The organism is Rhodobacter sp. NTK016B, from assembly GCF_017303295.1.
In the GTDB taxonomy this organism is placed as follows: Bacteria; Pseudomonadota; Alphaproteobacteria; order Rhodobacterales; family Rhodobacteraceae; genus Pararhodobacter.
Genome location: NZ_JAFKOK010000001.1, coordinates 54,974 through 167,293 on the forward strand (window position 1 = coordinate 54,974; position 112,320 = coordinate 167,293).

General features: G+C 66.2%; 108 protein-coding genes, 5 tRNA genes and 1 riboswitch (2 of these 114 only partly in view). Of the genes, 44 read left to right on the forward strand and 69 right to left on the reverse strand.

Going from position 1 to position 112,320, the window contains the following annotated elements; genetic code table 11:
- The 3 genes from JI664_RS00295 to murB form a co-directional block, all read right to left on the reverse strand.
- Window positions 1–966: the 5' portion of a cell division protein FtsQ/DivIB gene (locus tag JI664_RS00295; RefSeq protein WP_207011711.1), read on the reverse strand. It extends 474 nt beyond the left edge of the window; the window shows 966 of its 1,440 coding nt (coding positions 1–966); the start codon lies at window positions 964–966; the stop codon falls past the left edge of the window.
- A complete protein-coding gene (locus JI664_RS00300) occupies window positions 954–1,847 on the reverse strand; it encodes a D-alanine--D-alanine ligase (protein ID WP_414707702.1) in 894 nt (297 codons plus the stop codon). Before JI664_RS00300 ends, JI664_RS00295 begins: the two co-directional genes overlap by 13 nt.
- A 170-nt stretch (window positions 1,848–2,017) precedes the next feature.
- Window positions 2,018–2,944, reverse strand: a complete 927-nt coding sequence (gene murB / locus JI664_RS00305) for a UDP-N-acetylmuramate dehydrogenase (protein ID WP_207011713.1) — start codon at window positions 2,942–2,944, stop codon at window positions 2,018–2,020.
- A 135-nt stretch (window positions 2,945–3,079) separates the two neighbouring features.
- Between murB and JI664_RS00310 the strand changes: the two genes are divergently transcribed.
- A complete protein-coding gene (locus tag JI664_RS00310; protein ID WP_207011714.1) occupies window positions 3,080–3,397 on the forward strand; it encodes a hypothetical protein in 318 nt (105 codons plus the stop codon).
- 155 nt (window positions 3,398–3,552) lie between these two features.
- Complete coding sequence (locus tag JI664_RS00315) at window positions 3,553–3,873, forward strand: hypothetical protein (RefSeq protein ID WP_207011715.1); 321 nt, start codon at window positions 3,553–3,555, stop codon at window positions 3,871–3,873.
- An 18-nt stretch (window positions 3,874–3,891) separates the two neighbouring features.
- On the opposite strand, the gene JI664_RS00320 is transcribed toward JI664_RS00315, so the two are convergent.
- The 8 genes from JI664_RS00320 to JI664_RS00355 form a co-directional block, all read right to left on the reverse strand.
- Complete coding sequence (locus tag JI664_RS00320) at window positions 3,892–4,200, reverse strand: hypothetical protein (RefSeq protein ID WP_207011716.1); 309 nt, start codon at window positions 4,198–4,200, stop codon at window positions 3,892–3,894.
- Between the two features lie 30 nt (window positions 4,201–4,230).
- A complete protein-coding gene (gene murC, locus JI664_RS00325; protein ID WP_207011717.1) occupies window positions 4,231–5,640 on the reverse strand; it encodes a UDP-N-acetylmuramate--L-alanine ligase in 1,410 nt (469 codons plus the stop codon).
- Between the two features lie 8 nt (window positions 5,641–5,648).
- Entirely contained in the window at window positions 5,649–6,764 is a 1,116-nt protein-coding gene (locus JI664_RS00330; protein ID WP_207011718.1) for a UDP-N-acetylglucosamine--N-acetylmuramyl-(pentapeptide) pyrophosphoryl-undecaprenol N-acetylglucosamine transferase, read from the reverse strand.
- Window positions 6,764–7,930: an FtsW/RodA/SpoVE family cell cycle protein gene (locus tag JI664_RS00335; RefSeq protein WP_207011719.1), complete on the reverse strand. Its 1,167-nt coding sequence runs from the start codon at window positions 7,928–7,930 to the stop codon at window positions 6,764–6,766. Before JI664_RS00335 ends, JI664_RS00330 begins: the two co-directional genes overlap by 1 nt.
- A 125-nt stretch (window positions 7,931–8,055) precedes the next feature.
- Window positions 8,056–8,997, reverse strand: a complete 942-nt coding sequence (gene rarD, locus JI664_RS00340) for an EamA family transporter RarD (protein ID WP_207011720.1) — start codon at window positions 8,995–8,997, stop codon at window positions 8,056–8,058.
- An 82-nt stretch (window positions 8,998–9,079) separates the two neighbouring features.
- The gene (gene murD, locus JI664_RS00345; RefSeq protein ID WP_207011721.1) at window positions 9,080–10,468 is read right to left on the reverse strand and encodes a UDP-N-acetylmuramoyl-L-alanine--D-glutamate ligase; all 1,389 of its coding nucleotides are present in this window, start codon (window positions 10,466–10,468) and stop codon (window positions 9,080–9,082) included.
- A gap of 92 nt (window positions 10,469–10,560) precedes the next feature.
- Window positions 10,561–10,637: transfer RNA gene (locus tag JI664_RS00350), tRNA-Asp, on the reverse strand.
- A gap of 83 nt (window positions 10,638–10,720) precedes the next feature.
- Window positions 10,721–10,957: a hypothetical protein gene (locus JI664_RS00355; protein WP_207011722.1), complete on the reverse strand. Its 237-nt coding sequence runs from the start codon at window positions 10,955–10,957 to the stop codon at window positions 10,721–10,723.
- Between the two features lie 200 nt (window positions 10,958–11,157).
- Here JI664_RS00355 and JI664_RS00360 point away from each other — a divergent pair, with 200 nt between their 5' ends.
- Entirely contained in the window at window positions 11,158–12,810 is a 1,653-nt protein-coding gene (locus tag JI664_RS00360; RefSeq protein ID WP_207011723.1) for a tetratricopeptide repeat protein, read from the forward strand.
- A gap of 66 nt (window positions 12,811–12,876) precedes the next feature.
- Here the strand turns inward: JI664_RS00360 and JI664_RS00365 are convergent.
- The 7 genes from JI664_RS00365 to chrA form a co-directional block, all read right to left on the reverse strand.
- A tRNA-Asp gene (locus tag JI664_RS00365) sits at window positions 12,877–12,953 on the reverse strand.
- 85 nt (window positions 12,954–13,038) lie between these two features.
- Window positions 13,039–13,836, reverse strand: a complete 798-nt coding sequence (gene pssA, locus JI664_RS00370; protein ID WP_207011724.1) for a CDP-diacylglycerol--serine O-phosphatidyltransferase — start codon at window positions 13,834–13,836, stop codon at window positions 13,039–13,041.
- Window positions 13,837–13,838: 2 nt separating this feature from the next.
- The gene (locus JI664_RS00375) at window positions 13,839–14,549 is read right to left on the reverse strand and encodes a phosphatidylserine decarboxylase (RefSeq protein ID WP_207011725.1); all 711 of its coding nucleotides are present in this window, start codon (window positions 14,547–14,549) and stop codon (window positions 13,839–13,841) included.
- 105 nt (window positions 14,550–14,654) lie between these two features.
- Window positions 14,655–15,245 carry a (d)CMP kinase gene (locus JI664_RS00380; RefSeq protein ID WP_109533147.1) on the reverse strand — a complete coding sequence of 197 codons (591 nt, stop codon included), beginning with the start codon at window positions 15,243–15,245 and terminating at the stop codon, window positions 14,655–14,657.
- A gap of 118 nt (window positions 15,246–15,363) precedes the next feature.
- A complete protein-coding gene (locus tag JI664_RS00385; protein ID WP_207011726.1) occupies window positions 15,364–15,870 on the reverse strand; it encodes a hypothetical protein in 507 nt (168 codons plus the stop codon).
- A complete protein-coding gene (gene aroA / locus JI664_RS00390; protein ID WP_207011727.1) occupies window positions 15,867–17,213 on the reverse strand; it encodes a 3-phosphoshikimate 1-carboxyvinyltransferase in 1,347 nt (448 codons plus the stop codon). The genes JI664_RS00385 and aroA overlap by 4 nt, the downstream gene beginning before the upstream one ends.
- Before the next feature lie 50 nt (window positions 17,214–17,263).
- Window positions 17,264–18,481 carry a chromate efflux transporter gene (chrA, locus tag JI664_RS00395; RefSeq protein ID WP_207011728.1) on the reverse strand — a complete coding sequence of 406 codons (1,218 nt, stop codon included), beginning with the start codon at window positions 18,479–18,481 and terminating at the stop codon, window positions 17,264–17,266.
- Window positions 18,482–18,643: 162 nt separating this feature from the next.
- Between chrA and JI664_RS00400 the strand changes: the two genes are divergently transcribed.
- Entirely contained in the window at window positions 18,644–19,240 is a 597-nt protein-coding gene (locus JI664_RS00400; RefSeq protein ID WP_207011729.1) for a LysE family translocator, read from the forward strand.
- 127 nt (window positions 19,241–19,367) lie between these two features.
- Here the strand turns inward: JI664_RS00400 and rpoH are convergent, their stop codons facing one another.
- The 3 genes from rpoH to JI664_RS00415 form a co-directional block, all read right to left on the reverse strand.
- Window positions 19,368–20,258, reverse strand: a complete 891-nt coding sequence (gene rpoH / locus JI664_RS00405) for an RNA polymerase sigma factor RpoH (protein WP_207011730.1) — start codon at window positions 20,256–20,258, stop codon at window positions 19,368–19,370.
- Between the two features lie 144 nt (window positions 20,259–20,402).
- Window positions 20,403–21,836 carry a phospholipase D-like domain-containing protein gene (locus JI664_RS00410; protein WP_211201590.1) on the reverse strand — a complete coding sequence of 478 codons (1,434 nt, stop codon included), beginning with the start codon at window positions 21,834–21,836 and terminating at the stop codon, window positions 20,403–20,405.
- A 71-nt stretch (window positions 21,837–21,907) separates the two neighbouring features.
- Window positions 21,908–23,104, reverse strand: a complete 1,197-nt coding sequence (locus JI664_RS00415) for a cupin domain-containing protein (protein WP_207011731.1) — start codon at window positions 23,102–23,104, stop codon at window positions 21,908–21,910.
- A 128-nt stretch (window positions 23,105–23,232) separates the two neighbouring features.
- Between JI664_RS00415 and JI664_RS00420 the strand changes: the two genes are divergently transcribed.
- Both JI664_RS00420 and JI664_RS00425 read left to right on the forward strand, forming a co-directional pair.
- Window positions 23,233–23,556, forward strand: a complete 324-nt coding sequence (locus tag JI664_RS00420; protein WP_207011732.1) for a hypothetical protein — start codon at window positions 23,233–23,235, stop codon at window positions 23,554–23,556.
- 242 nt (window positions 23,557–23,798) lie between these two features.
- Complete coding sequence (locus JI664_RS00425) at window positions 23,799–24,140, forward strand: hypothetical protein (protein WP_207011733.1); 342 nt, start codon at window positions 23,799–23,801, stop codon at window positions 24,138–24,140.
- Here JI664_RS00425 and JI664_RS00430 read toward each other — a convergent pair whose 3' ends face one another.
- A complete protein-coding gene (locus tag JI664_RS00430) occupies window positions 24,141–25,172 on the reverse strand; it encodes an RluA family pseudouridine synthase (RefSeq protein ID WP_207011734.1) in 1,032 nt (343 codons plus the stop codon).
- A gap of 31 nt (window positions 25,173–25,203) precedes the next feature.
- On the opposite strand from JI664_RS00430, the gene JI664_RS00435 reads away from it, so the two are divergent.
- Complete coding sequence (locus tag JI664_RS00435; protein WP_207011735.1) at window positions 25,204–25,488, forward strand: DUF6476 family protein; 285 nt, start codon at window positions 25,204–25,206, stop codon at window positions 25,486–25,488.
- Between the two features lie 100 nt (window positions 25,489–25,588).
- Here JI664_RS00435 and trmB read toward each other — a convergent pair whose 3' ends face one another.
- From trmB to irr, 3 genes are all read right to left on the reverse strand, one after another.
- A complete protein-coding gene (gene trmB, locus JI664_RS00440; protein ID WP_207011736.1) occupies window positions 25,589–26,323 on the reverse strand; it encodes a tRNA (guanine(46)-N(7))-methyltransferase TrmB in 735 nt (244 codons plus the stop codon).
- An 87-nt stretch (window positions 26,324–26,410) separates the two neighbouring features.
- Window positions 26,411–27,187: a 23S rRNA (adenine(2030)-N(6))-methyltransferase RlmJ gene (locus JI664_RS00445; protein ID WP_207011737.1), complete on the reverse strand. Its 777-nt coding sequence runs from the start codon at window positions 27,185–27,187 to the stop codon at window positions 26,411–26,413.
- An 18-nt stretch (window positions 27,188–27,205) separates the two neighbouring features.
- On the reverse strand, window positions 27,206–27,646 hold the full coding sequence (irr, locus tag JI664_RS00450) for a Fur family transcriptional regulator Irr (protein WP_207011738.1): 441 nt from the start codon (window positions 27,644–27,646) through the stop codon (window positions 27,206–27,208).
- 170 nt (window positions 27,647–27,816) lie between these two features.
- On the opposite strand from irr, the gene fabA reads away from it, so the two are divergent.
- Window positions 27,817–28,326 (forward strand): bifunctional 3-hydroxydecanoyl-ACP dehydratase/trans-2-decenoyl-ACP isomerase, encoded by a 510-nt coding sequence (fabA, locus tag JI664_RS00455; protein WP_207011739.1) that lies wholly within the window; start codon window positions 27,817–27,819, stop codon window positions 28,324–28,326.
- 187 nt (window positions 28,327–28,513) lie between these two features.
- Here the strand turns inward: fabA and metK are convergent, their stop codons facing one another.
- From metK to miaB, 6 genes are all read right to left on the reverse strand, one after another.
- Window positions 28,514–29,680, reverse strand: a complete 1,167-nt coding sequence (gene metK / locus JI664_RS00460) for a methionine adenosyltransferase (RefSeq protein WP_207011740.1) — start codon at window positions 29,678–29,680, stop codon at window positions 28,514–28,516.
- Window positions 29,681–29,689: 9 nt separating this feature from the next.
- Window positions 29,690–29,737, reverse strand: a riboswitch (SAM-SAH riboswitch).
- A 40-nt stretch (window positions 29,738–29,777) separates the two neighbouring features.
- Window positions 29,778–31,337 carry an apolipoprotein N-acyltransferase gene (lnt, locus tag JI664_RS00465; RefSeq protein ID WP_207011741.1) on the reverse strand — a complete coding sequence of 520 codons (1,560 nt, stop codon included), beginning with the start codon at window positions 31,335–31,337 and terminating at the stop codon, window positions 29,778–29,780.
- A gap of 9 nt (window positions 31,338–31,346) precedes the next feature.
- Window positions 31,347–32,381, reverse strand: coding sequence for a transporter associated domain-containing protein (locus tag JI664_RS00470; protein ID WP_207011742.1), 1,035 nt, complete (start codon window positions 32,379–32,381; stop codon window positions 31,347–31,349).
- Window positions 32,382–32,405: 24 nt separating this feature from the next.
- Window positions 32,406–32,948: an rRNA maturation RNase YbeY gene (gene ybeY, locus JI664_RS00475; RefSeq protein WP_207012084.1), complete on the reverse strand. Its 543-nt coding sequence runs from the start codon at window positions 32,946–32,948 to the stop codon at window positions 32,406–32,408.
- 77 nt (window positions 32,949–33,025) lie between these two features.
- Entirely contained in the window at window positions 33,026–33,985 is a 960-nt protein-coding gene (locus JI664_RS00480) for a PhoH family protein (RefSeq protein WP_286173723.1), read from the reverse strand.
- Between the two features lie 319 nt (window positions 33,986–34,304).
- Window positions 34,305–35,636, reverse strand: a complete 1,332-nt coding sequence (gene miaB / locus JI664_RS00485; RefSeq protein WP_207011744.1) for a tRNA (N6-isopentenyl adenosine(37)-C2)-methylthiotransferase MiaB — start codon at window positions 35,634–35,636, stop codon at window positions 34,305–34,307.
- Window positions 35,637–35,849: 213 nt separating this feature from the next.
- On the opposite strand from miaB, the gene fabB reads away from it, so the two are divergent.
- Window positions 35,850–37,079 (forward strand): beta-ketoacyl-ACP synthase I, encoded by a 1,230-nt coding sequence (gene fabB / locus JI664_RS00490; protein WP_207011745.1) that lies wholly within the window; start codon window positions 35,850–35,852, stop codon window positions 37,077–37,079.
- 31 nt (window positions 37,080–37,110) lie between these two features.
- Window positions 37,111–37,899, forward strand: coding sequence for an enoyl-ACP reductase FabI (locus tag JI664_RS00495; protein WP_207011746.1), 789 nt, complete (start codon window positions 37,111–37,113; stop codon window positions 37,897–37,899).
- A 4-nt stretch (window positions 37,900–37,903) separates the two neighbouring features.
- Here JI664_RS00495 and JI664_RS00500 read toward each other — a convergent pair whose 3' ends face one another.
- The 3 genes from JI664_RS00500 to JI664_RS00510 form a co-directional block, all read right to left on the reverse strand.
- Window positions 37,904–38,449 (reverse strand): hypothetical protein, encoded by a 546-nt coding sequence (locus JI664_RS00500; RefSeq protein WP_207011747.1) that lies wholly within the window; start codon window positions 38,447–38,449, stop codon window positions 37,904–37,906.
- Window positions 38,450–38,620: 171 nt separating this feature from the next.
- Window positions 38,621–40,816 (reverse strand): NADP-dependent isocitrate dehydrogenase, encoded by a 2,196-nt coding sequence (locus JI664_RS00505; protein ID WP_207011748.1) that lies wholly within the window; start codon window positions 40,814–40,816, stop codon window positions 38,621–38,623.
- Window positions 40,817–41,065: 249 nt separating this feature from the next.
- Window positions 41,066–41,827, reverse strand: a complete 762-nt coding sequence (locus JI664_RS00510) for a dienelactone hydrolase family protein (RefSeq protein ID WP_207011749.1) — start codon at window positions 41,825–41,827, stop codon at window positions 41,066–41,068.
- 215 nt (window positions 41,828–42,042) lie between these two features.
- Here JI664_RS00510 and JI664_RS00515 point away from each other — a divergent pair, with 215 nt between their 5' ends.
- On the forward strand, window positions 42,043–42,372 hold the full coding sequence (locus JI664_RS00515) for an SMR family transporter (RefSeq protein ID WP_207011750.1): 330 nt from the start codon (window positions 42,043–42,045) through the stop codon (window positions 42,370–42,372).
- 30 nt (window positions 42,373–42,402) lie between these two features.
- Window positions 42,403–43,008 (forward strand): YitT family protein, encoded by a 606-nt coding sequence (locus JI664_RS00520; RefSeq protein WP_207011751.1) that lies wholly within the window; start codon window positions 42,403–42,405, stop codon window positions 43,006–43,008.
- A 32-nt stretch (window positions 43,009–43,040) separates the two neighbouring features.
- Here JI664_RS00520 and JI664_RS00525 read toward each other — a convergent pair whose 3' ends face one another.
- Both JI664_RS00525 and JI664_RS00530 read right to left on the reverse strand, forming a co-directional pair.
- Complete coding sequence (locus JI664_RS00525; RefSeq protein WP_207011752.1) at window positions 43,041–43,583, reverse strand: dihydrofolate reductase family protein; 543 nt, start codon at window positions 43,581–43,583, stop codon at window positions 43,041–43,043.
- Between the two features lie 69 nt (window positions 43,584–43,652).
- Window positions 43,653–44,348 (reverse strand): dihydrofolate reductase family protein, encoded by a 696-nt coding sequence (locus JI664_RS00530; protein ID WP_207011753.1) that lies wholly within the window; start codon window positions 44,346–44,348, stop codon window positions 43,653–43,655.
- Between the two features lie 106 nt (window positions 44,349–44,454).
- On the opposite strand from JI664_RS00530, the gene JI664_RS00535 reads away from it, so the two are divergent.
- From JI664_RS00535 to JI664_RS00555, 5 genes are all read left to right on the forward strand, one after another.
- The gene (locus tag JI664_RS00535) at window positions 44,455–45,069 is read left to right on the forward strand and encodes a YitT family protein (RefSeq protein WP_207011754.1); all 615 of its coding nucleotides are present in this window, start codon (window positions 44,455–44,457) and stop codon (window positions 45,067–45,069) included.
- An 83-nt stretch (window positions 45,070–45,152) separates the two neighbouring features.
- Entirely contained in the window at window positions 45,153–46,973 is a 1,821-nt protein-coding gene (gene typA, locus JI664_RS00540; RefSeq protein WP_207011755.1) for a translational GTPase TypA, read from the forward strand.
- A gap of 297 nt (window positions 46,974–47,270) precedes the next feature.
- Window positions 47,271–48,227 carry a Gfo/Idh/MocA family protein gene (locus JI664_RS00545; RefSeq protein WP_207011756.1) on the forward strand — a complete coding sequence of 319 codons (957 nt, stop codon included), beginning with the start codon at window positions 47,271–47,273 and terminating at the stop codon, window positions 48,225–48,227.
- 73 nt (window positions 48,228–48,300) lie between these two features.
- Complete coding sequence (locus tag JI664_RS00550; protein ID WP_207011757.1) at window positions 48,301–48,702, forward strand: hypothetical protein; 402 nt, start codon at window positions 48,301–48,303, stop codon at window positions 48,700–48,702.
- A 100-nt stretch (window positions 48,703–48,802) separates the two neighbouring features.
- Window positions 48,803–52,246 (forward strand): pyruvate carboxylase, encoded by a 3,444-nt coding sequence (locus tag JI664_RS00555; protein WP_207011758.1) that lies wholly within the window; start codon window positions 48,803–48,805, stop codon window positions 52,244–52,246.
- Between the two features lie 106 nt (window positions 52,247–52,352).
- On the opposite strand, the gene JI664_RS00560 is transcribed toward JI664_RS00555, so the two are convergent.
- Entirely contained in the window at window positions 52,353–52,550 is a 198-nt protein-coding gene (locus JI664_RS00560; protein ID WP_207011759.1) for a CsbD family protein, read from the reverse strand.
- 295 nt (window positions 52,551–52,845) lie between these two features.
- On the opposite strand from JI664_RS00560, the gene JI664_RS00565 reads away from it, so the two are divergent.
- Window positions 52,846–52,920, forward strand: a tRNA-Gly gene (locus JI664_RS00565).
- Between the two features lie 48 nt (window positions 52,921–52,968).
- On the opposite strand, the gene JI664_RS00570 is transcribed toward JI664_RS00565, so the two are convergent.
- Window positions 52,969–53,568: a DUF2306 domain-containing protein gene (locus tag JI664_RS00570; RefSeq protein ID WP_207011760.1), complete on the reverse strand. Its 600-nt coding sequence runs from the start codon at window positions 53,566–53,568 to the stop codon at window positions 52,969–52,971.
- 103 nt (window positions 53,569–53,671) lie between these two features.
- Here JI664_RS00570 and JI664_RS00575 point away from each other — a divergent pair, with 103 nt between their 5' ends.
- Complete coding sequence (locus JI664_RS00575; protein ID WP_207011761.1) at window positions 53,672–54,229, forward strand: TetR/AcrR family transcriptional regulator; 558 nt, start codon at window positions 53,672–53,674, stop codon at window positions 54,227–54,229.
- 62 nt (window positions 54,230–54,291) lie between these two features.
- On the opposite strand, the gene JI664_RS00580 is transcribed toward JI664_RS00575, so the two are convergent.
- The gene (locus JI664_RS00580) at window positions 54,292–55,053 is read right to left on the reverse strand and encodes a VOC family protein (RefSeq protein ID WP_207011762.1); all 762 of its coding nucleotides are present in this window, start codon (window positions 55,051–55,053) and stop codon (window positions 54,292–54,294) included.
- A 121-nt stretch (window positions 55,054–55,174) separates the two neighbouring features.
- Here JI664_RS00580 and JI664_RS00585 point away from each other — a divergent pair, with 121 nt between their 5' ends.
- Window positions 55,175–55,819, forward strand: a complete 645-nt coding sequence (locus tag JI664_RS00585; RefSeq protein ID WP_207011763.1) for a winged helix-turn-helix transcriptional regulator — start codon at window positions 55,175–55,177, stop codon at window positions 55,817–55,819.
- 68 nt (window positions 55,820–55,887) lie between these two features.
- Window positions 55,888–55,962 (forward strand) — tRNA-Gly (locus JI664_RS00590).
- 173 nt (window positions 55,963–56,135) lie between these two features.
- Here JI664_RS00590 and nagA read toward each other — a convergent pair.
- The 6 genes from nagA to urtA all read right to left on the reverse strand — a co-directional run bounded on the left by nagA (window position 56,136) and on the right by urtA (window position 63,091).
- The gene (gene nagA, locus JI664_RS00595) at window positions 56,136–57,242 is read right to left on the reverse strand and encodes an N-acetylglucosamine-6-phosphate deacetylase (protein WP_207011764.1); all 1,107 of its coding nucleotides are present in this window, start codon (window positions 57,240–57,242) and stop codon (window positions 56,136–56,138) included.
- A 206-nt stretch (window positions 57,243–57,448) separates the two neighbouring features.
- A complete protein-coding gene (urtE, locus tag JI664_RS00600) occupies window positions 57,449–58,150 on the reverse strand; it encodes an urea ABC transporter ATP-binding subunit UrtE (RefSeq protein ID WP_207011765.1) in 702 nt (233 codons plus the stop codon).
- Between the two features lie 3 nt (window positions 58,151–58,153).
- Entirely contained in the window at window positions 58,154–58,891 is a 738-nt protein-coding gene (gene urtD, locus JI664_RS00605; RefSeq protein WP_207011766.1) for an urea ABC transporter ATP-binding protein UrtD, read from the reverse strand.
- Window positions 58,888–59,997, reverse strand: a complete 1,110-nt coding sequence (gene urtC / locus JI664_RS00610) for an urea ABC transporter permease subunit UrtC (RefSeq protein ID WP_207011767.1) — start codon at window positions 59,995–59,997, stop codon at window positions 58,888–58,890. Before urtC ends, urtD begins: the two co-directional genes overlap by 4 nt.
- 4 nt (window positions 59,998–60,001) lie before the next feature.
- The gene (gene urtB, locus JI664_RS00615) at window positions 60,002–61,612 is read right to left on the reverse strand and encodes an urea ABC transporter permease subunit UrtB (RefSeq protein WP_207011768.1); all 1,611 of its coding nucleotides are present in this window, start codon (window positions 61,610–61,612) and stop codon (window positions 60,002–60,004) included.
- Between the two features lie 201 nt (window positions 61,613–61,813).
- On the reverse strand, window positions 61,814–63,091 hold the full coding sequence (urtA, locus tag JI664_RS00620) for an urea ABC transporter substrate-binding protein (RefSeq protein WP_207011769.1): 1,278 nt from the start codon (window positions 63,089–63,091) through the stop codon (window positions 61,814–61,816).
- A 367-nt stretch (window positions 63,092–63,458) separates the two neighbouring features.
- On the opposite strand from urtA, the gene JI664_RS00625 reads away from it, so the two are divergent.
- From JI664_RS00625 to ggpS, 13 genes are all read left to right on the forward strand, one after another.
- A complete protein-coding gene (locus JI664_RS00625) occupies window positions 63,459–64,586 on the forward strand; it encodes a metallophosphoesterase family protein (RefSeq protein ID WP_207011770.1) in 1,128 nt (375 codons plus the stop codon).
- Window positions 64,583–67,168, forward strand: coding sequence for an AAA family ATPase (locus tag JI664_RS00630; protein ID WP_207011771.1), 2,586 nt, complete (start codon window positions 64,583–64,585; stop codon window positions 67,166–67,168). The genes JI664_RS00625 and JI664_RS00630 overlap by 4 nt, the downstream gene beginning before the upstream one ends.
- A 107-nt stretch (window positions 67,169–67,275) precedes the next feature.
- Window positions 67,276–67,947, forward strand: a complete 672-nt coding sequence (locus JI664_RS24135) for a TetR/AcrR family transcriptional regulator (RefSeq protein ID WP_207011772.1) — start codon at window positions 67,276–67,278, stop codon at window positions 67,945–67,947.
- Between the two features lie 72 nt (window positions 67,948–68,019).
- Entirely contained in the window at window positions 68,020–69,096 is a 1,077-nt protein-coding gene (locus JI664_RS00640; RefSeq protein ID WP_207011773.1) for a C4-dicarboxylate TRAP transporter substrate-binding protein, read from the forward strand.
- Window positions 69,097–69,166: 70 nt separating this feature from the next.
- Window positions 69,167–69,721, forward strand: a complete 555-nt coding sequence (locus JI664_RS00645; protein ID WP_207011774.1) for a TRAP transporter small permease subunit — start codon at window positions 69,167–69,169, stop codon at window positions 69,719–69,721.
- Window positions 69,718–71,031, forward strand: a complete 1,314-nt coding sequence (locus JI664_RS00650; protein ID WP_207011775.1) for a TRAP transporter large permease — start codon at window positions 69,718–69,720, stop codon at window positions 71,029–71,031. Before JI664_RS00645 ends, JI664_RS00650 begins: the two co-directional genes overlap by 4 nt.
- Window positions 71,032–71,042: 11 nt before the next feature.
- Window positions 71,043–71,825, forward strand: a complete 783-nt coding sequence (locus tag JI664_RS00655) for a cyclase family protein (RefSeq protein ID WP_207011776.1) — start codon at window positions 71,043–71,045, stop codon at window positions 71,823–71,825.
- Window positions 71,804–72,304, forward strand: a complete 501-nt coding sequence (locus JI664_RS00660; protein WP_207011777.1) for an OsmC family protein — start codon at window positions 71,804–71,806, stop codon at window positions 72,302–72,304. Before JI664_RS00655 ends, JI664_RS00660 begins: the two co-directional genes overlap by 22 nt.
- Entirely contained in the window at window positions 72,297–73,172 is an 876-nt protein-coding gene (locus JI664_RS00665; protein ID WP_207011778.1) for an SDR family NAD(P)-dependent oxidoreductase, read from the forward strand. Before JI664_RS00660 ends, JI664_RS00665 begins: the two co-directional genes overlap by 8 nt.
- Before the next feature lie 57 nt (window positions 73,173–73,229).
- Window positions 73,230–74,240 (forward strand): SMP-30/gluconolactonase/LRE family protein, encoded by a 1,011-nt coding sequence (locus tag JI664_RS00670; RefSeq protein ID WP_207011779.1) that lies wholly within the window; start codon window positions 73,230–73,232, stop codon window positions 74,238–74,240.
- A gap of 408 nt (window positions 74,241–74,648) precedes the next feature.
- Window positions 74,649–75,758 carry an NAD(P)H-dependent glycerol-3-phosphate dehydrogenase gene (locus JI664_RS00675; protein ID WP_207011780.1) on the forward strand — a complete coding sequence of 370 codons (1,110 nt, stop codon included), beginning with the start codon at window positions 74,649–74,651 and terminating at the stop codon, window positions 75,756–75,758.
- 3 nt (window positions 75,759–75,761) lie between these two features.
- Window positions 75,762–76,544, forward strand: coding sequence for an HAD-IIB family hydrolase (locus tag JI664_RS00680; RefSeq protein WP_207011781.1), 783 nt, complete (start codon window positions 75,762–75,764; stop codon window positions 76,542–76,544).
- Window position 76,545: 1 nt separating this feature from the next.
- Window positions 76,546–78,045: a glucosylglycerol-phosphate synthase gene (gene ggpS / locus JI664_RS00685; RefSeq protein ID WP_207011782.1), complete on the forward strand. Its 1,500-nt coding sequence runs from the start codon at window positions 76,546–76,548 to the stop codon at window positions 78,043–78,045.
- A 213-nt stretch (window positions 78,046–78,258) separates the two neighbouring features.
- Here the strand turns inward: ggpS and pstB are convergent, their stop codons facing one another.
- The 13 genes from pstB to JI664_RS00750 all read right to left on the reverse strand — a co-directional run bounded on the left by pstB (window position 78,259) and on the right by JI664_RS00750 (window position 92,377).
- Window positions 78,259–79,065, reverse strand: a complete 807-nt coding sequence (gene pstB / locus JI664_RS00690) for a phosphate ABC transporter ATP-binding protein PstB (RefSeq protein ID WP_286173774.1) — start codon at window positions 79,063–79,065, stop codon at window positions 78,259–78,261.
- 28 nt (window positions 79,066–79,093) lie between these two features.
- Entirely contained in the window at window positions 79,094–80,485 is a 1,392-nt protein-coding gene (gene pstA / locus JI664_RS00695) for a phosphate ABC transporter permease PstA (protein ID WP_207011784.1), read from the reverse strand.
- Complete coding sequence (gene pstC / locus JI664_RS00700; RefSeq protein WP_207011785.1) at window positions 80,482–81,849, reverse strand: phosphate ABC transporter permease subunit PstC; 1,368 nt, start codon at window positions 81,847–81,849, stop codon at window positions 80,482–80,484. The genes pstA and pstC overlap by 4 nt, the downstream gene beginning before the upstream one ends.
- A gap of 75 nt (window positions 81,850–81,924) precedes the next feature.
- On the reverse strand, window positions 81,925–82,932 hold the full coding sequence (locus tag JI664_RS00705; protein ID WP_207011786.1) for a PstS family phosphate ABC transporter substrate-binding protein: 1,008 nt from the start codon (window positions 82,930–82,932) through the stop codon (window positions 81,925–81,927).
- Window positions 82,933–83,127: 195 nt separating this feature from the next.
- Window positions 83,128–84,048, reverse strand: a complete 921-nt coding sequence (locus JI664_RS00710) for a carbohydrate kinase family protein (protein WP_207011787.1) — start codon at window positions 84,046–84,048, stop codon at window positions 83,128–83,130.
- A 75-nt stretch (window positions 84,049–84,123) separates the two neighbouring features.
- The gene (locus JI664_RS00715; protein ID WP_207011788.1) at window positions 84,124–84,786 is read right to left on the reverse strand and encodes an AAA family ATPase; all 663 of its coding nucleotides are present in this window, start codon (window positions 84,784–84,786) and stop codon (window positions 84,124–84,126) included.
- Between the two features lie 79 nt (window positions 84,787–84,865).
- Window positions 84,866–85,321, reverse strand: coding sequence for an SRPBCC family protein (locus tag JI664_RS00720; RefSeq protein ID WP_207011789.1), 456 nt, complete (start codon window positions 85,319–85,321; stop codon window positions 84,866–84,868).
- A 144-nt stretch (window positions 85,322–85,465) separates the two neighbouring features.
- Window positions 85,466–86,245 carry a squalene/phytoene synthase family protein gene (locus JI664_RS00725; protein WP_207011790.1) on the reverse strand — a complete coding sequence of 260 codons (780 nt, stop codon included), beginning with the start codon at window positions 86,243–86,245 and terminating at the stop codon, window positions 85,466–85,468.
- A gap of 40 nt (window positions 86,246–86,285) precedes the next feature.
- On the reverse strand, window positions 86,286–87,269 hold the full coding sequence (locus tag JI664_RS00730) for an alpha/beta hydrolase (protein WP_207011791.1): 984 nt from the start codon (window positions 87,267–87,269) through the stop codon (window positions 86,286–86,288).
- On the reverse strand, window positions 87,266–87,949 hold the full coding sequence (locus tag JI664_RS00735) for a class I SAM-dependent methyltransferase (protein WP_207011792.1): 684 nt from the start codon (window positions 87,947–87,949) through the stop codon (window positions 87,266–87,268). The genes JI664_RS00730 and JI664_RS00735 overlap by 4 nt, the downstream gene beginning before the upstream one ends.
- An 89-nt stretch (window positions 87,950–88,038) precedes the next feature.
- The gene (gene cimA / locus JI664_RS00740; RefSeq protein WP_207011793.1) at window positions 88,039–89,661 is read right to left on the reverse strand and encodes a citramalate synthase; all 1,623 of its coding nucleotides are present in this window, start codon (window positions 89,659–89,661) and stop codon (window positions 88,039–88,041) included.
- Between the two features lie 180 nt (window positions 89,662–89,841).
- Complete coding sequence (cysS, locus tag JI664_RS00745) at window positions 89,842–91,257, reverse strand: cysteine--tRNA ligase (protein WP_207011794.1); 1,416 nt, start codon at window positions 91,255–91,257, stop codon at window positions 89,842–89,844.
- A 181-nt stretch (window positions 91,258–91,438) separates the two neighbouring features.
- Entirely contained in the window at window positions 91,439–92,377 is a 939-nt protein-coding gene (locus tag JI664_RS00750; RefSeq protein ID WP_286173726.1) for a DMT family transporter, read from the reverse strand.
- 252 nt (window positions 92,378–92,629) lie between these two features.
- On the opposite strand from JI664_RS00750, the gene JI664_RS00755 reads away from it, so the two are divergent.
- Entirely contained in the window at window positions 92,630–93,118 is a 489-nt protein-coding gene (locus tag JI664_RS00755) for an RrF2 family transcriptional regulator (protein ID WP_207011796.1), read from the forward strand.
- Window positions 93,119–93,136: 18 nt separating this feature from the next.
- On the opposite strand, the gene JI664_RS00760 is transcribed toward JI664_RS00755, so the two are convergent.
- On the reverse strand, window positions 93,137–93,745 hold the full coding sequence (locus JI664_RS00760; protein ID WP_207011797.1) for a retropepsin-like aspartic protease family protein: 609 nt from the start codon (window positions 93,743–93,745) through the stop codon (window positions 93,137–93,139).
- Window positions 93,746–93,859: 114 nt separating this feature from the next.
- Window positions 93,860–94,477 (reverse strand): MarC family protein, encoded by a 618-nt coding sequence (locus JI664_RS00765; protein ID WP_207011798.1) that lies wholly within the window; start codon window positions 94,475–94,477, stop codon window positions 93,860–93,862.
- A 149-nt stretch (window positions 94,478–94,626) separates the two neighbouring features.
- On the opposite strand from JI664_RS00765, the gene JI664_RS00770 reads away from it, so the two are divergent.
- Entirely contained in the window at window positions 94,627–95,490 is an 864-nt protein-coding gene (locus JI664_RS00770) for a peptidoglycan-binding domain-containing protein (RefSeq protein ID WP_207011799.1), read from the forward strand.
- Window positions 95,491–95,555: 65 nt separating this feature from the next.
- Here the strand turns inward: JI664_RS00770 and JI664_RS00775 are convergent, their stop codons facing one another.
- Entirely contained in the window at window positions 95,556–97,406 is a 1,851-nt protein-coding gene (locus JI664_RS00775; protein WP_207011800.1) for an ABC-F family ATP-binding cassette domain-containing protein, read from the reverse strand.
- A 141-nt stretch (window positions 97,407–97,547) separates the two neighbouring features.
- Between JI664_RS00775 and JI664_RS00780 the strand changes: the two genes are divergently transcribed.
- Window positions 97,548–98,732 carry a multidrug effflux MFS transporter gene (locus JI664_RS00780; RefSeq protein ID WP_207011801.1) on the forward strand — a complete coding sequence of 395 codons (1,185 nt, stop codon included), beginning with the start codon at window positions 97,548–97,550 and terminating at the stop codon, window positions 98,730–98,732.
- Between the two features lie 107 nt (window positions 98,733–98,839).
- Window positions 98,840–99,262, forward strand: a complete 423-nt coding sequence (gene ndk / locus JI664_RS00785) for a nucleoside-diphosphate kinase (protein WP_207011802.1) — start codon at window positions 98,840–98,842, stop codon at window positions 99,260–99,262.
- A 94-nt stretch (window positions 99,263–99,356) separates the two neighbouring features.
- On the opposite strand, the gene JI664_RS00790 is transcribed toward ndk, so the two are convergent.
- The gene (locus JI664_RS00790) at window positions 99,357–99,833 is read right to left on the reverse strand and encodes a lytic transglycosylase domain-containing protein (RefSeq protein ID WP_207011803.1); all 477 of its coding nucleotides are present in this window, start codon (window positions 99,831–99,833) and stop codon (window positions 99,357–99,359) included.
- On the reverse strand, window positions 99,830–100,201 hold the full coding sequence (locus tag JI664_RS00795) for a TfoX/Sxy family protein (RefSeq protein ID WP_207011804.1): 372 nt from the start codon (window positions 100,199–100,201) through the stop codon (window positions 99,830–99,832). The genes JI664_RS00790 and JI664_RS00795 overlap by 4 nt, the downstream gene beginning before the upstream one ends.
- A gap of 519 nt (window positions 100,202–100,720) precedes the next feature.
- On the opposite strand from JI664_RS00795, the gene ppk2 reads away from it, so the two are divergent.
- Window positions 100,721–101,599: a polyphosphate kinase 2 gene (gene ppk2, locus JI664_RS00800; protein ID WP_207011805.1), complete on the forward strand. Its 879-nt coding sequence runs from the start codon at window positions 100,721–100,723 to the stop codon at window positions 101,597–101,599.
- Here the strand turns inward: ppk2 and JI664_RS00805 are convergent.
- The 3 genes from JI664_RS00805 to radA form a co-directional block, all read right to left on the reverse strand.
- Window positions 101,559–102,110, reverse strand: coding sequence for a hypothetical protein (locus JI664_RS00805; RefSeq protein ID WP_207011806.1), 552 nt, complete (start codon window positions 102,108–102,110; stop codon window positions 101,559–101,561). The two genes, ppk2 and JI664_RS00805, sit on opposite strands and share 41 nt — an antisense overlap.
- A gap of 109 nt (window positions 102,111–102,219) precedes the next feature.
- On the reverse strand, window positions 102,220–102,780 hold the full coding sequence (locus JI664_RS00810; RefSeq protein ID WP_207011807.1) for a CvpA family protein: 561 nt from the start codon (window positions 102,778–102,780) through the stop codon (window positions 102,220–102,222).
- 19 nt (window positions 102,781–102,799) lie between these two features.
- Window positions 102,800–104,158, reverse strand: coding sequence for a DNA repair protein RadA (gene radA / locus JI664_RS00815; protein WP_207011808.1), 1,359 nt, complete (start codon window positions 104,156–104,158; stop codon window positions 102,800–102,802).
- 153 nt (window positions 104,159–104,311) lie between these two features.
- Here radA and JI664_RS00820 point away from each other — a divergent pair, with 153 nt between their 5' ends.
- Window positions 104,312–105,442: an acyl-CoA dehydrogenase family protein gene (locus JI664_RS00820; protein WP_207011809.1), complete on the forward strand. Its 1,131-nt coding sequence runs from the start codon at window positions 104,312–104,314 to the stop codon at window positions 105,440–105,442.
- Between the two features lie 80 nt (window positions 105,443–105,522).
- Here JI664_RS00820 and tig read toward each other — a convergent pair whose 3' ends face one another.
- Window positions 105,523–106,857 (reverse strand): trigger factor, encoded by a 1,335-nt coding sequence (tig, locus tag JI664_RS00825; RefSeq protein ID WP_207011810.1) that lies wholly within the window; start codon window positions 106,855–106,857, stop codon window positions 105,523–105,525.
- Window positions 106,858–107,114: 257 nt separating this feature from the next.
- Here tig and JI664_RS00830 point away from each other — a divergent pair, with 257 nt between their 5' ends.
- The gene (locus JI664_RS00830; protein WP_207011811.1) at window positions 107,115–107,798 is read left to right on the forward strand and encodes a pentapeptide repeat-containing protein; all 684 of its coding nucleotides are present in this window, start codon (window positions 107,115–107,117) and stop codon (window positions 107,796–107,798) included.
- Window positions 107,799–107,966: 168 nt separating this feature from the next.
- Here the strand turns inward: JI664_RS00830 and JI664_RS00835 are convergent.
- Window positions 107,967–108,050, reverse strand: a tRNA-Leu gene (locus JI664_RS00835).
- A 314-nt stretch (window positions 108,051–108,364) separates the two neighbouring features.
- Here JI664_RS00835 and JI664_RS00840 point away from each other — a divergent pair.
- Complete coding sequence (locus tag JI664_RS00840) at window positions 108,365–108,892, forward strand: Hint domain-containing protein (RefSeq protein WP_207011812.1); 528 nt, start codon at window positions 108,365–108,367, stop codon at window positions 108,890–108,892.
- A gap of 212 nt (window positions 108,893–109,104) precedes the next feature.
- Here the strand turns inward: JI664_RS00840 and JI664_RS00845 are convergent, their stop codons facing one another.
- Window positions 109,105–110,673, reverse strand: a complete 1,569-nt coding sequence (locus tag JI664_RS00845; RefSeq protein ID WP_207011813.1) for an NAD(P)H-hydrate dehydratase — start codon at window positions 110,671–110,673, stop codon at window positions 109,105–109,107.
- A gap of 191 nt (window positions 110,674–110,864) precedes the next feature.
- Here JI664_RS00845 and JI664_RS00850 point away from each other — a divergent pair, with 191 nt between their 5' ends.
- Together JI664_RS00850 and glnA are read left to right on the forward strand one after the other, a co-directional pair.
- Window positions 110,865–111,203: a P-II family nitrogen regulator gene (locus JI664_RS00850; protein WP_207011814.1), complete on the forward strand. Its 339-nt coding sequence runs from the start codon at window positions 110,865–110,867 to the stop codon at window positions 111,201–111,203.
- Between the two features lie 33 nt (window positions 111,204–111,236).
- Window positions 111,237–112,320, forward strand: the 5' portion of a protein-coding gene (gene glnA / locus JI664_RS00855) for a type I glutamate--ammonia ligase (RefSeq protein ID WP_207011815.1). The gene runs 323 nt beyond the window's last position; the window shows 1,084 of its 1,407 coding nt (coding positions 1–1,084); its start codon is at window positions 111,237–111,239; the stop codon falls past the right edge of the window.

Consider the following 112,320-nt stretch of genomic DNA (forward strand, 5'->3'; position numbering starts at 1 on the left):
CACCCCGTCCGAGCGCACCTGCAGCCACGCGCGTTCGACCGCATCGAGCGCCTCGGCCTCGGCGCGCAATTCGGACAGGTCGAGATCCCAGGACGAAACCGGGAAGCGCAGGCCCATCAGCCGCTCGACACCGGTCGCCACTTCGGGCGAGCGCGAAAGCACTTCGAGCGACGACACGCGGAACATCGGCTGGTTGTGGAACCAGTCGGTGGCGGCGGTCACCTGCGCGGCAATCATCTCGCGGTTATCGGGCTTTGAAACCCAGCCCCCCAAAGTCGCGGCGATCAGCAAAAGCGGCAGGCCGATGCAGACGAAGGTCCGCACCAGCGGCGTCAGCCACAGCCGGTTGAGGCGATAAGCCAAGCGGCTGGGCGACGGGTCGAAGCTACGGCGCATGGCGCCGCCATCGACCGCATCGCTCGCGGTCGCGGATTGCGCGCCCATGGTCCAGTTCGCTGTCGCGACGGTTGACTGCGTGCCGGGATAGCTGCGCGGTTCGGCGCGGCGGGTGTCGGCGGATTTCGGGCGCGGCGCCGTGCCCAGAACGGTGCGCATCGCGTCATGGACCGGCAGTGGGCTGGCCGTGTCGCTGCCGGTGGCAAAGCCCCCGCCTTTGCCCGTAGCGTGCCCGCCCGCGCTCCAGGAATCGCGCCCGGTATCCGACCCCGCCCATTCCGCGACTTCATGCGGCAGGTTGCCCAAGGGCGGCTCGGCATCGCGGTCGGGCTGCGCCCCATGGCGCAGGACCGGATCGGGTTCGGGCATCGGCGGCCATGCCCGTTCGGGCAGATCGCTGGGCCATTTCGGCGCGACGGGTCGGTCGCGGCGCAGCGGCCGCCCGGCAGGAAGATCGGGCGCCGTGACCGCGTGCCGGGCGGGCCAGACCCACGGTCCGCGATGCACGGTGTCGTGGGTCGGGGCGTCGGGCTCGTCAACCGGCGGCAGGTCGGACATCAGCGCTGACACGAGGCATCCTCCACCAGCAGGCGGCAAAGCTCGGGGAAGTCGATGCCGCAATGCGCTGCCTGTTCGGGGCTGAGCGAGGTCGCGGTGAACCCGGGCTGGGTATTGGTTTCCAACAGCACCAGCCCGTCGATCCCGCGCGACTCGTCCCAGCGGAAATCGGTGCGGCTGAGGCCCCGGCAACCCAGCGCCTTATGGGCGCGCAGCGAATACGCCATGCAGGCGTCGAAAATCTCGGCCGGGATCTCGGCAGGCACGACGTGGTGCGAGCCGCCTTCCTTGTACTTGGCGTCGTAATCGTACCAGCCCTCGGTGACGATATCGGTCACCGTGAGCGCCCGCGCGCCCTCTTTGGGATCGTCGAGCACCGAACAGGTCAGTTCCCGCCCCGGTGCATAAGCTTCGACCATCACCGTGTCGGGCATCGCGTCGTCAAGCTGCGGCGGGCCGTTATTGTCCGATTGCACGATCCAGACACCGACCGACGAGCCTTCGTTATAGGGCTTCACGACATAGGGCGGCGCGATCACGTGGCGCGCGCGGACCTCGTCCTTGGCGGCAAGCACACTGGCCAGCACCGGCAGCCCGGCGGCGCGGTAAATGTCCTTGGTGCGTTCCTTGTCCATCGCCAGCGCCGAGGCCAGAACGCCCGAATGCGTATAGGGAATGCGCAGCCATTCCAGCAGGCCCTGCACGCAGCCATCCTCGCCCCAGCGGCCATGCAGGGCGTTGAAGCATACATCGGGCTTGAGAGAGTCCAGACGCTCGGGCAGATCGCTGCCCGCGTCAATTTCGACCACGTTGAATCCGGCCACCCGCAGGGCTTCGGCGCAATTGCGCCCCGTTGCCAGCGACACCTCGCGCTCAGCCGAGGGTCCGCCCATCAACACCGCCACTGTGGGGGCTGCCCTGCTCGACATGCCCACCAACTCTGCCTCATCCGGGGTCTTTTGACCCCTGTCTTATTCTTCGCTTCAGGACCTTCTGGGCCCCGTTCGTGCCGCCGGATCTGTTGCCCGATCGGCACCGCGCTTCGGGGTGGCTGCGCCTGTCGTCAGGGAGCCGGATCACCGATGCGCTTGATTTCCCATTCTAGCTCAATCCCGCTGTTTTGGAACACCCTTTTTCGAACTTCCTCGCCCAGCCCCTCCAGATCGGCGGCCGAGGCACCGCCGGTATTGATCAGGAAATTCGCGTGCTTGGGCGACATCTGCGCCCCGCCCCGAGTGGCGCCGCGCATGCCGGCAGCCTCGATCAGGGACCACGCCTTGAGGTCGTGGGTGTCGTCGGCCCTACCAGTAGACGAGAAACCCGCCGGATTGCGAAAGGTCGAGCCCGCCGTGCGGTCCTTGGTCGGCTGGGTCGCGTCGCGTTTGGCAAGCTGCGTCTCCATCCGCCGGGCCAGTTCCTCGGGGTCGCCCTGCGGCGCGCGTAATGTGGCAGAAATGACAACAGCCCCCTCGGGCAAGGCCGATTGACGGTAGGTAAGACCAAGCTCGGCTGCCGGTTTCTCGACGATCTCGCCCGAGCGCAGCACCATCCGCACGCTTTCCAGCCGGTCGGCCACGTATTCGCCGTAACAGCCCGCATTCATCGTCACCGCCCCACCGATCGAGCCGGGGATGGTGCGCAGAAAGGTCAGGTCGCAGCCCGCCTGCGCGGCCTTGCGCGCGACATGGGCGTCCAGCGCGGCGGCACCGGCCACGACGCGGTCCCCGTCGATGCTGATCGCGTTGAAGCCCCGCCCCAGCCGGATCACCACCGCCCGAAGCCCCCCGTCGCGCACGATCAGGTTCGACCCCACGCCCATCGGAAAGACCGGCAGGTCCCCCGGCAAAGCGGCAAGGAAAGCCGCGAGATCGTCCTCGTCCTCGGGCTGGAAGAACCAGTCGGCGGGGCCGCCCACGCGCAGCCAGGTGAGGTCGGAAAGCGGGCGGTCCTGCGTCAGGGTCCCACGCGGGGTAAAGGAGATCTGGGTCATGGCTCTGGAATAGACGGCAGCCCTGCAGGCCGCAAGCGCACCCGCGAGCGATGCGCGAGATTGACGGGAACCAACTGCGCCTCTGCGCGGTTGCCCTTTCAACATCACGACAAAAAAAATTCGGCGGAAACAACAATGAAGAAAGTCATCCCCCTGATGCGCAACATGGGCCCCACACTTGCAGCCGGCACGATTGCCGGTGTCGCGGTTCTGGCGGGTATCCTTGCCGGTGCCTATGACGGCCAGCTTCTGGCCATCGCCAGCGCGGCGGGCATCGCGCTGGCGCTCAGTTTCGAGCTGGCGCTGTGGAGCTGGGCCCTGCCGGGTCAGGACACGCGCGACAATGGCGCCGATACTGTGCTGCGCGCGGCCTCGGCGGCTCAGCCGCGGGAGCGACGCACCGGCGCCCGGCGCTTTGCGCTGCGCCCGGCGATGCAGCGCCGCACGGCCTGATCCGCGCATCACACAGCTCCCTGAAGCGGGCGTTCCGGTGGTTGGTCCGGGGCGCCCGTTTTCCGTTCCAACGGCGCCAGCCCAAGGCCGCATGGGAACTCTTCACCCGCAAGTTGCGTTTCCCTGACAACCCCAAATCACATCGGAGACCCGTTATGATGATCCCCCAAGCGCCCCTCAGATCGACCATGGCGACGGTTGCGGCGGCCTGCGTGGCCGGCGCGGTCGTGATCGCCGGGCTTGCGTATGGCTTTTACGACTGGCGCCTGTTCGTCGCGGCGGCGGTCGCTGGCGTCGTGATCGGCGTGCCCGCCGGTATCTGGATTGCCCACCGCATGCGTGCGACCCCGCCGCTGCCCCGTCCCGAGACTGCCGTGAACGACCCGGACGCCGCGCAGCGCGAAGTCGCGCCGCATCGCGCGCGCCCTTATCCGCCCGCGCCCGATCAGGCGATCACCCCGGCGACGGCGTCGTAAAGAAAACCAGCGGGCGCCCTACGGGGCGTCTGCCTGCTGCGCAGCCCGGCGCTGACGGCGGCGATTGCGGCGTCTGGTTCCCAGCCAGCCGCCCAGCAACGCCCCCAAAGCCGCCGGTGCAGCGAAGAGGAAGGCAAGGACCGCATAGGCGATCCCGTCCCAGCCCGGCGCGCGCTGGCCCATTGCTGCAAGCACGCCGACCGCCACGAGCAGGACGACCACAAGAACCGCAGCCCCCGTGCCACCCCACAGACGTCCGATAACCCAACCGAGCCCGCCGCCCACGAGCAGGGCAAGGCCGAGGATGTACAGGATTTCCGGTTCCATGGGGTGCTCCCCTGCTTTTCCGCTTTCGGATCAGACCTTTGCCAGACGCGCAGGCAAGGCCTGTGCCCAGGCGCTGATGGTCCCCGCGCCCAGACAGACGACCATGTCGCCCGGTCGGGTTTCGGCCCGAACCAGCGCTTCGAGATCGTCTTCACGCGTCAGCGAATGCGCCGAAGGATGGCCATGCGCGCGGATCGCGGCGACAAGGCTGTCGCGGTCGGCGCCCGGGATCGGATCTTCACCCGCGGCATAGACCTCGGCGATGGCAACGACATCGGCCGGATCGAAACAGGTGGTAAACTGGTCGAAAAGCGAGGACAGGCGGGTGTATCGGTGCGGCTGATGCACGGCGATGACGCGCCCCTGCCCGCCCAGCGACTGACGCGCGGCGCGGATCACGGCGGCAATCTCGACCGGATGGTGGCCGTAATCGTCGATCACGGTGACGCCGTTCACCTCGCCCACGCGGGTAAAGCGCCGCCCGACCCCGCCAAAGCCTGCCAGCGCCTGCCGGATCTGGTCGTCCGACATGCCCAGATGCAGCCCGACCGCGACCGAGGCCAGCGCGTTCGAGACATTGTGGTCGCCGGGCATCGGCAATGTCAGACTTTCAATAATCCGACATTCCGATTCGTGGCCGACGGCGATATTGAAATGCGCCTTGCCCTTTTCGAACCTCAGCTCTTCGGCGCGCAAATGTGCTTCGGGCTGGAAACCGAAGGTGACGATCTTGCGGTCATGGATCTTTTCGGCCAGCGCCGCGACCTCGGGATGGTCGGTGCAGAGCACCGCCAGACCGTAGAACGGAATGTCCTGCACGAAGCGGCGAAAGCCCTCGCGCAGCGTGTCGAAACTGCCCCAATGTTCCAGATGTTCGGGGTCGATATTCGTCACGACCGCGATCTCGGTGGGCAGGATGTTGAACGAGCCGTCGCTTTCATCGGCTTCGACCGCCATCCATTCGCCGGCGCCCGCCCGCGCGTTGGTGCCATAGGCATGGATGATGCCGCCATTGACGATGGTCGCGTCGAATTCCCCGCCATCGAGCATCGCCGCCATCATCGTCGTGGTGGTGGTCTTGCCATGTGTCCCGGCCAGCGAAATGCAGCGATGCGGACGCATGATCTCGGCCAGCATCTCGGCCCGGCGGATAACGGGAATGCCGAGGCGCTTGGCCTCGGCATATTCCGGGTTCGAAGGCTTGATCGCGGTCGAGGCGACGACGACGCCCGCGCCGTGAACATGCGCAGCCTCATGGCCCACATGGATTACCGCGCCCAGCGAGGCGAGCCGTTCGGTGATGGCTGAGCCCTTGGCGTCTGAACCCTGCACCTTGTGGCCCTGCCCCAGCAGGATCTCGGCAATGCCCGACATGCCGATGCCACCGATACCGATGAAATGAACCGGGCCAAGGCCCGCCGGAAGACGCGTCGCCGCCATGCTGTCACTCATGCTTTGGGAGGGCCCGCCAGACGCTCGGCCAGATCCGCAAGACGGCTGGCGGCATCGGGAATGCCCAGCTTCATCGCCGCCACCGCCATGCGCGTGGCGCCGTCGGGATGGGTCAGGATCGCCTGCACCTGCTCGGCCAGCGCTTCGGGCGTGAACATGCGCTCGGGCATGAGCACGGCGGCCTCGGCTTCGACCAGCGCGCGCGCATTCGCGGCCTGCTCGCCCCGGATCGCAGCGGCATAGGGTACCAGCACCGAGGGGCGCCCGATCACCGTCAGGTCTGCCACCGTGGACGCGCCCGAGCGCGCGATGACCAGCTGCGCTTCGGCGAAACGGGCGGGAATATCGTCAAAGAACGGCCCCACCTCGGCGGGGATATCCGCAGCCTCGTAGGCCGCTGTGACACGCTCGACATCCTCGGGACGGGCCTGCTGCGAGACGCGCAGATGCTGGCGCAGATCCGCGGGCAGCGAGGCCAGCGCGGCGGGCACGACGTCCGACAGGATCCGCGCGCCCTGACTGCCGCCGATCACAACCAGCGACATCGGATAGGGGCCGGGCGCGATATAGGGCGCGCCCGCGCGCTCGAACACCGCGCCGCGCACCGGGTTGCCGGTATGGTGCCCGGCGATCCCGGCCGGAAGCTCGGTCGGCCATGTTCCGCAGGCTACGGCGCTGACGCGCTTGGCGAAAACCTCGTTCACGCGGCCCAGCACACCGTTCTGTTCGTGGATCAGCCGGGGGATGCGCAGCAGCATGGCCGCCCCCAGCGCCGGGATCGACGGATACCCGCCGAAGCCCGCCACCACCGCCGGTTTGTCGCTAAGCATCGAGAAAACGGCTTTGATGACCCCGCCAACGATGCGAAACGGCACCGCCAGCTTGGCCAGGGCCCCGCCCCGCGCAAAAGTAGCCGAGGAGACGACACGCCGCTCGACCGCCTCGGGGAAACCGTCTGCGTAGCGTGCGCCGCGCGCATCGGTCGACAGGACGACCCGCCAGCCGCGCGCGAGCAATTCCTCGGCGAGCGCCTGTGCGGGGAACATGTGCCCGCCGGTGCCGCCTGCGGCGATTACCGCGAGCGGGCGTTTGCTGTCCGTGGCCTTCGCCATCACCGCCCTCGTGTCTGCAAAATCTCGCCGATCTCACCTTGGGGGCGAGAGCGCGTCAAGGCCAGCAACATTCCTGTCATCAGCCCCATGGCCAGCAAGGACGAGCCGCCCTGGCTGATGAAGGGCAAGGTCATGCCCTTGGCGGGCAGAAGCCGCACGGCCACGCCCATATTGATCATCGCCTGCGCCGAGATCATCGCGGCCAGCCCCGTCCCCGCCATGCGGATGAACGGATCGCGCTCACGCGTCAGCCGCACCAGCGCGCGCAGGCAGATGGTGGCGTAAAGCATGATGATGAATGCCACGAGGATGAAGCCGTATTCCTCGGCCGCAACGGCGATGACGAAATCGGTATGCGCATCGGGCAGCTGCCATTTCACCTGCCCCTCGCCCACGCCCATGCCCCACAGGCCGCCCTCCTGAATGGCCGAGGTGGCGTAGCCGATCTGCGACCGGGCGTCGATCTCGGAGGACAGGAAGGCATCGATGCGCCGCGCGAAGTGTTCCGACGCGCTGTAAGCCACAACGCCGCCGCCCACCACCGCGCCCGCAAGCCCGAGGATGATGACGATCGACGCGCCCGAGACGAAATACATCGCCCCCCAGCCGAACAGCACCAGCGCCGATTGCCCGAAATCGGGCTGGATCACCAACAGGCCAACCGTGGCCAGCGTCACGCCCAGCGACATCAGCCGTCCGGGTGGCGCGTTCAGGTCCTGTCCGGCGGCCAGAAGCCAGCCCGCGGTCACAGCAAGGCATGGCTTGATGAACTCTGAGGGCTGCAGCGTGATGACGCGCAGGTTCAGCCAGCGTGTCGCACCCTTGCCCAGATCGGTCCCCACGAAGGGCAGCGCCAGAAGCAGCACGAAACCGATGGCGAAGCCCAGCACTGCCCAGCGGCGGATCGTCTCGGGGCTGCGCATCGACACGAACAGCATCACGCTGACGCTGACTGCGGCAAAGACCGCGTGGCGCTGGAAATAATAGAACGGCGGCAAATGGTTGCGCGTCGCCAGCGGCGGTGACGAGGCCAGCGCCAGCAACAACCCTATGGCAACAAGAAGAAGAACGCTCGAGATCGTCCAGCGATCGACCGTGCGCCACCAGCGCGACAGCACCGGCTCGCCCGTCTGGGCGGGGATGCTGCCATGAACCATTTCCGTCATGACTGTCCTGCTCGATCTGCCGGTAACCGGCCTGCCTGTTACGCCCGGTATTCCGGGTCGTTACCCGCCATGATAGCGCGCGCAGCCGGACCTGGCCAGTCCCGTTACCGCCCCCGCATTTAGGCTCAGCGGCGACGTGCCCACAGATCGGCGGAATAGAGCACCAGCGCGCCCCATATCATCGGGAACGCCCACAGCTTGGCGCCCTCGAACGGTTCGCCGAACAGGAACACGGCGATCAGGAAGATGCAGGTCGGCGCGATGTATTGCATCAGGCCAATTGTCGTCAGCCGCAGCCGCTTGGCGCCGTTGGCATAAAGCATCAGCGGCACCGCCGTGACCACGCCGCACCCCATCAACAGCGCAATGTCGCGCCCGCCCGTGGCGCCGAATGCCAGCGTGCCCTCCCCGCCCAGCCAGCCCAGATAGCCCAGCGCAAAGGGCGACAGCAGCATCACCTCCAGCGCGAAGCTCTGGTTCGGGCCGATGGGCAGCGCCCGCTTGGCCAGCGCGTAAAAGCCCCAGCTCACCGTCAGTGCCAGAGACAAGATCGGCAGGCGCCCGGCCTCGATGGTCAGGATCACCACCGCCAGCGCAGCCAGCGCCACCGCCGCCCATTGCAGCGGCGAAAGTCGCTCGCGCAGCACCAAAGCCGCCAGCAAGACCGAGAAGATCGGGTTGATGTAATAGCCCAGCGCCGCCGACATCGCCTGCCCCGAGGCGATGGAATACAGATAAACACCCCAGTTGCACGAAACCAGCGCGGCGGTCAGCGCCGCCATGCCCAGCATCCGGACATCACGCATCGCCCGCCCCAGGCTGCGCAGCCGCCCCGTGGCCCACAGCACCGCCAGCGCCAGCGGCACCGACCAGATAACACGATGCGCCAGAACCTCGGGCACCGCGACATGATCGAGCAGCCGCAGGTAAAGCGGCAGCGCGCCCCAGAGCAGATACGCCGACAGCGCCAACAGGAATCCGGCCAGCGAATCGCCGTCCAGCGCGCGGGAATCGTCAGCCGGTTCTGGCCGGAGCGAAGCGGTCAGGGGCGCCTGCGTCGCGCGCATCTTTGTTCTCCAAATATCCCGAGGGGGGCGTGCGACAGCACGCGGGGGGCGAGCAGCCCCCCTCCCCGATCGACATCCGGACTTACGCCCCGAGCAAGCCCTGCACAAGTGCAGTAAAATGCGCGCCGCGTTTCTCGAAATCCGGATATTGATCGAAACTTGCCGCCGCCGGGGCCAGCAGCACCACATCGCCCGGCTCGGCCTCGGCGCTGGCGCGGGCGACGGCATTCTCCATCGTCTCGCAGATCTCGTGCGGGGTGGCGCCCAGTTGCAGCGCGAAGTCCCGCGCCGAATGGCCGATCATGTAGGCCTTGACGACAGAGCCCAGATGCGGCGCCAGCGAAGCGATGCCGCCGTCCTTGCCCAAGCCCCCGGCGATCCAGCGGATGCGCGGGAAGGCCTGCAGCGCCTTGGCCGCCGAATCGACATTGGTGGCCTTGGAATCGTTGACGAACCGCACGCCGTCGCGCTCGCCCACCAGTTGGCTGCGATGCGGCAGGCCCTGAAAGCTGGCCAGCCCCGCCTCGATCTGTCGGGGCGCCAGACCCAGAGCGCGCACGGCGGCATAGGCTGCGCAGGCATTCTGGTGGTTATGCGCGCCCGGCAGACCCGCCAGCGGGCGCAGGTCGATGGCATGGACCTGCCGCCCGCCACGCCATTCGCCCAGAAAGCCCTTGCGCGCCGCGACAGACCAGCCCGGCCCCTGCAGCTTCTGCCCCGACGAGATGCGGATCACCCGGCTATCGGCGGCGCCCTGCCCCAGCTGCATGGCAAGATAACGGCCCTCGGCCTCGTCGACACCGATCACCGCGCGTTCGGGCGCGCCCTCGGAAAAGAGCCGCCGCTTGGCCGCGAAATAGCCGCCCATGCCGCCATGTCGGTCCAGATGGTCGGGCGAGAGATTGGTGAAGACCGCGACATCGGGGGCAAGACGGCGGGCAAGGTCGGTCTGGTAGCTCGACAGCTCAAGCACCACGACCCCGTCTTCGCCCGGCAGGTCGATGGACAGAACGCCGGTGCCGATATTGCCCGCCATGCGCACCTCGCGCCCGGCCTCTTCCAGCAGGTGCGCGATCAGCGCGGTGGTGGTGCTTTTGCCGTTCGAGCCGGTGACGCAGACCACGCGCGGCGCGTCGTCATTGTCGCCTAGCGCCTGAAAGAACAGCGAGATGTCATTGTCGACCGGAACGCCCGCCGCGCTGGCGGCGGCGATGACGGGATGGGGCGCGGGGTAGAGATGCGGGATGCCGGGCGAGGTGATGAGCGCGGCAAGATCCTCGACCGCGCCGGGTTTCGTCAGATCCACCGGCGTGAAGCCCTCGGCCTCGGCCTTGGCGCGGCCTTCGGGGCTGTCATCCCAGGCGCAGACCTCGGCCCCACCCGCCTTGAGCGCGACGCAGGTCGCAAGCCCCGAGCGCCCGAGACCCAGAACGCCCACACGGCGGCCTTCAAACCCTTGAACAGCAATCATTTCCCATACCCCGTCCGGTGATGGCCGAACGCTATCGCAGGGCGCTGCAAAGCACCAGAGGCGCTGCGTGTTTCGAACGAAAGGGGGGAAAGTGGCGCGGTTGACGGGGCTCGAACCCGCGACCCCCGGCGTGACAGGCCGGTACTCTAACCAACTGAGCTACAACCGCGCGTAGGGGGTCATCTAGAGGGCGCGCCGGGGGGCGTCAAGCGGGAAATGTGACTTCGGGCGGACGAAGTTGCACGGTCGGGTTCAGCCCCGACGCGCCCTCTTGATGACCCCTACGCGCGACTTGGTAAAGGCCCGCGCCACATCGGCCCGGGTCAGGCCCATATCGGCCAGCCTTTCATCGGGCATGTCGCGCAGTTTCATCTTCTGGCGGAAGTTGGCGTCGATCTCGAACAGCCAGTCAAGCAGGCGCCCTCCGGTCGAGCGGCGGGGCGCCATTGTGCGGGTGGCGGCGGGGGTGTTGGTGTCGAGGACGGTCATGGCACTCTCCGGTTCGGGTTGCGATGAAGACAGCATGCCCCTGCCCCGCAAAGCCGCCGTCAGAGCGGCGCGCAAAGCCCCGCCTTCAGCGCAAGAATTCCGTAAAATCGGCGCGTTGGACGGGGCTCGTTGAGGCTTCGCCGGATCGCGCGCGGGGAAGATGCGTTGACCCTTCCGCCTTGCCGAGCTCTTATCGGCCCATGAGCACCGCGATCCTGCTTCATCTGCACGGCCTGTTGCGAATCGAGCGCGACGGTGCGCCCGTCGCGGGGCTGCCGCGGCGGGGACAGGGCTTGGTGGCGTATCTCGCCTGTCAGCCCGGTATGCGCGCCGAGCGCGGCTTCATCGCCGATCTGCTCTGGTCGGACCGCGCCGAGGAACAGGCGCGCGCCTCGCTCCGGCAGGAATTGTCGGTGCTGCGGCGGCATCTGCCGGGGATCGTGGGCGCGAACCGGCAGCATGTCTGGCTGGACAGCGATCGCGTGACACTGGCCCCCGGAAAGGGCGAATTGCTGCAGGGCTTCGACCTGCCCTCGGAAGGGTTCGAAGACTGGCTGCGCGCCGCACGACAGAGCGGGTCGGATGCCGCCCCCGCGCCCATCGCCCCCGAAGGCATACCCGCCTTCGCCGCCCGCGACCGTCCGATGCTGGCCGTCCTGCCCTTTGACGAGCTTGGCGCCGCGCAGGACGACATGTTCGCCGACGGCGTGGTTGAAGAGATCACCGGCGCGCTGAGCCGCGTGCACGATTTCCACGTCATCGCCCGGCAATCGGCCTTTGCCCTGCCCGGCGGCCCGGTCTCGGCCACGCAGGCGGCTTCGGTTCTGGGGGCGGATTACGTGGTCGAGGGCAGCGTGCGTCGCGCGGGCGAGCGGGTGCGCATCAGCGTGCAGCTTGTCGCGGGCGAGGACGGGCGCACGCTGTGGACCGAGCGTTTCGATGACCGGCTGGACGACCTGTTCGACCTGCAGGACCGCATCGCGCAGAAGGTCGCGGGCCAGTTGTCACCCAGCCTGCGCGCCGCCGAAATCGCCCGCGCGCGCAGCCACGCACCTGAAGATCGCTCGGTCTATGAACTCTACCTGACCGCGCTGCCGAAATTCTGGATCAGCACCAAGCCCGCGATCGAAGAGGCTATCGCGCTGCTCGACACGGCCTTGGCGCGCGACGCCGATTACGTCCCTGCGCTGGCCTTCAAGGCTTGGGCACATGCCAGTCTGGCAGTCTATATGTGGTCGACCACGCCCGAGGCCGAATTCGACCGCGCACTGACCCTCGCCAACCATGCGGCGGCGCTGGCCGGCGATCACGCGCCATCGCTGGTGGCGGTGTCGGGCGCCTATGCCTTTTGCGCCGAGGATGCGGCCTTGGGGCGCGATTTCGCGCTGCGGGCGCTCGCTATCGATCCCAACAATGCGTGGGGCTGGATGCGGCTGGGCTGGGCGCGGTTCTACGAAGGCGATCTCGACGGCGTACTGACCGCCATCGACCGCGCTGAATCGCTCAGCCCGCTGGACCCGTTCCGCTTCAACATGATGCTCGCCCGCGCGGCAGCGATGCGCGAGCGTGGCGCCGTCACCGAAGCCATCGCGCTGACCCGCGAGGCGATGCGCGCCAAGCCCGACCTGACATGGGCACGGCGCACGCTGATCGGCACGCTGCTGGCCGGGGGGCTGGATGATGAGGCGGCGGAAGAGATGAAGCGCCTGATGGCCGATCACCCCGATGTCACGCCCGAAATGTTCCTGCAGGCAAGCCCGCGTGCACTGCGGCAAGGGTCGCATGGGCAGGTCTATCTCGACCGGTTCCAAAGCCTGGGAATGTCGGCCCTGCGCTTCGGCCCCAAGGGGTGATTTGCAAGGGCTGATTTGCGCTCAGGGCAAAAAGAAAGGCCCCTGAGGGGCCTTGAGGAAGCTTAATGGCGCGGTTGACGGGGCTCGAACCCGCGACCCCCGGCGTGACAGGCCGGTACTCTAACCAACTGAGCTACAACCGCGCGTAGGGGGTCATCTAGAGGGCGCGCCGGGTGAGGTCAATCCCAAAATTGCGCCAATCTGCGTCATGCCAATCTTGCGCCGCGCCTATGCCAGCCGCCGACGCTCGCGCCACGAGTTCCAGCCCAGAAGCGCCAGATAGGCGAGGTCCGACAGCGCCAGCACGATCCACGGCCGCGAGATCAGCGCGCCCGCATAGACCACCATCGCCACCATCACCAGCACCGCCCGCTTGCGCGGAATGCGCACCGATTTGAGCGACGGCGTCGGCAGGCGCGAGATCATCAAGAGCCCCACGCTGCCCACATAGACCCCGGCGGCGACCGGGATCTCGCGCAGGTCGATCCAGCCCGCCAGCGTCAGGTAGATGGGCAAAAGCGCCAGCATCGCCCCCGCGGGTGCCGGGACACCGACGAAATGCGCCCGTCCCGGCGGCGGCGGCGCGTTGCGGTTGACGTTGAAGCGCGCAAGCCGAAGGCAGGCGCACAGCACATAGACCAGCACAAGAAGCCATCCCAGCCCCGGCCAGCCCTGCAGCACGAAGATATAGACAAAGAGACCGGGCGCCACGCCGAAGCAGACGAAATCGCTGAGCGAATCGAGCTCGGCGCCGAAATGGCTGGCGGCATTGAGCTTGCGCGCCAGCAGCCCGTCGATCCCGTCGATGAGCGCGGCCAGAACCAGCAGCCCCGCCGCCGCCTCGAACGACCCCGACAGGGCGTAACGCATCGAGGTCAGGCCCGCGCAAAGCCCCAGCAGAGTGACGATGTTGGGCAACAGCTGCACCAGCGGCAGTGAACGGCGGTCGGCCTGTTCCGCGCCGGTTTCATCCAATCCGGTATCGGGGGCCTCGGGCGTTTCGTTGTTTGGGGACTGCTCTGTCATGGTTAGCGGATCTCTGCCATGCGGCGCGGCTCATCCGTCGTCAGATCGGCCAGCACCGTCTCGCCTGCGACCATCGCCTGCCCCAGCGACACCAGCGGCTCGACCCCTTCGGGCAGATAGACATCCAGCCTCGAGCCGAAGCGGATCATGCCGAAGCGCTCACCCGTTTCCAGCACGTCGCCCGGCTTCACGTCGCAGACGATACGCCGCGCCACCAGACCGGCGATCTGCACCACGGCCAGCTGCCGCCCGTCGGCCATGCGCAACGCCACGGAATTGCGCTCGTTATCGACCGAAGCCTTGTCGAGCGACGCATTCAGGAACTTGCCGGGCCGGTAGCCGACCGCCGTGATCTCGCCGGCGATGGGCAGCCGGTTCACATGGCAGTTGAAGACATTCATGAAGACGCTGACCCGCGTGAGCGGCGTCTCGCCCATGCCCAGCTCGGCGGGCGGCGCGGCGGGTTCGATGAGCGAGACGACGCCATCGGCGGGGCTGACGATCAGCCCGTCGCGCGTGGGCGTCTGACGGTCGGGATCGCGGAAGAAGTAATAGCACCAGATCGTCAGGATGACGCCCAGCCAGCCCAGCGGCTGCCAGATCAGGAACAGGACCAGCGTGACGGCGGCGAAAATCCCGATGAAGGGATAGCCCTCGCGGTGCACCGGCTTGATGACGGCGTTTAGGATCGAATCATGCGACGGCTCGGGCATCGGGTCTCCTTGGGATGCGTACAGAATGTTCTAGCCCGATCGCGCGCCAAGGCAAAACCGCCATCGCAGCGTAACCGGCAAAGATTGAACGTTGATTACCGGGCTTCACGCCCCTTGCAGGCGCGATTCGATCAGCGCCGCAGCCTGCGCGACGGCGGCCTCGACGCTCAGATCCGAGGTGTCCAGAAGCACCGCGTCCGGGGCCGGTTTCAGCGGCGCATCGGCGCGGTTCATGTCGCGCGCGTCGCGCTCTTTCACCTCGGCCAGCACCTGCGCCGCGTCGCCGCCCACTTCCAGCCAGCGGCGATGCGCGCGCACTTCCGGGCTGGCGGTGACGAACAGCTTCACCTCGGCCTCGGGGCAGATCACCGTGCCGATATCGCGCCCGTCCAGAACCGCGCCGCCCTCTCGCCGGGCGAAGTCGCGCTGAAAGGCCACCAGCGCCGCGCGCACCTCGGGGATCGCCGCGACCCGGCTCGCCGCGGCCCCGGCTTCGAGACTGCGCAGATCGCCGCGCGCCAGATCGGCGGGCTCCAGCCCCCGCGCCGCCGCCACCGCGTCGCCGCCCTTGGCGCCGACCGCGCGGTACAACAGCCCGGTATCCAGATGCGCCAGCCCGAAGCGCGCGGCCAGCGCCTTGCTGATCGTGCCCTTGCCCGCCGCCGCCGGGCCGTCCACTGCCACCGTGAAGATCATCGCATTCCCCAATCTTGCGCCCTTCTACCCGGCCCGGGCGCGGCGGGAAACCCGCCCCATCTTTGTTCCACAAATATCCCGGGGGGTGAGGCCGCAGGCCGAGGGGGGCAGCGCCCCCCTACTCGGCCCCTCTCCTACGCATCCGCCGCATGCTGGCGCGGATCGCCAGCACCAGAGCCAGCGCCAGGATCGCGAACTTGCCCTGCGTGAAGGCGCTGGCCGCGAAGATATCCGCGGGGCGCACCCAGTCGGGCCCGGCCTCAAGCATCCGCTGCACCAGCATGTTCTCGCCCCAGTCGAGCGCGACATAGCCCATCGCCGCCATCATGCAGACCGTGCCGAAAGCGCCGTGAAGGGGACGCATCCACCACAGAAGGCAAAGCCCCATCAGCGCCGGAAACAGCGTGTCGGTCCAGAAGATCGGGCCTTCATACAACGCGAAACCCTCGGGCGTGAGCGCGCGCAGAAGCCCGCGCGCCTGCGCAAGGTCATAGCCCGTCACCCGCAGGTCGTAGGGCAAAAGCCCCCCCGATTTTTCCAGCAATCGCTGGCCCAGCACCACGACCAGATACAAATAGACCGCCAGCGTCACCAGCGGCAGCCCCCAGGAAATCGCCCGTTTCACGGCGCGACCCGTTCGATCCGCGCCCCCAGCGCCGCCATCAGCGGCTCGAAAACCGGGAACGAGGTGGCAATCGGCGCGCCGTCATCGACCGTGACGGGCTGATCGGCCACCAGCCCCAGCACAAGGAACGACATCGCGATCCGGTGGTCGAGACGGCTTTCGCAGGTGGCGCCCCCCGGCACGCGCCCGGTGCCGTGGATCGTGAAGGTATCCTCGGTTTCCTCGAGCCGCACACCGCAGGCTTCAAGACCCCGCGCCATCGCGTCGATCCGGTCGCTTTCCTTGACGCGCAGCTCCTTGACGCCGCGCATCACCGTCGTGCCCTCGGCCATCGCCGCGACGACCGACAGGATCGGGAATTCGTCGATCATCGAGGCCGCGCGGTCGGCGGGCGTGGTCGCGCCCTTCAGCGCGGGCGTGTATTTCACCCGCAGATCCGCGACCGGCTCGCCGCCCTCGTCGCGCGGATTCTCGAAGGCGATATTGGCGCCCATCTCGATCAGCGTCGCATAGAGTCCGTCGCGCGTCGGGTTGCGCGAAACCCCGGGCACGGTGATTTCCGATCCCGGCACCAGAAGCGCCGCACAGACCGGGAACGCGGCCGAGGACGGATCGCGCGGCACCGCGACGCTTTGTCCGGTCAGTTCGGGCTGGCCGGTGAGGGTGATTACGCGGCCATCGGGCGTGTCGGTGACATCGACCTCAGCGCCGAAGCCGCGCAGCATCCGCTCGGTATGGTCGCGGGTGGGTTCGGGCTCGATCACCACGGTTTTGCCGGGCGCATTCAGCCCTGCCAGCAGCACCGCGGATTTCACCTGCGCCGAGGGCATCGGCAGCGTGTAGCGCACCGGCACCGGCTCGGCCGCGCCCACCAGCGTCAGCGGCAGCCGACCACCCGCGCGCCCGACGGCCCGCGCGCCGAACAGCGCCAGCGGGTCGGTGATGCGCCCCATGGGCCGCTTGTTGAGGCTGGCATCGCCCGTGAAGGTGGCGGCGATCGGCGTCGTCGCCATCGCCCCCATGATCAGCCGCACGCCGGTGCCCGAATTGCCGCAATCGATCACCTGAGACGGCTCGGCGAAACCACCCACGCCCACGCCGTTCACGCGCCAGTCGCCCTCGGCCACGCGGGTGACGGTGGCCCCGAAGGCCCGCATCGCCTTGGCGGTGTCGATCACGTCCTCGCCTTCCAGCAGGCCCGTAATATGGGTCTCGCCGACCGAGAGCGCGCCGAGGATCAGCGCGCGGTGGCTGATCGATTTGTCGCCCGGCACCTCGGCCACGCCGGCAAGCGGTCCCGATTTATGGGCGATCATCGGGATCGGGGTCGAATGGGCGGACATCGGGACCTCACAGCGCTGCATCTGGCGCGGTCATAGCGCAGCGGGTTTGCTCATGCCAGCCCCGCCAGCCTGAGCCCCGCCCCGGCCAGGGCCGCGCCCAGAATAAGCATCCCCGGCCCGGCCTTGAGCAGGAAGGCCGCGATCAGGGCCAGCGCGGTCAGACCCGCGGCCCAGGGGTCGAACGCCCCGGCGGGCCAGAGCGCGTGCAGCGCGAACCACAGCGCCAGGTTGGCGATCACCCCCACCACCGCGGCCGTTACCGCCTGCAAAGCGCCCGCCAGCGCCGGGCTGTGGCGAAGCCGCTCGGCATGGGGGGCCAGCGCGAAGATCCACAGGAAACAGGGCGCGAACGTGACCCAGGTGGTGATCAGCGCGGCCAGCGTGGCGAGCCCCAGCCCGCCCGCCTGCCAGCCCGCCATGAAGCCCACGAATTGCGTGACCATGATCAGCGGGCCGGGCGTGGTCTCGGCCATCGCCAGCCCGTCCAGCATCTGCCCCGGCGCCAGCCAGCCATGCGTCTCGACCGCCGCCTGCGCGACCCAGGCCAGCACCGCATAGGCGCCGCCGAAGGTCAGCACCGCCATCTGGCTGAAGAACCACGCAACCTGCGTGAGCACATCCTGCGACCCGAGGGTCAGCGCCAGCCCCGCTACCGGCACGAGCCAGAGCGCGGCCCAGATCAGCGCCGTGCGTCCCGTCGATCCCTGCGCCGGCGGCACGCTGCCCTTTGCCTTGGGCGCGCGCGCATAGCCGAAAGCGGCGGCGCCCAGCACCACCAGCGGAAAGGGAAGGTCGAACACGAAGAGCGCCGTGAAGGCGCCAGCGGCGATCACCAGCGCGGCGGGGCCTTTGAGCGCCTTGCGCCCGATCCGCCAGAGCGCCTGCGCGACGATGGCGATCACGGCGGCTTTCAGGCCGAAGAACGCGCCCTCAATCCACGCGACATCGCCCGCAAGCACATAGACCCAGCTCAGCGCCATGATGGCGACGATGCCGGGCAGCACGAACAGCCCGCCCGCGATCACTCCGCCCTTCCAGCCACTGCGCAGCCAGCCGATATAGGTGGCAAGCTGCATCGCCTCGGGTCCGGGCAGGAGCATGCAGAAATTGAGCGCGTGCAGGAAGCGGTCCTCGTCGATCCAACGGCGCGCCTCGACGCATTCGCGGTGCATCAGCGCGATCTGCCCCGCCGGGCCGCCAAAGCTGAGAAGCCCTATCCGGGCCCAGACCCCGAGATCGGCGCGCAGGTCGGGGGGCGGTCTGGTCATGCGGGGCGGCTCCGTGAGAATGTGGTGCAAGGGTCGGGGCGTGTGCCCTGTGATACCGCCACAGGTGGCCCGGTTGGACGACATTTCCGTGACAGTCTTTTACGGGTTCACCATCGCGCCGCGCCGGGATTAGGATCGCGGCGCTTTCATGGACCCGTTGTGATGCCCTTAGACACCTTCCTCGCGCTTCTGACCTTCGCTTTCGTGGCCTCGATGACCCCCGGCCCCAACAACGTGATGCTGCTGAGTTCCGGCGTCAATTTCGGCGTCGCGCGGACGGTGCCGCATATGGCGGGGATCACGCTGGGCTTTTCGCTGATGATCGGGCTGGTGGGGCTGGGCGTGGCGGGGCTGTTCACCGCCTGGCCACCCGCGCGCATGGTGCTGACATGGGTGTCGGTGGCCTATCTTCTGTGGCTGGCGTGGAAAATCGCCCGCTCGGCGCCGCCTTCGGGCACGGTCGAGGCCGGGGCGCGGCCGCTCACCTTCCTGCAGGCGGCGGGGTTCCAATGGGTCAACCCCAAGGGCTGGACTGCAGCACTGACGGCGAACGCGCTTTACGCGCCGGGGTCTGACCTGCCCTCGGTCGTGATTGTAGTGGGCGCCTTCGCGATGGTCTCGGTGCTGTCGGTCTCGGTCTGGACGGTGCTGGGGCGCGGGCTGCGGACATTCCTGCAAGACAGGCGGCGGTTGCGGGTCTTCAACACGGTGATGGCCCTGACGCTGATCGCGTCGCTCTATCCAGTGCTGTTCGGCTGAGGGGACGGTGCGTGCACAGCACGCACCCTACGCCGTTGCGTAGGGGCTGCCGGCCTCTAGTCACTGTTCATTTGCTTTATGAACCTGTGCTCGGCTGTAGGGTGCGTGCTGTGCACGCACCGCTCGTTCACGCCGAGATCATGCCTTTTTCCAGCGCGATCTCTTTCATTCGCGCCTGCAACTTCTCGAAGGCGCGAACCTCGATCTGGCGGATCCGCTCGCGCGAGACGCTGTACTTGCCGCTCAGATCTTCCAGCGTTACCGGCGGCTCGGCCAGTCGGCGCTCGGTCAGGATGTCGCGCTCGCGCTCGTTGAGCACATCCATCGCCTCCATCAGCATCCCTTGCCGCGCTTCGAACTCGTCACGCTCGGCGTAATCGTTGGCCTGATCGGCATCGGTATCCTCGAGCCAGTCCTGCCACGAGGCCGAGCCCTCTTCGCCGCCCACCGTCACATTGAGCGACGCGTCCGACCCCGCGAGGCGGCGGTTCATGTCGACCACCTCCTGCTCGGTGACCGACAGATCCTCGGCCAGCTGCTTGACGTTTTCGGGGCGCAGATCGCCCTCTTCGATGGCGCCGATCCGGGCCTTGGCCTTGCGCAGGTTGAAGAACAGCTTCTTCTGCGCCGAGGTCGTGCCCAGCTTCACCATCGACCACGAGCGCAGGATGTATTCCTGAATCGAGGCACGGATCCACCACATGGCATAGGTGGCCAGCCGAAAGCCTTTCTCGGGATCGAAGCGCTTGACGGCCTGCATCAGGCCCACATTGGCTTCGGAAATCACCTCGGCCTGCGGCAGGCCGTAGCCGCGATAGCCCATGGCGATCTTCGCCGCGAGCCGCAGATGCGAGGTGACGAGCTTGTGCGCCGCGCCCGTGTCCTGATGGTCCACCCAGCGCTTTGCCAACATGTATTCTTCCTCGGGCTCCAGCATCGGAAACCGCCGGATCTCTTGAAGATAGCGGTTCATCCCCTGTTCGGGGCTGGGGGCGGGAAGGCTGGTGTAATCGGCCACCGGGTGTGTTCTCCTTTCAGGATCCTCTACGGGTTACACGGGATATGCCCCGAAATCCGTCGGAATTTTTATCTAGGGACGCGCAAACGTCGATTCAAGCGGATGGTTCCCCGCAGGCTGCAAGCCCGCGGCGTCCGCGTCAGATCACAGAACGGGGCTGATCATCGCCGCGATGTTACACAAAAGCCGGTGCGGCAGCGACCAGTTCGCCACGCTTTCAGCGCTGACCGCCGGGGCTTCGGCGGCATAATCGGATTGGCGGGCGCGGATTGTCGCCGTAACGGCTTCGTCCGCGATCAGCAGCGAATTCTCGAAATTCAGCTCGAAACTGCGGCGGTCGAGATTGGCCGAGCCGACCAGCGACAGCTGCCCGTCGACGGTCAGTGTCTTGGCGTGCAAAAGCCCCGGCGTGAATTCCCGCAGCACGACGCCCGCCTGCAGCAGCCCCGGCCATGACGAGCGGCTGGCCCAGCCCACCATGCGCGAATCGTTGCGTGCGGGCACGATCAGCGTGACCGAGACCCCCCGGATCGCCGTGGCGCGAAGCTGCTCGGCAAGCCCCGCCGTGGGCACGAAATAGGGCGTGGAAATCACCACCTCGCGCCGGGCCGAGGCCAGAAGCAACCCCACCACGTCAGGCACCGCGCCGGGCGACAGGTCGGGGCCGGTGCCGAAGACCAGTGCCGGGAATCCGTCGGGCATGGCGTCGGGCGCCTCGTCCAGCATCGCTGCGATGTCGTCGCCGCCCTGCCCCATCCAATCGGCGACGAACAGCGCCTGCTGCTGCCACGCGACCGGGCCCTCGACGCGCAGCATGATATCGACCCAGGGCGCGAATTTCGCTTTCGGCAGGAAGGCCGCGTCGGCGCAATTCTGGCTGCCGATATGAGCGATGCGACCGTCGATCACGAAAAGCTTGCGGTGATTGCGGATATCGACCCGGCCCAGAGCCAGCCGCGCGAAGGCCCAGCTGGTATCGAAGGCGATGCCGGTCTTGACGCCTGCCGCCTGCATCTCGCGCCAATGGCTTGAGCGCGGCAGCTTGCGCGAGCCCAGCCCGTCGACCATCGCGCGGCAGGCGACCCCACGCCGGGCGGCGCGGGCCATGGCCTGCATCAGCCTTTGGCCATTGCCGTCGTCGAGCCAGATATAGACGAGCACATGAACGCTTTCGCGCGCCGCATCGATATCGGCGATCAGCGCCGATACCGCGTCATCGCTATCGCCCATCAGCCGCGCCGCATTCCCCGGGAGCGTGGCAAATCCGTTGACCGCCTCGGCCCGCGCGAAGGCCGCACGGCCCCGATCCGGCGGATCGACGCGGCCCAGGCCCGGCGGGCTTACCGGCAGCGACGCGCGGGTGTCGCGCAGCTTCAGCGCGCGGCGACGGCCCGGGCTGACCTCGCCCAGGAGAAGGTAAAGCGCGACCCCCAGCGCCGGGATCGCCAGAATCACCAGCACCCAGGCCAGCCGCGATGCCGGGTCGCGCCCGGGCCGCGACAGGGCCCGCACCATCGTACCGGCCTGCAACACGTAATGCACACTGGCGGTAATCGCCACGAGCGTGCCGGTTTCCATCGTCGTCTCCGTCCGGTCTGAAAGGGGCGGGTCCTTGTTGGTCAGGTTGCGGGCGGATGTCCAGACCGGCCTCAGCCGATGAAGAGCACGCCCTCGCCCACCAGCCGCCGCGCCATGACCGCCTGCCCTGCCTCGTCCAGATCGCCGGGCAGGTCACCGACCACGAAGCCCTCCGAGCTCAGTGCCGCGCGCAGGGTTTCGGCGACATGCAGCGGGAAGGTGATCTCGGAGCCATAGACCGAAAGCGCGACCTCGTCTTCGGTCTCGACGATGGCGTGGATCAGGTCAGGGCGACGGCGCAGACGGGTGCCCGGCGCAATCGCCTCGGCGCTGAATTGCTGGAACAGCTGCCCCGGCACGACGGGCACGCGGCGCCCCCGATAATTTTCCGCCGCGGCGGCAAGGGTCGCGTCGGGATCGATCCGGTCGGCGGCGCGGCGCAAGAGGCCCGCCAGCGTCTCGCGCGCGTCGGCGCGGTCGAAATCGCCATTGGCGAAACCCGGCGGCACCGCGCGGCGGAAATCCAGATCGCTCAGCGCCAGCCGCGAGACGGCATCGACCACCAGCTCGATCCAGCGTTGCGACAGCAGCCCCGTGGTGATGTGCAAAGACAGCTCTTCGGTCGCGCGCGCGTCATGCACCACCCCCCTCGGCACGTAGCACATATCGCCCGCATGCAGCGTAAAGGTGTCGATCAGCTTTCCGGCCTCGAACCCGTCGGGGCTGAACGCCTGACTGCGCAGCGGCAGCTCAAGATCGCTTTCATAGATGTTCCACGTCTTCGACCCGGCAGTCTGCAGCACGATCACGTCATGGCTGTCGTAATGGGTCTTGAAGCCCTGCGCGTCGGGCGGGGTGAAATAGATATTGGTCTGCAGATCGCAGCTGAAGACCGTCTCCAGCGAACGGCAATAGGCGGCAAGCTTGGGCAAACGCTTCTGCAAGCCCGGCAGCACGATCGTCGCCCCCTCGGCGAAGTTCTTCACCACCCGCACCGGGTCGGCAAAGCCATTGGGGGTGATATAGTCGTCATTGGTGATCGTGCGGTCCTTCTGAACGAGGTTCAGCTCGTCCCCCGGAATCTGCATCTGCGTGAGCACCTGATCGATATCGCCCAGCGACAGGACCCGGGAGTAATAATCGGGATCGTCGCGGCGGATGACGAGATGCTTCTTCTCAAAATACTCGGCGAAAAACGTGTCTGGCGTGACCGGCGCGATCGCCGTCGCAAAATCCATGGCGGCAGGGGCGGCTGTGTTATCTTTCATCAAAAACTCACTTTAATAGCCGGTTTCCCCAACTGAGGCGTTGACCGGAGAACGAAGTTGACCCAACGTAGCTCTATTAGAAGCATTCCAGACTACAGTGATACAACAAGAGCCAGAGGACCAGTGCAATGGCAGACACGCCGAAAAAAGATCGCAAGACCCTGAAGGACGACGAGATCATCACCCGTCGCGGCATCGGACGTCGTTCGCTTCTTCTGGGCGCCTTCGGCGGCGGGGCGCTGGTCGCGACGGCGGCGCTGGCGGCCTCGGACAGTGACCCCTCGGATCCGGCCGGCCGTGGCTATTCGGGCATGACCGACAATGACGATGGCTCGTATGCCGACGCGTCCGGCCGCGGTCGCGGTTCGGGCGGCTATTCGACCGGGATCACCGATTCGGACAACGGCTCGGTCTATGACCAGCCGGGACAGGGTCGCGGCGGCACCGACTGATCGCGCCACGCCGGACTATGACTGACAACACCGGAACGGACCCTTCGCGGGTCCGTTTTTCGTTGCGCGGCACGGCGGGTCGAAGGCCGAACGCGCGCGCGACGCCTCGGTCCGCGCCACCATAGCCCCGCCCCCGGCGAAACACGGGTGTCACAAGCCCGATCACGCGCGCGAAACACTTGACCGAAAACGATTTCCCGGCCAAAGTTACCACGTTGAAACATATTATTGAGAGCAAACACATGTCAGACGCAGCCAAATCCAAAAAAGCCACGCTGACGGATTCCGAAATCACGACCAGCCGCGGTTTCGGCCGTCGCGCCTTCCTGCTGGGCACCTTCGGGGGCACCGCGGCGCTGGCCGGTTGCGTCGAGACGACGACGATCCGCAGCTCGGGCGTTACCGACAGCGATCTGGGCGCCTATGCCGACCCGGTCGGCGGCGGGCGCGGACGCAGCGGCATCACCGACAGCGATGTCGGCGCCTATGCCGATCCCGTGGGCCGCGGGCGGGGCCGCCGGGCCTGCACCGACAGCGACCTCGGCTCGTATGCCGACCCGGTGGGCGGCGGTCGCCGCTGCTGATCAGCGCTTCAGGGCCGCGATCAGATCGCTGAAATCAACAGGGAGCGGCGACCGGAAGGTCAGCCGCTCTTTGCTTGCCGGATGTTCGAATCCCAGCGTTGCCGCGTGCAGCGCCTGACGTGGAAAGGCGGCGATCGCCTCGGCGCCGCCTGCGGGCAACGCGGCAGGCGATGGCTTGCGCCGCCCGCCATAAACCGGATCGCCCACCAGCCCATGCCCCACATGCGCCATATGGACGCGGATCTGGTGCGTGCGCCCGGTTTCCAGACGGCATTCCATCAGCGCCACCTGCGGCGGGCTGCCGAAGCTCTCCAGCACCCGCGCCCGCGTTACCGCGTGACGGCCCCGGTCGAAGAATACCGCCTGTTTCTGCCGTTCATGCCGATGCCGGTCCAGCCGCGTCTGGATCTTCAGCACCCCGCCCGGATCGAAGCTGGTGCCCTTGACGCCCTTCAGCCGCGGGTCGCCCGCATCGGGAACCCCGTAGACCAGCGCCTGATAGGCCCGCTCGACACTATGCGCCTCGAATTGCGCGGCAAGGCCGTGATGCGCACGGTCGGTCTTGGCCACGACCAACAACCCCGACGTGTCCTTGTCGATCCGGTGCACGATGCCCGGCCGCTTGGCCCCGCCGATCCCCGACAGCGTGTCGCCGCAATGATGCAACAGCGCGTTCACCAGCGTGCCCCGCGGCGTGCCGGGCGCCGGATGCACGACCATCCCGGCGGGCTTGTCGATGACGATCAGATCGTCATCCTCATAAACCACGTTCAGCGCGATATCTTCCGGTTGCGCCTCAAGCTCGACGGCAGCTTCGACGGTCAGGACAATCTCCTCGCCCTCGGCCACCTTGGTCTTGGCATTGCTCAGCACCTCGCCCGCGCGCGACACCGCGCCCTCGGCGATCATCTTGGCGATGCGCGAACGCGACAGCGCCGCCGCCTCTGGCACGTCGCGGGCCAAAGCCTTATCAAGGCGGTCGGGCGGGTTCGCGCCGATCACCACCACGATCTCGAGGGAGTCCTCCTCCATGCCTTCCGGTAACACGTCTTCCGACGATGACATGCCTGCGCTCCCTGCGGATCTGCGGTTTCTGAAAATTCTGGTCACCACGCTGATGGTGGTGATGATTGTCGGCCTTCTAACCATCGTCGGGCTGCTTGTCACGCGGCTGGGTGGTTCCGAGCGTCTTCCCACCCTGCCCGACAGCGTGATCCTGCCCGAGGGCGCCGCCCCCGCCGCCGTCACCTTCGCGCGCGACTGGCTGGTTGTGGTGACCGATGCGGGCGAGATCCTGCTCTACGGTCCCGAGGGCGGCGCCCCCGTCAGCACGACCGCCCTGCCCTGAGCGCATCTTTAATCCGGAAATATCCCGGGGGGTGAGGCCACAGGCCGAGGGGGGCAGCGCCCCCCTTACTTGACGCCGGGCTCGACACGCCGCCGCCCGGTCAGGGCTTGCGGAAGGTCATGTATTGCGGCACCCGCCCCTCGCGCAGCGCTTTCTGCTCGTAGCGGGTGGAATACCAGTCCGCCCAGGGCTCACCCGTGTCACGCTCCAGGACGAAACCCGCTTGCGGCACTTCTTCCAGCGTCTGGCGCGCGTAATCGGGGATGTCGGTCGCGACGCGGAATTCGGCGCCCGGTTTGCAGGCGCCGAACAGCGGCTGCAGATGCTCGGGCGTGACGAAGCGGCGGCGGTGATGGCGCGCCTTGGGCCACGGATCGGGGTAGTTCAGGAACACCTTTTCCAGTACCGCCTCGGGCAGCACGTCAAACAGGTCGCGCACATCGCCGGGATGCAGTGTCAGGCGCGGGCACGGCGTTTCGCGCAGCTGATATAGCGCCATCGCCACGCCGTTGACGAACGGCTCGCAGCCGATATAGCGCACGCCGGGATTGGCATGGGCCATATGCACCATATGCTCGCCGCCACCGAACCCGACTTCCAGCCAGAGCGGCCCGTCCCCCGGCAGCGCCGCCTGCAGATCAAGCAGGTGCCGCTCGGGATTTTCGTCGATGGACACGCCGCGCAGCCGCAACGCGGGCAGATCCTCGGACAGGTAGCGCCGTTGCGCGGGGCGCAGGGTCTTGCCATGCACGCGGCCATAGAAATTGCGGTTGGTCCGCAGGGCGGCCAGCGCGGGATGCGGCGGCAGGTCGGGTTTCGGGGTTTCGTCGCTCATGGCGCGGCCAATAGCCTCGCACGCGCCGCATCGCAAGGCTTTGGCGCGCGGCGGAGGCAAAAGGCTCCGGCCCGCTGCCGTGTTCGCCTACAGGGCGTCGAACAAACGGCCCAGCCGCGCGGCCTCTTCGGCCATGCCCCAGGGCGGATTAACCACGAACATCCCCGAGCCGACCATCCGGTGGCCGTCGCGCGCGGGCGGAAAGCGGACTTCGTGGCACAACGCGCCCGGATGCGCCGTCACCAGTTGCGCGACCATTGCCCGGTGACGGCCATCGGTCAGGATCGGATACCACAGCATCAGGATGCCCACATTCCACTTCCGCGCCACCTGCGCGAAGAGCTTGGGCATGCGGTCGTAATCCTCGGTGGTCTCGTAGGAGGGATCGACCAGCATCAGCCCGCGCCGAGGCATCGGCGGCGTCAGTTCCTGGATCTTGGCGAAACCGTCAGCCTTGTGCACCCGCACCGGCAATTCCGCCATCGCCTGCGCCAGGGCCGCGTGTTCCTGCGGATGCGCCTCGGCCAGATGCAGCGAATCGCTGTCGCGCAGGCTGAGCGCGGCGATCATCGGCGAGCCGGGATAGGCATCGGCGCCGCGCGCCAGCCGCACGCGCTCGAGGATCTTGCGATAGGGATGCTCGGGGTCGATCCGCGCTTCCAGCCGCCCGATCCCCTGCGCCGCCTCGCCGGTCTTCACCGCCTCAGGCGCCGACAGGTCGTAAAGCCCGCGCCCGGCATGGCTTTCAATATAGGTGAGCGGCTTGTCCTTGGCGGTCAGATAATCCAGCACCCACGCAAGCAGCGCGTGCTTATGGACATCCGCCAGATTCCCGGCGTGGTAAAGATGCTGATAGGACAGCATGTGTCCCGGCCCCGCCCCTCAGGCCTTGCGGCGCAGGCGAATGACCACGTCCACGCGCGCCACTTCGCAGCCCTCGGGCGGCTCGGGCAGGCGCATGATTTCCAGCTGGTCGGCCGGGGCGTCGGTCAGGCTCTGGCTGTCTTCCCAGAAATAATGCGGGTGATCGTCGATCCGCGTGTCGAAATAGGACCGCGAGGCATCGACGGTGATCTCGTTGAGAAGCCCCGCCGAGCAGAACGCGCGCAGCGTGTTGTAGACTGTGGCAAGCGAGACCTTCTCACCGCTGTCGCTGGCCGCGGCGAACAGGCTCTCTGCGGTGACATGGCGGTTGCGCCCGTCGCCCATCAGCAACGCCGCAAGCGTCAGCCGCTGGCGGGTCGGCCGAAGCCCGGCCTCTGTCAGCCAAATCGAGGCGCGCTCCTGCGCCAGCCGGTTCTGGGAAGCGAAATCGGTACTCATGCCCCCTTATAAGGCGCGAAGGCGGCGAGATTCAATGGGGGCGCAACAAACCGCCCGTCACAGAGCATCGCTTCGCCGCGCCGCCTCGCTGCTGCTGCTGCCCCTGCGCTTGTCAGTGCGGATGGGGGAATGCTACACGGAATGAACCCTCAGCAAAGGACCGAAAATCGATGTCGCAATACCCCACCCGTTTCGACAAGGACGCCCTTTTGGCCTGCGCCCGGGGCGAATTGTTCGGCCCGGGCAATGCGCAGCTCCCGGCGCCGCCGATGCTGATGATGGACCGCATCACCGATATCTCGGGCGATGGCGGGCTGCACGGCAAGGGCCATGTCGTAGCCGAATTCGACATCACGCCGGATCTGTGGTTCTTCGACTGCCATTTCCCCGGCAACCCGATCATGCCCGGCTGCCTTGGCCTTGACGGCCTGTGGCAGCTTACCGGCTTCAACTTGGGCTGGCGCGGCTGGCAGGGGCGCGGCTACGCGCTCGGCGTGGGCGAGGTGAAACTCACCGGCATGGTGCGCCCCGACCGCAAGATGCTGACCTACAAGGTCGATTTCACCAAGGCCGTGCAGACCCGCCGGCTGACCATGGGCGTGGCCGACGGCATCGTCGAGGCCGATGGCGAGGTGATCTATCAGGTCAAGGACATGAAGGTCGCCCTGAGCGAAAGCTGAGGGATCAGGACAAAAGAAGGGGGCTGTCTGCCCCCTCTTGGCCTGCGGCCAATTCACCCCCGAGGATATTTTCAGAACAAAGACGGGACGATTAACGCGCTTTTGACGCGGCATCTTTGTTCCAAAAATATCCCGGGGGTGAGACGCGCCAGCGTCGAGGGGGCAGCGCCCCCTGCGACGGCGGACTTCAGACAGACGCTTTGAGCGTGTCGATGAGGTCGGTCTTTTCCCACGAGAAACCGCCATCCGCATCCGGCGCGCGGCCGAAATGGCCATAGGCCGCCGTGCGCTGGAAGATCGGTTTGTTGAGGCCCAGATGGGTACGGATGCCGCGCGGGGTCAGGTCCATGCTTTTGGCGACCGCGTGTTCGATCGCCTCGTCGGGGACCGTACCGGTGCCGTGGGTGTCGATATAGATCGACAGCGGGCGCGCGACGCCGATGGCGTAGCTGAGCTGCAGCGTGCAGCGTTTGGCTAGCCCTGAAGCGACGACGTTCTTGGCAAGGTAGCGCGCGGCATAGGCAGCCGAGCGGTCGACCTTGGTCGGATCCTTGCCCGAGAAGGCGCCGCCGCCATGCGGGGCCGCGCCGCCATAGGTGTCGACGATGATCTTGCGGCCGGTCAGGCCCGCATCGCCATCGGGGCCGCCGATCACGAATTTGCCCGTCGGGTTCACGTGCCAGACGCTGTCGGGCAGGATCCAGCCTTCGGGCAGGACTTCGTGGAAATAGGGCGTGACGATCTGCTTCACGTCGTCCGAGGTCAGCGCCGGGTCGAGATGCTGGGTCGACAGCACGATCGACGACACGCCGACCGGCTTGTTATCGACGTATTTCACGGTGAGCTGCGACTTGGCGTCGGGGCCGAGCTGAGGCTCGGTGCCGTTCTTGCGCACTTCGGCCAGTCGCTTGAGGATCGCATGCGCATAGAGGATCGGCGCCGGCATGAGTTCGGGCGTCTCGTCGGTGGCGTAACCGAACATGATGCCCTGATCGCCCGCGCCTTCGTCCTTGTTGCCCGACGCGTCCACGCCCTGGGCGATATCGGCCGATTGCGCGTGCAGGTAGCTGTCGACGCTCAGATTGGCCCAGTGAAAGCCGTCCTGTTCGTAGCCGATATCGCGCACGCAGTCGCGGGCGATGTCTTCGACCCGCTGGATGACGCTGGCCGGGCCGCGCACCTCGCCACCGATAATGACGCGGTCGGTGGTGGCGAAGGTTTCGCAGGCGACGCGGCTTTGCGGGTCTTCGGCGAGGAAGGCATCGAGGATGGCGTCGGAAATCCGGTCACAGACCTTGTCCGGATGCCCCTCGGACACGGATTCCGAGGTGAAGACGTAGTTCGAACGGCTCATGGGATTGGGTGCTCCATTGGTGTCGCCCGTCACGCCAGGAAGCCGTTGTGACGGGGGTAAGAACGGCTAACGCGCCCCCGGAGGGACGTCAATTGCTTTATGTGTCGCTTTTGTCGCGCTTGGTAAAGGCACGGGCCCGGCGCCGAACCCCTCCTGCGGCGATCAGAAGCGCCATGCCGAGGCTCAGGCCCGCATACCATGGCAGGTCGCCGATGCGGGTATAGGGCGTGGGCGGCAGCGCGCCGGGCAGCGCCGCGTCGAGCGCGCCCATCTGTCCCATCGGCAGCGCGGCGGTGATCCGGCCATGCGCATCGACCATTGCCGAGATGCCGGTATTGGCCACGCGCGCCAGCGGCAGGCCGGTTTCGATGGCGCGCAGCCGGGCCTGAGCAAAATGCTGGAACGGGCCGATCCGCTCGCCGAACCATGCGTCATTGGTCGATTGCAGCAGCCAGTCGGGCCGCTCGGTGCCACGCAGGTTGCGGGGGAAGACGGCCTCGTAGCAGATCAGCGGCAAGGCGCGACCGGCGGGGCCCAGATCCATCAGCTCGGGCCCCGGGCCGGGCGTATAGCCCGAGAGCATCCGCGCGGCGAGCCCGCCCCAGCCCTGCCGCGCCGCCCAGTCGCCGATGATCGGGATATATTCGCCGAAGGGCACGAGGTGATGTTTGTCGTAGGTGGCCTGCACCCTGCCCTCGGTATCGATAAGGGCGAGAGAATTGAAATACTGGCCGCGCGGGTTCTGGCGCTGGATGCCGATCACGCTGGGCACCCCGCTGGCGGCGGCGATCATCTCAAGCCCGTCGCCGGGACGGTCGAGCAGGAAGGGCGCCGAGGTTTCCGGCCACAGGATCAGATCGGGGGACGCGCCGAGCGCCGGATCGGCGGGCGCGGCAGAGAGGTCGAGATGGCGCTCGAAGAAGGGCCGCACGAGGTCGCGCTGCCATTTGAGGTCTTGCGGCACATTCGCCTGAACAAGGCGCAAGATCTGGCCCGGCCCGTCGGGCAGCGGCTGGGCGAGACGTTGCGCACCCCAGGCCCAGGCGCCGCCCAGAGCGAGGGGGGCGACGATCAGGGCGGCGACGGCGCGCAGCCACGCGCCCTGCCCTGCCCGGGTGGCGGCAACCGCCAGCGCGGCGGCAAGGCTGAGCGTCAGCCCGCTGAGCAGAAGCGGCCCGCCCAGTGCGGCGATCTGATCGACCGGCGTACCGACCCAGATATGGCCGCTCAGCGCCCAGGGGAAGCCGGTGAACAGGATGCCGCGCAGGGCCTCGAAGGCCAGCAGGGCGAAGGCCCCGCGCCAGATCCGGGCACTGAGGCGCGGGCTGGAGCGGCCGGCAAGCCAGAGCGGCACGGCCCAGAACAGCGCCATGCCGCCGGCCATGAGCAACAGCGCGAACGGCGCCATCCACGCGGTGCTGGCCGCATCGACGAGGAAAGGATCGACGATCCAGATCATGACCGGCCCGAACTGCCCCAGCCCGGCCAACAGCGCGCGTCGGAAGACAGCGCCGGGGGTGGGCGCCCGCGCCGTGACCCAGAGGATCAGCGCGATCCCTGCCAGCGCCAGCGGCCACAGCCCCCATGGCGCCTGCCCGGTGGCGGCGAGCGCCCCGGCGGCGAGGGCGATCAGGAACGGGAGCAGGCGTTGCGCCATGGGGTGCTTTCAGGCCCGGTCGGCGGCTCTGGCGTCGTCGGGGGCCGGGGGGACCGGCATGTCGGAGGACGGCGTATCGGAGGACGGCGTATCGGCTTCGGACGGCGCGAGGGCGCGCTGGCCGTTGCGCTCAGCCAGTCTGTCACCCGATTGCTCGCCGTGATCACTGGCCCCTGCGCGACGCAAGCGTACGCGTTTGACGCGACGGGGATCGGCGTCGAGCACTTCGATCTCGTGCCCGGCCGGATGGTCGATAACCTCGCCACGCGCGGGCACGCGGCCCAGAAGGACGTAGACCACGCCCCCCATCGTGTCGATTTCCTCATCCTCGATCCCGTCGCGCAGGTCGATGCCCAGCGCTTCGTGCAGATCGTCAAGCATGGCACGAGCCTGAATGAGCCAGGTGTCCTCGGATTCCTCGGACCACAGATGCTCGTCTTCGGTGTCGTGCTCGTCGTCGATCTGACCCACGACCTGTTCGAGCAGATCCTCGATCGTCACCAGCCCGTCGACGCCGCCATATTCGTCGATGACCAGCGCCATATGCGTGCGTTCGGTCTGCATCTTCTGCAACAGCACGATCAGCGGCATCGAGGGCGGTACATAGAGCATCGGGCGCAGCAGCGCCGCGATATCGACCTCGCCGCCCAGATCGAAGCCGCGTTTGAGCACCAGATCCTTGAGCAGCAACAGCCCGATCGGCCTGTCGAGCGTTTCGGAATAGACGGGCAGACGCGAGAAACCGGACTCCCGGAACACGTCGATCAGGTCTTCGCGCCCGATATCTTCGGGAATTGCGACGATCTCGGCCTTTGGAATGGAGACGTCCGCGACGCGCAAGCGTCGCAGGTTGGCTAGCCCCGGAAGGACTTGGCGCATCGAGGTGCTCAGGGCGTTCTCGGCTTCGCTTTGTGCCTCATGCGGCGTGAGGGCCTCGAACAAACGGGCCAGCAATCCCCTGTGTCCTGAATTGCCGTCGGTACTCTGGTCGTCGCCATCGGCGCTATCGACCGATGCGGGCGCCCCCGAAGTGATGTCGCTCATGGGTCCTTTCCAACTGGTTTCCCGTCAATCGACCCCGGCCACGCCATGTGGCAGGCCCGAATCATCGGTTGCATATGGGTCGGCAATGCCTAGCTTCGCAAGGATCTCGACCTCGGTTTTTTCCATCAAGGCCGCATCTTCGTCGGTTTCATGATCATATCCGAGTAAATGAAGCGTTGAATGGACGATCAGATGAGTGGCGTGGTCGGCAGCGCTTTTACCCTGCTCGCGGGCTTCGCGCGTGCAGGTCTCGAGGGCCAGCGCGATATCGCCCAGCATTTCGGGATCCTCGGGCGTGCCGGTTTCGGGCGCCTCGGGCGCGCCGCCGGGCGTGTCGGGCGACAGGTCCCATGTCGGCCATGACAGCACGTTTGTCGGTTTGTCCTTGGCGCGGAACTGGGCGTTCAGACCGCGGATGCGGGCGTCATCACAGGCCAGCAGGCTGATCTCGACAAGCGCCGGGTCATGGCCCAGATGCGTCAGTGTGGCCCCGCAGGCGCGGGGCGCAAGCGCGTCGAGATCCAGAGGACCCCATCGTTCATCTTCGGTGACAAGCTCGACCGGCATGGGTCCAAGGTAATCCGCGTTGGCCCCCGATACCAGAGGGGCAACGGCGCGCATGGCAAGAGCGCGCCGTTCTGAGGTCAGACCTGCGCCGGCGACTGGCGGTCATAGGCTTCGATGATCCGCGCAACCAGCGGGTGGCGCACGACATCGACAGCGGTGAAATAGGTGAAGCCGATACCCTTCACGCCCTGCAGGATACGCTCGGCGGCGACGAGGCCCGAGGTCTGCCCGCGCGGCAGGTCGACCTGCGTGCGGTCGCCGGTGATCGCCATATGCGAGCCCTCGCCCAGACGGGTCAGGAACATCTTCATCTGCAGTTCGGTCGCGTTTTGCGCCTCATCAAGCACGACGAATGCGTTCGACAGGGTCCGCCCGCGCATGAAGGCCAGCGGCGCGATCTCGATGCGCTTTTCTTCCAGCAGCTTCTGCAGCGTCTTGGCCGGAAGGAAGTCGTTCAGCGCGTCATAGAGCGGCTGCATGTAGGGATCGACTTTTTCCTTCATGTCGCCGGGCAGATAGCCCAGCTTCTCGCCCGCCTCGACCGCCGGACGCGACAGGATGATCCGGTCGACATGGCCCTCGACGAAATGATGCACGGCGGCGGCGACGGCGATATAGGTCTTGCCGGTGCCCGCAGGACCGATGCCGAAATTCAGCTCGTGCTCGAACAGCGATTTCGCATAATCCTGCTGCGCCTTGGTGCGCGGCGCCACATGCTTCTTGCGGGTGCGGATCTCGACCTGCCCGGTGCGGAACATCTCGAGCTGTTTCTCACCCTTCTCCCCGGCCGACAGACGCACGGCACCATCGACATCGCCGGGTTCGACGGCCTTGCCGCCCTTGAGACGGGCATAGAGCGATTTGAGCGTTTCGGCAGCGCGCGCGCGGGCATGTTCTTCGCCCATGATGTGCAGCTGGTTTCCCCGGTGGATGATCTGGACGCCAAGATCTTCCTCGAGCTTGACCAGATTGCGGTCGTATTCCCCGCACAGATCGACAAGCAATCGGTTATCGGCGAATTCAAGCAGGGTCTGCATGGCGTCGCCGGTACTGGGCGGGGGGGTCAGCGCGCTGATGCCCAAATGGCTCTCCTCTCTGGCCGTGTCCCGTGATGGGTCCTGCGATGGATCCGGTGGGAATAGGTTCATGCTGCCCTGCCAATGCTTGTCTCGCAAGCAACGTTTGGATGACATCCTGCGGTGGAACGCGGAAAGGTGAGAAACTGTTCCGTGGCGATGCAGAAATGCGACATCTGGTGCAGATGTCGCGAGGACCCACAACAAATCCACGCAACAGAGGCACGGCGCTTGACGAAGACGCCAGACCCCGCTGGAATCGCGCCGGCCGCCCCTTCGCTCACGCGGGCACGGGGGCCAGTTCGCCCGACAGCGAATTGGGCGCACTGCCGGTGATCCGCACGCGGCGCAGCTCGCCCGGCTTGGCGTCGCAATCGCCGACATGGACGGCGTGCAGATAGTCGGACTTGCCGACCATCTGGCCCGGCAGGCGGCCCTTTTTCTCGAACAACACACTGACCTCGCGCCCGACCTGCGCCAGTTGCGCGGCCTTTTGCTGCTCGGTGATGAGCGCCTGCAAGCGGTGAAGACGCTCGTCCAGCACCGGCTCTGGCAGGACGGGGCGTTCCGCGGCCGGGGTGCCGGGGCGTGCGGAGTACTTGAAGGTAAAGGCCGAATGATAACCCACCGCCCGCACGAGGCTGAGCGTATCCTCGAAATCCTGATCCGTCTCGCCGGGGAAACCCACGATGAAATCGCCCGACAGCGCCAGATCGGGACGCGCGGCGCGCAGCCGCTCGATCAGCCGCAGGTAATCCTGCGCGGTGTGCTTGCGGTTCATCGCCTTCAGCACGCGGTCCGAGCCCGATTGCACGGGCAGATGCAGATACGGCATCAGCTTGGCCTCGTCGCCATGCGCGGCGATCAGGTCCTCGGTCATGTCGTTGGGATGGCTGGTCGTGTAGCGGATGCGCCAAAGCCCGTCGATCTCGGCCAGAGCGCGGACCAGCCGGGCCAGCGTCCATGTCCCGTCCGCACCTTCGCCATGGTAGCCATTCACGTTCTGGCCCAGCAGCGTGATCTCGCGCACGCCGCGCTCGACCAGATCGCGCGCCTCGCGCAGAAGACGGTCGGCCGGGCGGCTGACCTCGGCGCCGCGGGTATAGGGGACCACGCAGAAGGCGCAGAACTTGTCGCAGCCTTCCTGCACCGTCAGGAAGGCGGTCGGGCCCCGGCTGGCACGCGGGCCTTTTGGCAGGCGCTCGAACTTGTCTTCCTCGGGGAAGTCGGTATCGACCGGACGGGCGCCGGCGCGGGCCGCCTGCTCCATCGCGGGCAGGCGATGATAGGTCTGCGGCCCGACGACCAGATCGACCACGGGCGCGCGTTTGAGGATCTCTTCCCCCTCGGCCTGCGCGACGCAGCCAGCGATGCCGATTTTCAGCTCGGGATTGGCGTCTTTCAGCGGGCGCAGACGCCCCAGCTCGGAATAGACCTTTTCGGCGGCCTTCTCGCGGATATGGCAGGTATTGAGCAGGATCATGTCCGCATCGTCGGCGCGGTCGGTCGTGACATAGCCGTTCGCGCCCATGGCCTCGGCCATGCGCTCGCTGTCATAGACGTTCATCTGGCAGCCGTAGGTCTTGATGAAAAGCTTCTTCGGCGCGGTCATGGGTCAATCCTGTCGCTGGATGGCGCGCATGTAACTCTTATCGCTGCCCGCATCAACCGAGGGGAACGGCGCGATGAGCGCCCGCAAGGGGGCGAAAAGCGTCCTCGCGCGCCCATTTGCAATAAACCGGTAGCAATTTGGCGCAAGGATAAGTACATCCCCCCCGCAAGAGAATGGGCCCGAAGACCGGGTCGCGAAGCACAGGGAGTCTTCATGCGCCGTGTTGTCATCACCGGTATCGGCATCATCTCGCCCATCGGGAACTCCGCCGCCGAGGTCGACGCCAGCCTGCGCGCGGGGAAATCCGGCATCGTCGCCGCGCCGGAATACACCGAGCGCGGCTTCCGCAGCCAGGTGCAGGGGATGCCGCAGATCGACCTTGCCGCGCATATCGACAAGCGCGACCTGCGTTTCATGGGCGCGGGTGCGGCGTATAACTTCCTCGCCATGCAGCAGGCGATCGCCGATAGCGGGCTTGAGGACAAAGACGTCTCGAACGAACGCACCGGCCTGATCACCGGCTCGGGCGGGCCGTCGACGGCCAATCTGTTCGTCGCCCACAACACCGTGGTCGAAAAGGGCTCGCCCAAGCGGATGGGGCCGTTCATGGTCACGCGCTGCATGTCGTCGACCAATTCGGCCTGTCTGGCGACGCCGTTCAAGATCAAGGGCGTGAATTATTCGATCACCTCGGCCTGTTCGACCAGTGCGCATTGCATCGGCAACGGGGTCGAACAGATCCAGATGAACAAGCAGGACATCGTGTTCGCGGGCGGCGGGGAAGAGCTGGACTGGACGCTGTCGTGCCTGTTCGACGCGATGGGCGCGATGTCGTCGAAATACAACGATACGCCGCAGCAGGCCTCGCGCCCCTTCGACGCGACGCGGGACGGTTTCGTCATCGCCGGCGGTGGCGGGGTCGTGGTGCTGGAAGAACTGGAACACGCCAAGGCGCGCGGCGCGAAGATCTATGCCGAGGTGACGGGCTATGGCGCGACCTCGGACGGCCACGACATGGTAGCGCCGTCGGGCGAAGGCGGCGAGCGGTCGATGAAGCTGGCGATCGGCACCCTGCCCGAGGGTCGCAAGGTCACCTACATCAACGCGCATGGCACCTCGACGCCCGCAGGCGACGTGACCGAGATCAAGGCCGTGCGCCGCGTCTTCGGCGAAGAGAACCCGCCGCCCGTGGCCTCGACCAAGTCGATGACCGGGCACAGCCTCGGCGCGACCGGCGTGCATGAGGCGATCTATTCGCTTCTGATGATGCAGGGCAATTACATCGCACCGTCGATCAACGTCACGCAGCTGGATCCCGAGATCCGCCCGCACGAGGTCGTCACCGAGCTGCGCGAGAATGTCGAGCACGATTCGGTGCTGTCCAACAGCTTCGGCTTCGGCGGCACCAACGCGACGCTGGTCATGTCGAAATACCGTTCGTAACTCTGCGTTCGTAACTCTGGGAGAACCGGTCATGGCCGATCTGATGAAGGGCAAGCGCGGCTTGGTCATGGGCGTGGCCAATGAACGCTCGATCGCATGGGGCATTGCCTCGGCGCTGGCCGCCGAGGGGGCCGAGCTGGCCTTCAGCTATCAGGGCGATGCGTTCGGCAAGCGGGTCGAGCCGCTGGCGGCGTCGCTCGGCGCGGATTTTCTGGTCGATGTCGATGTGACCAGCGACGAAAGCCTTGATGCCGCCTTCGGCGCGATCAAGGACCGCTGGGGCAGCATCGACTTCCTGATCCACGCCATCGCCTATTCCGACAAGTCGGAACTGGCGGGCCGGTTCACCAATACAACGCGCGCCAACTTCAAGAATTCGCTGGATATTTCCTGCTATTCCTTCATCGACGTGTCGCGTCGCGCGGCTGAGCTGATGCCCGAGGGCGGCTCGCTGATCACGCTGACCTATGGCGGCTCGAACCGGGTGACGCCGTATTACAACGTGATGGGCGTGGCCAAGGCAGCGCTGGAAGCATCCGTCCGCTATCTGGCCAACGATCTGGGTCCGCAGGCGATCCGCGTCAACGCGATCTCGCCCGGCCCGATGAAGACGCTGGCGGGCGCAGCCATTGGCGGCGCGCGCAAGACCTTCCGTCACACCGAAGCCAATTCGCCGCTGCGCCACAACGCGACGCTGGAATCGGTGGGCGGCGCGGCGGTCTATCTGTGCTCGGATTACGGCGCCTGCACCACGGGCGACATCCTGATGGTCGATTCGGGCTACCATGTTCTGGGCATGCCCCAGCCCGAGGCGCTGTAAGCGCTCAACGGATCGTCAGGCTTTCGTAAAGCGCGCCGGCATCCTCATGGATGTCGGCATATTGCTCGGCCCCGCTGCGGGTGAAGCCCTCAACCGTCAGCTCGACCACCTCCCCTGATCCCAGCGGACACAGCACGCCTGTTACATCCTTGGGCAGCGGCTCTTGCCCGCGCGGCGCGCCGCTGCTGAGAGCCTGAAAGCCGTGGCACCAGCGGCCCGCGACGTCGGTGTCGTAGTCTTCGAACAGCGCTTCGGCATAGCCTGCCTCGCCCATCATCGCGGCGTGCTCGGCCAGACGCCGGGCGATCGTGTCGGTGGCCACCCCGCCCGTCCACGGATGCAGCCGGATCGAGGCGCGCAGCCAGTTATCCGGCCCGATCCGGCGCTCGGCGCTCTGGCCATCCGGATCGACCTGCCACGCCCCACCCGGCAGCGTCACGCGGGCCGCACCGGCACTCAGGCTTTGCCCCGAGGCGGCGGAAGCAGCCGTGAGAAAGATGGCAAACAGCGCGGTCCCAGACAGCGCGCGGGCGGTGGCAATGTGGCGCATGGTGACGTCCCCCGAAGAAATCTGTCAATCAATGAGGATAGATTGGCCCGCCCGCCCGTCTCGCGCAAATCAAACGCCCGTGCCGGGAGGGACACGGCGCCCGGCCCCAAGGCGCGCTATAAAAAAGGGCGGCCCCGAAGGACCGCCCTTTCATGTCTGCAACCGGATTTATCAGCCGATGATGTTGTTGAGCGTGCTCGATGGGCGCATCACCGCCGCGACCTTGGCTTCGTCGGGCAGGTAATAGCCGCCCAGATCAGCGGGCGAGCCTTCGGCCGCGTGGATCTCGGCCACGATCTTGTCTTCGTTCTCGACCAGCGCCTTGGCAATCGGCGCGAAGGCATCGGCAAGCGCCTTGTCCTCGGTCTGCGCGGCCATCGCTTCGGCCCAGTAACGCGCGAAGTAGTAATGCGAGGTGCGGTTGTCGTTCTGACCGACGCGACCCTTGGGGCCGTCATCGTTATCGAGCACCTTCTGCGTCGCCACGTCGATGGCTTTGCCCATGATCGCGCCCGCGGCATTGCCCTTCGACTCGCTCAGGAAGCTGAAGCTTTCGCCCAGCGCGCAGAACTCGCCAAGGCTGTCCCAGCGCAGGTGGCTTTCTTCCAGAACCTGCTGAACGTGCTTGGGCGCGGTGCCGCCGGCGCCGGTTTCGAACATGCCGCCGCCCTGCATCAGCTTGACGATCGACAGCATCTTGGCCGAGGTGCCCAGTTCGAGGATCGGGAACAGGTCGGTCAGGTAGTCGCGCAGCACGTTGCCGGTGATGGTGACGCAATCCTGCCCCTTCACCATGGTTTCCAGCGTGAAGCGGGTGGCTTCGCGCGGCGCCATGATCGGGATCTCGACCCCGGCCTCTTTCAGCGCGGGCTCGACATACTTGATCAGTTCGGCGTCATGCGCCCGGTTCTTGTCGAGCCAGAACGCCGCCGAGCCGGTCGCCTTGAAGCGCGCCACGCCCAGCGCGATCCAGTCGAGGATCGGCGCTTTCTTGGCCGTCGACGAGCGCCAGATATCGCCCGCCTCGACCGCGTGGCTGTGCAGCACCTCGCCCGAATCCAGCACGATCTCGACTTTGCCCTTGGCGGCGATCTCGAACGTCGTCGGATGCGAGCCGTATTCTTCGGCCTTCTGCGCCATCAGGCCCACATTCGACACCGAGCCACAGGTCGTGACGTCGAGTTTGCCGTGTTCCTTGAAATATTCGATCGTCTCGTCATAGACGCCCGCATAGCAATTGTCGGGGATGCAGCAGACGGTGTCGGCTTCCTTGCCGTCAGGCCCCCAGCCCTTGCCGCCCGCGCGGATCAGCGCAGGCATCGAGGCGTCGATGATCACGTCCGAGGGGACATGAAGGTTGGTGACGCCCTTGTCCGAGTTGACCATGTACATCGGCGGCTGCGCGTCCATCGCGGCCTTGTAATCGGCCTCGAGCGCGGCATTGCCCTTGATCTTGTTTTCCAGATCCGCCAGCCCCGAATTGGGGTTCCAGCCCAGCGCGTCCAGCTCGGCGCCGTGCTTGGCGATGAAGTCTTCCAGATAGACCTTGACGAAATGGCCGAACAGGATCGGGTCCGAGACCTTCATCATCGTAGCCTTCAGGTGCACCGAGAACAGCACGCCCGGTTCGATCGCGGCGATTTCCTGACGGATGAAGGCTTCAAGCGCGCGCGCCGACAGGAAGGTCGCGTCGACGACTTCGCCCTCAAGGTATTTCAGGCCCGATTTCAGCACCGTCTCAGCGCCGTCCTCGGCGGTAAAGACGATCTTCGCGCCCCCCGCCTGAGCCGCGGTGATGGTGGCCGATTTTTCGTTGGCGAAGAAGTCGTTGCCATCCATCGAGGCCACGCGGGTCTTCGAGTCTTTCGACCAGTCGCCCATCCGGTGCGGGTTGGCCATGGCGTATTGCTTGACCGGCTTGGCGGCGCGGCGATCCGAGTTGCCTTCGCGCAGGACCGGGTTCACCGCCGAGCCCTTCACGGCGTCATAGCGTGCGCGGGCCTCTTTCTCGGCATCGGTCTTGGGCTCGTAGGGGTAATTGGGGATCGCGAAGCCCTTGGCTTGCAATTCCTTGATCGCGGCGGTCAGCTGCGGCATCGAGGCCGAGATATTCGGCAGCTTGATGACATTGGCCGACGGCGTCTTCACCAGCTCGCCCAACCAGGCCAGATCGTCGGAAACGCGCTGCTCTTCGGTCAGATAATCGGAAAACAGCGCGAGGATCCGCCCGGCGACCGAGATATCGCGGGTCTCGACCGAGATCCCGGCCTTGTCGGCGAAAGCGCGGATGATCGGCTCGAGCGAGGCACGGGCCAGTTCGGGGGCCTCGTCCACCTTGGTGTAGATGATGTCGGGGGTATCGGTCATGTGCTGGTCCTCTGCAGGTCTCTGGCGGCGCTGTATCGGCGGCGCCCGGCCTCGGCGCGCAGGCACGCTGGGTTCCGGGCGACGGGAATCTCGCGGCAGCTTGATACGCCGCACGCTATGCGCTTCCTGACCGAAAAACCCGCCTCCGTCAAGCGTTGTGTACAATGGTATACTAAAATAGCGCCCCTCAGCCGTCCCTCACGGCACGAAACCGCCCGTGGGCCTTACCGGCGGCACCTGTGCCGCTTTTCACAGCGTCGCGTCGAGAAAGCCCAACAGGCCCTGCCAGCTATCGGCATCCGCCGCCGCGTCGTAATCGCGGCTGCCGGGCACGGTGAAAGCATGGCGCACATTGCCATAGATCCGCGCATCATGCGCGACACCTGCCTCGCGCAGCCCGATCAGCAGCGCGGCCAGCTCTTCGGGCCCCGAGACCGGGTCGGCCGAGCCGTGCCACAGCATCACCGGCCCCGAAACCTGCGCGTAATCCTGCCCCTCGGGCAGACCCAGACCACCATGGAAGATGCCGAACCCGTCCAGACCGGCCCCGGCCCGCGCCGCTTCCAGCGCAGCACTGCCGCCGAAACAATAGCCGATCAGCACCTGCCCCGCCCCGGCGCCCGGCAATCCGTCTGCCGCAGCCATCGCCGCGTCCAGTCGCGCGCGCAGCACCGCCCGGTCCGCCAGAAGCGCACCCGACAAGCGGCGATAATCCTCCATCCCCTGCGGATCGGCCTCGACGCCATAGAGATCCAGCGCCACGGCGGTATACCCTTCCGCCGCCAGCATCGCCGCGCGCTCGCGCTCGTACTCGGTCAGCCCGTCCCAGTCGTGGACGATCATCACCAAGCCGCGCGACGCCACGGCGTCATCGCGCGTGACCACCCCCTCGAACCGCGTCCCGTCCACGCTGTAAGCCAACGCCTCGCGCACGATCTCGGCCCGGGCCGGCAACGCCGCCCCGCCCGCCGCTATCGCCGCCAGCGTGATACCTGCGATTCTTCCCGTCATGTCGTGCATTCCATCCTCCCCGTTTTCGATCCCGAACCCTGCTTTGCAGATAGCGCCCCTTCATCTTTGATCCAGAAGTATCCCGGGGGCGGCGGCACGCCGGCGGGGGCAGAGCCCCCGAGGCGCCGGGCGGGGCTCGATGCCCCGCCCGGCGCCCCTTCCCCTTGCCGCGCGAAGCTGCGACAGAGGGACAAACGCCAAGGAACGAGGCTGCGATGCACTGGGTCTATCTTCTCACCGCGATCTTCTTCGAAACCGTGGGCACCACCGCGCTCAAGGCCTCGGCGGGCTTTACCCGGCTCGGCCCCTCGCTGCTGGTGGTGGTGGCCTACGGGGCCTCGTTCTGGCTGTTGGCGATGGTGCTCAAGGTGATGCCGGTGGGAATCGCCTATGCGGTCTGGTCGGGGGCGGGCATCGTCCTGATCTCGGCCATCGGTTTCGTGATTTTCGGCCAGCGACTCGACCTGCCCGCGATCCTCGGGATCGTGCTGATCATGGCGGGTATTCTGATCATCAACCTGTTCTCCAACGCGACCCCGCACTGACCCCAACCTTCCGATCTGAGAGCCTGCCCGATGACCGACCCCGCCCGCCATTCGCTGTTCGAAGACATTCAGGGTATCGCCTTCGGCTCGGCCATGGCGGCGTTTTCGGTGACGATCCTGACCCATCTGGGGCTGATCACCGGCCAGACGGCGGGGCTGGCGGTGCTGATCTCGTATCTCACGGGCTGGAGCTTCGGGATCGTGTTCTTCGTGATCAACCTGCCGTTCTACTGGTTCGGCTACCGGCGCTTCGGGCTTGCCTTCACCGTCAAGACCTTCTGCGCCGTGGCGCTCTTGTCCGTGCTGAACCTGCTTGCCCCCGACTGGATCGCCTTCGAGCGGCTGAATGTCGCGGCGGGCGCGGTTCTGTTCGGCATGGTCTGCGGCACCGGGCTGATCGCCCTCTTTCGCCACGGCGCAAGCCTTGGCGGCGTGGGCATCGTCGCCCTCGCCGTGCAAGATCGCTGGGGCTGGCGCGCGGGCTGGGTGCAGCTTGGTTTCGACGCCGCGCTGTTCGGGCTGGCGCTGGCGCTGTTGCCCGACTGGCGGCTGATCGCGTGGTCGGCAATGGGGGCGCTGGTGGTCAATTCCGTGATCGCCATCAATCACCGCCGCGACCGCTACATCGCGACCTGAGCCCCGTCAGACTTTGTCTTCAGCCTTAGTCGTCAGCCCGTCTGGGCGCGGGCATAGGTCGTCTGCACGAACCCGTTCTCCCACGAACGCGTTTCGACCAGCCTGAGCGGCACGCGCCCGGTCTCGCCGAAAAGCGGGCGCCCGCCGCCCAGAAGCAGCGGCACGCGGGTCACGGTCAGCCGGTCGACGAGGCCCGCGCGCAGGAAACTGGTGATGATCTGGCCGCCATCGACATAGACCCGACCGATCCCGGCCGCACCCAACTCGTCCATCACCGCCTCGGGGCTGGCGCGGCTGACCCGCGCCCGCCCGGGTAGCGGCGCGGGCAATTCGGTCCCGAGGCTTTGCGACAGCACAATCACCGGCACCTCATAGGGCCAGTCGGGAAAGCCGCGCAGCGTTTCGAAGGTACCGGCCCCCATGACGATGGCGTCGATCCCCGTCATGAAGGCGCCGTAGCCGAAATCCTCGCCCTCGGGCACCGGCATCGTGGTGAGCCAGTCGATCCCGCCTTTCGGATCGGCGATATAGCCATCAAGCGTGGCTGCGATGAAGACGTGACATTCGGGGCGCATGCCGTCTGTTTAGGTCCCCGCGCGGCGATGGGCAACCGCCCGGGGGCCCGCCCCTGCCCGACCCAGCCGTCAGGGGATGACCTGATAGATCGATTGCACAAAGCCATGCGGCCAGCTTCGCGTGTCGAGATGGATCATGTATTGCGGCCCGGGATCGGTGAAAAGCGGCACGCCTGCGCCCAGCAGCACGGGCAGCCGGGTCAGCGTCATTCGCTGCACCAGACCGTCGCGCAGACAGCTCGAGATCAGCTGCCCGCCATCCAGATAGACACGTTTCGCGCCCCCCTGCGCCAGCTGCGACAGCGCCGCTTCAGGCGTGTCGTCAAGAATGGTCACCCGGTTGCGCAGCGCGGGCGGCACGTCGCGCTGGGACAGGCTGGCCGACAAAACGGTGACCGGCTTGTCATAGGGCCAGTCGCGATAGTCCAGAAGCGAGCGAAAGGTATTGGCGCCGATCAGCAGGCAATCGACGCGATCATAGAAAGCGGCGTAGCCGTGATCCTCGTCATCCGGAGCGGGCAACATCACCAGCCAGTCAAGCCCGCCCGCCACGTCGGCGATATAGCCGTCAAGGGACATGGCGATGAAAACATGGACTTCGGGCAGCATGACGGGCCTGATTGACGGGGCTTGGTGAAGCCAAAGCGGGGCGGCAAAGCCCTTCGAGGGCCAGAGTCGGCGGAACGACGCCAGCATCGCCGCCAGACCTTGCATCGAGGTAAACGGAAACGCGGTTACCCACGGCGCACGCCCTCTTGCCCGCATAGCTCGCTCCCGACTGGGCATGTCCGGGCTGGGCATGTCCCGGATGCATGGCAAGCATTCGCGCCCTGCACTGGCCTTTCGCGCTGCGCCGCGGCATATTCAGGTCATGATTGCTGACCCATCGACCGACCCGCATTATACCTTGTTCGAGGATATCCAGGGCCTCGTCGTCGCCTCGGCGCAGGCGGCTCTGGGCATCCACCTGCTACGTGCCGCCGGGCTGATGACCGGCGGCACGGCGGGATTCGCACTGCTCGTGGCCTACGGCATGGGCTGGAATTTCTCGCTGGTCTTTTTCGCGCTCAACATCCCCTTTTTCGCGCTGGCCTGGTGGCTGCGCGGCCCGGTCTTTTGCGCGAAAAGCCTCGGCACCGTGACGCTGGTCTCGCTGATGGCCGAGGCGCTCAAACCGCTCATGGGGATCAGCGCGATCCACCCGGGCGCGGCGGCGGTGCTGTTCGGGGTCAGCGCGGGCGTCGGATTGCTGGGCCTCTTTCGCCATTCCGGCAGCCTTGGTGGCGTGTCGATCGTCGCGATGATCCTGCAAGACCGCTTCGGCATTCGTGCCGGGGTGACGCAGCTTGCTCACGATCTGGCCCTTTTCGCGCTGGCGGCGGCGATCCTGCCGCTCGACCGCGTACTGTGGTCGCTGCTGGGCGCGGTGATCCTGAACGCGGTGATCGCACTCAATCACCGCCGCGACTGGTACGTCATGCGCTGATCGGTCGCCTTGGACCGCGAACGCGACTCGCCAAAGCCACAAAGCTGTTGTATGCGCGGCAGCGCAGCAAACAGGACAGTTCCATGGACCTTCGCAATATTGCGATCATCGCGCACGTCGACCACGGCAAGACCACCCTTGTCGATGAGCTTCTGAAACAATCCGGCGTTTATCGCGAAGGCCAGGCCGTCACCGAGCGCGCCATGGATTCCAACGACCTCGAACGCGAGCGCGGGATCACCATCCTTGCCAAGGCGACCTCGGTCGAATGGAAGGGCACGCGGATCAACATCGTCGACACCCCCGGCCACGCCGATTTCGGCGGCGAGGTCGAGCGCATCCTGTCGATGGTGGACGGCGTGTGCCTTCTGGTCGATGCGGCCGAAGGACCGATGCCGCAGACGAAATTCGTGACCTCGAAAGCGCTGGCGCTGGGTCTGAAGCCGATCGTCGTGCTCAACAAGGTCGACAAACCCGCCGCCGAGCCCGACCGCGCGCTCGACGAGGTGTTCGACCTCTTCGCCAATCTCGGCGCCTCGGACGAACAGCTCGATTTCCCGGTCCTCTATGCCTCGGGGATCAATGGCTGGGCCGATGACGAACTCGACGGGCCGCGCAAGGACATGACGGCGCTGTTCGAAATGGTGGTCCGCCATGTTGAGCCGCCCAAGCAGATCGCCGCCGCGAACGAGCCCTTCCGCATGCTCGCCACCACGCTGGGCGCGGACCCGTTCATCGGCCGCATCCTGACCGGCCGGGTCGAAGCGGGCACGCTGAAGGTTGGCACCACGCTCAAGGCGCTCTCGCGCACCGGCGAGCGGATCGAACAGTTCCGCGTGACCAAGATCCTCGCCTTCCGCGGTCTCGGACAGCAACCCATCGACGAGGCCATCGCGGGCGATATCGTCTCGCTCGCGGGCATGACCAAGGCCACTGTGGCGGACACGCTGTGCGACCCGGTGGTCGACACCCCGATCGACGCGCAGCCGATCGACCCGCCGACCATCTCGGTCACCTTCGGTATCAACGACAGCCCGCTGGCCGGACGCGACGGCTCGAAGGTGCAGTCGCGCGTGATCCGCGAGCGGCTGATGAAAGAAGCCGAATCCAACGTCGCCATCAGGATCGACGACACGCCGGGCGGCGAGGCGTTCATCGTCTCGGGGCGCGGCGAATTGCAGATGGGCGTGCTGATCGAGAACATGCGCCGCGAAGGCTTCGAGCTGTCGATCTCGCGCCCGCGCGTGATCTTCCGCGACGAAGACGGCCAGCGCATGGAGCCGGTCGAAGAAGCGATCATCGATGTCGATGACGAATATTCGGGCGCGGTGATCGAGAAGCTGACGGGCCCGCGCAAGGGCGATCTGGTCGAGATGAAACCGGCAGGCGCCGGCAAGACCCGGATCGTTGCGCATGTCCCCTCGCGCGGGCTGATCGGCTATCAGGGCGAGTTCATGACCGATACCCGTGGCACCGGCGTGCTTAACCGCCTGTTCCATTCCTGGGCGCCGTACAAGGGCCCGATCCAGGGCCGCCGCCAGGGCGTGCTGATCTCGATGGAGAACGGCGTTTCGGTGGCTTACGCGCTGTGGAACCTCGAAGATCGTGGCAAGATGTTCATCGGCGCGCAGGAACAGATCTACGAGGGCATGATCATCGGCGAGCATTCGCGCGACAACGATCTCGAAGTGAACCCGCTCAAGGGCAAGAAACTGACCAACGTGCGCGCCTCGGGCACCGATGACGCAGTGCGCCTGACGCCGCCAGTTATCATGTCGCTGGAACAGTCGATCGCCTATATCGACGACGACGAACTGGTCGAGGTGACGCCGAAATCGATCCGCTTGCGCAAACGCTATCTCGATCCGCACGAGCGCAAGCGCAAGGCGAAGACCGAAGGCTGAGGGTAAACCGCGCGGCGCACATCCGGCGCTGCCGTGGGAACCAAAACGAGGGGGCTGCGCGCCCCCTCGCGCTCCCAGCGCCAAAGGGGGACACGCCCCCCTTTGGAAACCCCGTGGATATTTCTGGATCAAAGATGCCGTTAAGGCTTTGTTCACCGCGCATATTGGATCTGAAAATATCCTGGGGGTGAGGCCGCAAGGCCGAGGGGGCAAGGCCCCCCTTTTTCCATTTCCGCTCGCCTTTACGCACAGAATTTGGCATCAAGATCCCGTTAGCGCAAACGGCGGGAGGGAACGATGCGGTGGGGAATTCTGGGAGCGGCGAAAATCGCCCGCACGGCGCTGATGCCGGCGCTCAACGCGGCGCGGGGCGCGGAATTCGCGGCACTCGCCACCGGATCTGAACGCAAGGCGCGAGCCTTTACCGAGGTCACACCGCATTTGAGGGTCCATGAAAGCTACGAGAGCCTGCTCGCCGATCCCGAGATCGATGCGATCTATATTCCCCTGCCCAACCATCTGCATGTCGACTGGACGCTCAGGGCGCTGGCTGCGGGCAAGCATGTGCTGTGCGAAAAGCCGCTGGCGCTCAGCGCGCCCGAGATCGACGCGGTAATCGCCGCGCGCGATGCCTCAGGGCTGATCTGCGCCGAGGGCTTCATGGTGTGCCATCATCCGCAATGGCACCGCGTGCGGCAGATGCTGGCCGACGGCGCCATCGGCGATCTGCGGCATGTCGAGGCCGCGTTCAGCTTCCATAACGACGATCCGGCCAATATCCGCAACCGCCCCGAAACCGGCGGCGGCGCGCTCTACGATATCGGCGTCTATCCCTGCGTCACCACGCGCTTCGCCACCGGAAAAGAGCCGGGCGCGATCCACGCGGCGTTGGAGGTCGAAAACGGCGTCGACACCATGGCGCGGGTCTGGGCCGAGTTCGACGGCTTCACCCTGTCTTTCTATTGCTCGACGCGGATGGCGCCCCATCAGCGCATCGCCTTTCACGGCACCAAAGGCGTCATCGAGTTGCGCGCACCGTTCAATGCGGGCGTTGCCGCCGCGGCCGAAGTGGTCTTGCGGCGCGGCTATGACGAGACGCGGATCGAGCGGTTCGAGCCGGTCGATCAATACCGGCTGATGGTCGAAGCGTTCGAGCGCAGCGCACTTGAGGGGGCGCCGTTCGATTGCCCGCTCGAATTCTCGCGCGGGAATGCGGCGATGATCGATGCCATTCGCGCGGCGGGCGGGCTGTGAGCGGATCTCGGCCATAGGCAGGGCGGGTCGGAACCGCTAGGCTCGATCGCATCGTAAGCGACGGAGTTTATTCATGCGTGTTCTTCTGATGATTGCCTGCCTTGCCCCCCTGCCCGCTTTCGCCGAAGCGGGGATCGCCTTCGTTCAGGCGCCCGAGATGTCCTCGGGCATGGCGGCGGGGGCTTCGCGCGGCGAAGCAATTGATGCGGCGATTGCAGAATGCGTCGCGGGCGGCGCGATGGAAGAGGATTGCATCGTCACCAATTGGTGTGCGCCGGCGGGCTGGTCGATCGACATTTTCGCGCAGCATCGCGAGGGGTTGCACTGGCACGAAGTGGTTTGTGGCCTGCCGACGCGGGCGGTGGGCGAGATGGTAGCGCAAACGATGTGCGATCGCGGCGAACGGCCCGAACTGATCGAATGCCAGCTGGTTCAGGTTTATGACCACGAGGGCACGCCGCAGATGGAATACTGAATGAAATAAACCCTTTGCATTGTAACAAAATCTTGCAATTCTGCCGCCGCACTGCAGAAATCGGCCCAGCCTACAGGCCGATCCAGAGGGAGATGTCCGGATGCCCGGTTTCAACAAGATCCTGATTGCCAACCGTGGCGAGATCGCGATCCGCATCATGCGGGCCGCGAACGAGCTGGGCAAGAAAACGGTTGCCGTCTACGCCGAGGAAGACAAGCTGGGTCTGCACCGCTTCAAGGCGGACGAGGCTTACCGGATCGGCGAAGGGCTGGGCCCGGTCGCGGCCTATCTCTCGATCCCCGAGATCATTCGCGTCGCCAAGAAGGCGGGCGCGGATGCGATCCATCCGGGCTATGGCCTGCTCAGCGAGAACCCCGCGCTGGTCGATGCCTGCGTCGAGGCGGGCATCACCTTCATCGGCCCCAAGGCCGAGACGATGCGCGCGCTGGGTGACAAGGCAAGCGCGCGCAAGGTGGCGATCGAAGCGGGCGTGCCGGTGATCCCCGCGACCGAGGTTCTGGGCGACGACATGGCCGAGATCCGGCGCATGGCCGATGAAGTGGGCTATCCGCTGATGCTGAAAGCCAGCCATGGTGGCGGCGGCCGCGGGATGCGTCCGATCCTGAGCGCGGACGAGCTTGAGACCAAGGTGCGTGAAGGGCGGCGCGAGGCCGAAGCCGCGTTCGGCAACGGCGAGGGCTATCTGGAAAAGATGATCCAGCGCGCGCGCCATGTCGAGGTGCAGCTGCTGGGCGACACCCATGGCAATCTCTATCATCTGTATGAGCGCGACTGCACCGTCCAGCGCCGCAACCAGAAGGTCGTCGAGCGCGCGCCCGCCCCCTATCTGAGCGACGCCCAGCGCGAGGAAGTCTGCGCGCTGGCGCTGAAGATTGGCCAGTCGGTCGGTTATCAATGCGCGGGCACCGTCGAATTCCTGATGGATATGGATTCGGAGAAGTTCTACTTCATCGAGGTGAACCCCCGCGTTCAGGTCGAGCATACCGTCACCGAGGAAGTGACCGGCATCGACATCGTCAAGGCGCAGATCCGTGTCTGCGAAGGCGCGACGCTGGCCGAGGCCACGGGCACGCCCAGCCAGTCGGACGTGACGCTCTCGGGCAATGCGCTGCAATGCAGGATCACCACCGAGGACCCGCTCAACAACTTCATCCCCGATTACGGTCGCCTGACTGCCTATCGTTCGGCCACCGGCATGGGGATCCGTCTGGATGGCGGCACCGCCTATGCGGGCGGGGTCATCACCCGGTTCTACGATTCGCTGCTGGTCAAGGTCACGGCCTGGGCCCCGACCCCGCAGGAAGCCATCGCGCGGATGGACCGGGCGCTGCGCGAGTTCCGTATCCGGGGCGTGTCCACCAACATCGCTTTCGTCGAGAACCTGCTCAAGCACCCGACCTTTCTCGCCGATCAGGCGACGACCAAGTTCATCGACACCACGCCCGAGCTGTTCACCTTCGAGACCCGGCGCGACCGGGGTACGAAGGTTCTGACCTATCTCGCGGACATCACCGTCAACGGACACCCCGAGACAGCAGGACGGACCCGTCCCGCGGCCCAGCCGCGCCCGCCCGTGGCCCCGGCGGCCCGCGTCGATACACCGCCACCCGGAACCCGCACGTTGCTGCAGGAAAAGGGCGCCAAGGCCGTGGCCGACTGGATGAAGGATCAGTCAAAGCTGCTGTTGACCGACACGACGATGCGCGACGCGCACCAGTCGCTGCTGGCGACCCGGATGCGGTCGATCGACATGATCCGCGTGGCGCCCGCCTATGCTGCGAACCTGCCCGAGCTGTTCTCGGTCGAATGCTGGGGCGGCGCGACCTTCGATGTGGCGTACCGGTTCTTGCAGGAATGTCCGTGGCAGCGCCTGCGCGACCTGCGCAAAGCAATGCCCAACCTGCTGACGCAGATGCTGCTGCGCGCCTCGAACGGCGTCGGCTATACCAACTATCCCGACAACGTAGTGCAGAGCTTTGTGGCGCAGGCCGCCGAGACCGGCGTCGATGTGTTCCGGGTCTTCGACAGCCTGAACTGGGTCGAGAACATGCGCGTCGCGATGGATGCGGTGATCGAGTCGGGCAAGATCTGCGAAGGCACGATCTGCTATACCTCGGATCTTCTGGACCCCGGCCAGCAGAAGTACACCGTTGATTATTATGTTAAAATGGCAAAGGAGCTGGAGGCGGCCGGCGCGCAGGTGCTGGGCGTGAAGGACATGGCAGGCGTGCTGAAAGCCCCCGCCGCCAAGGTTCTGTTCTCGGCTCTGAAGGATGCGGTCGACCTGCCCATCCATTTCCACACCCATGACACCTCGGGCGCCGCCATCGCCACGATCATCGCCGCCGCCGATGCGGGCGTCGATTGCGTCGATGCCGCGATGGATGCGCTGTCGGGCAATACCAGCCAGCCGACGCTGGGCTCAGTCGTCGAAGCCTTCCGTCATACCGACCGCGATACCGGGATCAGCATGGGCGCGGTGCGCGAAATCTCGGATTACTGGGAACAGGTGCGCGCGCATTACGGTGCCTTCGAAACCGGCCAGCAGGCCCCCTCGTCCGAGGTCTATCTGCACGAAATGCCGGGCGGTCAGTTCACCAACCTCAAGGCGCAGGCCCGCTCGCTGGGTCTGGAAGAGCGCTGGCCCGACGTGGCGCGCGCCTATGCCGACGCCAACCAGATCTTCGGCGATATCGTCAAGGTGACGCCGTCCTCGAAGGTGGTGGGCGACATGGCGCTGATGATGGTCAGCCAGGGCCTGAGCCGCAAGGATGTCGAGGATCCCAAGCGCGAGATGTCCTTCCCCGATTCGGTGATCGACATGCTCAAGGGCAATCTGGGTCAGCCCGAGGGCGGCTGGCCCGAGGGCATCACCCTGAAGGCGCTGAAGGGCGAGAAACCCTCGACCGAGCGTCCGGGCAAGCATCTGAAGCCGGTCGATCTCGACGAGATCCGCGCCGAGTTGTCGGCCAAGATCGACGATGTCGACTTCGACAACGAGGATCTCAACGGCTACCTGATGTATCCCAAGGTCTTCACCGACTATATGGAACGCCACCTCGCCTATGGCCCGGTGCGCACGCTGCCCACATGGAACTTCTTCTACGGCATGGAGCCGGGCGAAGAGATCACGGCTGAAATCGACCCCGGCAAGACGCTGGAAATCCGGCTGATCGCCGTGGGCGAGACGCAGGATGATGGTGAAGTGCGGGTGTTCTTCGAACTGAACGGCCAGCCTCGTACGATCCGGGTGCCCAACCGCAAGGTAAAGGCCACGCAGGCCGCGCGACCCAAGGCCGAGGATACGAACGAGAACCATGTCGGCGCGCCGATGCCGGGCTCGATCGCCTCGGTCGGTGTCAGCGTCGGTCAGAAAGTCAATGCGGGCGATCTGCTGCTGACCATCGAGGCGATGAAGATGGAAACTGGCCTGCATGCCGAACGCGCGGCGACGGTGAAAGCCGTGCATGTGCAGCCGGGCGCGCAGATCGAAGCGCATGACCTGCTGATCGAGTTCGAGTAAGCGCCGTCAGAGCGTTTGCTGAGACACGAAAAGGGGGCGCCCGGCGCCCCCTTTTTTGCATGGTTTTCAGATCAGGTTGGCCGGGACGACCCGGCATGCCGGATAATCAGTGCTTGGCGTAGAACGCGTCGACTTCACGATCGGCTTCGTCCTTGGACTTGCCGTAGCGCTCCTGGATCTTGCCCGAGAGCTTGTCCTTGTGACCTTCGACGACGTCCAGGTCGTCATCCGTGAGCTTGCCCCACTGGACCTTGGCCTCGCCTTTGATCTGCTTCCATTTGCCTTCGACAGTGTCGCCGTTCATGGAACCACTCCTTTGGTTTCTGCCGCAGAACATCTGCGGTTCGGGAACAAAACGCGTGGACTGACTTTCGGTTCCCGGCCCGCACAACTCTCATGGGAACGTTATGCAGACCCTGAACACGGCATGTCCGCAGCGCGTGGCGCAGTGCTTTGGGCGAAATAAATGCGTTATATCAAGGGGAAGGGCGGCTAATCTGCCATTGCCGGACCACGGGGCACAAAATCCGCAGGTGGCGTGTTTTTTTCCTCTTGCAGGCCGCGCCGCCTTCGCCTAAATCAGCGCCTACCAAACGGGTGCGGGCGTAGCTCAGGGGTAGAGCATAACCTTGCCAAGGTTAGGGTCGTGAGTTCGAATCTCATCGCCCGCTCCAATTGGACCAAAAGCGGCGGCCTTCGGGCCGCCGTTTTGTTTTGCCGCGTCAGGCAGGCAACACAACCCGGCGGCGCTGCCAGTATTCCAGTATCGCCAGATTGATCAGCCAGCTTCCCCAGGCGGTCACGTCGTAGGTTTCCGTCACCGTCCAGCCCATCGCCACCAGCGGCCCCATGATCAGCCGCAGCGTGACGGCGGCGAAGGTCAGCGCGACCGAGCGCAGCATCCAGCGACGATGCGCGACAAGATCCCCGGCGCGCGCCCTGACGATACCCAGAGCCGTTGTCCCGATCCACGCCAGCGCCAGCACACCGAACCCCGCCTGTGCAAAGCCCGAGCCCTGAAACCCCGGCAACATTGCCAGCGATGCAACACCGCTCGCGACGATGGCCAGTGCATAGACGCGTCCGGTCCAGCGGTGCAAAGCCGGGCGCTTGCGACGCAGCCCCTGCCAGAGCTGAAACGGCGCGAGGCCGAGCGCGAGCGGCCCTGCGGTCATGTGGACCCATGTCCCGACCGGCGCGCTGTCGAGGTAATGCAGCATATGCGGCATCGCCTCGGCCATCGGCAGTACGAGGAAACGCCACGATGCAAGCGCGATGATCAGCGAGAGGCTCCAGAAGAACCAGGCGAAGGGGCGGGTCATGGCGGTCTCCTTGACAGTGTAAAGCTGAGCCAAGTATGCGTCCAGGCTTGACACTGTCAAGGCCGAAACTTGACACTGTCAAACAAACCCACCACAACGGGGCATGACCCACGAGATCCCGACCCGAGACGCGCTGATCGAGGCTGGCATCGCCCTTTTGGCCGAGGGTGGCCCCGAGGCCCTGACCCTGCGCCGTGCCGCCGCCCGTGCGGGCGTGTCCCATGCCGCGCCCGCCCATCATTTCAAGGGATTACGCGGCCTGCAGACCGCCATCGCCATCCGCGCCTTCGCCCGGTTCAACCGCGCGATGGAGACGCATCGCGACGCCGCCGCCGATACGCCCTTCGACCGCCTGGCGGGGATCTGCGATGGCTATCTGGCCTTTGTCGACGGCCAGTTGGGGCTGTTCCACCTGATGTTCACCGCCGCCGACGTGGACCGCGACGATCCGGAATTCTGCGTCGAATCAGACCGCGCCTACAGCATCCTGCGCGCAGGCTGCGCCCCCTTCACCGGCGGCGCCGACTTGGTCTTCGAAGGCGCGGTCTGGAGCGCGGTGCACGGCTACGCGACCCTCGGCTTCACCCAGAAACGCGGACAGGCCGGGGGCGAAAACCCGCCCCCGTTCCGTGATCTTCTGCGGCTGATCGTGCCGTCCTGACCAAACGAGGCTGATCGGACGAGGCTGATCGGACCGGCCAAGGCACACCGGAGCCGCGCGCCTCACTTCTTCCCGGTCAGCGCGAAATAGGCCCCTTGCGGGTCGATGCCCTGCAGAACCCACGCCCCGCCCGGCACCTCCATCGGTCCATTGACAATGCGCCCGCCCAGACCGGGGATCGCCGCCTGCGCCGCGTCGATGCTGTCCACGCGAAAATAGACACCCCAGAACGGCGGCATGTCGGGTTGCGGTTGCCCCATGATACCACCGGCATCGCCCGCCCCTGCCGCGAAAAGCTGATAGGTGCCCATCGCGCCGATATCCATCGCGTCGCCCAGCCCCCAGCCGAAATGCTTGCGGTAAAAGGCGACCGCCCCCTGCGGATCCGAGGTCATCAATTCATGCCACGCGCCATGCCCGGTCACCTCAGGCGCATAGGCGTCGCCGGTATCGCCCGGCAGCGGCTGCAGGATGCCGAAGACCGCGCCCTGCGGATCGGACAGGATGGCGAACCGTCCGGTCCCCGGCACATCCATTGGCGCGACGACCTGCCCGCCACCATCGGCCACCACGGCGGCAGCGGTGTCGTCGGCATTCTCGGTCGCGATGTAGAAACACCAATTGGGGGGAATCTCTGCGTCGTCCGGGGTCATCATCCCCGAGACATTCTTGTCACCGCATTTATTCAGGAAATAGCTCTGCGCGCCCATCGGCACCTCGGTCACTTCCCAGCCCAGAAGCGCGCCGTAAAACGCGCCCGAAGCCATGGGATCGGGGGTGGTCAATTCGTACCAGCAGGGCTGGCCTTGAACGGATCGGGTCATCGTCGCACTCCTCGGTTGGAAGATCTGCCGGGGCTGCGCCCGACTTAACGCCATCGACGCTGCGACAATCGCTTGCAAAAAGCAACCAAACAATTGTAGAGTGAAAGCTTCAGGAGACCCCATGTCGCGCAACGGCTATAACGAAGGCTGCCTTGCCGCCCACGCGCTCGACCTGATCGGCGACCGCTGGGCGCTTCTGGTGCTGCGCGAGCTGATGCTGGGACCCAAACGCTTCGGCCTGATCAAGGCGGGCCTGCCCGGGATCGCCACCAATATCCTGACCCGACGTCTCGAGGCGCTCGAAGCCTCGGGCCTGCTGCGCCACCACCGCCTGCCGCCCCCCGCCTCGGTCGCGGTCTATGAACTGACCGAAGCCGGACTTGCCACGCGCGACGTGATCGACGCGCTCTGCCGCTGGGGCGTGCAACAGCCGGGGCATGATCCGACGAAATTCATCTCGCCCACCGCCCTTATGCTGTCGATGCGGGTGATGGTGCGCCCAGATCGGGTCACCAGCCCCATAGAGGCCGGGTTCATCATGGGCGACGAGCGTTTCACCGCCCGGCTGGACATGACGGGCTTTACGCCCCGCCCCGCGCCGGGCGCCCTGCCCGCGCTCACCTTCTCCGGCAGCGGCAATACGCTCGCCATCGCGGTCTACGGACCTTCACCGGTGGCGCCGCTTGCAGCGGGCGGCGTGATCGGCCTTGCGGGCGATCCGGACACGGCGCAGCGTTTCGTCGATGCGTTTCGACTGGGCGCGTGATTTTCGCACCAGAATGGCGCCCATGCTCTTGCAGGCCCCGAAACCCGGTGCTAAACGGCGGCCATCGAGCGGGCGTAGCTCAGGGGTAGAGCATAACCTTGCCAAGGTTAGGGTCGTGAGTTCGAATCTCATCGCCCGCTCCAGAACAAAAGGCCGGATCCTTCGGGGTCCGGCCTTTTGCGTTGACCGCTGCGGTAACGCCGGACCGCCGCGCGCCGCAAGCGCGCTTGAGTCGCCCGAGACCTGCAGGGCAGCGCCCTGCCGGACGAGGGCGAAACCGCTCACCCGTTGCCCGCGACATGGCTTGGCGCGCCCCCTAACCCGAGAGAATGTCGAGCAGCGCGAACCCATCCGACAGATGCACCATCTCGGCCCGCGCGCCCTCGGCAATCACGCCGCGATCGCTCAGCCCCAAAAGCTCGGCCGGGCGCCGCGTCATCATCGCCAACGCCTCGGCGGCGTCGAGCCCGGCCTCGGCAATCATCCAGCGAAGCGCCTGCGGCATCGACACATCCGCCCCCGCCAGCGTGCCGTCCTCAAGCGTCAGCCGTCCCGCGCGGCGATGGATCGTGCGACCGCCCAGATCGAACGCCGTCAGATCCGTTCCCGCCACCGCCATCGCGTCGGTGACGGCGAAAACCCTCTCTCCCGCCTGCCGCGCCGCCAGCCGAAAGGGCGTGCGCGCGACATGGATGCCGTCGGGGATGATCCCCATGGCCACGCCACTGTCGAGCGCCGCCCCGACCAGACCGGGCGCGCGATGCGTGAGCGGCGACATGGCATTGAACAGATGCGTCACGCAGCACGCGCCCGCCGCAAACGCCGCGCGTGCCGTGTCCTCGCAACAATCGCTGTGCCCCAACGACACGACAATGCCCGACTCGGCCAGCGCCGCGATCTGTCCCGGCGTCGCGGCTTCGGGCGCCAGCGTGACCATCAGCGCGGGCAATGCGCGGGACGCGTCGAGCAACAGCGCCAGATCCCCATCGTCCATTCGCCGGATAAGCGCAGGATCATGCGCACCGTGGCGCTTCGGGTCGAGATGAGGACCTTCCAGATGCAGCCCGAGGAAACCGGGCAGACCCGCCTTCGCCGCACGGATCCCCGCCGCGATCACCGCTTGCGTAGTCGCGGGCGCGGCGGTGATCAGCGTCGGCAGAAGCCCGAGGGTTCCCAAGCCCCGATGCGCCGCGCAGATCCGGCGCAGCGCCTCGTCGGGATCGCCCTGCCCCAACAGCGACCCGCCCCCGCCATTGACCTGCAGATCGACGAAACCCGGCGCGACAATCCCGCCCCCCAGATCTGCGCCCTGCCCGTCATCCGCGCGCAGACCGGCGATGCGGCCGTGCTCGGCCACCACGGCCAGCCCGTCCCGCAGGCACCAGCCATCGAAGACACGCGCGCCGCGCCAGATCTGTTGCATGAAAGCTCCTGTCCTTGCGTCGCGCGGAGCTAACCATGAAATCGGCGCCTTGTCACAGAGGGCGCGCCCCGGCGAGGCACGCGCGCCGTGAGTATTTGAAGCAGAATGAAGGCGCCGATCTTTATCCGACTATTCGTAACCATGCGCGCCGCGCTGCTTCACTTTGCTTCAAATACTCAGCCGACCGCGAAGCCGGGCGCATGCCTTCAGACGGTGAGCCAGCGGCGCAGATCGGCGTCTTTCTCAACGATGTCGGTCTTGTCCCCTGCCATCACCGCCTCGCCGCGGTCGAGAACCACGAAGCGATCGGCAAGGGCGCTGGCGAAATCGAAATATTGTTCCACCAGCACCACCGCCATCCCGTATTGATCGCGCAGGTATTCGATGGCGCGGCCGATATCCTTGATGATCGACGGCTGGATGCCCTCGGTCGGCTCATCGAGGACCAGAAGACGCGGCTGCATGACCATCGCGCGGCCGATGGCGAGTTGCTGTTGCTGGCCGCCCGACAGGTCGCCGCCGCGGCGGTTCATCATCTGCAAAAGCACGGGGAAGAGTTCGAACACAGCGTCGGGCGTCTTTCGCTGGCCGCGCGGCAAGGTGGCGTAGGCGGCTTCGAGATTCTCACGCACGCTGAGCAGCGGGAAAATCTCGCGCCCCTGCGGGACATAGGCGATGCCGCGTTTGGCGCGTTCGGGCGGCGAGAGCCGGCCTATCGCCTCGCCCTTCCAGGTGATCGTGCCGCCCGAGGCCGGGTGCCGACCGACGATGGCGCGCATGAGCGAGGTCTTCCCCACTCCGTTGCGCCCGAGCACCGTGGTGATCTGGCCTTCCTCGGCGGTGAGCGAGATCCCCTTGAGCGCCTGCGCGGCGCCGTAATGCAGGGTCAGATCCTTGATTTCCAGCATGTCTCAGCGCCCCAGATAGACTTCGATGACATCGTCGCGCGCCGACACATGGTCGAGCGAGCCTTCGGCCAGCACCGAGCCCTGATGCAGCACCGTCACCCGGCAATCCAGCGCACGGACGAAATCCATGTCGTGTTCGACCACGATCACCGTGCGCTGCCCGGCGATGGATTTCAGCAGCTCGGCGGTTTCCATCGTTTCGGCATCGGTCATCCCCGCCGCCGGTTCGTCGACCAGCAGAAGGTCGGGTTCCTGTGCCAGCAGCATGCCGATTTCCAGCCATTGCTTCTGGCCGTGGCTGAGATTGGCGGCATCCTCGGCCCGCAGATGGGTCAGGCGGATCTGGTCGAGCAGCGCCGTCACCCGCGCCTCTTCGGCCTTGCCTGTGCGGTGGAACAGCGTGGCGAAGACCCCGCGCGGGGCTTTCAGGGCCAGACGGATGTTGTCTTCGACCGTATGGGTTTCGAACACCGTGGGCTTCTGGAATTTCCGCCCGATGCCGAGATTGGCGACCGAGGCCTCGTCCATCCGGGTCAGGTCGGTAGACATGTTCCACAAAACCTCGCCGCCATCGGGACGGGTTTTGCCGGTGATGATGTCCATCATCGTCGTCTTGCCCGCACCGTTGGGGCCGATCACCGCCCTGAGTTCGCCCTTGTCCACCGACAGGGTCAGGTTGTTGATCGCCTTGAAGCCGTCGAAGCTGCGATGCACGCCGTCGAGAAAGAGTTGCGCGCTCATGCCGGGGTCTCCGTATTGGGATCTGGCGCCGGTTTGCGGCGCAGCCGTAGCTTCTCGACAAGGCCCAGCAGGCCGTTGGGCATCCACAGCACCACGATGATGAAGAGCGCGCCCAGCGCAAAGAGCCACAGATCGGGGAAATTGGCGGTGAGCCAGCTTTCGACCGCCACCACGACCAGCGCCCCGATGGCTGCGCCGACCAGCGTGCCGCGTCCGCCCAGCGCCACCCAGACGACGATCTCGATGGAATTGGCGGGGGCGAATTCGCCGGGATTGATAATGCCGACCTGCGGCACATAGAGCGCCCCGGCGAGGCCCGCCATCATCGCCGAGACGGTGAAGACGAAGACCGAGTAGTTCTCGACCCGGTAGCCCATGAAGCGGGTGCGGCTTTCGGCGTCGCGCACGGCCACCAGCACCTTGCCCGCCTTGGACACGGTGATCGCCTTGGCGATCAGCAGACAGGCCGCCAGCGCGATGGCCGTCAGCACGAAAAGCGCGATGCGGGTCGAGGGGGCGGACAGCGAAAAGCCCAGCACGTCGCGGAAATCGGTCAGGCCGTTATTACCGCCAAAGCCCATCTCGTTGCGGAAAAAAGCCAGAAGCAGCGCGAAGGTCAGTGCCTGCGTGATGATCGACAGATAGACACCGGACACGCGCGAGCGGAAGGCGAACCAGCCAAAGACGAAGGCCAGCGCCCCGGGGACCAGCAGCGCCATCACGGCGGCGAAGGGGAACCAGTCGAAGCCGTACCAGAACCATGGCAGTTCGTTCCAACCTAGGAAGACCATGAAATCGGGCAGGTCCGGGTTGGCATAGACGCCGCGCGCGCCGATTTCGCGCATCAGGTGCATGCCGATGGCATAGCCCCCCAGCGCGAAGAAGGCGCCGTGGCCCAGCGACAGGATGCCCGCATAGCCCCAGCACAGATCGAGCGCGACGGCGAGGATCGCGTAGCACAGATACTTGCCCATCAGCGGGATCAGGTAGCTGGGGATCGACAGGGCCGAGCCCTGATCGAGTGTCGAGGCGATGGGCACCAGTACGGTGACGATGAAGAGCGCGGCCAGAAACAGGCCCATGCGCAGGTCGATGAGTTTGCTCATGGTGTCAGCCCTCGGCGGCGCGGCCGCGTTGCGGGAACAGACCGCGCGGACGTTTCTGGATGAAGAGAATGATGAAGATCAGGATCAGGATCTTGCCCAGAACGGCGCCAGCCCAGGGTTCGAGGAACTTGTTGGCCACGCCGAGGCTCATCGCCGCAGCCAGCGTGCCCCAGAGGTTTCCCACCCCGCCGAACACCACGACAAGGAAGCTGTCGATGATGTAGCTCTGCCCGAGATTGGGCGACACGTTGTCGATCTGGCTCAGCGCCACGCCTGCAAGCCCGGCGATGCCCGCGCCCAGACCGAAGGTCAGCGCGTCGACACGGCCGGTGCGGATGCCCAGATTGGCGGCCATGGCGCGGTTTTGCGTGACCGCGCGCATCTGCAAGCCCATGGCCGAATAGCGCATCGTCAGAAGCAGGCCGAAGAACACGGTAAGCGAGAAGATGACGATCGCCACGCGCGGCCATGTCACCGTCATCTCGCCCAGCTGAAAGGCGCCTGACATCCAGTCGGGGGTGCCGACCTCGCGGTTGGTGGGGCCGAAGACCGAGCGCACCGCCTGCTGCAGGATCAGGCTGACGCCCCAAGTCGCCAGCAGGGTTTCCAGCGGGCGGCCATAGAGATGGCGCACGATGCCGCGTTCGATGGCGACACCGACGGCGCCGACGAAGAGAAAGGCGAGCGGTACGGCGATAGCCAGAGACCAGCCGAAATACTCGGGCGCGTGGGTGCGGATCGTCTCTTGCACCAGAAAGGTCGTATAGGCGCCCAGCATCACCAGCTCGCCATGGGCAAGGTTGATCACGCCCATCACGCCGAAGGTGATCGCAAGCCCGATCGCGGCCAGCAGCAGCACCGATCCCAGCGACAGGCCGAACCACAGGTTCTGCGCCTGCCCCCACAAGGCCTGACGGCGTTCGGCGGCTTCGATGGCATCGGCGACGGCGGCGGCCAGCGCGGGATCCTCGGCGGCGCGGTAGGCGTTGAGGGTCGATTGCACGGTCAGTGCCGAGGCGCCCGAGATCACCGCAACCGCGTCGAGCTTGGTGTCGGTATCGGCATCCGAGGCAAGGATTGTCGCGGCATGAGCCAGCGTCTGCGCTTCACGGATATAGTCCAGTTCCTCGGCCTGCATCGCGGCGTCGAGTGCGTCGAGCTGCTCAACGGCGGGGCTGCGCAGGGCAGCTTCGGCGGCGGCGAGACGGCGCGCGGGATCGGGGTCGCGCAGGGTCATCACGCCCATCGCCGTACGGATCGTCCGGCGCAGGCTGTTGTTGACGCGGATACGCTCAGTCGCGCGGCGGCCCAGCTCGCCCAGATCTTCGCCGGTCAGCGCATCGGTGCCGGTGGGCGCGCGGCGGGTGCCGCCGACGATGACGATCCGGCCATCGGAATTGCGTTGCTCAAGCTCGCCTTCGAGCAAAGCCTCGAGCACCGCAAGCGCGCGGGGATCGCCGGTAGCGGCGATCTCGGCCACCACGGCGGCGCGGTCGTCATAGCTGCCAGCGGGCAGCTGGGTGACCAGTTCTTCAAGGGTTTGGGCAGAGGCTGCGAGGGGCGTGAGCATCGCCAGGCACAGCGCCACGAGACGCAGGAATGGGCGCAAAAGCATGAAGTCCCCGGAATTCGGTGCGGCGGCGTGCGATCGGGCGACGGCGCGGGCACCTGGTCTGTCTGGGCCGGGCACCCGGTCCGGGCGCGCCGACACGAAGTCTGGGCGGAGGCGCCGGGCGGATCATCCGCGCGGCGCGGTTTCGGGCTCTGGGCTGAAAAAGCCGGGGAAGGCGCACGAACCTCCCCCGGTCACAGGGAGTTATTCAGCCGCTTCCGAGCCGCCGCAGGTGCCGGTCTCGGTGTTGAAGTTGCCGCAAGACAGCGGCGCGCGCCAATCCGAGATGAGCGGCGCGGAATCTTCCACGAAGTCCGACCATTCATCGCCCAGCACGAGGCCCGAGGTTTCCCACACGACGTCGAACTGGCCGTCATCCTGAATCTCGCCGATCAGCACGGGCTTGGTGATGTGGTGGTTCGCCCCCATCGAGCTGATGCCGCCCGTCAGGTTCGGAACCGCAACGCCGACCATCGCGTCGATGACGGCGTCCGCATCGGTGGTGCCGGCGGCCTCGACGGCGTCGACCCACATGTTGAAGCCGATGTAATGGGCTTCCATCGGGTCGTTGGTCACGCGGCTGTCGTCGCCGATATAGGCGTGCCACGCATCGATGAAGTCGAGGTTTTCATCGGTATCGACCGACATGAAGTAGTTCCACGCGGCGAGGTGGCCGACCAGCGGGCCGGTATCGATGCCCGCGAGTTCCTCTTCACCCACCGAGAAGGCGATGACAGGGATATCCTCGGCCGAGATGCCCTGCGCGGCCAGCTCGTTGTAGAACGGTACGTTGGCGTCGCCGTTGATGGTCGAGACCACGGCGGCGGGACGTCCGGTCGAGCCGAAGTCGCGGATTTCCGAAACGATGGTCTGCCAGTCGGAATGGCCGAACGGGGTGTAGTTGATGATGATGTCTTCCGCCGCCACGCCCTGCGCCATCAGATAGGCTTCGAGGATCTGGTTCGTGGTGCGCGGATAGACGTAGTCGGTGCCCGCGAGGTAGAAACGCTCGACCCCGTTCTCAAGCAGGTAATCGACGGCGGGGATCGCCTGCTGGTTCGGCGCAGCGCCGGTATAGAAGACGTTGCGCTGCGATTCCTGCCCTTCGTACTGGACCGGGTAGAACAGGATCGAGTTCAGCTCTTCGAAGACCGGCAGCACGGATTTGCGCGACACCGAGGTCCAGCAGCCGAACACCGCCGCGACGCCGTCACCCTCGATCAGCTCGCGCGCCAGTTCGGCAAAGCGCGGCCAGTCCGAGGCCGGATCGACGACCACGGCTTCCAGCGGACGGCCCAGCACGCCGCCTTCCTCGTTCTGTTGCTCGATGAGCATCAACATGACATCGCGCAGCGTGGTTTCCGAAATGGCCATCGTCCCCGACAGCGAATGCAGGATCCCGACGCGGATCGGATCTTCCTGAGCGGCAGCTCCGGTGGCGACACCCGCGCACAATGCGGTGGTAAGCAGCAACTTTTTCATAAGTCCCCAGTCCTGTTGTGTTTTTTACCATTGTTGCCCGTTTGCGGCCGACGGCCTGCCCGGGACGAATACGTTGGCCGGACGGCGCACCGCCCTGCGCAACGCTAGGGTCCGGTGCGGTCGGATGAGGCGAAATTACGGTCGCTTTCGGCACCCGAAGCCGGGTTTGCCCAATCCTTGGGCGGCGCAGGCCTTACGTCGCGGCAATTCTGGGCGCGCAAACCATGCTGTGACGCGGAATTGTTCGACCTGACGCATTGATGTCTTGCAGAATCATGTTCACCCGCGCCGCGCCGACCTTGCCGCCGGGCGCGATTTCCCCCACCGTGCGGCCAGATCCAGACAACGCCCGGATGTGCCGCGATTCATGGCCGACGCCTTTACCTTCCTTCACTCAGCCGACCTGCATCTGGGCCGACGCTTCGGCAATCTGCCCGAGGATCTGCGCGGGCGCCTGATCGAGGCCCGCCACCAGATCATCGCCCGTCTTGCGCAGGCGGCGCGCGATCACGGCGCGGGCCACATCCTGCTGGCGGGCGACACGTTCGACACCGAAACACCGGCGGAAACGACGCTCAGGCAGGCGCTGCATCAGGTGGCCGACGATCCGGCGCTGACATGGTGGCTGTTGCCCGGGAACCACGATTCCCTCGGGGCCGAGGCGCTTTGGGACTCGCTGGCACGGCAGGCGCCGGACAATCTGCGGCTGCTGACGCGCGAGGCGCCCGAGGCGATCGCGCCCGGAGTCACGCTGCTGCCCGCGCCGCTGCCCCGCCGCCATGCCGGGCGCGACCTGACCGCATGGATGGCCGATGCCGCGACGCCCGAGGGCGATCTGCGGCTGGGTCTGGCGCATGGCGGCATCCAGAGCTTTTCCGAAGATACCCGCGACGAGGGCATCATCCCGCCCGATCGCGCGCAAAGTGCGGGCCTTGCCTATCTGGCCCTTGGTGACTGGCACGGGCAGAAACAGGTCGGCCCCCGCACCGCCTATAGCGGCACCCCGGAATTCGAGGAATTCCGCCATACCGGCCGCGGCGCCTGTCTGGTCGTCACGCTGACGGGCGACGCGCCGGTACTGAAGCCGGTCGAGACGGGTGCGTTCCACTGGGCCGAGGCCCCGCTCGATCTGGTGCCGGGACAGGATGCGCCCGCGGCTCTGGACGCGCTGCTGCCACCACCGGGCGCCGCGCGGCGCGATCACCTGTTGCGCATCGCCGCGCGTGGCCGGGCGACCTTGGAGACCCAGCAGGCCCTGCGCTCCGCCGCGCGTCAGGCCGAACCCGATTTTGCGCATTTCCGGCTGGATACCGCGATGCTGGATACCGAGATTACCGAGGCCGATCTCGACCAGCTCGACCATGGCGGCGCGCTCAGGGCCGCAGCCGACCGGTTGGCCGGGCAAGCCAGCGACACCGCGCTGGCCGAAGCCGAGCGGCGGATCGCGTCGGGGGCGCTCAACCGGCTCTATTCCTATCTGGCGGACGAGACATGAAGATCCGCGCGGTCACACTCAACGATGTGCGCCAGTTCAGCCGCCCGGTGCGAGTGAGCGGCATCGGCGACGGCGTCAACGTGCTGTCGGCGCCCAATGAAACCGGCAAATCCACGCTGTTCGACGCGATCCAATACGCGCTGTTCGTCAAGCATACCTCCAAACCCAGTGCGAACAAATTCACCCTGACCCCAAATATCGGCGGCAATCCCGAAGTGACGCTGGAAATCGAGCAGGACGGCGCGCGGCTGGAGATCCGCAAGCGCTGGGGTCGGCAGGCCCATGCCGAGGTCTGGCGCAACGGCGCGCTGGTGGCCAAGGCCGACGAGGCCGAAGCGATGATCGCCGCCCTGACCACGCCACCGGAAAAGGGCGGGCCGACGGGTTTGCTGTGGGTGCGGCAGGGGCTGACCGAATTCGCCGAAAAAGACGCGCTGGAGAAATCCTCGCGCGCCAATCTGTTGTCTTCGGTAACCGACGAGATCGAGACGATGACCGGCGGCAAGCGGATGGACCGGGCGCTGGCGCGCGCGCGCGAAGACCGCGACCGGCTGGTGACAACGCGCGGAGCCAAGGCAGGCGGACCGCTGGACGCGGCCGAGAAGGACGTCACGGCGCTGTCGTCGGAAGCCGAAGAGCTGTCCGCGCGCGCCGCAAGGCTGCGCGAGGCGCTGGAGACGCGGCGGGTCAAGCGCCGCTCGCTTGGCGCGCTGACCGAGCCGGACGAGGTCGCGCTGCGCAGCACCCGGTTGCAACAGGCGCAGGCCGCGTTCGACGCCGCCGACCGCCACGCCGCACAATTGCAGATGACCGAGCAGCGCTTGCAGAACGCGGCGCTGACCCATCGGACGCTCGACGACCAGCGCACCAGCCGCGACCGGACCCAAGCGCAGGTCGCGCAACTGGCCCGCGCGCTGGACGACGCCACCCAGCGGGCCGAATCCGCGCAGGCCAAGGCCGACGAAACCGAGGCCGCGCTGACCAAGGCGGGCGACGCGGAACAGGCCGCCCGTGCGGCCCTGCAACAGGCCGAGGCGCAAGTTCAGGTCGCGCAGGACACACTGATCTGGCAGGAAAACGACAAGCGCCGCGCCGCGTTGCAGGCGGATCTGGCGCAGGCCGAGGCGCTTGCAAAGACCCTGCCCGACCTGCGCAAGGCGGCGGAAACCGGCCCCGATGCGGCGCAGCTCGATGCGATCGACAAGGCTGCGCGCGAGCTGGCCGTGGCGCAGGATCTGGCCGAGGCCGCGGCGCCGCGCATCGCTTTCGACGCCGAACCCGGCGCGCCCGATTTGCATCTCGACGGCACGCCGCTGGGGCGCGAGCCGCGCAGCGTGGCGCGCGACAGCACGCTCGATCTGCCGGGGCTGGGACGGCTCAGGATCCTGCCCGCCTCGGGCGATCTGGACACGCGGGCGGCGCGGGCGCGCGACGCGCTGGCCTCGGCTCTGACGCGCGCGGGCGCAACCGCGGCCGACGGCGCGCGGGCAGCGGCGCGCGCACGGATCGAGGCCGGGCAATCGCTGCGCGCCGCGACCGAAGACCTGCGCCGCCTCGCCCCGGAGGGGATCGACGCGCTCAGAGCCGAGATCGCGCGCCTTGCCCCCACCGGCAACACGCCGACCGATGCCCCGTCTCTGCCCGACGCGCAAACCGCGCGCGAGACGGCGCGCAAGGCCGAGGCCGACGCGCAGATCGTCACCTCGGGCGCACGGACCGTACGCGACCATGCGCGCGAGGCCGCGATTGGCGCGCGGCATGATCGCGACGCGCTGGCCCGGCGGCTTGAGGAAGCGCGCGCGCATCTGGCCGGGCTGCCTGACAGCGCCGGTATGGCCGAAGCGCTGGCGGCCGCGCAGACCGAGTTGACCGAGGCGGAGAGCGCCCGCGACGCGCTGCGCGCGGCGGCGCCCGACCTGGACGCAAGCCGCGCCGCGCTGACCCGCGCGCAATCGGTCATGCGCGGCGCCGAGGACGAAGCGAACGCGTTGCAGCGCGACCTTGCCGCGCTCGATGCCACCGTGGCCACGCTGTCGGGCGAAGGGATCGAAGAAACGCTGGCCGACACGCAGTTGCGGCTGGCCCGGGCCGAGCGACGGCGCGACGCGCTGCGCCACGAGGTTGACGTGCTGAACGCGCTGATCGAGGCGCTGGAAGCGGCGCAATCTTCGGCCCGCGACCGGTATTTCGAGCCGGTTCTGGCCGAACTCAGGCCGATGCTGCGCCTTCTGTGGCCCGGCGCCGAGCTGCGCTTCGACGGCGACAGTTTGCTGCCGGTCGAGCTGATCCGGGACGGCCACACCGAGGCCATCGGCACGCTGTCGGGCGGCACGCGCGAGCAGATTTCGCTGCTGGTACGGCTGGCCTTTGCGCGGCTTCTGGCGCGGCAGGGTCAGCACGCGCCGGTGATTCTGGACGATGCTCTGGTCTTCACCGATGACGAGCGGATGGAGGCGATGTTCGACGCCCTGCACGCGCAGTCGGGCGACCTGCAGATCCTTGTGCTGAGCTGCCGCAACCGCGCGCTGCGGCAACTGGGCGGCACCAAGCTGGCTTTCGAAGACCTGCCAAACCCCGGCTAAACCCTTTTCTGCACTGCAGAAAATCACGTCACGCTTGACAGGTAGCGCTTTCTTGTCAGAGTTAATCAGGCGATTAATTAACGATTGCTTCGAGGGAGGAGAGCCCCGTGTCGAAATCCGCGACCCAGCGGTCCGAGCGCGCATTCGAGCGTGGCGAGGCGCAGGAGGCGATCCTCGACGCGGCCGAGATCGCCTTTGCCGCGAGCGGCTTTCACGGCGCCACGACCCGCGCCATAGCCGAGGGCGCGGGCGCGAATGCCGCGCTGATCCATTACTATTTCGGCTCGAAGGAAGCGCTGTTCGAAGCGGTGATCGCCCGGCGCTCGGGCGCGATCAACCAAGAGCGCCGCGACCGGCTGGCGGCGCTGCACAAGGCGGGGGCGGTCACGCTGGAAGCCGTGATCGACGCGCTGTTGCGTCCGACGGTCACGCTGGGCCACGATTCGGCGCGCGGCGGGGCGCATTTCACGCGGCTCCTGAGCCATGTGGCCTCGGGGACGGATGAGCGCTCGGTCCGTATCACCAGCACCTATTACGATGCCATTGCGCGCGTCTTCATCGACGAATTGATGGCCACGGCGCCGGGACTCGACCGGGCGGCGGCGGTGCGCGGCTACCTGAACGCGGTCGCCATCGGCATCTCGCTGATGGCGCCGACCGGGCGGCGGCAGATGCTGTCGGACGGCGTGCTGCGCGAAGAGGATGTCGATGCCATGCTCGACGCGGCGGTACGTTTCATCGCGGTCGGGATCCGGGCGCTGGCGCGCCCGTCCGGCTGAGACCCGCAAGAGGAATACCAAACGCCATCCCCCGAAGAGACGGGCATGGCGCATCAGAGGAGGAGAGAGACGATGACACGGACAATCAGACGCCTGATGGCAGGCACGGCCCTGGCAGGGGCCATCGGCGGCGCGCTTGCGGCGCCCGCGATGGCCGAGACGATCCCGATCACGGTGGTCAACGGCCACCCGCCGATCTTCCTGTGGGTCAAGCACCTGTCCGAGACCTTCATCCCCGCCGTCGACGCGGCGCTCGAAGGGACCGATTACAGCATCGACTGGACCGAGGCCTATGGCGGCTCGCTCGCGGCGGTGGGCGGCGAGCTGGACGCGATCGAGGACGGGCTGGCCGAGATCGCGGTGATCCCCACGGTCTTCATGCCCAACAAGCTGATGCTGCAGAACGTCACCTACAACACACCCTTCGGCCCGGCCGAGGCGCAGCAGGTTATGGACGCGATGGAGACACTCTACGCGCAGATCCCCGGCATGTCGGAAAGCTGGAACGCCTATGACGCCGAGTATCTGGGCGGCGGTTTCGCGCTGGACAATTACCTGCTGATGACCAACTTCCCCGTCACCTCGATCGACGATCTGGAAGGCCATCGCATCGCCGCGCCGGGACCGGCGGTGAACTGGCTGGAAGGCACGGGCGCGGTGGGCGTCGCGGGCAACCTGACGACCTATTACAACGATCTGCAGACCGGGGTCTTTGACGGCGTCATCGTCTTCCCGACCGCCGCCGCTCCGGCCCGCCTGCACGAAGTCGCGCCCTATGTCACCGTGACCAATTTCGGCGCACAATCGGCGGGCGGTGTCGTCGCCTCGCAAAGCTGGCTGGAAAGCCAGCCACAAGAGGTGCAGGACGCGCTGCGCGCGGGCGCCACGGCGTTCCAGGAGGCCTATATCGCCGAGCAGGCCGAGCGGGTCGCGGCGGCGATGGCGACCATTGCCCCCGATGAAGAGCACCTGCACACGCTCGCGCCCGAAGAGCGCGCCCGCTGGGCCGCCGCGCTGCCGGATATCGCCGGCACCTGGGCCGCGGCGGCGGACGAGATGGGCCTTCCGGGGACCGAAGTGCTGACCACCTATGTCGAGACGCTGCAGGCGGCGGGCGCCGATCTGGGCCGCGACTGGTCGCAGCGCTGAGTTGACCGATAGCGGGGGCCGTGTTCCGGCCCCCGTCCCTTTCTTCCGACCCGAGACCACCGGAGCATTCATGGCCTCGCTCGCTACCCTGACCACGGGCATCGCCCCGCTCGACGCTTTCGCGCGGCTCGTCGACCGCGTGACCGCGCTGCTGTCCGCGCTTGGCACGGCGCTGATCCTCGGCGTCATGCTGCTGATCTCGGTCGATGTGATCGGACGTTTCTTCTTCGGCGCGCCGATCGCCGGCGTGCCCGAGATGGTGGCGATGTCGATCCTTGCCATCGTCTTCTTGCAGGTCGCCAACACCACCGCGCGCGGCAAGCTGACCCGGTCGGACGCGGCGCTGAGCTTCCTGAGCCGCCGCAGCGCGCGGCTGGGGGATGCGGCGGATGCGATCCTGCATCTGGCGGGCGCGGTGCTGATGGGGGCATTGCTGTCGGCCTTCTGGCCGCAATTTCAACGCTCCTATGGGCGCGGCGACATGGTTGGCACGGTCGGCCAGTTCCGCGCGCCGATCTGGCCGGTCCATGGCATCGTCGTGGTCGGCGCGGCGCTGATGGTGCTGGTCTTCGCGCTGATGGCGCTGATGCTGGCGATCCGCGCGATCCGGGGGGCGCGGACATGAGCGGCGTCGAGATCGGGCTGTGGTCGCTCGTGGGCATTCTGGGCCTGATCTGGCTGGGAATGCATGTGTCGATCGCGCTGGCGCTGACCTCGTTCGTGGGGATCTGGGCGCTCAGGGACAATCCGCAATACGCCTCGCGGATGCTGGCGCTGGCGACGCGGGAATCGATCAGTTCCTACCTATTCGGCGTGGTGCCGCTGTTCGTGCTGATGGGACTGGTCGTCAGCCGCGCCGATATCGGGCGCGATACGTTCGACGTCGCCAACCGCGCGCTGGGGCGGCTGAAGGGCGGGCTGGGCATGGCGACCGTCGGCGCCAACGCGATCTTCGCGGCGATCACCGGGATTTCCATCGCTTCGGCTGCAGTCTTCACCAAGGTAGCGGTGCCCGAAATGATGCGCATCGGCCATACGGCGAAGTTTGCCACGGGCGTTGTGGCGGGGTCGTCGGTGCTGGGCATGCTGATCCCTCCCTCGCTGCTGCTGATCCTTTACGGCATCATCGCCGAGCAATCGGTGGGCTTTCTGTTCGTCGCGGGGATCGGGCCGGGGCTGGTGCTGACCCTTGCCTATATCGTCGGCATCGCGCTGTTGGTGCGCTTCGCGCCCGGCTTCACCGGCGTGCCCCAACCCGCGCCAGCCGCAAGCCATGAAGGCTCGCTCGCCGTCGACACCCTGACCAAGCTCGCGCCGATTGCGGCGCTTATCGCGCTGGTGCTGGGCGGGATCTATGGCGGCGTCTTCACCCCGACCGAGGCCGGGGCCATCGGCGCGCTCGGTGCGATCGTCATCGCCGGGATCAAGCGGCGGATCGGACCGCGCGTGCTTTGGCAGGTGACGCTGGAAACCGGGCATATCACCGCCTCGATCTGCTTTCTGATCGTCGCCGCAACGATGTATTCGCGCTTCCTGTCGCTGTCGGGCCTGCCCGCCTTCGTCACCGAATGGGCCATTGCACAGGATCTGGGGCCGACGGGCTTCGTGCTGCTCTTCTGCGCGATCCTGATCGTGCTGGGCACGATTCTGGACAGCTCGTCCATCCTGCTGATCACCCTGCCGCTGGTCCTGCCCATCGCCACGGCGATGCAGATCGACCTGATCTGGTTCGGCATCGTCACCGTTCTGGCGGTCGAGATCGGGCTGTTGACGCCCCCGCTCGGCCTGTCGGTCTATGTCATCAAGGGCGCGCTGGACGATCCCGCGATTTCGCTGGGCGATGTGTTTCGCGGTGCCCTTCCCTTCGCGGCCATCATGCTGTTCGTGCTGCTGCTGCTCGTCTTCTTTCCCGTCATCTCGACGGGCCTGCTCTGAAAGGACCTTCCATGCGGATCATTGACCTGTCCGTCGCGCTTGAAACCGGCATAGCCTCGGACCCGCCCATGATGGCGCCGAAGATCGAGTATCAGGGCCATGCCGATACGCCCGACCAGATCACCGGCTTCTTTCCGGGCATGAACCGTGACGAGTTGCCCGATGGTGAAGGCTGGGCGGTCGAATGGGTGCAGCTGAGCACCCATAACGGCACCCATCTGGACGCGCCCTATCACCACCATTCGACCATGGACCGTGCGCTGGTGCCGGGCGGACGGCCCGCGATCACCATCGACGAGGTGCCGCTCGAATGGTGCTTTCAGCCCGGCGTGAAGCTGGATTTCCGCCATTTCGCCGATGGCTATGTCGTCACGCCCGAGGATGTCGAGGCCGAGCTGGCACGGATCGGCCACACGCTGAGCCCGCTGGAAATCGTCGTCGTCAACACCTCGGCCGGGGCCGCCTATGGCAATCCCGAATATCTGGCCAAGGGTTGCGGCATGGGACGCGACGCGACGCTCTACCTGTTGGAACGCGGCGTGCGGGTGACGGGCACGGATGCATGGTCGTGGGACGCGCCCTTCATCCATACCGCCCAGCGCTATTCTGAGACCAAGGATGCGTCGATCATCTGGGAAGGGCATCGCGCCTCGATGGAGATCGGCTATTGCCATATGGAAAAGCTCGCCAATCTCGACCAGCTGCCCGCGACCGGCTTCAAGGTTTCGTGCTTCCCGTTCAAGATCAAGGCAGCCTCGGCGGGGTTCACCCGATGCGTGGCGATCCTCGACTGATGGACAGCGCCGTCATTCAATACAACGCCGAGGGCCATGCCAGCGGCAAGATGCGCAGCGATCTGGTGGTGAGCATGTCTCACCCCTTTGCCGACGGCCCGTGGGAAATGGCCACCGATGAAGGGGCGTTCCATGGCGGCGAAGCCAGCGCGCCGCCGCCGCTGGCGCTGTTCGTGGGCGGGCTGACGGGCTGCATCATGACGCAGATACGGTCCCTTGCGAAACGGCTGGGACTGGTCCTGTCGGATCTGCGGGTCGAAACGCGGGTGCAATGGACGTGGGTGGCTGTCGGCCGGGGCTACGAATCCGCGCCCAAAGGCTTCGAGATCGACGTGAAGATCGAAAGCTCCGCCGCCAAGCCCGAGATCGAGGCGCTAATCGCGCAGGCCAGGCGCGGCTGCTTCATCAGCCAGACGCTGGGGCATCAGAACGAGATCCGTTACCGTCTGAAAACGCAGGAAGGATGGACCAATGTCTGAGATCCGCTTCGACGGTCAGGTCGCCATCGTCACCGGCGCGGGCGGCGGGTTGGGCCGCGCCCATGCGCTGGCACTCGGCGAACGCGGCGCGCGGGTAGTGGTCATGGATGTCGGCGCGGCGCAGCCCGTCGTCGACGAGATCGCCGCTGCCGGTGGCGAGGCGATGGGCTGGAGCGGCTCGGTCAGCGATGCCGGGACCGTCGAGGCCATGGTCGCGACAGTCATGGACCGTTGGGGCCGGATCGATATCCTGATCAACAATGCGGGCATCCTGCGCGACAAGAGTTTCGCCAAAACGCCGCTCGATTTCTTCGACGCGGTGATGGATGTGCATGTGCGCGGCTCGTGGGTCTGCACGCAGGCGGTGTGGGAGATCATGCGCGCGCAGGGCTATGGTCGGGTGCTGATGACGACCTCGTCCTCGGGGCTGTACGGGAATTTCGGGCAGGCCAATTACGCCGCGGCGAAGGGCGCGGTGGTCGGGTTGATGAACACGCTCGCCATCGAAGGCGCCAAGCACAACATTCATGTCAACGCGCTGAGCCCCGCCGCAGCGACGCAGATGACCCGCGACCTGCTGCCGCCCGAGGCGCTGGCGCTGCTCGCACCCGAAACGGTGTCGCCCGCCGCGCTGTTTCTGGTGAGCGAGGGCGCGCCCACCAAGACGATCCTTGCCGCCGGGGCCGGTATCGTCGCCCTGCCCGCGATCACCGAAACGCCGGGCATCGATCTGGGTCCTGCCCCCCGCCCCGAGGACGTGGCCGATGCCTTTGCCCGGATCGTCGCGCAGCCCGGTGCCGAAAAGCTGGAGGCGGCATGGGCGCAAACGCAGAAATTCGTCGCGATGGCGGGCAACAGGCGCGGCTGATCCGGCTGGATCGCGCCTGTCGCCGCGCTAGATCGCGCGCATCAGGAAGGAAAGCCCATGAGCAACCCGATTGACGGCTTCACCGTGACCGAGCGTGACATCTGGTATGTTGGCGAGGACCTGCAGCGCCCCGAATGCATCCTTGCCGAACCCGACGGCTCGCTATGGTCGGCGGATGCGCGGGGCGGCGTGGTGCATATCCGACCCGACGGCTCGCAGGCGCTGATCGCGCAGGCGCTCGACGACCGTTTCGGCGCGACCGGGGACGAGGCGCAGCGCTTCACGCAGGGCACGTTGCCGAACGGGCTGGCCTTCGATACCGACGGCTCGGTGCTGATCTCGAATTTCGGCACCGACCGGCTTGAGCGGATGACCCGCGACGGACGGACGAACGTGGTGCTCGATACGATCGACGGCACGCCCATCGGCAAGGTTAATTTCGTGCTGCGCGACAGTCAGGGCCGGATCTGGCTGACCGTCTCGACCCGGATCACCAACTGGATGGAGGCGATCAGCCCGAATATTCGCGACGGCTATGTCGCGGTGCTGGATAAGGACGGCACGCGGATCGTTGCGGACGGGTTCATGTTCACCAACGAAATCCGCTTCGATGCCGCCGAGGAATGGCTCTATGTCGTCGAGACCTCGGCGCGGCGCATCACCCGGCTGAAGATCGGCGCCGGCGCAACCGTCGAGGCGCGAGAAACCTTCGGCCCTGAAGATACCGGCGGTTTTGTCGACGGCATCGCGTTCGACGCCTATGGCAATCTGTGGGGCACGCATGTTATGTCCGACCGGGTCTTCGCGCTGACGCCCGAGGGCGAGTTCCGGGTCATTCTGGACGACGACAATCCCGCCCCCTCGGCCGCGCTTTACGAAGCCTTCGAGCGCGACGCACTGACGCCCAATCACATGCTGGCCTGCGGGGGCACGATCGCACCGTGGTTCGCCTCGGTCACCTTTGGCGGGGCGGACCTGAAGACGGTGTATATCGGCTCGCTCCGGGGGACGCGGATCCCCGCGTTCCGCAGCCCGGTGGCGGGCCTGCCGATGGCGCATTGGCGCTGAGCGCGGGTCACAGCGAACCGGTAGCGAAAAAAATTCTGCCGCCGAAACGGATGCCGCGAATGCATAAGCCTTGTGCAAAGGCTGCGTGGGCACCGGGCATTGCCCTGAAAAACTTTCCCTTTTGCCTCAATAGCTTTCGCCGCAGTGCGGCAAAGGTTGCTTGAATTGTCGCCCTCCTGCGCTAACATGGTAACCATACGTAAGTTTGTTCGGATCCGGTCGCGTGCTGCGGCGTTGTCTCGATAGCGTTCTGGCGCAGGTTTCGGACCGTCTCTCTCCCGCTCATGGCGGGGGTGGGCGCGTGCCCGGAAATTCCGGCTGGCCTATGCCCGGCGTGACTGCGCCAAGATTGCGAGTGAACCAGTGCCTGAAGAAACGCGCCCCGAGGAGCCAAACATCAAGGATACCGTGTCATATTCCGCCCCGTCTTCCCCCTATGAGCGCCTGACAGTTCTGGGCGCCGGCAGCTGGGGTACCGCCCTGGCCATCGTTCTGGCCCGCAACGGACGCAAGGTGCGGCTGTGGTCGCGCCGCCCCGATCAGGCCGAGGCCATCAACGCCACCCGTGAAAATGCCGATTACCTTCCCGGTGTCCCCCTGCCCGACGGCCTGACGGCAACGTCCGATCTGGCCGACGCGCTGAGCGACACCGAAGCGGTGCTGATCGTGACGCCCTCGTCCACGCTGCGGCAGATGTGTCAGGCGATCGCGCCCTACCTGCCCGAAGGCGCGCCCATCGCGCTGGCCTGCAAGGGGGTCGAGCGGGATTCGGGCTATCTGTTGTCCGAAGTCGCCTCCGAAGAACTGCCCGGCCATGTCGTGGGCGCGGTCAGCGGCCCGACCTTTGCCCGCGAGACTGCGCTCGATCATCCGACCGCCGCGACCGTGGCCTTCCCCTTTCGCTACAAGGATAGGCTGCACCCGGAATCCAGCCCTGCCGCTCGGCTGGCTTTGTCCCTGTCGGGCGGGGGCTTCCGGCCCTATGTCTCGGACGATCTGGTCGGCGTCGAAGTGGGCGGTGCGGTCAAGAACGTGATCGCCATCGCCTGCGGGATGATGTCGGGCGCGGGCTTTGCCGAGAATACCCGCGCCGCGCTGATCACCCGCGGCATCGACGAGATGAAGCTGCTGGCCCAGACGCTGGGCGGGCGGCGCGAGACCGTCACCGGCCTGTCGGGCGCGGGCGATCTGACGCTGACCTGTTCCTCGACCACCTCGCGCAACATGAGCCTTGGCACGCAACTGGGCCAAGGCATCGCGCGGCCCAATTGTTTCGAAGGCCGCCCCGTCGTCGTCGAAGGCGAGGTCAACGCCGTCTCGGTCACCGATCTGGCGCACCGGATCAAGGTGCCGATGCCGATCTGCGAGACGGTGAATGCCGTGCTGCACAAGGGCGCTGATCTGCAGGAAGCCTTCAGCGCGCTCTGGGCCCGCCCAATCGAGGCCGAGCCTTTCGCGCTGGACCTGTCGCTGGCCCATCCGACCCCCAATCTTCCGCTGCAATTCGGAGGGAGCTGACCCATGAACGTTCACACCGCCCCGCGCCCGTCCATCGCCGCGCGCCGCTTCACGCTGGCCACCGATCTCGACGGCACCTTTCTGGGGGGCTCGGATACCGACCGCGCCACGCTTTACGGATGGATCGAACAGAACCGCGACACGGTCGGGCTGATCTTCGTCACCGGGCGCGACCCGGAATTCATCATGGAAATGTGCCGCGAACGCGGTCTGCCATGGCCCGAATATGTGGTGGGTGACGTGGGCACCACGATCGCCGAGGTCGGGCCCGACGGGTCGATCGCGCCGATCGAGCCGCTGGAAGAAGACATCGCCCAGCGCTGGGGAGACCGGGGCGACGCCGTGCGCGAGGCGCTCGACGGCCATCCGGGCCTTGCGCTGCAGCCCACCGATTTTCGCTACCGCGTCAGCTATGACCTGACGCCGTCCTCCTATGACGCGACCGCTGAAGCACGGGTCGAGGCGATGGGTCTCGACTGGCTGATCTCGGACAACAAGTATTTCGACGTGCTGCCCAAAGGCGTGTCCAAGGGCCCGTCGATCCGTCGGCTGGTCGAGCATCTGGGCATCCCCGAGGGCCGCGTGCTTTGCGCCGGTGACACGCTCAATGACCTGTCCATGCTGGCCTCAGGGCTGAACGCGGTCGCGGTCGGCAATTCCGAGCCGCTTCTGGTGCATCAGCTCGACGGCGTGGACAGCGTTTATCACGCCAAGGCCCATGGTGCGGCCGGCATTCTGGAAGCCATCGACGCGCTTTCGCTTCACGACATCCCCAAGGGAGCCTGACATGTCCTCCAATCTTGTGATCGTCTACCACCGCCAGCCTTATGAAGAGGTCGAGGTCGACGGGAAGATCGAGTACCGCGAGAACAAAAGCCCCAACGGCATCGTACCGACGCTGAAAAGCTTCTTCGGACGCTTCGACAAGGGGGCCTGGGTCGCGTGGAAACACGCCGAAGACCCCTCGAACCCCGATTTCGAGCGGGTGATCGAGATCGACGACCAATACGGCAAGTACACCGTGACGCGCCTGCCGCTGACGCCCGAACAGGTGACGAGCTTTTACCATATCTCGTCGAAAGAGGCCTTCTGGCCGATCCTGCACGGCTTCAAGGAACGCTACAATTACGACCCCGTCGACTGGCCCACCTTCCGCGAAGTGAACTGGGCCTTCGCCGAAGCCGCAGCGGCCGAAGCGGCCGAGGGCGCGGTGGTCTGGGTTCACGATTACAACCTGTGGCTGGTGCCGGGCTATCTGCGCACCCTGCGCCCGGATGTGAAGATCAGCTTCTTCCACCACACGCCCTTCCCCTCGGCGGATATGTTCAACGTCCTGCCGTGGCGCAAGGAGATCCTTGAAAGCCTTCTCGCCTGCGACGTGGTGGGCTTCCATATCCCGCGCTATGCCAACAATTTCGTCTCCGCCGCGCGCTCGCTTCTCGAGGTCGAGACGCTCAAGCGCGAGAAGGTGCATGACGAGCTGTCCTCGCAGACCACCGCCCTGTCCGAGCAATCGGTCGTCACCGCTGTCGGCTATGAGGGCCGCGTGATCCGCCTGCAGGCCAGCGCCGTGGGCGTCGATGTCGACTATATCGAAAAGGTCGCGACCAGCCCCGATACCGCCGAACGGCTGGCGCATATCAAGGAAGAGCTGGGCGATCACAAGCTGATCCTGTCGGTCGGACGGACCGACTATACCAAGGGCGGGATCGAGCAGTTGCAAAGCTTCGAGCGCCTGATGGAGGCCCGGCCCGATCTGCGCGGCAAGATCCGTCTGATGCATGTCTCGGCGGCGGCGAATGCCAACATGACCGCCTATGAAGAGATCCAGCACGATCTCGAACACATGGCGGGCATGATCAACGGCCGCTATGGGACGTTCGACTGGCAGCCCGTATCGCTGATCTCGCGCCCGGTGCCGTTCCGCGATCTGGTGGCGTATTATCAGGCCGCCGATGTCGCGTGGATCACGCCGCTGGCGGACGGGATGAACCTCGTGTGCAAGGAATATTGCGCGGCGCGGCTCGATGATGACGGTGTGCTGGTGCTGTCCGAATTCGCCGGCGCGGCGGTCGAGCTGGGCTTTGCCGTCCATACCAACCCGTTCTCGCACAAGTCGATGGATCAGGGTATCCAGTATGCGCTGTCGCTGCCCGATACCGAACGGCACGGCCGCATGAAGGCCAACCGCGAAATCGTGCGCCGCCACGACGTGCGCTTCTGGGCCGAGGACCAGATGAAAGTCTTCGGCCACGTCATGTCCTCGGATAGCTGGGCCGCGGGCTGACCCCGCGCCCGCGGCTGCGGGCTGGCGTGCTTTGCAAAACACCCCCGGCCTTGCGGTCCGGGGGTGTTTTGCTTGGACGAAGGGCTGGCGTCCGGGGGGAACGGCCCGAAGGGCCCGTGGGGGGCAGCGCCCCCCGCCCGGTCGCCCGAGACCTCGGCGCCCGAGGCGTCGCGGGCAAGGGCGAAACCGCTCACCCGTCCCGCGCGGACCCGGTCAGCCGATACGGCCGGTGATATAGGCCTCGGTCTGCTTTTCACGCGGATTGACGAAGATCTGCTCGGTCTCGCCGTATTCGATCAGCTTGCCCAGATGGAAGAACGCGGTCTTCTGCGACACGCGGGCGGCCTGCTGCATCGAATGGGTGACGATGATGATCGTGTATTGCTCGCGCAGCTCGTGGATCAGGTCCTCGACAATCGACGTGGCAATCGGGTCGAGCGCCGAGCACGGCTCGTCCATCAGGATCACTTCGGGCCCCGTGGCGATGGTGCGGGCGATGCACAGACGCTGCTGCTGGCCGCCCGACAGCCCGGTGCCGGGCTGGTCCAGACGGTCCGAGACCTCTTTCCACAGCCCCGCCTTCTTCAGCGAGCTTTCGACCAGCGCGTCGGTCTCGGCCTTGGATTTGACCAGACCGTGGATGCGCGGGCCATAGGCGATGTTGTCGTAGATCGACTTGGGGAACGGGTTGGGTTTCTGGAACACCATCCCCACCCGCGCGCGCAGTTCGACCACGTCCAGCGAGGGGCGGTGAATGTCCTCGCCGTCGATGGTGATCTCGCCACCGACGCGGCAGCCTTCGATCGTGTCGTTCATCCGGTTGAAGCAGCGCAGGAAGGTCGATTTCCCGCAGCCCGACGGACCGATGAAGGCGGTGACGGATTTCTCGGGCACTTCCATCGAGACGCCGAAGATCGCCTGTTTCTCGCCGTAATGGACGGTGACGTCCCGGGCCGAGATCCGGCTCTCTGCGCCCGCGCTCGATGCCGGGGCCGACGGGATGATGCGGTTGGCGCCCATGGGCGAGGTATCGGGGGTCGCGTTCATGTCAGGCTTTCCTTTCCAGGCGGCCGCGCAGCCAGATGGCCAGCGCATTGAGCAGGATCATCAGCGCCAGCAGCACGATGATAGCCGCGAAGGTGCGTTCTTCGAAGAAATTGCGGTTCTCGTTGCCCTGCCACAGGTAGATCTGCACGGGCAAGGCGGCGGATTGGTCCATCGGCGTAGCCGGTACGTTGGCCACGAAAGCGTTCATGCCGATCAGGAGCAGCGGCGCGGTCTCGCCCAGCGCCTGTGCGACACCGAGGATCGAGGCGGTCAGGATGCCGGGATAGGTGACCGGCAGGACGTGGTGGAACACCATCTGCGTCTTCGACGCGCCGATCCCCAAAGCCGCCTGCCGCAGCGATGGCGGCACCGCGCGCAAAGCCGAGCGGGTGGCGATGATGATCGTGGGCAGCGTCATCAGTGTCAGCACCAGACCACCCACCAGCGGCGCCGACAGCGGCAGGTGGAAAATATTGATGAACACCGCAGCCCCCAGCAGGCCGAAGACGATCGACGGCACCGCTGCAAGGTTGTTGATATTCACCTCGATCAGGTCGGTGAACGGGTTCTTGGGTGCGAATTCCTCAAGATAGATGGCCGAGGACACGCCGATCGGCACCGCCAGCAGGATCACCACCAGCATCATGTAGAACGACCCCACGAAGGCACCGGCCAGACCGGCCGAGGCGGGCGACGAGCGGCTGTCGACATTGGTGAAGATGTGCCAGGCAAAGGCGCGGTGGACGATGCCCTCTTCGGTCAGCAGATCGATTGCGTCCCGGGCGGCGCGGCTGAGCTGCTGGCGGTCGTCGGGCAGATCGCGCGACAGCTTGCCCTTGGCCCAGTTGTCGCCATCGGCCGACAGCAGAAGCTGCATCTCGCGCCGCTCGCCGATGATCGTCGGATCGGCGAGCACCATGTCGCGCAGCACAAAACGCGCGCCGGAATCGATGATGGATTGCGCCGAGCGGGTATCGATCTCGGTCACGGTTCCGGCGCCGTCAGCGGTCTCGGCTTCGGCCAGCGCCCCCTCGACCGATGAGACGAGGATCCGGTTCCAGTTCACCATCGCCAGACGGCGCTGCCAGCCCAGCATCTCGGCCCGGAAATCGGCGTCCGACTGACCGGCCTGTTGCACTGGCACCTCGGGGACGTTGATGATCTCGGGGTCGAAATAGACCTCGGCATCGATGTTGAACTGCCAGAAGGCCGGCAGACCGTTGGTCAGGATATTGCCGAACAGCACCGCCACGAAGGCCATTGCCGCCAGCACCGAGCCAAGGCCCAGCATCTTGAAGCGTTTCTCGGCGCGGTTGCGGCGCGACAGCGACTTGCGCACCTGCGCGCGACGGCGGGTATTGGCCTCGGCCTCGGTTTCCAGAGCCTCAGTCATTCGTATTGCTCCCGGTATTTCCGCACGATGACCAGTGCACCGATATTCAGCATGAGGGTGATGACGAACAGCGTCAGGCCCAGCGCGAAGGCGACCAGCGATTGCGGCGAGGCGAAATCGGCGTCGCCGGTCAGGGCGGTGACGATGGTCACGGTGAAGGTCGAGACGGGTTCGGTCGGATCGAAGCGAAGGATCGGCGCGTTACCGGCAGCCAGCACGACGATCATCGTTTCACCTATGGCGCGGCTGACGGCCAGCAGGATGGCGCCGACGATCCCCGGAAGGGCCGCGGGGACGATGACCATGCGGATGGTTTCCGACTTGGTCGCGCCCAGCCCCAGCGAGCCGTCGCGCATCGCGCGCGGGACCTGACGGATGATGTCGTCGGACAGCGAGCTGATGAAGGGAATGATCATAATCCCCATCACGATCCCCGCCGTAAGCGCCGAGGTGGCGTTGATGCCAAAGCCGATGAAATCACCGAAAGCCGACAAAGCGGGGCCCACGGTGACCAGCGCGAAGAAGCCGTAGACAATGGTCGGGATCCCCGCGAGCACCTCGATCACCGGCTTGATGACATTGCGCAGCCGGGGCGTGGCGTATTGTGTGAGCCAGATGGCCGACATCAGACCCACGGGCAGCGCGACCAGCATGGCGATCGCCGAGATCATCACCGTGCCTGCCAGCAGCGGAAGCATCCCGTAGCTGCCCGATGCCTCGTTCGAGGTGGTCGAATAGCCGGGGTTCCAGACCGTGCCGAAGAAGAAATCGACCGGCGAGACATAGGTGAAGAAGCGCACGGTCTCGGTGACCAGCGACACGACGATGCCGATCGTGGTCAGGATGGCGACGATCGAACAGAAGATCAGCACCGTCTTGATGACGGTTTCGACATGATTGCGGGCGCGCAGGCGCGGGCTCAGCCGGGCGCGCATCACCAGAAGACCGGCAACGCCCAGAAGCGCCCCCAAAGCCACGATGCTAAGCCGCAGGATGGTCATGAACCGCGCGAGCCCTTCGCCCGCTTCGGCTTCCCAAGGCGCGATCTCGCCCGCGACGCCGAAGCCCGAGGCGATGTTGCGCAGGCGCGCGGCGGCGCTGGCATATTCGGTGGTGCCGGGCAGGATCTCGGCGGGGATCTGACTGGCGATGTACCAGTCCTGGATCATGCCCGAGGTCACAACCCAGATCAGCAAAACAAAGAGCAGCGGCACCGTGGCCCAGAGCGCCAGAAACGCCCCGTGGTATTGCGGTCGGCTGTGCAGTCGAGAGGCGCCTGCAAGGGCGCGGCTACGGGAAACGCCCTGTTGATAGGCGACGCCCATCAGGATCAGGGCAAGGGCGGCGATCAGGACGCTGGTCATGCGCGCGGCTTCACATCTGGGGCAAGGGAATGGCGCCCCGGAGAATTCCGGGGCGCCATCGTTACAGGCTGGCCATTACTGGCTGACGGTCACACCGTTCGTGAAGTTCTCGAGAACTTCGGCGGTTTCTTCCGCAGGCGCCGGGATCATGCCGGCTTCTTCCAGACGGCCACCGGCACCGGCCATGGCATCCGACAGGAAGAACTGAACGTATTCCTCGATGCCGGGGATGACGCCGATATGCTCGCCCTTCACGTAGAAGAACAGCGGGCGCGAGACCGGGTATTCGCCCGAAGCGACGGTTTCCAGCGAGGGCGTGACGCCCGACATGGTGGCGACGCGCAGGGTGTCGGTGTTCTGCTCGTAGAACGACAGGCCGAACACGCCGACGGTGTTGGCATCCGACGACAGGCGGGCCAGCGTCTCGGTGTAGTCGCCGGCGATCTCGATCACGTTGTCCTGACGCAGTTCGCCGCAGACTTCGTGGTCGACATCTTCACCCATGACCGCTTCGCAGCCCGGGAAGACGACTTTTTCTTCGAACACTTCGCGGGTGCCGTGGTTCGAGGCAGGGATCGCCATCATGATCGGCTGCTCGGGCAGCGAGGGGTCGATATCCGACCACAGGGTCGGCTGCTCGGTGCCTTCGGGCAGGTTGGCCGCGATCGCCTGATAGACGAATTGCGGCTCGAGCACGAATTCCGGGCCTTCGGCGGCCGAGGCGAAGACGATGCCGTCATAGCCGATGCGGATTTCGCGGATGTCGCTCACGCCGGCGGCGGCGCAGGCTTCGATTTCCGAGCCACGGATCGGGCGCGAAGCGTTGGCGATGTCGATGGTTTCCGGGCCGACACCGGCGCAGAACTGGCGCAGACCGCCCGACGAACCGCCCGAAGCGACGACGGGGGTTTCGAATTCGGGGAACATCTGGCCGAATTCTTCGGCCACGATCGAGGCGAAGGGAAGCACGGTCGACGAGCCGGCGATCTGGATGTTGGTGCGGCTCTGCGCGAAAGCGGGCGCGGCGACCATGACACCGGCGGCAGCGATGATCGCGAGGCGGCTCGTGGTTTTGACGAACATAAGGTTCACTCCTGGGTCGGTTCGGGGTCCAGCCCCTCTCTTGAGGCTGTGCACCGGGTACGCCCGTTGCATGACGCTTCTGTCACGCCTGCATGACACTTCTGTAACAGCGCCCGACACAAAGACCGCAAAGACCGTCCCTCCGACGAACCGCCGAGCGTCGGGAATGCAGGATAGCTTCGGGTTTTCAGAAGGTTAGAGCGTCAGCTCTGAGGCCCACGGTGGATTGGCCCCTGCCCGGCTGACCGTTACCGCCGCCGCCGCTGCGCCAGTCTTCAGCGCACGAGCCAGGGCCGATTCGCCGATCTGCGCCAGTGAGTCGCGACTCAGCTCGCCCTGTTCGCGCAGGCTCGCCAGCACGCCTGCGTTGAACGTATCGCCCGCACCGACCGTATCGACGACACTGACGCGCTGCGCGGGCTCAAAAACCCGGCCCCGGCGCGTGACCGCCGTGGCGCCCACCCCGCCATCCGTCAGGAACACGACCGACGTCGCGCCGTTGAGCAGACGCGCGACATAGGCCTCTCCTTCCCCGCGCGCGAGCCAGTCGAGATCCTCGAGCGAGATCTTCACGATATCGGCCAGCGCCAGCATCCGGTCGAGCCGCGCGCGATAGGCGGTTTCGTCGGTGATGAAGCCGGGGCGGATATTGGGGTCGATCATCGTCACATGCCCGTCGCGCGCGGCGCGGGTCATCAGCCCCTCATAGGTGGTGCCGCAGGGCTCGACCACCAGCGAGATCCCCCCGAAGAACAGCGCCTGCGGCTGCAGCGTGCTCATCTCGGCGGGCAGATCCTCGGGTGACAGCATCCGTCCGGCGGTATTCTCGTCGTAAAAAGCATAGGTTGCGTGCCCGTCCACCAGACGCACGAAGGCCAGCGTGCAGGGCCGGTCGGAAGTCACGCAAAGGCCGGTATCGACCTGTGACGCCGTCAGCCTGTCGCGCAGCATGTCGCCGAAGAAATCCGCGCTCAGCCCCGACAGGAAGCGCGCGGGCGCACCCAGCCGGCCAAGCGCAATGGCGGTGTTGAACACCGCGCCGCCCGGATGCGGCGCGAAAGCGCCCGAGGAGTCGGGCAGCATGTCGATCAGGGCTTCCCCACAACACAGGATCATCGCGCTCCCCCTTTCGCCGCTAAGCCGCACAGAACCGCGAAACGACCCTTCTGTCAATAAATAACACTTCTTGATTTATTGCGTGCCGGGCGCCGGAGGCGGATCTTGCCGGATCACCACATCGGCAGCGCGCGAGCATTGCTGCGTCAGCCGGGCATTGGGCAGATCGTTGACCATCGCGCGGGCCCGCGCGGCGGGCTGGTCGAAACCGTGACCCTGCCAGCGACGGATCAGCCGCGTGGAAAGCACCTTTTCATCGACCTCAAGCCAGACGCTGGCATCCCAGAACCGCGCAAGCGCGTCCCATGGACGGTGATCGAGCAGCAGGTAATTGCCCTCGACCACGATGATCCGCGCCTCGGGGTGGATTTCGCGCGCCGAAGCCCGCGACAGGTCCAGATCGCGGTCGAAAAGCGGCACGCAGACGGGGCCGTTATCGGCCCTGAGCCTTTCGAGATCGCGTAGGATCGTGTCGACATCGAAGGTCCAGGGCGCGCCCTTGCGCCGCCGCCATTGCCCGGAATCGCCGCGCTGGTCGAGCACCGCGTTGTCGAGATGGTAGCCGTCCATCATCACCACCGCCGCCTCGCATTCCAGCGCCGCGCCCAGTCCGGCGGCCAGCTTGTCGGCAAGGGTGGATTTCCCGCTGGCGGGCGGTCCGGCGAGCGCCACGAAGCGACGCGCGCTGCCCGTGCCGAGACGGGACAGGACCTGAGCGACGACGCCCTCCAATTCCATGAAGCCCCCTCCTTGCAGCCTGTGGTCGCGGGGCAAGTCTATAGCACCCGGCCTGCTGACCATAGAGCGGGGGACGCGGTCAGACCCAGATACCGCTCAGATAGTCGCGCAGTGACGAATCAAGGATACGCCGCCACAGCGTCCTTCGCCGCGAATGCACATCTTCCGAGATCGGACCGATTGCCTGATGAGACAGTTTCAGCCGCGAACCCGTTTCGTGATCGGCAAGATCGAAATGCACGCGGCCCGCGACGATGCCATTGACCCCGAACCATCCGCTCAGATAGAGGCGCTTGTCGGGTTCGACCAGATCGACCACCGCCCAGATGGCCGCCCGCCCGCCCGAGGCTTCCTCGACCAGCGGCGCGCCGAGCTGCGCGCTCAGCGACAGGTGCCCGTCGGGACCGGTGACGCGCGCGTCGGTCGGCCACCATGCATCCAGCCCAAGCGTCAAGGCCGCGAAAACGCTGGCGGCGGCCACCGGGTAATCATGCTCTTGCCGGATATCTAGCCCCGGGACACCATGACCGATCATCGCGACCTCGCGTCGTGTAGGCTGGCCGAAATGACCCGCTCGCTTCAGTGAAAAATCGCCTGAACCAATAAAAAGCTACAAGGATCGTAGACCGGTTTCCCCCGGGGTCAACCGCGGGGCCGCTACTTTCCTTTTGGTTTGGAATCAGCGCCCTAAAGCTTGCCGAAGTAAGATGCCGCCACGCCGAATGAATTCTGATTGTGCCAATTGCCCTGTCCGGACGCGTTCGGGGTATGTGACAGATTGTCGCAACAAGGCATCAGCCCGCCACGCGGCGCGCAAGGCCGGGCGCGTGGCGCGCGGCAAGGCTCTCAGCGCGGCACGCCCGGCCCGCAGCCTGTCGCGCATCTCGCGGGCCAGCCGGGCGATGCTTGCGGGGTCGTCCTGCGGCAGAGCCTGCTGCCCCGCCGCTTCAAGCGCCGGCACGGCCAGAAGGTAATTCGCAAGGCCCTGCGCCTGCCCCGCCACGCGCGCGGCGGCGCTGTCAGGCCCGCCCAGCGCCCGGACACTCGCCACCATCAGCGCGCCCGATGTCGCGTCGAGAAAGCGCAGCAGCGCCGCCTCGTCCGGAAACGGCGCTTGCGTGCCGATCTCGGCTTCGCGCGCGTCGATCATCTCGGCCAGTGGCGCCGGATCGAGGCCCGCGCGCAACAGCGCCTGTAGCGGGGCCGCGACCTCGTGCGCCTTATGCTCGCCCATCTCCAGCACATCGCGCCAGAATTGCAGGCGCATCTGCGCGATGATCGGCTCTTTCGTCACCCACGGCGCGCGGGCGATTTCCAGATTGAAGGCGTAGAGCGTGAAAAGCGGGCCACGCGCGGCGACCGGCGCCGCCATCGCTGCAAGGAAGCGGTCGGGGTCGCCCTTTTGAACAAGGGCCGCACAGGCGTTGATTTGCGTGGCTGTCAGAGCGGGCGCATCCATAGGAGCGCCATAGCGCGGCGCAGGCGCGATGGCCAGAGGTTCAGTCCGCCCCGATAAAGGCAATGACCCGCTGCAGCGTCTCGGGATCGTCGACCACCGACAAATGCGTAGCCCCGGTCAGTGCGTATTCGCCCCGATCCGTGATCGCCGAAAAGGTGGGTTCGTATTGCTCGGCCACGAAGGCTTCGTCCTGCGCGCCCGCGATCAGCACGAAGGGCGGCAAAGCCGCGATCTCGGCCTGCCAGTCGCGGCGTGGCGAAAACCCGGTATTCAGCCGGTAGGAATACGCCCGTGTCGCGGTCTGTCCCAGCGGGCCGTCGAGCACCGAAGACGGGAAGCGGAACTGGATCACCGGCAGATGGTTCAGCGCGGTGACATGCGCCATGTTAAGCATGCTGAGACCGATGACCCGCCGCGTCAGCACATTCGCCCAGCCGCCCGAATTGGGGCGCGTGGTGGGCGCGTCGTACTGCACGAAGGGCGCCAGCAGCACCGCGCGGTCGATCATCGCGCCATGCTTTCCGCCGGCAAAGCGGATGACCAGCCCCCCGCCCGAGGAATGGCCCAGCATCACGACGCTTTGCCCCTCGCGCGCGGTCTGGGTGATGAGATCGGCGAGATCATCCTCGAACTGGCCGATGTAATCGACATCGCCGCGCCGCTGCGGGTCGGGCCCGTGGCCGCGCAAATCCGGGGCGATCACATCGATCCCGGCTTCGGCCAGCGCAGACCCGAGACCCGCGAACTGCGCCGAATGCCAGCCCGAGCCATGCACCGCCACCAGAAGCGGCGCGTCGTCGCGTCCCGAAAGCCATTGCCGATAGCCCAGCGCGGCCCCGTCGCGCGCTGTGTAAGCCTGAAGCTCGGGCATTTCCGCCCGCTGCAGGACCGAGAAATCCAGCCCCTCCCCCTCGGCCCGCAGATCGCTCTTCGGGCGATCACTGACAATAAGGCCCAGCGCTATGGTTGCAGGAATTGCCACGAAAAGCGCGGCCGAGACGGCAATCTTGGTCAATAAACTCATTGAGGCTCCACGACGACGAGTCGGTAATCGAAACTGTCGCCGTGCAGTTTCCAGCAATTGATCTCGGACTTAAAGGCCTCAACCAGCGCATTGTCGCGCTCATTGGCCAATTGCGCTTCGAGCGGCTCGTAATAAGCGGCCCATCCGGCCCGCCCTACCCAGCGCGCGCCGATGACGCGCCAGCCCGCCTGCGCGATCTCGCCGTCCAGCGCGGCGGTATCCGACAGCGTCACCCCTTCGGACGCGAAGTAATCCACGACCGCCTGCGGGCGCTCCGTCCCGGTCCAGCGCAGATCGGAAAACGCGACCCGCCCGCCCGGCGCCAGATGCGCTCGCCATGCCGCAAGCGCCGCGCCGACGCCAAGGTTATAGACCGCGCCAGCCGACCAGATCAGGTCATAGGGCCCGGCGGGCGGCGCGCGCATATCGCCGACAACCGCCTCGGCCCGGGGGTATTTTCCCGCGACCACATCGACGAAGGGCTCGGCCGCATCCAGCGCGACAACACGCCCGCGCGGCACCGCCGCGATGAGCGTGCCGGTATCCGCCCCGATCCCGCAGCCCGCGTCCAGCACCCGCGCATCGGCGGGCGTCTGCGCCACGTCGAGCGCCCAGCGCAGGCTTTCGGCGTCGCCCGGCCCGGCCCGTTCGAGGGTGAGGAAAAGGTCGATGATGGACATGGCGGCTCCTGTTCGTTCCCGTCGCCAAACAGGTAGGGCAATCCCCGCGCAGGGCACGGACCAAGACGCCCCCTGCCCCGTGAAATCGCTCACATCTGCGGTTCGATCCCGTCGCGCAGAAGCTTCCAGCGGATCGCATCGAGCAGCGCGGTGAACGAGGCATCGACGATGTTGGGGCTCACCCCCACCGTCGACCAGCGCTGCCCCTTGCCATCCTCGCTGTCGATAATGACGCGGGTCACGGCCTCGGTCCCGCCCTGCGTGATCCGCACGCGGAAATCGACCAGCTTCATATCGTCGATCGAGGCCTGATAGGGCCCCAGATCCTTGGCCAGCGCCTTGGACAGCGCGTTGACCGGGCCACGATCGGTGCCGCTTTCATCGACGCTCTCGCTGACCGACAGCGTCTTGGTATCGCCGATCTTAACCACCACGACCGCCTCGGACACGCTGACCATCTGGTCATAGCGGTTCTTGCGGCGCTCGACGGTGACACGGTAGCGCTTGATCTCGAAGAAGCGCGGCATAAGGCCCAGCTGTTCGCGTGCCAAAAGATCGAACGAGGCCTGCGCACCGTCATAGGCATAGCCCTGATCCTCGCGCGCCTTCACCTCGTCGAGGATGCGCGCCAGCCGGGGATCGCCCGCCTCGACCTCGATCCCCGCCGCCTTCAGCCGCGCGCGCAGGTTCGACTGCCCGGCCTGGTTGGACATCGGGATCAGCCGCGTATTGCCCACCCATTCGGGCACGATATGCTCGTAGGTGGTCGGATCCTTCAGGATCGCGCTCGCATGCAGCCCCGCCTTATGCGCAAAGGCCGAGGCCCCGACATAGGGCGCCGAGCGCAGCGGCACACGGTTCAGGATATCGTCAAGCTTGCGCGACAGCCGCACAAGGCCCGTCAGCCCTTCGCGGGTGATGCCGGTCTCATAGGCGCTGGCATAGGGTTCCTTCAGCAACAGCGTCGGGATCAGGCTGGTCAGGTTGGCATTCCCGCAGCGCTCGCCCAGACCGTTCAGCGTGCCCTGAATCTGGCGCGCGCCCGCATCGACAGCGGCCAGCGAGCAACCGACTGCATTGCCGGTATCGTCATGGCAATGGATGCCCAGACGATCGCCCGGAATGCCCGAGGCGATCACCGCGCCCACGATGCGCCCGACCTCGGCAGGCAAGGTGCCGCCATTGGTGTCGCACAAAACCACCCAGCGCGCGCCCGCCTCGTGAGCAGCCTTGCAGCAGGCCAGCGCGTAGTCGGGATTGGCCTTGTAGCCGTCGAAGAAATGCTCGGCATCCAGAAGCGCCTCGCGCCCCTGCGCAACCATATGCGCGACCGAGGCGCGAATATTCTCGAGATTTTCCTCAAGCGTGATGCCCAATGCGGTGGTCACGTGGAAATCATGCGACTTGCCGACAAGACAGACCGCCTTGGTGCCCGCATTCATGACCGCCGCCAGAACCTCGTCGTTCTCCGCCGAGCGGCCCGCGCGCTTGGTCATCCCGAAGGCGGTGAAGGTGGCGCGTGTTTCGGGCTTTGCGTCGAAGAATTCGCTGTCGGTCGGGTTCGCGCCCGGCCAGCCACCCTCGATATAATCGATCCCCAGATCGTCGAGCGCCGCGGCGATGACCCGCTTCTCGGGGGTCGAGAACTGCACCCCCTGCGTCTGCTGCCCGTCGCGCAGGGTGGTGTCGTAGAGATAGAGCCGCTCGGTCACGCCGCGCCCCCTTTCAGATCGAAAACACGGCCAGCCGACAGACCCGCAAGACGAGACAGGACCACCGCTGCCGCCCTGCCTGCCGCGCCCCTTTCACTTTGTTCCAAATACTCCACGGGGGTCCGGGGGTGTGAAATCCCCGGTTCCGCACGGGCCATAAGCGCCGCCATCAGGCTCATCTCACAACCCCCCCAGCTTCGCCGCGTCGAACCCCGCGCCGGGGACCAGTTCGACCCCCGCTTTCGACATCCGCACCTCGACGCCCGCCTCGATCAGCGCGGTTTTCAGCACGTCCACGGGGGCGAAATCCTTGGTCTCCATCGCGGTCGCCCGGAGAGCGGCCAGCTTGGCCGCAAGGGCCGACAGGTCGACGCCCTCGGCCCAGTCGCCCATCCCAACCTCCAAAAGGCCCAGCAGGCGGGCCGAGGCCAGAAAGACGCCCTTTTCGTAGAAGCAATCCTTCTGCGGGTTGCCGGCAATCGCCTTGGCCAGCGCGTGCAGCCGGGCCATCGCGCCCGCGACATTGAGGTCGTCGGCCAGCGCCTCGACGATCTCGGCGTCGGGGCCGGTGGGCTCGGCATCCGCGACCATGGCGCGCCAGCCGCGCAGGATGCCCTCGGCTTCGCGCGCGCGCTCGGCCGTCCAGTCCATCGGCTTGCGGTAATGCGTGGACAGCATGACGAAGCGGATCACCTCGCCCGGATAGCCCTGATCGAGAAGCTCGCGCACGGTGAAGAAGTTGCCCAGCGACTTGGACATCTTCTTGCCCTCGACCAGCAGCATCTCGTTATGCATCCACACCCGCGCGAAGCCTCCGTCCGGATGGGCGCAGCAGCTTTGCGCGATCTCGTTTTCGTGGTGAGGGAATTGCAGGTCGATGCCACCGCCATGGATATCGAAGGACTCGCCCAGCAGCTCATAGGACATGGCCGAGCATTCGATATGCCAGCCCGGACGCCCCCGGCCCCACGGGCTGTCCCAGCCCGGCAGCCCGGCATCCGAGGGCTTCCACAGCACGAAATCCATCGGGTCTTCCTTGTAGGGCGCGACCTCGACGCGAGCGCCCGCGATCATGTCGTCGACCGACCGGCCCGAAAGCTTGCCGTAATCAGGATACGAGCGGACCTTGAACAGGACATGCCCTTCGACCGCATAGGCGTGGCCCCTGGCGATCAGATCCTCAATCATAGCGATCATCGCGCCGATATACTCTGTCGCGCGCGGCTCATGCGTGGGCGTCAGCGCGCCCAGCGCGCCCATATCGGCGTGATACCAGCCGATGGTTTCCTGCGTGCGCTGATGGATCAGTTCTTCCAGCGTGCCCTCGGCCCCCGCCTCCTTGCGCGCCAGCGCGGTCGCGTTGATCTTGTCGTCCACGTCGGTGAAGTTGCGCACATAGGTGACGTGATCCTCGCCGTAGACATGCCGCAAGAGCCGGAACAGCGTGTCGAAAACCAGCACGGGCCGGGCATTGCCCAGATGCGCGCGGTCATAGACGGTCGGGCCGCAGACATACATCCGCACATTGTCGGGATCCGAAGGCGCGAAGTCTTCCTTCGCGCGGGTGCGGGTGTTGTAGAGGCGGATAGCCGTCATGTGATCGTCTCCCCTGATCGCGACAAATCGGGCACCCCCGCGCGGGGTGGGCTATGCGCTTCTCATGAGGAAAAGACAACGCCCCGCGCGAGCCAAAGCTCAGCGGGTAATGCAGCAAATGAAGATGCGCAGCGTGGTCATGGCAGGGCGAATAGCACCAGGGCGGGCCTCGCGCAAGCGTTCAGCGCAGCGCGTTGCCGGTGGCGCCCGGCAGCGTGCGGCGGCCCGCCCGGACCTCGCGCCATGTCATCAGCAGCCCGCCCGCCACGACGATGCAGGCGCCGGTGATGCTGACCGCATCAGGCCACAGGTCGAAAACGGCAATGTCGTAAAGCGCGGCCCAGACCAGCGTGATGTAGAAGAACGGCGCGACGAAGCTGACATCGGCCAGCCGGTTCGCGGTCAGAAGCAGGATCTGCGCGCTGACCATGACGACGCCGATGGCGATAAGGGCGGCCCAGACCTGCGGGCTTTGCGGCCATGTCAGGACCGGGGCGGCGATCAGCGCCGAAATCCCCATCCCCATCGCGTTGTTGATCAGCATCGTGCGCCCGAAGGGTTCCGAGGTGGCGAGCCGCTTGATGAAGATATTCTCGATCCCCATGCAGACGGCGGCCCCCAGCGCCAGCAGCGCCGCGGGCTGGATCACGCCCGCGCCGGGCCGCAACAGGATGGCCGCGCCCGCCATCGCGATGCAGGCCGCCGCCCAGCGCCACGGCCCGACCCGCTCGCCCAGAACGAGGATCGCGAAAGCCATCGTCGCCACGGGGCTGGTGAAGCTGAGCGCGTTGGCATCGGCCAGCGGCAGATGCGCCGAGGCCGCGAACATCAGCCCGCCGCCGGTATAGCCCAGCATCGTGCGGATCAGGTGACGGCGGTAATGCGGGCGCGGCGTATCTGCGCTCTGACGCCATGGCTGGCGTCCGGTGGCCCGGCGCAGCCCGAGGAACAGCGCGACCGCGACGAAGCCCCACAGGAACCGCGACTGGCTTATCATCAACGGATGGATCTGCTGCCCCAGCGCTCCGCTGCCCAGCGCCTTGGCGATCAGCGTGGTGCCCGCAACCAGCATCGTGCAGCCGAGCATGGCAAGAACGGCGGCAAGAAGGGTCGAGCGCATGGGCATGTCCGTCTGAAGGGTGCCCGACGGATCTAGGTCGTTAACAGGCGAAAGGAAAGACCGCAGGCGATGCGGCGCGGGCGAAGGGCTCTTCCGCGCGCCCAGCGGCCCCTTCCCCGGCGAAAAGCGCCCCTTTGCGCGCTAAGGTTGCGCAAACTTGATCTCAATCAAAGCGGCGGTCGCAATTAACCTGTTCCTTGGACGCATCAAAGCGGCACAGGCCGCGCCCCGTACGGTGCTTTGGAGATCGCGATGCGTCTGACCACACGAACCAACCTTGCCCTGCGCACCCTGATGGTCTGCGCCGTCAATCCCGAGCGGATCGTACGCAAGAGCGACGTGGCGAAGGCAATCAACGCCTCGGAGAACCATCTGGCGCAGGTCGTCAACCAGCTTGGCCAGTCGGGTTTCATCACCACGCTGCGGGGACGCCATGGCGGCTTCACGCTGGCGCGTCCGGCGGCCGAAATCTCGGTCGGCTCCGTGTTCCGCGCCTTCGAGGCCGAGCTGCCGTTCATCGAGTGTTTTTCGGACGACAATACCTGCCCGCTCAAGGGCGTCTGCCGCATGTCGCAGCATCTGACCCGCGCGGTCGAAAGCTTCTATGCCTCGCTCGACCCGGTAACGCTGGGCGAACTGACCGATTGCAACGAGGGGCTCGAAGCGATCCTGTCGCTGGAAGACTGCACGCGCCGGGTCAACACCGCGCGCTGCGCTCAGGCGCAGGCGGTTCCGGCCTGACAAGTCTGACGAAACAGATCAGAAGGTGATGCGCAGACGGTCGCGCATGATCTCGATGCGCGAGAAGCGTTCGAGATAGCGCATCCCCAGCAGCGAGCCATGCAGCTCGCCCTCATTCACCAGCGCGCGCACGCGTCGCGCCTCATGCCCTTCCAGCGCCACCCGGTCGAGCGTCACCTGCGCGGTGCGGGTCATGCCGTTGGCGGTGCTCGCAAGCCCGAGATAGCGCAGATCGTCTTCCGTGAACCCCAGCTTCGCCGCATCCTCTTGCGTCAGGACCATGTCGGTGGCCCCGGTATCGAGGATGAAGCGCACCGGCGTCGCCACGCCGTTCGGCCCGGTGATATCCAGCGTCACATGGTATTGCCCGTCAAAGGCCCGCCGCAGGATCAGGCCGTCGCCCTCTGCCGTCTGGACCGCCGCGCGCGAGAATTGCGTGCTGTCCCAAAGCCCGTACGCCGCCGCCGCACCGACGAAGATCAGCGCCCAGAGGATCGCGTGCCGCAGAAACGTCAACAGCCGCCCCTGCGTGGCGACCAGCGCGTAACCGACCAGCGCAACACCCAGCACGCCCAGATAGACAAGGCGCGCGATGTCGTCGTCGGTGAGCTGTTGCAGAGCGTCCATCCGGGCCTTTCCAACTGCGGGATGGATCAAATGTAGGCCGCCGCCGCCGATCTTCACAGAGGACGCAGTGTCACGTCAGCGTCAGAACAGCCCCTGACAGCCCTTACCCGACGCTCAGCCCCCGATCACCCCGGCGGCGCGCGCGCCGTTCAGCACGAATTGCGTCGCCAGCGCGGCCAGCAAAAGGCCCATGAGCCGCGTGACCACCATCTCGCCCACCCGGCCCAGCAGCCGCTCGAGCAACGGCGCGAGCAGGAAAAAGGCGAAAGCCGATCCGACAACCAGCAACATCACTGCGTGCACCGCCAACGCCCCGGTCATGGTTTCGGTCTGGTTGACCAGCAGGATCATCGACGCCATCGCGCCCGGCCCGGCCAGAAGCGGCATCGCCAGCGGAAAAACCGAGGGGTCGGGCGATTGCTGCGCGTGCCCCTCGCGCCGGGGCTGGCGCCGGTCGAACAGCATGTCGAGCGCGGTCAGGAATAGCAGCACCCCGCCCGAGATCTGGAAGGCGGGCATCGAGATGCCGATGGTCGACAGGATCGTCTCGCCTGCCAGCCCGAACACGGTCAGCAGCGCCGCCGCAATGATACAGGCGCGCACCGCTACGATGCGGCGCTGGCGCACATCCATCCCGGCGGTGAGCGGGATGAAAAGCGGCGCAAGCCCGATCGGATCGATGATCACGAAAAGCGTGACGAAGGCCGTGGTGAGAAAGGCGATATCGGGCATGGCTCAAGGCTTCCCGCGTCGGGGAGCCTGTGTCAATCGCCGATCACGCCGGGACGGGCGTCAATCGGCTGTGATTTGACCCGCCACGGCGGCGGCGTAGGGTGGCGGGACTTCACCAGACAAGGTTCACCAGACAAGGATCGTCGCCCATGACACTGCGTTTGCCTTTGGCCGCGCTGGCCACGCTGATCGCCCTGCCGGTCGCGGCCCAGGATCTGGGCCCGGCCGATGTGACGGATATCGAAACGGTGATGGCTTGCCCGCGTGATCAGGGACCGGACGCGGCCTATTGGGCCTGCCTCGAGGGATCGGGCATGAGCCCCGGCGCGCTGGCCTTCGCGCGGACCCTGGCCGGTGCCGACGATCTGCCGGGGCCCGGTTTCATGCTGGCCTTTACCGAGCTGGGTCCGGTGGATCTGGCCGATGTGGTTCTGCCCTTCCTTGCCAATACCAACGATCAGTCGCTTCTGGTGAACGGCGCCGACGGCCCGATGCAGCCGCAACTCGGGGCGCGCCCCGACGACGCGCAGAGCCGCGCCCTGATGCGGGAATACCCGGACGCAATGCCCGCCTTCCGCATGGCGGTGGTGGGGCATCGGCGGGTGGGCGTCGAGCAGCGCTTTGTGATCTCGGACGAGATCACCGATGGCTGCCGCGCCTGCGCGCATCTCGGTCTGGCCTTGTCGGCAATGGTGTTTCGCGACGGGGTGCTGGATCGGGTCGAACCGCTGGGCTGGCTACCCGCCGGAATCGCCGCGCCCGAAGCCCTGTCCGAAGAGCTGAAAGCGGGCAGCGAGCGCGCGCTGCAGATCGCGCTGACAATGCGGGGCTACGCGCCGGGGCGGATGGATGGCAGGCCGGGGGACACAACCGATGCGGCGTTCCAGACCTTCCTGACCGACCACTGCCTGCCCCCGCAGGACAGGCCCGGAGACGCGGCTATCGCCCTGCTGATCGGCAGCCCGATGATCGATCCGCGCGACCAGATGACACCGCCCGACTGCGCCGAATAACGCGGTCGGGCGGGGATTCATCATACATTGGCGAGGACAATGTCAGGCCTTATTATGCCTGACATTCACTCTTGAGCGTTTTCAAGCGCTTCCGTCGCCTTCATCCACAAAGCCTCGGCCCGGTCGAGGCCTTCCATGACCTCGGCATACTTGCGATTCCAGACGTCGAGATCGCCTTTGCGACCGTCTTCGTAAAGCGCGGGGTCGGCCAGTTTCTTGGCCAGCTTTTCGCGCATCTCTTCCAGCTTCTCGACCCTCTGCTCGCATTTACGCAGCTCGGATTTCAGCGACTGAACCTGCTCGCGCGTGGCCTTGGGCTTGGCGGGTTTCTCGGCCTTGGGCTTTTTCTCGCTCTCGTCGCCCCCCAGCAGCAGCGCGCGGTAGCTGTCGAGATCGTCCTCATAGGGCGCGACACCGCCATCCTTGACCAGCCACAGACGGTCGGCCACCAGCGACAACAAATGCATGTCGTGGCTGACAAGGATCACCGCGCCGGAATAGGCGGTCAGCGCCTCGACCAGCGCCTCGCGGCTCTCGATATCGAGGTGGTTTGTCGGCTCGTCGAGGATCAGAAGATGCGGCGCGTCGATCGTCGCCAGCAGCAGCGACAGACGCGCTTTCTGGCCCCCCGACAGACGCCCCACCACGGTCTCGGCTTGATCGGCCATCAGGCCGAAACCGGCCAAGCGAGCACGGAGGCGCGGCTCGCCCTCGGTCGGGCGCAGGCGGCGGACATGCTGAACGGGCGTCTCGTCGAGATGCAGCTCGTCAACCTGATGCTGGGCGAAATAGCCGACGCGCAGCTTGCCCGCGACGGTCATCGCCCCGGCCATCTTGTCGAGCTTGCCCGCGAGCAGTTTCGACAGCGTCGATTTCCCCTCGCCATTACGACCCAGCAGCGCGATGCGGTCGTCCTGATCAATCCTGAGCGACAGTTTGCGCAGCACGACATGATCGCCATAGCCAACCGACACGCCCTCCATGGCGATGATCGGCGGCGAGAGTTCTTCGGGCGCGGGGAAGGTAAAGACGTGTTTCGCCGCCTCATGCGGGGCGGTGATCGGCGTCATCTTTTCAAGCTGCTTCACCCGGCTCTGCGCCTGCCGGGCTTTCGACGCCTTGGCCTTGAAGCGGTCAACGAAGCTTTGCAGATGCGCGCGGCGGGCATCCTGTTTCTTTGCCTCGGCTGCCTGCACCGCGCGCTGTTCAGCGCGGGTCTTGGCGAAAGTGTCGTAGCCGCCGGAATAGAGCGTGAGCTTCTTGTCCTCCAGATGCAGGATCGCGCCCACGGCCCGGTTCAGAAGCCCCCGGTCGTGCGAGATCACGATCACCGTATGGGGATATTTCGCCAGATAGCTTTCAAGCCACAGCGCGCCTTCGAGGTCGAGATAGTTCGTCGGTTCGTCGAGCAGCAACAGGTCGGGCTGTGCAAAGAGCACCCCCGCCAGCGCCACGCGCATCCGCCAGCCGCCCGAGAAATCGGAACACGGCATCAGCTGTTCCTCGGCGGTGAAGCCAAGGCCCTTGAGGATCGCCGAGGCCCGCCCCTCGGCCGACCACGCGTCGATATCGGCCAGACGCGCCTGCACCTCGGCGATGCGGTGGGCGTCGGTGGCGGTTTCGGCCTCGGCCATGAGGGTCGCGCGTTCGGTATCGGCCTGCAGCACGGTATCGAGCAGCGAAGTCGAGGATGACGGGACCTCTTGCGCGACCCCGCCGATCCGCGCGCGGTTGGGCAGGCTGATCGTGCCGCCTTCAGAGACCAGCTCGCCACGGATCAGGCGGAAGAGCGTGGTCTTGCCCGAGCCGTTACGCCCGACAAGGCCGACCTTGTGGCCGGTCGGGATGCGCGCCGAGGCCTCGACGATCAGAGGCTTGCCATCGACTGAATAGGTGAGATCGGAAATGGTCAACATGAGGCGCCGCTTAGCAGAAGCCCGCGCGGTGCACCAGCGGGCGCGGACACGAAGCGCCGCCCCTGCAACAGTGTCGTGCAGCGCCGTCGCTTGCAAAATCGCGCCCGCCCGCGTTGATTGATGCGTCCCATTGGAATTCGCATGACACGCACGCCCCCTCATCTTGCGACGCTGGTGCTGCTGACCGCCCTGCCCGTCGTTTCGCTTAACATGTTCCTGCCGTCGCTGCCGGCGATGACCGACGCCCTGCAGGCCAGCGAAGCGCGCATGGCCTGGGTCGTGTCGGGCTACATGGTTCTGACGGCGCTGATGCAACTGGTGATCGGCCCGGTCAGCGACAGGATCGGGCGGCGGCCGGTGATCCTGTGCGCACTGGCGGTCTATTCGCTGGCCTCGCTCGGCTGCGTTCTGGCGCAGGACTCGGGCACCTTCATCGCCTTCCGCCTGATGCAGGGCGTGATCGCGTCCGGGACGGTGCTGTCGACGGCGATCATCCGCGACCAATACGACGCGCGGCGGGCAGCGGGGCGGATGGGAACCGTCAGTGCCTCGATGGCGCTGGCGCCGATGCTGGGTCCGACAATCGGCGGGCTTCTGGACAGCGTGATCAGCTGGCGGGCGATTTTCGGGCTGTATTCGGGGCTGGGCGCGGCGGGACTGGTGCTGTGCTGGCTCGATCTGGGCGAGACGCTGAAGCCCGGCCAGCGGCGATTGCGGCTGGGCGATTACGGCGCGCTGTTGCGCTCAGGGCGGTTCTGGGCCTTCACCGGCACGGGCGGGCTGTCGATGGGGTCGTTCTACGTCTTCGTCTCGGGCGTGCCCTTCGTCGCCTCGGAAACATGGCATTTGTCGACTTTATGGATCGGGTTGGGAACCGGATCGATCACCGGCGGCTTCATCTTCGGCGCGCTCATCACCTCGCGCATGGCGCCGCGGGTGGGGTTCGCCCCCCTGATCATCGCCGGGCGCTGCGCGGCGGTGCTGGGTGTCGGGCTGGGTTTGCTGTTATTCTGGGGCGGCGTGACCTCGCCCTTCGCGTTGTTTGCCTGCACGATGAGCGCGGGGTTCGGCAACGGGCTGACGGTGGCGAATGCGGCCACGGGGGCGGTGTCTGTCCGCCCCGATCTGGCCGGCACCGCCTCAAGCCTGTTTGGCGCCTGCGGCATGGCGTCGGGCGCGGCGCTGTCATGGATCACGCTGCACATCGTGGCCGCCGAGCCGACGCCCGAACGGCTGCTGAGCGTGCTGCTGGCGGTTCTTCTGGTGGCGCTGGCGACGGGGGTGACGGCGGTCAGGCTTGACCGTACGGCACCGGCCGCTGCGTAAGCGCGCCATTGGCGGCTTTTCAACCTTTCGCCTGCATGTTAAGTGCGCCTCAGTTTTGACCACAGGCGGCCGGGCATGGGGCCCGCCGCGCACCGAAAGAGACGATCATGGCCACCGAACGCACCTTGTCGATCATCAAGCCCGACGCCACCAACCGCAACCTGACCGGCAAGATCAACGCCAAGTTCGAGGATGCGGGCCTGCGCATCGTCGCGCAAAAGCGCATTCACCTGACCCCGGCGCAAGCGGGCCAGTTCTACGAAGTCCACAAAGAGCGCCCCTTCTACGGCGAACTGTGCGAATTCATGGCCTCGGCTCCGGTCGTCGTGCAGGTGCTGGAAGGCGAAAACGCCATCGCGAAAAACCGCGAAGTGATGGGCGCGACCAACCCCGCCAATGCCGAAGAAGGCACGATCCGCAAGGAATTCGCGCTGTCGATGGGCGAAAACTCGGTCCACGGTTCGGACGCGCCGGAAACCGCCGCGCAGGAAATCGCGTTCTTCTTCTCGGGGCTGGAACTGGTCGGCTGACCTGTCTGGTTCATCGAATGCGAAAGGGCGGGGATTTCCCCGCCCTTTTCTTTTGCCCGCCAGTTGCTGCGGGGCCCGGGATCACCGCCCCGGATCACCGGCAGCGACGATTGACCTCGCGCTGCGCCAGCCCGGTTTCCACCAGCATGCAGCGGTCGCGGGCGGTGTAATAATAGCCGCGCGCGTAATGCATCACCGCATCGTCCATATCGCCATCGGCGACCAGCCAAGCGCCGCGCAGATAGCGGCCCGCATAGCGCAGGTTCACGCGCGGATCGAGTAGCTCGCGCGGCTCGCCGCGAAAGCCCATCGTCCGCGCCGTCTGCGGCAGGATCTGCATCAGGCCATAATAGGGACCGTTGCGGGCATTCGCGCGGTAATCGGATTCGCGCTGGATCACCCGGTGCAGCAGCGCTTCAGGGATATCGAGCTCATCCGCCGCGTCCTCGATCAGCAGCCGCATCTCGACCGTTTCGCCGGGATAGAGCCGCTCGACCTGAACATGGTCGTCGCCCCCGCCGCCGCAGGCCGTGAGAACCGCAAGCGCGGCGAGTGCCAACCAGGTCTTCATACGGGGCTCCGTTTCTTGGCCGGGCGGGTTTGCCGCCGTGCGGGATCAATCACGCCGATCTCATCAAGGATCGCTTCGATTCCGACAATCCCGCCCTTGGCGACATGCGCGGATTTCAGCGCATCGAACCGCACCCGCAGCGCGTCCTTCTCGGCCCCCTTGCAGTCGTTCCATGGCCGTCCCTGCAGCGCCATGTGCAGGACATAGTAGCTGATGAAATGCGCCCGGGTCCCGGTATCGAGAAGCTTCGCATACGCCGCATCCGCCCCCAGAGCGCGCAGTTCCTCGGCACTGTGAATGCCCGCGCGCGCGAACGAGGCGTCGCTGGCCGGGCCGAGATTGGGGAGCGAAGAAACGGGGCTGGGCATGAGGTCTTTCATGCGCGGCAAGAGCGGTCTTGGCAAGAGGAACGCGAGGCGGCTGATAATGTCTGTCTTTCAGGAAAAATCGCCCTAGTTGAGGCGGAATTGGGCAAGATCAGACCGAATTCGACTCATATCGCAGAGCGCCCCTGAGCCGGATTCCCGTCTTACGTCTGATGCATTGGTTTTGCCGAAGCTCAAAGGGTTTTGGTCCATACACCATCTCCATGCGCGCGACCAAGGCGCGCTCGTCGTAACAATGTGGGACATCAAATTTTTGTCTGACTTTTACTACTTTCATAGAGTTATAGGTCTATTCAAACACAGAACGCAAAATCACTCGGGGACGCCAGGTGGAAGCCCTGATGCCAAGTCGCTCGTACGGCCCGTTGGGGGCGCGCCAAAATCGAGCCCCCAGACAGGGCCCTGAATGTAAGACCAATAGATGACTGACATTAAAAACCGTGTTTCCGCTTGTCGCGCCCGGGCACCCACCCTAGCCTGTGGAAAAACGCGGAGAAAGACATGGACCTGCCCTTCGACGGTGCGATCTCGCAATACTACGAACACGACGCCCCCGAGCCGGTCCGCGAGGCCATCGCAGAGGGCAAGAAGAAGGATATCCTCGCCCCCGACTACCCCTATGATCAATGGATGAAGAAGTCCGATTACGAGGATCGGATGAAAGAGCTTCAGGTCGAGCTGGTGAAACTGCAGCGCTGGATCGAGGCCAGTGGCCAGCGTATCGTCGTCGTCTTCGAGGGCCGCGACACAGCAGGCAAGTCGGGCGCGATCAAGCGGGTGCGCGAGAACCTGAATCCGCGCGGCGCGCATATCGTGGCGCTGCCCAAACCGACCGACCGCGAGCGCACGCAATGGTACTTCCAGCGCTACATCGCGCACATGCCGGCAGCAGGTGAAATCGCGCTGATGGACCGTAGCTGGTACAATCGCGGCGTGGTCGAAAAGGTGTTCGGCTTTTGCACCGATGACGAACGGCGGCATTTCTTCGATCAGCTTCCGGGCTTCGAACAGGCGCTGGTCGATGACGGCATCAACCTGATCAAGCTATGGTTCAATGTTGGCCGGGCCGAACAGCTTCGGCGGATGCTGGCGCGTGAAAGCCACCCGCTGAAACAGTGGAAGCTGTCATCGATCGATGTGAAGGGGCTGGCCAAATGGGACGATTACACGCTGGCAATCGGCGAGACCTTCGCCCGCTCGGATTTCGGCTTCGCGCCATGGACGATCATTCGCGGCGATGACAAGTACCGCGCGCGGATCGGCGCGGTGCAGCGGATCCTCGGCGCGTTCGACTATGACCGCAAGGACGCCGAGACGGTGGGCACGCCCGATCCGTCGATCATCGGCGGTGTTGATCTGTGGCCGGGCCACGCGCGCTGAAAAGCGCGCTGGCGGCCACCCCGTCGGGCAAGGGCGCGTCGGATGCCCAGATCAGCGCCCCCTGCCCCGCCGCCGTTGCCCGGGCCAGCAGAGCCCCGGTGGCGTGATCGCCCTGTAAGAGCGCAAGCTGCCCGCCCGCCTGCGGCACCAGCACACGCATCAGCAGATGCGCGCTGGCCGCAGCACCGGGCGCGGGCTTCCAGACGACACCCCGGGGCGCCAGCGCGATGAGCAAGCCCATGATCCGCGACAGGGGCACCGAGGCGGCGCTGAGCAGCATGGCGGGGCCATGCGACGGGAGATCGTGGAAGGCTTCGGGCGCGCCGCAGGGATCGTCCATACCTTCCCGCGCGCGGATCTGCCTGAGCAGCGGCGCCTCGGCGGCATAGGCTTGACCCAACAGCGCGGGATCGGTGCTATCTCCCGCAGACAACCCCGTCAGCGCACGCGCCATATCGCCCGCGCCGGCGCAAACCAGCCCGGCGCCCGGCACGGCAGGCACAGGCACCATCCGCTGCCCCAAAGGCGCGGTCCAGCGCCCGGCGAGGCATTGCACGAAGAGCCGCTCGCTCAGCCCCGCAAGGATATCGTCAAGATCGGAAGTCAGCGCGCCCGACAGATCAGTTGGCCGCCGTGCAGCTCGAGGTTAGATCCTCGTAACGGTCGACCACCCAGTTGGGCGCATCGGCCGGCAGGGTGTCGGTGATCGCGGTCTGCACACGGGCAAACAACGCGACCGAGCGCGAATTGTCGACCATTGGCACCGTGCCTTCGGGCACAGCGGTCTGGAACACCATCAGCGCCACGGCGATCAGCAGGATGCCGCGCAGCACGCCAAAGAAGAAACCAAGCCCCTGGTCGATGCCACCCAGCGCGGAATTACGGATCAGGCTGGAGAAAAGCGGCGTGAACAGCGCCACGATCACCAGCATGATGGCGAAAACGGCGGCAAACGAAGCGATGATCGTCAGCTCGCAGCTATCGCCGAGGATATCGCCGACATAGGGGATCTCGCGCACCAGCGGCTCGACCGTGGGGGCCAGCACGAAGGCGGCGATGGCGGCGACGATCCAGCCGGCAATGGCCAGCGCCTCGCGCACGAGGCCGCGCGAATAGGCAAGGATCGCCGAAATGATGATCACCAGCGCGACGGCCGCGTCGATCAGGGTAAAGCTGTCCATGCCCAAGCTCCTTCGCGCGTCAGCCCGCGCCGAATACATCGCCCACGAAGCCGGTCAGATCGCCCATTTCGCGCAACCTGACGCCGATGCCGGGGCCAGTCTTGCCGCCCCTCGGCAGCATGGCCGTGGTGAAACCAAGTTTTGCCGCTTCTTTCAACCTGTTTTCGCTCTGGTTGACAGGACGAAGCGCCCCCGAGAGCGAGATTTCCCCGAACACGACGGTATCGGCAGGCAGCGCCACGTCCTCGCGCGCGCTCAGAAGGGCGGCGGCGACGGCGAGATCGGCGGCAGGCTCGCTCACCCGCATCCCGCCCGCCACGTTGAGAAACACGTCGAGCCCGGTGAAAGGAATACCGCAGCGCGCTTCGAGCACGGCAAGGATCGTGCCCAGCCGCCCGCTATCGAGCCCGACGACGGTGCGGCGCGGGTTGGACAGCGGCGAAGGCGCGACGAGCGCCTGAATCTCGGTCAGCATGGGCCGTGTGCCCTCGATCCCCGCGAAAACCACCGATCCGGCCGAGGGCTGACCGCGTTCGGACAGGAACAGGGCCGAGGGGTTGGGGACCTCGGACAGACCGCCGCCGGTCATCTCGAACACGCCGATCTCGTCGGCGGGGCCGAAGCGGTTTTTCACCGCGCGCAGGATGCGGAATTGGTGGCCGCGCTCGCCCTCGAAATACAGCACGCAATCGACCATGTGCTCGATCACACGGGGGCCGGCGATCTGGCCTTCCTTGGTGACGTGCCCGACAAGGATGACGCTGATCCCGCGGCGCTTGGCCAGCGTCACAAGCTCGTGCGCGGCGGCGCGCAGCTGCGCGACCGAGCCGGGCGCCGAGGCGACGCTGTCGAGCCACATGGTCTGGATCGAATCGATGATCACCAGATCGGGGCGCTCTGTGTCGAGCGTGGTCAGAATGTCGCGCAGATTGGTCTCGGCGCCCAGCTGCACGGGCGCGTCGCCAAGACCCAGCCTTTGTGCGCGCATCCGCACCTGTGCGGCGGCTTCTTCGCCGGAAATATAAAGGGTTGCCAAACCCTTGCGCGCGAAGGCGGCGGTTGCTTGCAGCAGCAGGGTCGACTTGCCGATGCCGGGATCGCCCCCCACCAGAATCGCCGAGGCAGGCACCAGCCCGCCGCCCAGCACGCGGTCGAGTTCATCCATGCCCGACAGCGTGCGCGGTGGCGGCGCCTCGTCCGTTTGCAGCGTGCTCAGCGCGATCGAGCGGCCCTTGGACAGCGGCCCTTTGGGCCCCGCACCCAGCGGCGCCTCTTCGACGATCGAGTTCCACGCGCCGCAGGCATCGCAGCGCCCGGCCCATTTCTTGTGAACCGCACCGCATTCGCTGCAGGTGAATTGGGGGGATGCCTTGGCCATGGCGGTATTATCTCCCGGCGCCGCGCGCGTTGCAAGCGGGGTCCAGCGCGTCCGGTTCAGGAGGTCTGCGCGCAAGATACACGCCCGGACGTGGGGTCCCGATTGACCCGCGCTTGCACGCCGCCGAAGATCCCGCCCAAAGGGAGGCCGACCATGTTCACCGAAGATCAGACCCTCATCCGGGACACTGCGCGGGCCTTTGCGCGCGAGCGGCTTGCACCGGGCGCCGCCGCGCGCGACCGCAGCGGCGATATCGAACCCGCGCTGCTGCGCGAGATGGGCGAGTTGGGGCTGCTGGGGATGGTGGTCAATCCCGCCTATGACGGCGCCGGGGCGGATTACGTCAGCTATGCGCTGGCGCTGATGGAGATCGCCGCGGGCGACGGCGCGATCTCGACCGTGATGAGCGTCCATAACGCGCCGTTCAACGCGATTCTCGAACGGTTCGGCAGCGACGAGCAGAAAGAGACGGTGCTCAGGCCCGCCGCGCAGGGGGCCTTCATCGGCGCCTTCGCCCTGACCGAGGCGCAGGCCGGGTCGGATGCCAGCGCGCTGCGCAGCACGGCGCGCAAGGTCCAGGGCGGCTACGTGCTGGACGGGGCCAAGGAATACATCACCTCGGGCCGGATCGGGCGCTATTGCATCGCTTTCGCGCGGATGGAGGGGGCGAAAGGCAAGGCCGGGATCACCGCGTTCCTCGTTCCCACCGACACGGCGGGCTATACTGTCGCCCGGGTCGAAGACAAGATGGGCCAGCGGGCTTCGGATACCTGCGCGCTGCGGTTCGAGGGGTTGGAGCTGCCCGAAAGCGCGCGGATCGGTGCCGAGGGCGACGGCTACCGGATCGCGCTGGCCAGCCTTGAAACCGGACGCATCGGCATCGCCGCGCAATCGGTGGGAATGGCGCAGGCGGCTCTGGAGATGGCGCTGGACTATGCCAAGGAACGCAAGACCTTCGGCGCGCGCATCTTCGACCACCAGGCGGTCGGCTTCCGGCTGGCCGATCTGGCAACCCAGCTTGAAGCGGCGCGGCAATTGGTGCTGAACGCGGCGCGGATGAAGGATGCGGGCCTGCCCTGCCTGACCGAAGCGGCAATGGCCAAGCTGTTCGCCTCGGAAGCGGCCGAACGGATCGTGTCGGGGGCGCTGCAGTGTTTCGGCGGCATGGGCTATATGCGCGATACCGGGATCGAACGGATCGCCCGCGACGTCCGGGTCTGCCAGATTTACGAAGGGACCTCGGACATCCAGAAGCTGATCATCGCGCGTGCTCTGGGGGCATAGACCGGCCCGGGCACACAGAAAGAAAAACCCCCGCTCCGGCACCGGAACGGGGGTCTTTTATTGCGGTAAAGACGGGGCGATTACGCCGGTTCGTCTTCCAGCGCGTCGAGGGCCGATTTCAGGTCGTCTTTGTTGACTTCCTTCTCGGTCACTTCGGCTTTGCCGAGGATCATGTCGACGACCTTGTCTTCGAAGATCGGCGCGCGCAGCTGCTGCTGCATCTGCGGGTTCTTCTGCACGAATTCGAAGAATTCACGCTCCTGACCCGGATACTGACGGGCCTGCTGCAGGATCGCCTGCGTCATCTCGGCATCCGACACCTGAACCTCGGCCTTGCGACCGACTTCGGCCAGCAGCAGACCCAGCTTCACGCGGCGCACGGCCAGCTTGCGATGCTCTTCCGACGGCTCGATTGAGTCGTGGTTGTGATCGTGCACCTCGGGATGCTCGTCATGCCACAGCTGGTGAGCGATCTGGCTCGCCTCGGCGTCGACCAGGCTTTCGGGCAGCTCGAAGGTCACGTTGCTGTCGAGCTTGTCGAGCAGGCCACGCTTGACGATCGCGCGCGAAGCCTGAGCGTATTCGCCCTCAAGCCCTTCGCGGATCTGACCCTTCAGGGCTTCCAGCGATTCCGCACCGAATTTCGAGGCCAGCTCGTCGTTCAGTTCCGCCGCTTCCGGGGCTTTCACTTCTTTGACGTCACATTCGAACACGGCTTCTTTGCCGGCCAGATGCTCGGCGCCGTAGCTCTCAGGGAAGGTGACGGTGACGTCTTTCTTGTCGCCGGCCTTCACGCCAACGAGGCCTTCCTCGAAGCCCGGGATGAACTGACCCGAACCCAGAACCAGCGCGTGGCCCTCGGCCGCGCCGCCCTCGAAGGCTTCGCCATCGATACGGCCGGTGAAGTCGAACACGACCTGATCGCCCATTTCAGCCGCGCCGTCCTTGTCGGCGAAGTTCTGCGCTTGCTTGGCAAGGTTTTCCAGCGCCTCGTCCACGGCAGCCTCGTCGGCTTTCACGACCATGCGCTCAAGCGTGATGCCCGAGAAATCGGGCTCGTCGATTTCGGGCAGCGCTTCGTAGGACAGATCGACGACGACATCGTCGCCCTCTTTCCACTCTTCGCCGTTCTGCATCTCAACCTTGGGCTGCATCGCGGGGCGGTCGCCGGTCTCTTCGAAATGCTGCTGCATCGCGGCGTCGACGGCTTCCTGCATGGCTTCGCCCATGAGGCGCGGGCCGAACTGCTTTTTCAGCATCGCCAGCGGCACTTTGCCCTTGCGAAAGCCCTTGAGTTCGACCTCGGGTTGGGCTTCGCGCAGTTTCGCGTCCACCTTCTCGGCCAGTTCGGCGGCCGTGACGGTGATCGTGTAGCCACGCTTCAGGCCGTCCTTCTGGGTTTCGGTGACTTGCATCCTTGTCCTCGCATAAGCTGACAGGCCGCCCGGTGGCAGCCTGGGAAAATCTGCGTCTTACTAGAGTGCGCGCCAAGGCGGATCAACCCTGAATCCGCAGGGCGCAAGGCCACGGGCCGCCAGGGCGTAAGGCCGGGGGCCGCCGTTGCGTGCGCGCTTTCGGCCTGTTACGCCAAGCACCGGCCGCAGGGAACGGCGAGGGCTTGTCGCAGGCCCAGCCCTGCCCGCGCGGCGCGCGCGTTGCACAGAGATCCGACATGCCCGACGAAACCCTTCTTGAAAACGTTATCCCGACACGCGATGCGCTTGAGCGCCTGAGCCACGAGGGGGCGCCCGTGCTGTTGCGCGGCTGCGATCTGCAAGCGCTCGATCTGAGCCGTCTCGACCTCGCCGACTGGCGGTTCGAGAAATGCGACCTCTCGCGCGCGCGGCTGACTGGCGCGCGGCTCGAGGATGTCACCTTCGATCATTGTCGCGCGCCCGGCGCGGATTTCGCGGCCGCGATGCTGAGCGACACGGTGATAGACGGCGGTGATTTCGGCAATACGAGCTTTCTCGACGCCACCCTGTCGGACGTTTCCTTCCGCCGCTGCAAGATGACCGGAACCGATCTGAGCGGCGTCTCGGCGACGGCCGTATCCTTCGACGAGGTCCTGCTGGTTCTGGGGATGTTGCCGAATTTCTCGTTCCGGAAGGCTCGGCTGAACGGCGTGGATTTCAGCGAAGCGGATCTGCGCGCCTGCGATTTCCGCGACGCGGTTTTCACGGATTGCTCTCTGCGCGACGCGCATATCGTCGATTGCCGTTTTCAGGGCGCCGATCTGCGCGGGGCGGATCTCGGCGGGATCCGGCTGACGGATGCGAGCCGCTTCAAGGGCGCTGTCATCTCGAAGCGGCAAGCCGCCGACCTGTTGGCTCAACTCGGGCTGAACGTGCTTTGAACGGGCGGGACCGGGGCCGCGCGGCGGCGAACCCTGTGCCCCGACAGCGCGACCCGGAGCCGACGAAGCAACAGAGCGAGCTGTGATTCTGGGAAACGACCGGGAAACCCTCGCCGCACATGCCATCCGACGGACCGCGCAATGATGGCTTTCCCTTTAATATCAAGCTGGTGCGGGTGAAGGGACTCGAACCCCCACGCCAAAGGCGCCAGAACCTAAATCTGGTGCGTCTACCAGTTCCGCCACACCCGCCAGCCAGCGCGCCGCTTGTAGCAATGCCTCGGGCCAAGTGCGAGCGCAAAGTTTCGGCGCCGGACGCTTTTGGCGCTCAGTGAAAAGGCAGGGGGAACCGCCCCGGGGCCGGTTCTGTCGAATTGTCGGCATTCCGTTGCTTGACCTCGGGTCGGAAACGCGCAGAAATCGCGTCTGACGCCCTCGAACGGGGTGTTTGGCGCTTCTTCGGGGCGAGGTCGGGGCGGGAAACCGCGAAATGGCGCGAGTAATGCCACAATCTCACCACGATTGATGCCAGATTGGAAACAGTCAGGTTTTAACGAGGTCCCGTCATGCATTCCCAGCTTGTTCCGCATCTTGCGCCCTTGCCCCGCGCCACTGGCCGCTCGCGACCCACGGGTCTGGTCCCCGGGACGCTGGTGGCGACCGAGGACGGCGATATGCCGGTGGAATTCCTGTTGGCGGGCGACCGGATCGTGACCGCAAACGGGCTGGTTGAGCTGCGCGGCATGTCGAGCCTTCAGGCGCTCGAAGCCGAGATGGTCGTGATCGACGCCGCCGCGCCGGTGGGCGAGGCACCGCGCAACGGCGCGCCGGTGGTGGTGCCCGCGCATCAACAGGTGCTGGTGCGTGACTGGCGGGCGATGATCCTGCACGGACAGGCGCAGATGCTGACCCGCGCCGCTTCGCTGGTCGATGACGTGCTGGTCCGGCGCGAGACGCGGGCAACGCAGCGGCTGATCCGACTGCATTTCGACACGCCACAGGTCGTGCGCGCGGGCGGTCTGGATCTGGCCTGTGCCCGCGGCCACGCGCCGCGCGTGACGTCGCCCGGCAAGGCGGCACGAGCGCTGCATTGACGGCGCCTGCATGCGGTGGCGACTGAAACGCGCCGAAAACAGGCCGTCCCTGCAACGGCGGACACCATAGCTTCTACGCGCGGCGGATTGGCGGCACGCAGGGTTCGTTCGTCCCGGCGGGATCGACATCGCGCGCCGGACTCCGTGTTGCCCAGGCTCCCGATCCAGATCGGTTTTCTATGAAGCGGCTGCGCCGTCCACCTGAAACCCGATCACGCACCAAGACCGCGCAGCACCGAGGGGAGCGTTTCGGGCAGATCCTCGGCGATCAGGCCGGGGCCGAACGAACGCGCGGCCTCGACATGCAGCCACGCGGCTGCGCAAGCCGCGTCGAGCGGTGCAAAGCCCCGCGCCAGAAGCCCCGTAATCAGCCCCGACAGCACGTCGCCCGCCCCCGCTGTCGCGAGCCATGGTGCTGCGCGATCATATAGAGCCGCATGAACCCGCACCGTGCCGTCGGGCGCCGCGATCACCGTATCCGCCCCCTTGAGCAACACCACGCAGCCCGCGCGCCGCGCCGCATCGCGCGTGGCATCAAGCCGGGAATAGGCCGGGCCCGTGTCGGGCAGGCCCGACAGGCGCGCGGCGAGGTCGGGGAACAGGCGCCTGAATTCGCCGAAATGCGGGGTCAGAACGACGCGCTGCGCCTTGGCGGTCAGAGCAAACAAGGCATCGGGATCATCTTCGAACACGCTGAGCGCATCGGCATCCAGCACCACGCCCCCCCGCGCCGCGCCGGCCATCGCAAGGGTTCGCGCGACCTTGGCGGCCGTGCCCTCGCCCAGCCCCAGACCGGGGCCGAGGCAGACGGCGTTCAGTCGTTCATCGGACAGGATATCGGCCAACGCATCCGCGTCGTCGCAGCGTCGCAGCATGATCGCCGTAAGCTGCGCCGCGCATTCCATCATCGCCGACCCCGGCGCGGCCAGCGTTACCAGCCCCGCGCCGATCCGCAGCGCGGCACGGGCGGCAAGCCGGGCGGCGCCCGTCCGGCCCATGGGACCCGACAAGACGAGCGCATGCCCATGGTCGTATTTGTGCCCGGCCCTCTTGGCCACATCAGCGAGCGGTCCGACAAGTTGTGCGATATCAATGCCCTGCGCGGCGGCCAGCCCGATATCAACAACCTCCAGCGCGCCGCAGATCTCGGCCCCATGGGCGAGATAATGGCCAGGCTTGGCGCTGTGAAAGGTGACGGCGAGGTCATAGCGGCACCGCGCGCCCATCACCCGACCGCTATCGGCACAGAGCCCCGACGGGATATCGACCGCGACGCGGACAAGGGATGGCCGGGCATCGTGCTGTTGCTGAACCGCGCGCAGGGCCTCGCTGACCGGCTGCGACAGCGGCCGCGTCAGGCCGGTGCCGAACAACGCGTCGATGAACAGGTCAGGCGGCGGCCCGGCGGCGAGGATCTGCGCGGCCTCGGACAGCGGGCGGACCGTGCCGCTTTCATGCCAGAGCCGGGCGTGATGGGCGGCATCCGGCGGCAAGGTATCGGGGTCGCCCAGCGCCAGCACATCCACGCGCCAACCGCGTGCGTGAAGCAGGCGGGCGATGACATAGCCGTCGCCCCCATTATTGCCCGGCCCGCAGAAGATCAGCGCCGCCGGTCTGGGGCCATCCCGCCGCCCGTTCCCAAGCGCGGGAAACCGGGCCAGAACCCGCTCGACCACCCCCCTGCCCGCCCGCTCCATCAGCGTGACACCCGAGACAAGATCCGACTCAATCGCCGTCCGCTCGATGGCGCGCATTTGGGCAGATGTCAGCAAATCGCTCATTTGACCGCACCTTAGTCCAGCACCTGCTCATTTCGTAAACCATTTGCACAATAATTGTGCTTCTCTCGGCAATTTCCGCCGACAGCGCAACGAAAACCCGCGTGCGGCAGGCTAGCGGATTGTGGCATGCTTGCGAAAGTGGTCAGTGGGCTTCGAGCCCGAAACGTCGGTGTCTGGGACGGGGGAGCCGTATGAAGAAGATTGAAGCGATCATCAAACCCTTCAAGCTGGATGAAGTGAAGGAAGCCCTTCAGGACATCGGCATTCAGGGCCTGTCGGTGATCGAGGTTAAGGGCTTCGGCCGCCAGAAGGGCCATACCGAGCTCTATCGCGGCGCCGAATACGTCGTGGACTTCCTTCCGAAAGTGAAGATCGAAGTGGTGCTGACCGACGACATGGTCGAGGCCGCGATCGAAGCGATCATCGGCGCTGCGCGCACCGACAAGATCGGCGACGGCAAGATCTTCGTTTCGCCGGTCGAACAGGTCATCCGCATCCGCACCGGCGAAGCCGGCGAAGATGCCGTGTAAACCTACAATTCCTAACAAGTCAGGGGACTAAGTATGAGCGTTGAATCGGTTCTCAAGCTGATTGCCGACGAACAGGTCGAATATGTGGACATCCGTTTCACCGACCCCAAGGGCAAGCTGCAGCACGTCACGGTGATTGCGGATCTGGTCGATGAAGACTTCCTTGAGGAAGGTTTCATGTTCGACGGTTCGTCGATCGCCGGCTGGAAGTCGATCGACCAGTCGGACATGAAACTGGTGCCGGATGTCGACAGCGTCTACATGGACCCGTTCTACGCCGAGAAAACCATCGCGGTGCATTGCGACGTGGTCGAGCCCGATACCGGCGAGTCCTATGACCGTTGCCCGCGCCAGACCGCCAAGCGCGCCGAGGCCTATCTGAAATCCTCGGGCATCGGCGACTCGGCCTTCTTCGGCCCCGAAGCCGAATTCTTCCTGTTCGACGATGTCCGCTATTCGGTCACGCCGCAGAAAGTCGGCTTCTCGATCGACGCCGACGCCGCGGCCTGGAACACGGATGCCGAATTCGAAGGTGGCAACCTTGCGCACCGCGCCGGTCACAAGGGCGGCTACTTCCCGGTCAACCCGATCGACGAAGCGCAGGACATCCGTTCGGAAATGCTGTCGACGATGAAGTCGATCGGCATCAAGGTCGACAAGCACCACCACGAAGTCGCGACCTGCCAGCACGAGCTGGGCATGATCTTCGGCGGTCTGGTCGAGCAGGCCGACAACATCCAGAAATACAAGTACATCATCCACAACGTCGCCGCCGCCTATGGCAAGTCGGCCACGTTCATGCCGAAGCCCATGGCGGGCGACAACGGCTCGGGGATGCACGTGAACATGTCGATCTGGAAGGATGGCAAGCCGCTCTTCGCGGGTGACCAATATGCCGACCTGTCGATGGAAGCGCTGTATTTCATCGGCGGCATCCTGAAGCACGCGAAAGCGCTGAACGCCTTCACCAACCCGGCGACCAACAGCTACAAGCGTCTGATTCCGGGCTTCGAAGCCCCCGTTCTGCGCGCCTATTCGGCCCGCAACCGCTCGGGCTGCGTGCGTATTCCGTGGACCGAATCGCCGAAAGCCAAGCGCGTCGAAGCCCGCTTCCCCG

Coding starts and splice junctions, on each gene's coding strand:
- JI664_RS00300 (WP_414707702.1), bottom strand. CDS start 1,847: ATGGGCGGACCCTCGGCTGAGCGCGAGGTGTCGCTGGCAACGGGGCGC.
- murB (WP_207011713.1), bottom strand. CDS start 2,944: ATGACCCAGATCTCCTTTACCCCGCGTGGGACCCTGACGCAGGACCGC.
- JI664_RS00310 (WP_207011714.1), top strand. CDS start 3,080: ATGAAGAAAGTCATCCCCCTGATGCGCAACATGGGCCCCACACTTGCA.
- JI664_RS00315 (WP_207011715.1), top strand. CDS start 3,553: ATGATGATCCCCCAAGCGCCCCTCAGATCGACCATGGCGACGGTTGCG.
- JI664_RS00320 (WP_207011716.1), bottom strand. CDS start 4,200: ATGGAACCGGAAATCCTGTACATCCTCGGCCTTGCCCTGCTCGTGGGC.
- murC (WP_207011717.1), bottom strand. CDS start 5,640: ATGGCGGCGACGCGTCTTCCGGCGGGCCTTGGCCCGGTTCATTTCATC.
- JI664_RS00330 (WP_207011718.1), bottom strand. CDS start 6,764: ATGGCGAAGGCCACGGACAGCAAACGCCCGCTCGCGGTAATCGCCGCA.
- JI664_RS00335 (WP_207011719.1), bottom strand. CDS start 7,930: ATGACGGAAATGGTTCATGGCAGCATCCCCGCCCAGACGGGCGAGCCG.
- rarD (WP_207011720.1), bottom strand. CDS start 8,997: ATGCGCGCGACGCAGGCGCCCCTGACCGCTTCGCTCCGGCCAGAACCG.
- murD (WP_207011721.1), bottom strand. CDS start 10,468: ATGATTGCTGTTCAAGGGTTTGAAGGCCGCCGTGTGGGCGTTCTGGGT.
- JI664_RS00355 (WP_207011722.1), bottom strand. CDS start 10,957: ATGACCGTCCTCGACACCAACACCCCCGCCGCCACCCGCACAATGGCG.
- JI664_RS00360 (WP_207011723.1), top strand. CDS start 11,158: ATGAGCACCGCGATCCTGCTTCATCTGCACGGCCTGTTGCGAATCGAG.
- pssA (WP_207011724.1), bottom strand. CDS start 13,836: ATGACAGAGCAGTCCCCAAACAACGAAACGCCCGAGGCCCCCGATACC.
- JI664_RS00375 (WP_207011725.1), bottom strand. CDS start 14,549: ATGCCCGAGCCGTCGCATGATTCGATCCTAAACGCCGTCATCAAGCCG.
- JI664_RS00380 (WP_109533147.1), bottom strand. CDS start 15,245: ATGATCTTCACGGTGGCAGTGGACGGCCCGGCGGCGGCGGGCAAGGGC.
- aroA (WP_207011727.1), bottom strand. CDS start 17,213: ATGTCCGCCCATTCGACCCCGATCCCGATGATCGCCCATAAATCGGGA.
- chrA (WP_207011728.1), bottom strand. CDS start 18,481: ATGACCAGACCGCCCCCCGACCTGCGCGCCGATCTCGGGGTCTGGGCC.
- JI664_RS00400 (WP_207011729.1), top strand. CDS start 18,644: ATGCCCTTAGACACCTTCCTCGCGCTTCTGACCTTCGCTTTCGTGGCC.
- JI664_RS00410 (WP_211201590.1), bottom strand. CDS start 21,836: ATGGAAACCGGCACGCTCGTGGCGATTACCGCCAGTGTGCATTACGTG.
- JI664_RS00415 (WP_207011731.1), bottom strand. CDS start 23,104: ATGAAAGATAACACAGCCGCCCCTGCCGCCATGGATTTTGCGACGGCG.
- JI664_RS00420 (WP_207011732.1), top strand. CDS start 23,233: ATGGCAGACACGCCGAAAAAAGATCGCAAGACCCTGAAGGACGACGAG.
- JI664_RS00425 (WP_207011733.1), top strand. CDS start 23,799: ATGTCAGACGCAGCCAAATCCAAAAAAGCCACGCTGACGGATTCCGAA.
- JI664_RS00430 (WP_207011734.1), bottom strand. CDS start 25,172: ATGGAGGAGGACTCCCTCGAGATCGTGGTGGTGATCGGCGCGAACCCG.
- JI664_RS00435 (WP_207011735.1), top strand. CDS start 25,204: ATGCCTGCGCTCCCTGCGGATCTGCGGTTTCTGAAAATTCTGGTCACC.
- trmB (WP_207011736.1), bottom strand. CDS start 26,323: ATGAGCGACGAAACCCCGAAACCCGACCTGCCGCCGCATCCCGCGCTG.
- JI664_RS00445 (WP_207011737.1), bottom strand. CDS start 27,187: ATGCTGTCCTATCAGCATCTTTACCACGCCGGGAATCTGGCGGATGTC.
- irr (WP_207011738.1), bottom strand. CDS start 27,646: ATGAGTACCGATTTCGCTTCCCAGAACCGGCTGGCGCAGGAGCGCGCC.
- fabA (WP_207011739.1), top strand. CDS start 27,817: ATGTCGCAATACCCCACCCGTTTCGACAAGGACGCCCTTTTGGCCTGC.
- metK (WP_207011740.1), bottom strand. CDS start 29,680: ATGAGCCGTTCGAACTACGTCTTCACCTCGGAATCCGTGTCCGAGGGG.
- lnt (WP_207011741.1), bottom strand. CDS start 31,337: ATGGCGCAACGCCTGCTCCCGTTCCTGATCGCCCTCGCCGCCGGGGCG.
- JI664_RS00470 (WP_207011742.1), bottom strand. CDS start 32,381: ATGAGCGACATCACTTCGGGGGCGCCCGCATCGGTCGATAGCGCCGAT.
- ybeY (WP_207012084.1), bottom strand. CDS start 32,948: ATGCCGGTCGAGCTTGTCACCGAAGATGAACGATGGGGTCCTCTGGAT.
- JI664_RS00480 (WP_286173723.1), bottom strand. CDS start 33,985: ATGCAGACCCTGCTTGAATTCGCCGATAACCGATTGCTTGTCGATCTG.
- miaB (WP_207011744.1), bottom strand. CDS start 35,636: ATGACCGCGCCGAAGAAGCTTTTCATCAAGACCTACGGCTGCCAGATG.
- fabB (WP_207011745.1), top strand. CDS start 35,850: ATGCGCCGTGTTGTCATCACCGGTATCGGCATCATCTCGCCCATCGGG.
- JI664_RS00495 (WP_207011746.1), top strand. CDS start 37,111: ATGGCCGATCTGATGAAGGGCAAGCGCGGCTTGGTCATGGGCGTGGCC.
- JI664_RS00500 (WP_207011747.1), bottom strand. CDS start 38,449: ATGCGCCACATTGCCACCGCCCGCGCGCTGTCTGGGACCGCGCTGTTT.
- JI664_RS00505 (WP_207011748.1), bottom strand. CDS start 40,816: ATGACCGATACCCCCGACATCATCTACACCAAGGTGGACGAGGCCCCC.
- JI664_RS00510 (WP_207011749.1), bottom strand. CDS start 41,827: ATGACGGGAAGAATCGCAGGTATCACGCTGGCGGCGATAGCGGCGGGC.
- JI664_RS00515 (WP_207011750.1), top strand. CDS start 42,043: ATGCACTGGGTCTATCTTCTCACCGCGATCTTCTTCGAAACCGTGGGC.
- JI664_RS00520 (WP_207011751.1), top strand. CDS start 42,403: ATGACCGACCCCGCCCGCCATTCGCTGTTCGAAGACATTCAGGGTATC.
- JI664_RS00525 (WP_207011752.1), bottom strand. CDS start 43,583: ATGCGCCCCGAATGTCACGTCTTCATCGCAGCCACGCTTGATGGCTAT.
- JI664_RS00530 (WP_207011753.1), bottom strand. CDS start 44,348: ATGCGGGCAAGAGGGCGTGCGCCGTGGGTAACCGCGTTTCCGTTTACC.
- JI664_RS00535 (WP_207011754.1), top strand. CDS start 44,455: ATGATTGCTGACCCATCGACCGACCCGCATTATACCTTGTTCGAGGAT.
- typA (WP_207011755.1), top strand. CDS start 45,153: ATGGACCTTCGCAATATTGCGATCATCGCGCACGTCGACCACGGCAAG.
- JI664_RS00545 (WP_207011756.1), top strand. CDS start 47,271: ATGCGGTGGGGAATTCTGGGAGCGGCGAAAATCGCCCGCACGGCGCTG.
- JI664_RS00550 (WP_207011757.1), top strand. CDS start 48,301: ATGCGTGTTCTTCTGATGATTGCCTGCCTTGCCCCCCTGCCCGCTTTC.
- JI664_RS00555 (WP_207011758.1), top strand. CDS start 48,803: ATGCCCGGTTTCAACAAGATCCTGATTGCCAACCGTGGCGAGATCGCG.
- JI664_RS00560 (WP_207011759.1), bottom strand. CDS start 52,550: ATGAACGGCGACACTGTCGAAGGCAAATGGAAGCAGATCAAAGGCGAG.
- JI664_RS00570 (WP_207011760.1), bottom strand. CDS start 53,568: ATGACCCGCCCCTTCGCCTGGTTCTTCTGGAGCCTCTCGCTGATCATC.
- JI664_RS00575 (WP_207011761.1), top strand. CDS start 53,672: ATGACCCACGAGATCCCGACCCGAGACGCGCTGATCGAGGCTGGCATC.
- JI664_RS00580 (WP_207011762.1), bottom strand. CDS start 55,053: ATGACCCGATCCGTTCAAGGCCAGCCCTGCTGGTACGAATTGACCACC.
- JI664_RS00585 (WP_207011763.1), top strand. CDS start 55,175: ATGTCGCGCAACGGCTATAACGAAGGCTGCCTTGCCGCCCACGCGCTC.
- nagA (WP_207011764.1), bottom strand. CDS start 57,242: ATGCAACAGATCTGGCGCGGCGCGCGTGTCTTCGATGGCTGGTGCCTG.
- urtE (WP_207011765.1), bottom strand. CDS start 58,150: ATGCTGGAAATCAAGGATCTGACCCTGCATTACGGCGCCGCGCAGGCG.
- urtD (WP_207011766.1), bottom strand. CDS start 58,891: ATGAGCGCGCAACTCTTTCTCGACGGCGTGCATCGCAGCTTCGACGGC.
- urtC (WP_207011767.1), bottom strand. CDS start 59,997: ATGAGCAAACTCATCGACCTGCGCATGGGCCTGTTTCTGGCCGCGCTC.
- urtB (WP_207011768.1), bottom strand. CDS start 61,612: ATGCTTTTGCGCCCATTCCTGCGTCTCGTGGCGCTGTGCCTGGCGATG.
- urtA (WP_207011769.1), bottom strand. CDS start 63,091: ATGAAAAAGTTGCTGCTTACCACCGCATTGTGCGCGGGTGTCGCCACC.
- JI664_RS00625 (WP_207011770.1), top strand. CDS start 63,459: ATGGCCGACGCCTTTACCTTCCTTCACTCAGCCGACCTGCATCTGGGC.
- JI664_RS00630 (WP_207011771.1), top strand. CDS start 64,583: ATGAAGATCCGCGCGGTCACACTCAACGATGTGCGCCAGTTCAGCCGC.
- JI664_RS00640 (WP_207011773.1), top strand. CDS start 68,020: ATGACACGGACAATCAGACGCCTGATGGCAGGCACGGCCCTGGCAGGG.
- JI664_RS00645 (WP_207011774.1), top strand. CDS start 69,167: ATGGCCTCGCTCGCTACCCTGACCACGGGCATCGCCCCGCTCGACGCT.
- JI664_RS00650 (WP_207011775.1), top strand. CDS start 69,718: ATGAGCGGCGTCGAGATCGGGCTGTGGTCGCTCGTGGGCATTCTGGGC.
- JI664_RS00655 (WP_207011776.1), top strand. CDS start 71,043: ATGCGGATCATTGACCTGTCCGTCGCGCTTGAAACCGGCATAGCCTCG.
- JI664_RS00660 (WP_207011777.1), top strand. CDS start 71,804: ATGCGTGGCGATCCTCGACTGATGGACAGCGCCGTCATTCAATACAAC.
- JI664_RS00665 (WP_207011778.1), top strand. CDS start 72,297: ATGTCTGAGATCCGCTTCGACGGTCAGGTCGCCATCGTCACCGGCGCG.
- JI664_RS00670 (WP_207011779.1), top strand. CDS start 73,230: ATGAGCAACCCGATTGACGGCTTCACCGTGACCGAGCGTGACATCTGG.
- JI664_RS00680 (WP_207011781.1), top strand. CDS start 75,762: ATGAACGTTCACACCGCCCCGCGCCCGTCCATCGCCGCGCGCCGCTTC.
- ggpS (WP_207011782.1), top strand. CDS start 76,546: ATGTCCTCCAATCTTGTGATCGTCTACCACCGCCAGCCTTATGAAGAG.
- pstB (WP_286173774.1), bottom strand. CDS start 79,065: ATGGGCGCCAACCGCATCATCCCGTCGGCCCCGGCATCGAGCGCGGGC.
- pstA (WP_207011784.1), bottom strand. CDS start 80,485: ATGACTGAGGCTCTGGAAACCGAGGCCGAGGCCAATACCCGCCGTCGC.
- pstC (WP_207011785.1), bottom strand. CDS start 81,849: ATGACCAGCGTCCTGATCGCCGCCCTTGCCCTGATCCTGATGGGCGTC.
- JI664_RS00705 (WP_207011786.1), bottom strand. CDS start 82,932: ATGTTCGTCAAAACCACGAGCCGCCTCGCGATCATCGCTGCCGCCGGT.
- JI664_RS00710 (WP_207011787.1), bottom strand. CDS start 84,048: ATGATCCTGTGTTGTGGGGAAGCCCTGATCGACATGCTGCCCGACTCC.
- JI664_RS00715 (WP_207011788.1), bottom strand. CDS start 84,786: ATGGAATTGGAGGGCGTCGTCGCTCAGGTCCTGTCCCGTCTCGGCACG.
- JI664_RS00720 (WP_207011789.1), bottom strand. CDS start 85,321: ATGATCGGTCATGGTGTCCCGGGGCTAGATATCCGGCAAGAGCATGAT.
- JI664_RS00725 (WP_207011790.1), bottom strand. CDS start 86,245: ATGGATGCGCCCGCTCTGACAGCCACGCAAATCAACGCCTGTGCGGCC.
- JI664_RS00730 (WP_207011791.1), bottom strand. CDS start 87,269: ATGAGTTTATTGACCAAGATTGCCGTCTCGGCCGCGCTTTTCGTGGCA.
- JI664_RS00735 (WP_207011792.1), bottom strand. CDS start 87,949: ATGTCCATCATCGACCTTTTCCTCACCCTCGAACGGGCCGGGCCGGGC.
- cysS (WP_207011794.1), bottom strand. CDS start 91,257: ATGACGGCTATCCGCCTCTACAACACCCGCACCCGCGCGAAGGAAGAC.
- JI664_RS00750 (WP_286173726.1), bottom strand. CDS start 92,377: ATGCGCTCGACCCTTCTTGCCGCCGTTCTTGCCATGCTCGGCTGCACG.
- JI664_RS00755 (WP_207011796.1), top strand. CDS start 92,630: ATGCGTCTGACCACACGAACCAACCTTGCCCTGCGCACCCTGATGGTC.
- JI664_RS00760 (WP_207011797.1), bottom strand. CDS start 93,745: ATGGACGCTCTGCAACAGCTCACCGACGACGACATCGCGCGCCTTGTC.
- JI664_RS00765 (WP_207011798.1), bottom strand. CDS start 94,477: ATGCCCGATATCGCCTTTCTCACCACGGCCTTCGTCACGCTTTTCGTG.
- JI664_RS00770 (WP_207011799.1), top strand. CDS start 94,627: ATGACACTGCGTTTGCCTTTGGCCGCGCTGGCCACGCTGATCGCCCTG.
- JI664_RS00775 (WP_207011800.1), bottom strand. CDS start 97,406: ATGTTGACCATTTCCGATCTCACCTATTCAGTCGATGGCAAGCCTCTG.
- JI664_RS00780 (WP_207011801.1), top strand. CDS start 97,548: ATGACACGCACGCCCCCTCATCTTGCGACGCTGGTGCTGCTGACCGCC.
- ndk (WP_207011802.1), top strand. CDS start 98,840: ATGGCCACCGAACGCACCTTGTCGATCATCAAGCCCGACGCCACCAAC.
- JI664_RS00790 (WP_207011803.1), bottom strand. CDS start 99,833: ATGAAGACCTGGTTGGCACTCGCCGCGCTTGCGGTTCTCACGGCCTGC.
- JI664_RS00795 (WP_207011804.1), bottom strand. CDS start 100,201: ATGCCCAGCCCCGTTTCTTCGCTCCCCAATCTCGGCCCGGCCAGCGAC.
- ppk2 (WP_207011805.1), top strand. CDS start 100,721: ATGGACCTGCCCTTCGACGGTGCGATCTCGCAATACTACGAACACGAC.
- JI664_RS00805 (WP_207011806.1), bottom strand. CDS start 102,110: ATGGTGCCTGTGCCTGCCGTGCCGGGCGCCGGGCTGGTTTGCGCCGGC.
- JI664_RS00810 (WP_207011807.1), bottom strand. CDS start 102,780: ATGGACAGCTTTACCCTGATCGACGCGGCCGTCGCGCTGGTGATCATC.
- radA (WP_207011808.1), bottom strand. CDS start 104,158: ATGGCCAAGGCATCCCCCCAATTCACCTGCAGCGAATGCGGTGCGGTT.
- JI664_RS00820 (WP_207011809.1), top strand. CDS start 104,312: ATGTTCACCGAAGATCAGACCCTCATCCGGGACACTGCGCGGGCCTTT.
- tig (WP_207011810.1), bottom strand. CDS start 106,857: ATGCAAGTCACCGAAACCCAGAAGGACGGCCTGAAGCGTGGCTACACG.
- JI664_RS00830 (WP_207011811.1), top strand. CDS start 107,115: ATGCCCGACGAAACCCTTCTTGAAAACGTTATCCCGACACGCGATGCG.
- JI664_RS00840 (WP_207011812.1), top strand. CDS start 108,365: ATGCATTCCCAGCTTGTTCCGCATCTTGCGCCCTTGCCCCGCGCCACT.
- JI664_RS00845 (WP_207011813.1), bottom strand. CDS start 110,673: ATGAGCGATTTGCTGACATCTGCCCAAATGCGCGCCATCGAGCGGACG.
- JI664_RS00850 (WP_207011814.1), top strand. CDS start 110,865: ATGAAGAAGATTGAAGCGATCATCAAACCCTTCAAGCTGGATGAAGTG.